The 113,996-nt window shown below is 73.7% G+C and carries 92 protein-coding genes, 1 tRNA gene and 2 riboswitches (1 of these 95 running past the window's edge); of the genes, 65 read left to right on the top strand and 28 right to left on the bottom strand.

All coding sequences use genetic code 11. The features are described 5' to 3' along the window. The 10 genes from tsaB to ACZ4VF_RS18530 form a co-directional block, all read left to right on the top strand. Window positions 1–490 carry the 3' portion of a tRNA (adenosine(37)-N6)-threonylcarbamoyltransferase complex dimerization subunit type 1 TsaB gene (gene tsaB / locus ACZ4VF_RS18575; RefSeq protein ID WP_467927083.1) on the top strand. 167 nt of this gene lie to the left of the window's left edge, so 490 of the gene's 657 nt are visible here — the last part of the coding sequence; its start codon lies off the left edge, out of view; its stop codon occupies window positions 488–490. A gap of 29 nt (window positions 491–519) precedes the next feature. After that, on the top strand, window positions 520–1,020 hold the full coding sequence (gene rimI, locus ACZ4VF_RS18570; RefSeq protein WP_467927376.1) for a ribosomal protein S18-alanine N-acetyltransferase: 501 nt from the start codon (window positions 520–522) through the stop codon (window positions 1,018–1,020). Then, window positions 1,013–2,107: a tRNA (adenosine(37)-N6)-threonylcarbamoyltransferase complex transferase subunit TsaD gene (tsaD, locus tag ACZ4VF_RS18565; protein WP_467927082.1), complete on the top strand. Its 1,095-nt coding sequence runs from the start codon at window positions 1,013–1,015 to the stop codon at window positions 2,105–2,107. Before rimI ends, tsaD begins: the two co-directional genes overlap by 8 nt. Next, complete coding sequence (locus tag ACZ4VF_RS18560; RefSeq protein WP_467927080.1) at window positions 2,104–2,361, top strand: hypothetical protein; 258 nt, start codon at window positions 2,104–2,106, stop codon at window positions 2,359–2,361. The genes tsaD and ACZ4VF_RS18560 overlap by 4 nt, the downstream gene beginning before the upstream one ends. A gap of 75 nt (window positions 2,362–2,436) precedes the next feature. Further along, window positions 2,437–2,509 (top strand) — tRNA-Gly (locus tag ACZ4VF_RS18555). Between the two features lie 595 nt (window positions 2,510–3,104). Further along, window positions 3,105–4,142 carry a LacI family DNA-binding transcriptional regulator gene (locus ACZ4VF_RS18550; RefSeq protein ID WP_467927079.1) on the top strand — a complete coding sequence of 346 codons (1,038 nt, stop codon included), beginning with the start codon at window positions 3,105–3,107 and terminating at the stop codon, window positions 4,140–4,142. 251 nt (window positions 4,143–4,393) lie between these two features. Beyond that, a complete protein-coding gene (locus ACZ4VF_RS18545; RefSeq protein WP_467927078.1) occupies window positions 4,394–5,437 on the top strand; it encodes an LCP family protein in 1,044 nt (347 codons plus the stop codon). 72 nt (window positions 5,438–5,509) lie between these two features. After that, window positions 5,510–6,862, top strand: a complete 1,353-nt coding sequence (locus ACZ4VF_RS18540) for an FG-GAP-like repeat-containing protein (RefSeq protein WP_467927076.1) — start codon at window positions 5,510–5,512, stop codon at window positions 6,860–6,862. A 131-nt stretch (window positions 6,863–6,993) separates the two neighbouring features. Beyond that, complete coding sequence (locus tag ACZ4VF_RS18535; RefSeq protein WP_467927075.1) at window positions 6,994–7,350, top strand: YciI family protein; 357 nt, start codon at window positions 6,994–6,996, stop codon at window positions 7,348–7,350. A 33-nt stretch (window positions 7,351–7,383) separates the two neighbouring features. After that, window positions 7,384–8,643 (top strand): RNA polymerase sigma factor, encoded by a 1,260-nt coding sequence (locus tag ACZ4VF_RS18530; RefSeq protein ID WP_467927074.1) that lies wholly within the window; start codon window positions 7,384–7,386, stop codon window positions 8,641–8,643. Between the two features lie 229 nt (window positions 8,644–8,872). Here the strand turns inward: ACZ4VF_RS18530 and ACZ4VF_RS18525 are convergent, their stop codons facing one another. Continuing rightward, the gene (locus tag ACZ4VF_RS18525; RefSeq protein ID WP_467927072.1) at window positions 8,873–10,039 is read right to left on the bottom strand and encodes a class I SAM-dependent methyltransferase; all 1,167 of its coding nucleotides are present in this window, start codon (window positions 10,037–10,039) and stop codon (window positions 8,873–8,875) included. 90 nt (window positions 10,040–10,129) lie between these two features. Here ACZ4VF_RS18525 and ACZ4VF_RS18520 point away from each other — a divergent pair, with 90 nt between their 5' ends. The 4 genes from ACZ4VF_RS18520 (at window position 10,130) to groL (ending at window position 14,179) form a co-directional block, all read left to right on the top strand. Continuing rightward, window positions 10,130–11,041, top strand: a complete 912-nt coding sequence (locus ACZ4VF_RS18520) for a polysaccharide deacetylase family protein (RefSeq protein ID WP_467927071.1) — start codon at window positions 10,130–10,132, stop codon at window positions 11,039–11,041. Then, on the top strand, window positions 11,038–11,853 hold the full coding sequence (locus tag ACZ4VF_RS18515; protein WP_467927070.1) for a polysaccharide deacetylase family protein: 816 nt from the start codon (window positions 11,038–11,040) through the stop codon (window positions 11,851–11,853). Before ACZ4VF_RS18520 ends, ACZ4VF_RS18515 begins: the two co-directional genes overlap by 4 nt. Before the next feature lie 272 nt (window positions 11,854–12,125). Next, entirely contained in the window at window positions 12,126–12,434 is a 309-nt protein-coding gene (gene groES, locus ACZ4VF_RS18510; protein WP_004955293.1) for a co-chaperone GroES, read from the top strand. 119 nt (window positions 12,435–12,553) lie between these two features. Then, window positions 12,554–14,179, top strand: a complete 1,626-nt coding sequence (gene groL / locus ACZ4VF_RS18505; protein ID WP_467927068.1) for a chaperonin GroEL — start codon at window positions 12,554–12,556, stop codon at window positions 14,177–14,179. Between the two features lie 127 nt (window positions 14,180–14,306). On the opposite strand, the gene ACZ4VF_RS18500 is transcribed toward groL, so the two are convergent. The 3 genes from ACZ4VF_RS18500 to ACZ4VF_RS18490 form a co-directional block, all read right to left on the bottom strand. After that, entirely contained in the window at window positions 14,307–15,014 is a 708-nt protein-coding gene (locus ACZ4VF_RS18500; protein WP_467927067.1) for an ester cyclase, read from the bottom strand. Window positions 15,015–15,089: 75 nt separating this feature from the next. Further along, complete coding sequence (locus ACZ4VF_RS18495) at window positions 15,090–15,863, bottom strand: SDR family NAD(P)-dependent oxidoreductase (RefSeq protein WP_467927066.1); 774 nt, start codon at window positions 15,861–15,863, stop codon at window positions 15,090–15,092. Between the two features lie 76 nt (window positions 15,864–15,939). Continuing rightward, entirely contained in the window at window positions 15,940–16,608 is a 669-nt protein-coding gene (locus ACZ4VF_RS18490) for an MOSC domain-containing protein (protein ID WP_467927064.1), read from the bottom strand. 80 nt (window positions 16,609–16,688) lie between these two features. Between ACZ4VF_RS18490 and ACZ4VF_RS18485 the strand changes: the two genes are divergently transcribed. Next, a complete protein-coding gene (locus ACZ4VF_RS18485; protein WP_467927063.1) occupies window positions 16,689–17,597 on the top strand; it encodes a LysR family transcriptional regulator in 909 nt (302 codons plus the stop codon). Between the two features lie 80 nt (window positions 17,598–17,677). On the opposite strand, the gene ACZ4VF_RS18480 is transcribed toward ACZ4VF_RS18485, so the two are convergent. Next, entirely contained in the window at window positions 17,678–18,007 is a 330-nt protein-coding gene (locus ACZ4VF_RS18480; RefSeq protein ID WP_189298255.1) for a WhiB family transcriptional regulator, read from the bottom strand. A gap of 381 nt (window positions 18,008–18,388) precedes the next feature. Here ACZ4VF_RS18480 and ACZ4VF_RS18475 point away from each other — a divergent pair, with 381 nt between their 5' ends. The 4 genes from ACZ4VF_RS18475 to ACZ4VF_RS18460 all read left to right on the top strand — a co-directional run bounded on the left by ACZ4VF_RS18475 (window position 18,389) and on the right by ACZ4VF_RS18460 (window position 24,017). Further along, window positions 18,389–19,000, top strand: coding sequence for a response regulator transcription factor (locus ACZ4VF_RS18475; protein ID WP_003948568.1), 612 nt, complete (start codon window positions 18,389–18,391; stop codon window positions 18,998–19,000). Between the two features lie 1,516 nt (window positions 19,001–20,516). Next, the gene (locus ACZ4VF_RS18470; RefSeq protein ID WP_030641278.1) at window positions 20,517–21,104 is read left to right on the top strand and encodes a sigma-70 family RNA polymerase sigma factor; all 588 of its coding nucleotides are present in this window, start codon (window positions 20,517–20,519) and stop codon (window positions 21,102–21,104) included. A 163-nt stretch (window positions 21,105–21,267) separates the two neighbouring features. Continuing rightward, window positions 21,268–22,776, top strand: coding sequence for an IMP dehydrogenase (gene guaB / locus ACZ4VF_RS18465; protein ID WP_189298259.1), 1,509 nt, complete (start codon window positions 21,268–21,270; stop codon window positions 22,774–22,776). A gap of 116 nt (window positions 22,777–22,892) precedes the next feature. Beyond that, window positions 22,893–24,017 carry a GuaB3 family IMP dehydrogenase-related protein gene (locus ACZ4VF_RS18460; RefSeq protein ID WP_467927061.1) on the top strand — a complete coding sequence of 375 codons (1,125 nt, stop codon included), beginning with the start codon at window positions 22,893–22,895 and terminating at the stop codon, window positions 24,015–24,017. A gap of 471 nt (window positions 24,018–24,488) precedes the next feature. Here ACZ4VF_RS18460 and ACZ4VF_RS18455 read toward each other — a convergent pair whose 3' ends face one another. Continuing rightward, the gene (locus ACZ4VF_RS18455; RefSeq protein ID WP_467927060.1) at window positions 24,489–25,697 is read right to left on the bottom strand and encodes a nucleotide sugar dehydrogenase; all 1,209 of its coding nucleotides are present in this window, start codon (window positions 25,695–25,697) and stop codon (window positions 24,489–24,491) included. 282 nt (window positions 25,698–25,979) lie between these two features. On the opposite strand from ACZ4VF_RS18455, the gene ACZ4VF_RS18450 reads away from it, so the two are divergent. Then, complete coding sequence (locus ACZ4VF_RS18450; protein ID WP_467927058.1) at window positions 25,980–27,686, top strand: glycerol-3-phosphate dehydrogenase/oxidase; 1,707 nt, start codon at window positions 25,980–25,982, stop codon at window positions 27,684–27,686. Window positions 27,687–27,752: 66 nt separating this feature from the next. Here the strand turns inward: ACZ4VF_RS18450 and ACZ4VF_RS18445 are convergent, their stop codons facing one another. Continuing rightward, on the bottom strand, window positions 27,753–28,070 hold the full coding sequence (locus ACZ4VF_RS18445; protein WP_467927057.1) for a hypothetical protein: 318 nt from the start codon (window positions 28,068–28,070) through the stop codon (window positions 27,753–27,755). A 1,154-nt stretch (window positions 28,071–29,224) separates the two neighbouring features. On the opposite strand from ACZ4VF_RS18445, the gene ACZ4VF_RS18440 reads away from it, so the two are divergent. From ACZ4VF_RS18440 to ACZ4VF_RS18420, 5 genes are all read left to right on the top strand, one after another. Further along, window positions 29,225–31,276, top strand: coding sequence for a serine/threonine-protein kinase (locus ACZ4VF_RS18440; protein ID WP_467927056.1), 2,052 nt, complete (start codon window positions 29,225–29,227; stop codon window positions 31,274–31,276). A gap of 133 nt (window positions 31,277–31,409) precedes the next feature. Next, window positions 31,410–34,139, top strand: coding sequence for a protein kinase (locus tag ACZ4VF_RS18435; protein ID WP_467927054.1), 2,730 nt, complete (start codon window positions 31,410–31,412; stop codon window positions 34,137–34,139). A gap of 161 nt (window positions 34,140–34,300) precedes the next feature. Beyond that, window positions 34,301–36,127, top strand: a complete 1,827-nt coding sequence (locus ACZ4VF_RS18430) for a serine/threonine-protein kinase (RefSeq protein WP_467927053.1) — start codon at window positions 34,301–34,303, stop codon at window positions 36,125–36,127. 116 nt (window positions 36,128–36,243) lie between these two features. Further along, complete coding sequence (locus tag ACZ4VF_RS18425) at window positions 36,244–37,977, top strand: serine/threonine-protein kinase (RefSeq protein ID WP_467927051.1); 1,734 nt, start codon at window positions 36,244–36,246, stop codon at window positions 37,975–37,977. Between the two features lie 53 nt (window positions 37,978–38,030). Continuing rightward, window positions 38,031–39,806, top strand: coding sequence for a serine/threonine-protein kinase (locus ACZ4VF_RS18420; RefSeq protein ID WP_467927050.1), 1,776 nt, complete (start codon window positions 38,031–38,033; stop codon window positions 39,804–39,806). On the opposite strand, the gene ACZ4VF_RS18415 is transcribed toward ACZ4VF_RS18420, so the two are convergent. Further along, on the bottom strand, window positions 39,793–40,704 hold the full coding sequence (locus tag ACZ4VF_RS18415; RefSeq protein ID WP_467927049.1) for an AraC family transcriptional regulator: 912 nt from the start codon (window positions 40,702–40,704) through the stop codon (window positions 39,793–39,795). The two genes, ACZ4VF_RS18420 and ACZ4VF_RS18415, sit on opposite strands and share 14 nt — an antisense overlap. A 71-nt stretch (window positions 40,705–40,775) precedes the next feature. Between ACZ4VF_RS18415 and ACZ4VF_RS18410 the strand changes: the two genes are divergently transcribed. The 4 genes from ACZ4VF_RS18410 to ACZ4VF_RS18395 all read left to right on the top strand — a co-directional run bounded on the left by ACZ4VF_RS18410 (window position 40,776) and on the right by ACZ4VF_RS18395 (window position 46,385). Continuing rightward, the gene (locus ACZ4VF_RS18410; RefSeq protein ID WP_467927047.1) at window positions 40,776–41,678 is read left to right on the top strand and encodes an MBL fold metallo-hydrolase; all 903 of its coding nucleotides are present in this window, start codon (window positions 40,776–40,778) and stop codon (window positions 41,676–41,678) included. A gap of 68 nt (window positions 41,679–41,746) precedes the next feature. Beyond that, window positions 41,747–42,748: a serine/threonine-protein kinase gene (locus tag ACZ4VF_RS18405; protein ID WP_467927046.1), complete on the top strand. Its 1,002-nt coding sequence runs from the start codon at window positions 41,747–41,749 to the stop codon at window positions 42,746–42,748. Window positions 42,749–42,895: 147 nt separating this feature from the next. Continuing rightward, the gene (locus ACZ4VF_RS18400; protein WP_467927045.1) at window positions 42,896–44,509 is read left to right on the top strand and encodes a succinic semialdehyde dehydrogenase; all 1,614 of its coding nucleotides are present in this window, start codon (window positions 42,896–42,898) and stop codon (window positions 44,507–44,509) included. 70 nt (window positions 44,510–44,579) lie between these two features. After that, window positions 44,580–46,385 (top strand): GMC oxidoreductase, encoded by a 1,806-nt coding sequence (locus ACZ4VF_RS18395; protein WP_467927043.1) that lies wholly within the window; start codon window positions 44,580–44,582, stop codon window positions 46,383–46,385. A 683-nt stretch (window positions 46,386–47,068) separates the two neighbouring features. Here the strand turns inward: ACZ4VF_RS18395 and ACZ4VF_RS18390 are convergent. Next, window positions 47,069–47,446 carry a chorismate mutase gene (locus ACZ4VF_RS18390; protein WP_467927042.1) on the bottom strand — a complete coding sequence of 126 codons (378 nt, stop codon included), beginning with the start codon at window positions 47,444–47,446 and terminating at the stop codon, window positions 47,069–47,071. A gap of 278 nt (window positions 47,447–47,724) precedes the next feature. Here ACZ4VF_RS18390 and guaA point away from each other — a divergent pair, with 278 nt between their 5' ends. Next, on the top strand, window positions 47,725–49,305 hold the full coding sequence (gene guaA, locus ACZ4VF_RS18385; RefSeq protein ID WP_467927040.1) for a glutamine-hydrolyzing GMP synthase: 1,581 nt from the start codon (window positions 47,725–47,727) through the stop codon (window positions 49,303–49,305). 19 nt (window positions 49,306–49,324) lie between these two features. Here the strand turns inward: guaA and ACZ4VF_RS18380 are convergent, their stop codons facing one another. Next, window positions 49,325–49,801 (bottom strand): pyridoxamine 5'-phosphate oxidase family protein, encoded by a 477-nt coding sequence (locus tag ACZ4VF_RS18380; protein ID WP_467927039.1) that lies wholly within the window; start codon window positions 49,799–49,801, stop codon window positions 49,325–49,327. Between the two features lie 139 nt (window positions 49,802–49,940). Here ACZ4VF_RS18380 and ACZ4VF_RS18375 point away from each other — a divergent pair, with 139 nt between their 5' ends. The 3 genes from ACZ4VF_RS18375 to ACZ4VF_RS18365 all read left to right on the top strand — a co-directional run bounded on the left by ACZ4VF_RS18375 (window position 49,941) and on the right by ACZ4VF_RS18365 (window position 53,320). Further along, a complete protein-coding gene (locus tag ACZ4VF_RS18375; RefSeq protein WP_467927038.1) occupies window positions 49,941–50,735 on the top strand; it encodes a class II aldolase/adducin family protein in 795 nt (264 codons plus the stop codon). Window positions 50,736–51,051: 316 nt separating this feature from the next. After that, window positions 51,052–52,332, top strand: a complete 1,281-nt coding sequence (locus ACZ4VF_RS18370; protein ID WP_467927036.1) for a hypothetical protein — start codon at window positions 51,052–51,054, stop codon at window positions 52,330–52,332. A 460-nt stretch (window positions 52,333–52,792) separates the two neighbouring features. Further along, window positions 52,793–53,320, top strand: a complete 528-nt coding sequence (locus tag ACZ4VF_RS18365) for a DoxX family membrane protein (RefSeq protein ID WP_467927035.1) — start codon at window positions 52,793–52,795, stop codon at window positions 53,318–53,320. Here the strand turns inward: ACZ4VF_RS18365 and ACZ4VF_RS18360 are convergent. Then, complete coding sequence (locus tag ACZ4VF_RS18360; protein ID WP_467927034.1) at window positions 53,311–53,526, bottom strand: hypothetical protein; 216 nt, start codon at window positions 53,524–53,526, stop codon at window positions 53,311–53,313. The genes ACZ4VF_RS18365 and ACZ4VF_RS18360 overlap by 10 nt on opposite strands. Then, the gene (locus ACZ4VF_RS18355) at window positions 53,513–54,949 is read right to left on the bottom strand and encodes a PspC domain-containing protein (RefSeq protein ID WP_467927032.1); all 1,437 of its coding nucleotides are present in this window, start codon (window positions 54,947–54,949) and stop codon (window positions 53,513–53,515) included. The genes ACZ4VF_RS18360 and ACZ4VF_RS18355 overlap by 14 nt, the downstream gene beginning before the upstream one ends. A gap of 220 nt (window positions 54,950–55,169) precedes the next feature. Between ACZ4VF_RS18355 and ACZ4VF_RS18350 the strand changes: the two genes are divergently transcribed. After that, window positions 55,170–56,459, top strand: coding sequence for an ATP-binding protein (locus ACZ4VF_RS18350; RefSeq protein ID WP_467927031.1), 1,290 nt, complete (start codon window positions 55,170–55,172; stop codon window positions 56,457–56,459). Beyond that, entirely contained in the window at window positions 56,456–57,208 is a 753-nt protein-coding gene (locus ACZ4VF_RS18345; protein ID WP_467927030.1) for a LuxR C-terminal-related transcriptional regulator, read from the top strand. The genes ACZ4VF_RS18350 and ACZ4VF_RS18345 overlap by 4 nt, the downstream gene beginning before the upstream one ends. Before the next feature lie 39 nt (window positions 57,209–57,247). On the opposite strand, the gene ACZ4VF_RS18340 is transcribed toward ACZ4VF_RS18345, so the two are convergent. Then, window positions 57,248–58,315, bottom strand: a complete 1,068-nt coding sequence (locus ACZ4VF_RS18340; RefSeq protein ID WP_467927375.1) for a C40 family peptidase — start codon at window positions 58,313–58,315, stop codon at window positions 57,248–57,250. Between the two features lie 402 nt (window positions 58,316–58,717). Between ACZ4VF_RS18340 and ACZ4VF_RS18335 the strand changes: the two genes are divergently transcribed. Beyond that, on the top strand, window positions 58,718–59,071 hold the full coding sequence (locus tag ACZ4VF_RS18335; protein ID WP_467927029.1) for a hypothetical protein: 354 nt from the start codon (window positions 58,718–58,720) through the stop codon (window positions 59,069–59,071). Window positions 59,072–59,090: 19 nt separating this feature from the next. Here ACZ4VF_RS18335 and ACZ4VF_RS18330 read toward each other — a convergent pair whose 3' ends face one another. Continuing rightward, window positions 59,091–60,446 (bottom strand): C40 family peptidase, encoded by a 1,356-nt coding sequence (locus ACZ4VF_RS18330; protein WP_467927027.1) that lies wholly within the window; start codon window positions 60,444–60,446, stop codon window positions 59,091–59,093. Between the two features lie 10 nt (window positions 60,447–60,456). Beyond that, a riboswitch (cyclic di-AMP (ydaO/yuaA leader) is annotated at window positions 60,457–60,625 on the bottom strand. A gap of 262 nt (window positions 60,626–60,887) precedes the next feature. Between ACZ4VF_RS18330 and pcrA the strand changes: the two genes are divergently transcribed. Then, window positions 60,888–63,377 carry a DNA helicase PcrA gene (gene pcrA, locus ACZ4VF_RS18325; RefSeq protein ID WP_467927026.1) on the top strand — a complete coding sequence of 830 codons (2,490 nt, stop codon included), beginning with the start codon at window positions 60,888–60,890 and terminating at the stop codon, window positions 63,375–63,377. Window positions 63,378–63,417: 40 nt separating this feature from the next. On the opposite strand, the gene ACZ4VF_RS18320 is transcribed toward pcrA, so the two are convergent. After that, window positions 63,418–64,914: a M23 family metallopeptidase gene (locus tag ACZ4VF_RS18320; protein ID WP_467927025.1), complete on the bottom strand. Its 1,497-nt coding sequence runs from the start codon at window positions 64,912–64,914 to the stop codon at window positions 63,418–63,420. A gap of 355 nt (window positions 64,915–65,269) precedes the next feature. After that, window positions 65,270–66,121, bottom strand: a complete 852-nt coding sequence (locus tag ACZ4VF_RS18315) for an esterase/lipase family protein (RefSeq protein WP_467927024.1) — start codon at window positions 66,119–66,121, stop codon at window positions 65,270–65,272. A gap of 223 nt (window positions 66,122–66,344) precedes the next feature. On the opposite strand from ACZ4VF_RS18315, the gene ACZ4VF_RS18310 reads away from it, so the two are divergent. Further along, the gene (locus ACZ4VF_RS18310; protein ID WP_467927022.1) at window positions 66,345–66,767 is read left to right on the top strand and encodes a cobalamin B12-binding domain-containing protein; all 423 of its coding nucleotides are present in this window, start codon (window positions 66,345–66,347) and stop codon (window positions 66,765–66,767) included. On the opposite strand, the gene ACZ4VF_RS18305 is transcribed toward ACZ4VF_RS18310, so the two are convergent. Both ACZ4VF_RS18305 and ACZ4VF_RS18300 read right to left on the bottom strand, forming a co-directional pair. Beyond that, complete coding sequence (locus tag ACZ4VF_RS18305; RefSeq protein WP_467927021.1) at window positions 66,743–68,422, bottom strand: DUF5691 domain-containing protein; 1,680 nt, start codon at window positions 68,420–68,422, stop codon at window positions 66,743–66,745. The two genes, ACZ4VF_RS18310 and ACZ4VF_RS18305, sit on opposite strands and share 25 nt — an antisense overlap. Window positions 68,423–68,466: 44 nt before the next feature. After that, entirely contained in the window at window positions 68,467–69,822 is a 1,356-nt protein-coding gene (locus ACZ4VF_RS18300; RefSeq protein WP_467927020.1) for an SWIM zinc finger family protein, read from the bottom strand. A 132-nt stretch (window positions 69,823–69,954) separates the two neighbouring features. Here ACZ4VF_RS18300 and ACZ4VF_RS18295 point away from each other — a divergent pair, with 132 nt between their 5' ends. The 5 genes from ACZ4VF_RS18295 to sucD all read left to right on the top strand — a co-directional run bounded on the left by ACZ4VF_RS18295 (window position 69,955) and on the right by sucD (window position 77,682). Next, window positions 69,955–71,085: an ATP-binding protein gene (locus ACZ4VF_RS18295; RefSeq protein ID WP_467927018.1), complete on the top strand. Its 1,131-nt coding sequence runs from the start codon at window positions 69,955–69,957 to the stop codon at window positions 71,083–71,085. Then, a complete protein-coding gene (locus tag ACZ4VF_RS18290) occupies window positions 71,082–73,904 on the top strand; it encodes a DUF5682 family protein (RefSeq protein WP_467927017.1) in 2,823 nt (940 codons plus the stop codon). Before ACZ4VF_RS18295 ends, ACZ4VF_RS18290 begins: the two co-directional genes overlap by 4 nt. After that, window positions 73,901–75,106 (top strand): VWA domain-containing protein, encoded by a 1,206-nt coding sequence (locus tag ACZ4VF_RS18285; RefSeq protein WP_467927016.1) that lies wholly within the window; start codon window positions 73,901–73,903, stop codon window positions 75,104–75,106. The genes ACZ4VF_RS18290 and ACZ4VF_RS18285 overlap by 4 nt, the downstream gene beginning before the upstream one ends. A gap of 482 nt (window positions 75,107–75,588) precedes the next feature. Further along, entirely contained in the window at window positions 75,589–76,770 is a 1,182-nt protein-coding gene (gene sucC / locus ACZ4VF_RS18280; RefSeq protein ID WP_467927015.1) for an ADP-forming succinate--CoA ligase subunit beta, read from the top strand. A gap of 27 nt (window positions 76,771–76,797) precedes the next feature. Then, window positions 76,798–77,682, top strand: a complete 885-nt coding sequence (gene sucD / locus ACZ4VF_RS18275; RefSeq protein WP_201832127.1) for a succinate--CoA ligase subunit alpha — start codon at window positions 76,798–76,800, stop codon at window positions 77,680–77,682. A gap of 212 nt (window positions 77,683–77,894) precedes the next feature. Here sucD and ACZ4VF_RS18270 read toward each other — a convergent pair whose 3' ends face one another. Beyond that, window positions 77,895–78,752 (bottom strand): SigE family RNA polymerase sigma factor, encoded by an 858-nt coding sequence (locus tag ACZ4VF_RS18270; RefSeq protein WP_467927013.1) that lies wholly within the window; start codon window positions 78,750–78,752, stop codon window positions 77,895–77,897. A gap of 111 nt (window positions 78,753–78,863) precedes the next feature. On the opposite strand from ACZ4VF_RS18270, the gene ACZ4VF_RS18265 reads away from it, so the two are divergent. Beyond that, window positions 78,864–80,903 carry a cell division protein PerM gene (locus tag ACZ4VF_RS18265; RefSeq protein WP_467927374.1) on the top strand — a complete coding sequence of 680 codons (2,040 nt, stop codon included), beginning with the start codon at window positions 78,864–78,866 and terminating at the stop codon, window positions 80,901–80,903. A 6-nt stretch (window positions 80,904–80,909) separates the two neighbouring features. On the opposite strand, the gene ACZ4VF_RS18260 is transcribed toward ACZ4VF_RS18265, so the two are convergent. Beyond that, window positions 80,910–81,950, bottom strand: a complete 1,041-nt coding sequence (locus ACZ4VF_RS18260) for a hypothetical protein (RefSeq protein ID WP_467927012.1) — start codon at window positions 81,948–81,950, stop codon at window positions 80,910–80,912. A gap of 295 nt (window positions 81,951–82,245) precedes the next feature. Here ACZ4VF_RS18260 and purN point away from each other — a divergent pair, with 295 nt between their 5' ends. The 4 genes from purN to ACZ4VF_RS18240 all read left to right on the top strand — a co-directional run bounded on the left by purN (window position 82,246) and on the right by ACZ4VF_RS18240 (window position 86,575). Beyond that, window positions 82,246–82,884 carry a phosphoribosylglycinamide formyltransferase gene (gene purN, locus ACZ4VF_RS18255; protein ID WP_467927011.1) on the top strand — a complete coding sequence of 213 codons (639 nt, stop codon included), beginning with the start codon at window positions 82,246–82,248 and terminating at the stop codon, window positions 82,882–82,884. Beyond that, window positions 82,881–84,443: a bifunctional phosphoribosylaminoimidazolecarboxamide formyltransferase/IMP cyclohydrolase gene (purH, locus tag ACZ4VF_RS18250; RefSeq protein WP_467927009.1), complete on the top strand. Its 1,563-nt coding sequence runs from the start codon at window positions 82,881–82,883 to the stop codon at window positions 84,441–84,443. The genes purN and purH overlap by 4 nt, the downstream gene beginning before the upstream one ends. A 201-nt stretch (window positions 84,444–84,644) precedes the next feature. Beyond that, on the top strand, window positions 84,645–85,967 hold the full coding sequence (locus ACZ4VF_RS18245; RefSeq protein WP_467927008.1) for a sensor histidine kinase: 1,323 nt from the start codon (window positions 84,645–84,647) through the stop codon (window positions 85,965–85,967). After that, entirely contained in the window at window positions 85,931–86,575 is a 645-nt protein-coding gene (locus ACZ4VF_RS18240) for a LuxR C-terminal-related transcriptional regulator (protein WP_467927006.1), read from the top strand. The genes ACZ4VF_RS18245 and ACZ4VF_RS18240 overlap by 37 nt, the downstream gene beginning before the upstream one ends. 90 nt (window positions 86,576–86,665) lie before the next feature. Here the strand turns inward: ACZ4VF_RS18240 and ACZ4VF_RS18235 are convergent, their stop codons facing one another. Then, entirely contained in the window at window positions 86,666–87,271 is a 606-nt protein-coding gene (locus ACZ4VF_RS18235) for a hypothetical protein (protein WP_467927005.1), read from the bottom strand. Window positions 87,272–87,542: 271 nt separating this feature from the next. Between ACZ4VF_RS18235 and ACZ4VF_RS18230 the strand changes: the two genes are divergently transcribed. The 6 genes from ACZ4VF_RS18230 (at window position 87,543) to ACZ4VF_RS18205 (ending at window position 93,922) form a co-directional block, all read left to right on the top strand. Continuing rightward, window positions 87,543–88,397, top strand: a complete 855-nt coding sequence (locus ACZ4VF_RS18230) for a bifunctional methylenetetrahydrofolate dehydrogenase/methenyltetrahydrofolate cyclohydrolase (RefSeq protein ID WP_189298337.1) — start codon at window positions 87,543–87,545, stop codon at window positions 88,395–88,397. Continuing rightward, complete coding sequence (locus ACZ4VF_RS18225; protein ID WP_467927004.1) at window positions 88,387–88,890, top strand: DUF3017 domain-containing protein; 504 nt, start codon at window positions 88,387–88,389, stop codon at window positions 88,888–88,890. Before ACZ4VF_RS18230 ends, ACZ4VF_RS18225 begins: the two co-directional genes overlap by 11 nt. Before the next feature lie 215 nt (window positions 88,891–89,105). After that, on the top strand, window positions 89,106–90,275 hold the full coding sequence (locus tag ACZ4VF_RS18220) for a sensor histidine kinase (protein WP_467927002.1): 1,170 nt from the start codon (window positions 89,106–89,108) through the stop codon (window positions 90,273–90,275). Between the two features lie 36 nt (window positions 90,276–90,311). Then, entirely contained in the window at window positions 90,312–90,977 is a 666-nt protein-coding gene (locus tag ACZ4VF_RS18215) for a response regulator (protein WP_467927001.1), read from the top strand. A 104-nt stretch (window positions 90,978–91,081) separates the two neighbouring features. Next, window positions 91,082–92,542 carry a helix-turn-helix domain-containing protein gene (locus ACZ4VF_RS18210; RefSeq protein ID WP_467927000.1) on the top strand — a complete coding sequence of 487 codons (1,461 nt, stop codon included), beginning with the start codon at window positions 91,082–91,084 and terminating at the stop codon, window positions 92,540–92,542. Window positions 92,543–92,932: 390 nt separating this feature from the next. After that, entirely contained in the window at window positions 92,933–93,922 is a 990-nt protein-coding gene (locus ACZ4VF_RS18205) for a malate dehydrogenase (protein ID WP_467926998.1), read from the top strand. 238 nt (window positions 93,923–94,160) lie between these two features. On the opposite strand, the gene ACZ4VF_RS18200 is transcribed toward ACZ4VF_RS18205, so the two are convergent. Further along, window positions 94,161–94,979: a serine hydrolase domain-containing protein gene (locus ACZ4VF_RS18200; protein WP_467926997.1), complete on the bottom strand. Its 819-nt coding sequence runs from the start codon at window positions 94,977–94,979 to the stop codon at window positions 94,161–94,163. A gap of 62 nt (window positions 94,980–95,041) precedes the next feature. Beyond that, a complete protein-coding gene (locus ACZ4VF_RS18195; RefSeq protein WP_467926996.1) occupies window positions 95,042–96,442 on the bottom strand; it encodes an MFS transporter in 1,401 nt (466 codons plus the stop codon). A 100-nt stretch (window positions 96,443–96,542) separates the two neighbouring features. On the opposite strand from ACZ4VF_RS18195, the gene ACZ4VF_RS18190 reads away from it, so the two are divergent. Further along, complete coding sequence (locus ACZ4VF_RS18190; RefSeq protein ID WP_467926994.1) at window positions 96,543–97,463, top strand: LysR family transcriptional regulator; 921 nt, start codon at window positions 96,543–96,545, stop codon at window positions 97,461–97,463. On the opposite strand, the gene ACZ4VF_RS18185 is transcribed toward ACZ4VF_RS18190, so the two are convergent. Then, complete coding sequence (locus tag ACZ4VF_RS18185) at window positions 97,446–98,186, bottom strand: LolA-like protein (protein WP_467926992.1); 741 nt, start codon at window positions 98,184–98,186, stop codon at window positions 97,446–97,448. The two genes, ACZ4VF_RS18190 and ACZ4VF_RS18185, sit on opposite strands and share 18 nt — an antisense overlap. 200 nt (window positions 98,187–98,386) lie before the next feature. Here ACZ4VF_RS18185 and ACZ4VF_RS18180 point away from each other — a divergent pair, with 200 nt between their 5' ends. The 5 genes from ACZ4VF_RS18180 to ACZ4VF_RS18160 all read left to right on the top strand — a co-directional run bounded on the left by ACZ4VF_RS18180 (window position 98,387) and on the right by ACZ4VF_RS18160 (window position 105,831). Further along, a complete protein-coding gene (locus ACZ4VF_RS18180) occupies window positions 98,387–99,907 on the top strand; it encodes an aldehyde dehydrogenase family protein (protein WP_467926991.1) in 1,521 nt (506 codons plus the stop codon). 111 nt (window positions 99,908–100,018) lie between these two features. Continuing rightward, window positions 100,019–101,557: a GMC family oxidoreductase gene (locus ACZ4VF_RS18175; RefSeq protein WP_467926989.1), complete on the top strand. Its 1,539-nt coding sequence runs from the start codon at window positions 100,019–100,021 to the stop codon at window positions 101,555–101,557. Continuing rightward, complete coding sequence (locus ACZ4VF_RS18170; protein ID WP_467926988.1) at window positions 101,554–102,939, top strand: quaternary amine ABC transporter ATP-binding protein; 1,386 nt, start codon at window positions 101,554–101,556, stop codon at window positions 102,937–102,939. The genes ACZ4VF_RS18175 and ACZ4VF_RS18170 overlap by 4 nt, the downstream gene beginning before the upstream one ends. Continuing rightward, entirely contained in the window at window positions 102,939–104,876 is a 1,938-nt protein-coding gene (locus tag ACZ4VF_RS18165) for an ABC transporter permease (protein ID WP_467926986.1), read from the top strand. Before ACZ4VF_RS18170 ends, ACZ4VF_RS18165 begins: the two co-directional genes overlap by 1 nt. Before the next feature lies 1 nt (window position 104,877). Further along, a complete protein-coding gene (locus ACZ4VF_RS18160; RefSeq protein WP_467926984.1) occupies window positions 104,878–105,831 on the top strand; it encodes an ABC transporter substrate-binding protein in 954 nt (317 codons plus the stop codon). 6 nt (window positions 105,832–105,837) lie between these two features. Here ACZ4VF_RS18160 and ACZ4VF_RS18155 read toward each other — a convergent pair whose 3' ends face one another. Both ACZ4VF_RS18155 and ACZ4VF_RS18150 read right to left on the bottom strand, forming a co-directional pair. Then, entirely contained in the window at window positions 105,838–106,563 is a 726-nt protein-coding gene (locus ACZ4VF_RS18155) for an isocitrate lyase/PEP mutase family protein (RefSeq protein ID WP_467926983.1), read from the bottom strand. Continuing rightward, window positions 106,560–107,060, bottom strand: coding sequence for a carboxymuconolactone decarboxylase family protein (locus ACZ4VF_RS18150; protein WP_467926981.1), 501 nt, complete (start codon window positions 107,058–107,060; stop codon window positions 106,560–106,562). Before ACZ4VF_RS18150 ends, ACZ4VF_RS18155 begins: the two co-directional genes overlap by 4 nt. Before the next feature lie 46 nt (window positions 107,061–107,106). Here ACZ4VF_RS18150 and pdxR point away from each other — a divergent pair, with 46 nt between their 5' ends. Then, window positions 107,107–108,498, top strand: a complete 1,392-nt coding sequence (gene pdxR, locus ACZ4VF_RS18145; protein ID WP_467926979.1) for a MocR-like pyridoxine biosynthesis transcription factor PdxR — start codon at window positions 107,107–107,109, stop codon at window positions 108,496–108,498. A 6-nt stretch (window positions 108,499–108,504) separates the two neighbouring features. Here pdxR and ACZ4VF_RS18140 read toward each other — a convergent pair whose 3' ends face one another. Beyond that, window positions 108,505–109,323 carry a hypothetical protein gene (locus ACZ4VF_RS18140; protein WP_467927372.1) on the bottom strand — a complete coding sequence of 273 codons (819 nt, stop codon included), beginning with the start codon at window positions 109,321–109,323 and terminating at the stop codon, window positions 108,505–108,507. 118 nt (window positions 109,324–109,441) lie between these two features. Between ACZ4VF_RS18140 and ACZ4VF_RS18135 the strand changes: the two genes are divergently transcribed. Further along, window positions 109,442–109,873, top strand: a complete 432-nt coding sequence (locus ACZ4VF_RS18135; protein ID WP_467926978.1) for a hypothetical protein — start codon at window positions 109,442–109,444, stop codon at window positions 109,871–109,873. A 13-nt stretch (window positions 109,874–109,886) separates the two neighbouring features. Continuing rightward, window positions 109,887–111,071 (top strand): glutathionylspermidine synthase family protein, encoded by a 1,185-nt coding sequence (locus ACZ4VF_RS18130; protein WP_467926976.1) that lies wholly within the window; start codon window positions 109,887–109,889, stop codon window positions 111,069–111,071. Here ACZ4VF_RS18130 and ACZ4VF_RS18125 read toward each other — a convergent pair. After that, window positions 111,068–111,631: a TetR/AcrR family transcriptional regulator gene (locus ACZ4VF_RS18125; protein WP_467926975.1), complete on the bottom strand. Its 564-nt coding sequence runs from the start codon at window positions 111,629–111,631 to the stop codon at window positions 111,068–111,070. The genes ACZ4VF_RS18130 and ACZ4VF_RS18125 overlap by 4 nt on opposite strands. Before the next feature lie 86 nt (window positions 111,632–111,717). On the opposite strand from ACZ4VF_RS18125, the gene ACZ4VF_RS18120 reads away from it, so the two are divergent. Both ACZ4VF_RS18120 and ACZ4VF_RS18115 read left to right on the top strand, forming a co-directional pair. Next, complete coding sequence (locus ACZ4VF_RS18120) at window positions 111,718–112,179, top strand: nuclear transport factor 2 family protein (RefSeq protein WP_467926974.1); 462 nt, start codon at window positions 111,718–111,720, stop codon at window positions 112,177–112,179. Window positions 112,180–112,303: 124 nt separating this feature from the next. Beyond that, a riboswitch (ZMP/ZTP riboswitch) is annotated at window positions 112,304–112,392 on the top strand. Between the two features lie 33 nt (window positions 112,393–112,425). Continuing rightward, entirely contained in the window at window positions 112,426–113,880 is a 1,455-nt protein-coding gene (locus tag ACZ4VF_RS18115; protein ID WP_467926972.1) for a glycine hydroxymethyltransferase, read from the top strand. Window positions 113,881–113,996 lie beyond the last annotated feature (116 nt).

The following is a 113,996-nucleotide window of genomic DNA, read 5'->3' as shown; positions in this document are numbered from 1 at the left end:
CGTCACGGGAATCGTCGTCGGCACCGGCCCCGGCCCCTACACCGGCCTGCGCGTCGGCCTGATGACCGCCGACACCTTCGGCCTCGCCCTCGGCGTCCCGGTCCACGGCCTGTGCACGCTGGACGGCCTCGCCTACGCCGCCGACATCGAGAGCGGCCCCTTCGTCGTGGCGACCGACGCCCGCCGCAAGGAGGTCTACTGGGCGACGTACGCCGATTCCCGGACCCGGCTGACCGGCCCGGCCGTCGACCGCCCGGCCGACATCGCCGAGCAGGTCGCGGGCCTCCCGGCGGTCGGCGCCGGCGCGCTGCTCTACCCGGACGCGTTCCCGAGCGCCCACGAGCCCGAGCACGTGTCCGCCGCCGCCCTCGCCTCGCTCGCCGCGGAGAAGCTCGCCGCCGGCGAGGAACTTCCCGTGCCCCGGCCGCAGTACCTGCGCCGGCCGGACGCCCAGGTCCCCAAGAACTACAAGGTGGTCACCCCCAAGTGACACAGCCGGAACCTCCCCGACTGCGCGAGATGCGCTGGTGGGACATCGACCCGGTCCTGGAGCTGGAGCGGGACCTGTTCCCCGAGGACGCCTGGTCCCGGGGCATGTTCTGGTCCGAGCTGGCCCACTCCCGGGGTACCGGGGCCAGCCGGTGCTACCTCGTCGCCGAGGCCGCCGACGGCCGGATCGTCGGGTACGCGGGCCTGGCCGCCGCCGGCGAGCTGGCGGACGTCCAGACCATCGCGGTGGCCCGCGACCACCAGGGCACCGGCCTCGGCGCCCGCATGCTGACCGAGCTGCTGCGCGCGGCGACCGCGTTCGAGTGCCACGAGGTGATGCTCGAATGCCGGGTCGACAACCTGCCCGCCCAGAAGCTCTACGAGCGCTTCGGCTTCGTCCCCATCGGCTTCCGGCGCGGCTACTACCAGCCGGGCAACGTGGACGCCCTGGTGATGCGCCTGACCACGGAACCCGGCAGCGGCACCGCCGCGGGTTCCGCTTCAGTACAAGGAACCGATATCAATGACTGACTCACGCGACGAGCCCCTCGTACTCGGCATCGAGACCTCCTGCGACGAGACCGGCGTCGGCATCGTCCGCGGCACCACCCTGCTGGCGGACGCCGTCGCCTCCAGCGTGGACGAGCACGCCCGCTTCGGCGGTGTCGTACCGGAGGTGGCCTCCCGGGCGCACCTGGAGGCGATGGTCCCGACCATCGACCGCGCGCTGAAGGAGGCGGGGGTCAGCGCCAAGGACCTGGACGGCATCGCGGTCACCGCCGGTCCCGGCCTCGCCGGCGCCCTCCTCGTCGGTGTCTCCGCGGCCAAGGCGTACGCCTACGCCCTCGGCAAGCCCCTCTACGGCGTCAACCACCTCGCCTCCCACATCTGCGTGGACCAGCTGGAGCACGGCCCGCTGCCCGAGCCGACGATGGCCCTGCTGGTCTCCGGCGGCCACTCCTCGCTGCTGCTGTCGTCGGACATCACCTCCGACGTCCGCCCGATGGGCTCGACCATCGACGACGCGGCCGGCGAGGCCTTCGACAAGATCGCCCGCGTGCTGAACCTGGGCTTCCCCGGCGGCCCGGTCATCGACCGGTACGCGCGCGAGGGCGACCCGCAGGCCATCGCCTTCCCGCGCGGCCTGACCGGCCCGCGCGACCCGGCGTACGACTTCTCCTTCTCCGGCCTGAAGACCGCCGTGGCCCGCTGGATCGAGGCCAGGCGGGCGGCCGGCGAGGAGGTCCCGGTGCGCGACGTGGCCGCCTCCTTCCAGGAGGCCGTGGTCGACGTGCTGACCCGCAAGGCCGTGCGCGCCTGCAAGGACGAGGGCGTGGACCACCTGATGATCGGCGGCGGTGTCGCGGCCAACTCCCGGCTGCGCGCCCTGGCCCAGGAGCGCTGCGAGGCCGCCGGGATCCGGCTGCGCGTGCCGCGCCCCAAACTGTGCACGGACAACGGCGCGATGGTGGCCGCGCTCGGCGCCGAGATGGTCGCCCGGAACCGGGCCGCCTCCGGCTGGGACCTGTCGGCCGACTCCTCCCTGCCCGTCACCGACCCGCACGTCCCGGGCCACGACCACGTGCACGAGGTCAGCAAGGAGAACCTGTACTCGTGACGGTCGCGCTGATGTGGGAGGCCCGGGCCGCCGAGGGACGGGGGGCGGACCTGCTGGCCTGGGTGCGCGAACAGCCCCTGTCCGGCGAGCCGTTGCGCCGGGAGACCTTCCGTGCGCCGCAGGACCGGGTGCTGGTCATCACGTGGTGGGACGCGCCGTACGACGCCTCGCTTCCCGAACTCCCCGAGCCGGACGCCGGGTTGGTGACCCGGGCCGTGCACCGGTGGCGGTTCGAGGTGGTGGCGGACCACTGAGGTTGCGCGAACCCCCCTCACCTGGGCTATGATCATCACACAGCGAACGGCCGGGAAACCGGCCCGGACGCAAGTGCGTTGGTGGTCCAAGGAAAGACGCCCCGCTTCCTGCGGGGAGATGCAGGTGCAAGGCCTGCCCGGCGCTCCACTCGACACCCCGCCCCCGGGATCCCCGGGGGCGGGGTGTTTTCATGTCTCCCACACCTTCGGCGTTCTGACGCTGCTTCCGCGGGGAGGACCGCGGGGCGGCCGGCCCCGAGGCGCCGGGCCCCGAGGCGCCGGGCCCCGAGGTGCGGCGCCGCCGTACCCGACGGCAGCTGCGCCGCGCCGTTCCGCTCCGTACCCCGGCCGCCCGGCTCGCCGCCCGGACCGTTCCGGCGGGGCTCGCCGTCCCGGCGGGGTTCGCCCTCATCGGCGCCGTCTCCTCGTTCGTGGCCGTCGGGCTGACGGTCGCGAAGACCCCGGAGCGGCCGAGGGGGCGCTCGCGCTCGCGGCCGCCGCCTGGGGAGCCGCCGCACGGCGGGACGGCGCGAAGGCCGCCCCCGGCCCGGCGACCGTCCCCGGCCCCCGCGACCGCCCCCGACAACCGTGACCGCCGCGTGACCGCCGCTGACCCGGAGCCGGGGGTCCGCCACCTCTGTGACGAGGGTCACGAAACTTTCGCTCCGTATGTCGAATGTTCCGGGAGCGTCAGGCGCGCGCAGGACTTCGTCACGAAACGCCGCGGGGATACGATCGCCGGCATGAAGCCTTCGAAGCCCACAGCTCCGCAGACGGCGACCCTCGCCGAGATCGCCCGCGAGGCCGGGGTCTCCGCTCCGACTGTTTCGAAGGTCCTCAACGGCCGTGCCGACGTCGCCCCCGCGACCCGCACCCGCGTCGAGGAACTGCTGCGCGCCCATGGCTACCGGCGCCGCCGCGCCGAGGCCTCCCGCTCGCCCCTGATCGACCTGGTCTTCCACGAGCTGGAGAGCGCCTGGGCGCTGGAGGTCATCCGGGGCGTGGAGAACGTCGCCCGGGACGCCGGCCTGAGCGTGGTCCTGTCCGAGTCGGCCGGCCGGCTCACCCCCGGCCGGACCTGGGCCGACCAGGTCGCCGCCCGCCGCCCGCACGGCGTGGTGCTGGTGCTGTCCGGTCTCGACGAGTCCCAGCGGGCGCTGCTGACCAGCCGTTCCATCCCGTTCGTGGTGATGGACCCGGCCGGCGATCCGGGCCCGGACGTGCCGTCCATCGGCGCCACCAACTGGCAGGGCGGCCTCGCCGCCACCCGCCACCTGGTGGAGCTGGGGCACACCCGGATCGGTGCGATCAGCGGCCCGTCCCGGATGATGTGCAGCCGGGCCCGGGTCGACGGCTACCGGGCGGCCCTGGAGACGGCCGGGCTGCCCGCCGACCCCTCGCTCGTCGTGGCCGGCGACTTCCATCACGAGGCCGGCTATCGCCTGGCCCTTCAGCTGCTGCGCCGCCCGGACCGGCCCACCGCCGTCTTCGCGGGCAACGACCTGCAGGCCCTCGGGCTGTACGAGGCCGCCCGCGAACTGGGCCTGCGCATCCCGGAGGACCTCAGCGTGGTCGGCTTCGACGACCTGCCGGTGGCCCGCTGGGTGGGCCCGCCGCTGACGACCGTACGGCAGCCGCTCACCGAGATGGCCGAGGCCGCGACCCGGCTCGTGCTGGAGCTGGGGCGCGCGCAGGAGGAGCGGGCGGCGACGCGGGTGGAGCTGGCGACGAGCCTGGTGGTGCGGTCGAGCACGGCGGCACCCGCCGTGGCCGGAAGTTGACGTAGTGACCAGTGGGGAGTGCACCCCCGCACTCCTCCGAAGTCGATCGGTTGTCAGGCCGAAACGTTCGGGGCTGCCCGCAGGAGATTCTTGAGGGCCGGGGTGGCCCCGCTCGTCGCCGCGTCGGCCTGTCCACCGGGTACGCCCACGCCGCCGACATCCCCCGGCGCGAAGATGAGAATTCCCCGAGAAAGCCGGCTCGGACCGCTTCCGCTAACAGTCCCCTAATAATTCGGACGTACGTTCCTGCCGTGACGCGACACGAGGAGCAAGGCGACGCGGGCAGACGGGCGGGCCGGCGGCCCGGAGCGCTGAAGGCCGCGGGTCTCCTCGTGGCGTGTGCCCTGGCGCTGGGCGTGGCGGCGGCGGGCTGGACGTACTGGCACCTCAACCACAACATCACCGGCGTCGACATCGACGGCGCGCTCGGCGACGACCGTCCGGCCAGGGCCGTCGCCACCCCCTCCGCCGGCACCTCCCCGCCGCCCACCGGCTCCCTGAACCTCCTGGTCCTCGGCTCGGACTCGCGCAGCGGCAAGGCCAACCGGGAGCTCGGCGGCGGTGACAGCGAAGGGGCCCGGTCCGACACCGCGATGGTCGTGCACATCGACGCGGGCCGCACCAGGGCCACCGTCGTCAGCATCCCCCGCGACACCCTCGTCACCCGCCCCTCCTGCCCGCTGCCCTCCGGCGGCAGCACGGCACCGGCGTACGGCGCCATGTTCAACAGCGCCTACGCGGTGGGCGGACCGGCGTGCGCCGTGAAGACCGTCGAGTCGCTCACCGGCGTCCGCATGGACCACTACCTCGAAATCGACTTCTCCGGCTTCGCCAGGCTGGTCGACGCGCTCGGCGGGGTCGACGTCACCACCGGCCGGGACATCGACGACGACAAGAGCCATCTGCACCTTCAGGCCGGTACCCACCACCTCGACGGCACGCAGGCCCTGGCCCTCGCCCGCACCCGGCACGGCATAGGCGACGGCAGCGACCTGGGCCGCATAGGGCTCCAGCAGACACTGGTCAAGGCCCTGCTGGGGCGGCTCTCCGACGCCGGCCTGCTCACCGACCCGGCCCAGCTCTACGAGGTCGCCGACGCCGCCACCGCCGGCCTCACCACCGACACCGGACTGGACTCCCTGAACGAGCTGGTGAGCCTCGGCCGCAGTCTGAAGGACCTCGGCCCCGACCGGGTGCGGACGGTGACGATGCCGGTCGTCACCGCGCCCTCCGACCCCAACCGGGTCGTCGCCGACCAGCCGGCGGCGGGCCGACTCTGGTCCTCTCTCCGCTGATGCGTACAACCTTCCGGGTGGCCCGGGGGTCTGCTGCGATGACCGAACAGCTGTACACCAGGGGGTTTTCCGTTGTTCCGCTCGCGTTCGCATGCCCGTTGGGCCCTTCCGCTGACCCTGGGCCTGACCACCCTCGGCCTCGCCGCCCCGGCCGTGTCCGCCGCCCCGCCGAAGAACACGGCAGTCCACGACGACTTCAACGGCGACGGCTACGCCGACCTCGCGATCGGCGCCCCGAACGCCACGGTCGGCGGCCAGGCCAGGGCCGGCTACGTCACCGTCCTCTACGGCGGCCCGCACGGCCTGTCCGCCGGGCACCGCGCGATCATCAGCCGGGCCACTGCCGGTGTCCCCGGCAACCCCCGCAGGGGGGAGGGCTTCGGCCTGCAGATCGCCAAGGGCGACCTGGACGGCGACGGCTACGCGGACCTCGTCACCCGCGGGGTCGTCGTCTGGGGCGGGCCGCGCGGCCTGTCCGGGGGCACGGCGATCCCGGGCAACAACCACCAGACCGGGGACTTCGACGGCGACGGACGCCTCGACCTCGCCGTGGTCCAGGGCGGCTACGGCCCGGGCGACGACCCGGCCGGCAGCACCGCCGAGATCTGGAAGGGCCCGGTCAAGCGCACCGGCACCCCGGCCGCGCGCACCCCGCTCGACCCCGAGCACCTCCAGTACGTCGACATCCACGACGGCGACACCGGCGACATCAACGGCGACGGCCGCAGCGACCTGGTGCTCACCGGCTACTGCGGCGACGGCAACAACTGCAGCAGGCTGTACCTGAGCGGCCCCGCCGGCCTTTCCCCCGTCACCGAGCCCTACCGCAGCGGTGACGGCGCGGCGGCCATCGGCGACCTCAACGGTGACGGCTACGGCGACCTCGTCACCGGGTTCCAGGACGACGACGCGATCTGGGTGATGTACGGAAGCGCGGCCGGGCTGCGCGGCGAGGCCACCTGGAAGCGGTTCACGCAGGACACGCCCGGGGTCCCCGGCAGCCGGGAGCCGGGCGACAAGTTCGGGCAGTCGGTCGCCGTCGGGGACGTCACCGGTGACGGCATCGACGACCTCGCGGTCGGCGCGCCCGACGAGAACGGCGAGGGCGTGGTCGACGTGCTGCGCGGCAGCCGCTCCGGGCTGACCGGCGCCGGCGCCCAGGCCTTCGGGCAGGACACCAAGGGGGTCCCCGGCACCGCCGAGCCGTACGACTCCTTCGGCTACGTCCTCCGGCTGCTCGACGTCAACGGCAACGGCCACGCCGACCTGGCCGCCTCCGCCCCGGGCGAGGACGGCGGCGACGGCGCGGTCTGGGTGCTGCGCGGACGCCCCTCCGGCCTGGTCACGGACGCGGCCGCGGTCTTCGGCGGGAAGACGGTCGGCGCGCCGTACAAGAAGGCGTCGTTCGGTTTCGGACTGAGGTAGGAAGTCCCCGAACGCCCCCCCGGAAAATCTCCGGAAGAAAATCCGGCGAGCGTGTCGATGTGCGTCGCCGCCGTTCGACACAAGGGGTGAGCGGCGGGGACAGGCCCCGCCGCCCGGCCGAAGGAGTCACCATGCCCCGCTACCTGTCGATCATCCACATCGACGAGTCCTCCGCCCCCGCCGGCGGCCCCAGCAAGGAACTGATGGACCGGATGGGCGAGCTGATCGAGGAGATCACCAAGGCCGGCGTCATGCTCGACACCGCCGGGCTGACGCCGTCCGCCCAGGGCACCACCGTGCGCTGGGAGGGCGGCAGGCTCTCCGTCACCGACGGCCCCTTCACCGAGGCCAAGGAGGTCATCGGCGGCTACGCGCTCATGCAGTGCAAGGACAAGGCCGAGGCGCTGGAGTGGACCAAGCGGTTCCTCCAGGTCCACGAGCCGTACTGGACCGTCTCCTGCGAGGTGCGGGAGATCGCCGAGGGCTGATCCCGTTTGGCCTTCCCGCGCCCCGGGTGTTGCATGTGGGCTGTGGAAGCACAGCCCACTGCGGCACACGCCATCGAGACCGTCTTCCGTCTGGAGTCGCCCCGCGTGATCGCCGGCGTCGCCCGGATCGTCCGGGACGTCGGCATCGCCGAGGAACTGGCGCAGGACGCCCTCGTGGCCGCCCTGGAGCGGTGGCCGCGGGAGGGGGTGCCGGACAATCCCGGCGCCTGGCTCATGGCCACCGCCCGGCACCGGGCCGTCGACCTGATCCGGCGCCGCGAGACCTACCACCGCAAACTCGCCGAGATCGGCCGGGACCTCCGGGCGGCCCCGCCGTCGTACGACGAACCGGCCGACCCGGACGACATCGACGACGACCTGCTCCGGCTGGTCTTCACCACCTGTCACCCGGTGCTGTCCCCCCAGGCCCGCACCGCGCTCACGCTGCGCCTGCTCGGCGGCCTGACCACCGCCGAGATCGCCCGCGCCTACCTGGTGCCGGAGCCGACCGTCGCCCAGCGCATCGTCCGCGCGAAGCGCACCCTGGCCGCCCGGAACGTCGCCTTCGAGGTGCCGTACGGACCGGACCGCGAGGCCCGTCTCGGCTCCGTCCTCGACGTCATCTACCTGATCTTCAACGAGGGGTACGCGGCCACCGCCGGCGACGACTGGCTGCGCCCCGGGCTGTGCGAGGACGCGCTGCGGCTGGCCCGGGTGCTGTCCGCGCTGATGCCCAAGGAGCCGGAGGTGCACGGCCTGACCGCGCTGCTGGAGTTCCAGGCGTCCCGCGCCGCCGCCCGCACCGGCTCCGACGGCGCACCGGTGCTGCTGAGGGACCAGGACCGGCGCCGCTGGAACCGCATGCTCATCGCGCGCGGGGTCGGCGCTCTCGACCGCGCCGGCGCCACCGCGAGCGGCCCTCCGGGCCCGTACGCCCTCCAGGCGGCCATCGCCGCCTGCCACGCGCGCGCGTACCGCTACGAGGACACCGACTGGCACGCCATCGCCACCCTGTACGGCCTGCTGGCCGTCCGCGCGCCCTCCCCGGTGGTCGAGCTGAACCGCGCGGTCGCCGTGTCGATGGCCGACGGCCCGGCGGAGGGCCTGAAGCTGGTGGACGCCCTGGCCGCCGCGCCCGCCCTGCGCGGCTACCACCTGCTGCCCAGCGTCCGCGGCGACCTCCTGTCCCGCCTCGGCCGCACCGCCGAGGCCCGCGAGGAGTTCCTCCGGGCGGCCGCCCTGACCCACAACGAGAAGGAGCGCCACCTGCTGTTGCGCCGGGCGGGGGAGTGAGCCCCGGCGGCGTCCGACCGGCCGGGAGAACGGCCGTGTCCCGCCCGGCGCGCGGCGGATGGAGTCGGCCGGGGCAGGCCACGGGCGGCGCGGCCGGCCGGCCGGTGGCTCGGCAGGAGGCCGACGAGCCCGGCGAACGCCCCCCTGCCGCGGCGATCCGGTGCGCGGTGACCTCGCCGCCGGCGGCCGGCGTCCACCCGGTGAGCTCCGCACCGCGAAGGTGCCGACGTCACACCGACGGACGGCCGATCAGCATCGCCGGTGCCCCGGCCACCCGGGTCAGGAACACGGTGGCCGCGTTCGGGCCCTGCGGCCGTACCTTCCGGCGCAGTTCCTCCGGTTCGACCGCCGAGCCGCGCTTCTTCACGGTCAGTGTGCCGACCTCGCGCTCGCGCAGCAGGGCCTTCAGCTTCTTGACGTTGAAGGGGAGGTGGTCGGTGATCTCGTAGGCGGTGGCGTACGGCGTGGGCCGCGGCGCGTCGGCGGTGATGTAGGCGATGGTCGGGTCCAGCAGTCCGCCGTCGACCTCCTCGGCGACCTCGGCGACCAGGTGCGCGCGGATCACGGCACCGTCCGGCTCGTACAGGTAGCGCCCCACCGGCCGTACCCCGGGGTCGGGCAGCCCGCGGCCGACGAGGGTGCGCGGGCCGGGCAGCAGGGTGGCCCGTACGGTGCCCGGCGCTCCCGTCCCGAACCACAGCACCGCCTCCTTCACGTCCCCGCCGTCGGAGATCCACTCGGCCTCGGCCCGGTCGGGGACCACCTCGTGCGGGATCCCCGGGGCGATCTTCAGCGCGGCCCGGGGTGCCTTCAGGGCCGTCTCGACCGCCCAGGACAGCGGCGGCGAGTACGCCTCCGGATCGAACACGCGGCCCCGCCCGCCCCGGCGCGCCGGGTCCACGAACACCGCGTCGTACCCGGCGGTGTCCACCTCGGTGACGTCGGCCTCGCGCACCTCGATCAGGGCGGCCAGCCCCAGCGCCTCGGCGTTGGCCCGGGCCGCCGCCGCCGTCAGCGGGTCCCGGTCCACGGCCAGCACCCGGATCCCGGCCCGGGCCATCGCGACCGCGTCCCCGCCGATCCCGCAGCACAGGTCGGCGACGGAGGCCACGCCCAGCTCCCGCAGCCGCCGTGCCCGGTACGCCGCCACGCTCGCCCGCGTCGACTGCTCGACCCCGTTCGGCGTGAAGAACATCCGCCCGGCGTCCTCGGCACCGAACTTCGCCACCGCCCGCTGCCGCAGCCGGGCCTGGCCGAGCGCGGCCGAGACCAGCTCGGCCGGGTGCTCGCGGCGCAGCCGGGTGGCCACGGCCAGCTCCTGGGCGGGCTCGGTGTCGCGCACCTCGTCGAGGAGGGCGCGGCCTTCGGGGGTGAGGAGCAGTGCGAGGTCGTTCACCGGGTCATTGTGGGCCAGTCGGTGGATGGTGCGCCTCCGGCGGCGGTGTCGGCCGGGGTCGGGGGCCGGGGCCTGGAAGGATCCGGCACCATGCGAGCAGTAGTACAAAATGACAAAAGTCGGGCGCGGTTGCGGCGTCTGGCCCTCGGCGGAGGAGCCGCCGCATGCGCCACCGCCGCCCTGCTCTCCGGCTGCGCCGGCCCCGACGCCGTACGCCCCGCACCCGGCCGGGGCGGCCCCGCCCAGCCCCAGGACCCGGCGGCGCGCCGGGCCGCCGAACACGCCCGGCTGGCCGCCGCGGCCCGGCGCTGGGGACTGGACCAGGTCCCGCTGGCCCCTCCGCCGCCGCCCGCGGTCAAGCCGCGGATCGGCGCCCGCGACGGATTCGAGGTGGACCACCAGGAGGACTGGGACCTGCCGCCCGTCTTCACCACGGTCCCCACCCGGCACAAGGTCGTCTTCCTGACGATCGACGACGGAGCCGAGAAGGACCCCCGCTTCCTCGCCATGATGCGGGAGCTGAAGATCCCGTACACCGCCTTCCTCAGCGACTACCTGGTGAAGGACGACTACGGCTACTTCCGCAGAATGCGCTCCTACGGCAACACCCTCAACAACCACACCCTGCACCACCCCTACCTGCCGGGCCTGACCTACGAGGAGCAGAAGGACGAGATCTGCGGCATGCAGGCCGTCATGAAGAAGGAGTTCGGCAAGGCGCCCACCGTCTTCCGGCCGCCGTACGGCAACTACAACCAGGACACCCTGGTCGCCGCGAAGGAGTGCGGCATCCGGTACGCGCCCATCTGGAACGAGGAGGTCTTCGTCGACCACTGGGAGTACCGCGAGGACGACCGGCGGCTGCGCCCCGGCGACATCGTCCTCACCCACTTCCGCGGCCGGGACGACTGGGACGGCACGATGGTGGACGACATGCGCCGCTTCCTGAACAAGGTCACGCGCGAGGGCTACGCCGTGGCCCGCCTGGAGGACTACCTGTGAGGCGCCTGCGGGGCCCTGCGGCGGTCATCGCCACGGCCCTGCTCCTCACGGGCTGCGCCCAGTCCGTCGACCCCATCGAGCGCCTCGGCAAGAAGGCCGCCGAAGGGGTACGCCCGCACACCACCGGCCCCGGCCGCGCCTACCGCGCCTGGGGCCTGACCCGCCCGCTCGCCCGCTCCCCGGTGCCCCCGGCCCGCCCGCTCGCCGGGCGCGCCACGGCCCACGGCCTGCCCCCGGTCCTCGACCACGTCCCCACCCGCGACCCGGTCGTCTTCCTCACCTACGACGACGGCTCCGACCGCGACCCCCGCTTCACCGACATGGTCCGCGACCTCCGCCTCCCGGTCACCCTGTTCCTCACCGACAGCGTCGCCGCCCCCGGCTACGGCCACTTCGCCCGGCTGCACGCGCTCGGCGCCGGCATCGAGAACCACACCGTCGACCACCGCGCGCCGGCCGGACTGCCGTACGCCGGCCAGCGCGCCGGGATCTGCGGCCAGCAGGACCGCCTCCGCGCCCGCCTCGGCGTCCGCCCCCGCCTCTTCCGCCCGCCCTACGGCTCCTACGACCGCACCACCCTGCGCGCGGCGGCCGGCTGCGGCATCTCCGCACTCGTCCTGTGGCGCGCCGCCCTCACCCCGGCGGGCCTCGCCTACACCCACGGCCCCCACCGCCTGCGCCCCGGCGACATCGTCCTGGTGGGCCCCGACGAGACCCCGGGCCCACCGCTGCGGGACCGCACGGTACGGGTGCTGAGGGAGGTGCAGGGGGAGGGGATGACGGTGGGCCGGCTGGAGGACTACGTGGGCTGACCGGCGCAGCCGGGCGGAGACCGGCGGGGACAGCGGGGCGGCACCGGGCCGCCGGGGCACCCGCGCGCGCCGTTCCCGGCCGACGCGACGCACGGCAATTGGCACTCCGCTTGACCGAGTGCTAATCGCGGTCATAGTCTCGGCTCTGGCACTCCCCCCTGGAGAGTGCCAACAAACGCGACGGGCAGGTCCGGCACCCGCGACGACGGATCCACCTGGTCGCCACCTCAGACAGTTAACCCCGTGAGATCTCCGAAGGGGGAGGTCGGATCGTGACGACCGCCAGCTCCAAGGTTGCCATCAAGCCGCTCGAGGACCGCATCGTGGTCCAGCCGCTGGACGCCGAGCAGACCACGGCCTCTGGCCTGGTCATCCCGGACACCGCGAAGGAGAAGCCCCAGGAGGGCGCCGTCCTCGCCGTGGGCCCGGGCCGGTTCGAGAACGGCGAGCGTCTGCCGCTCGACGTCAAGGTCGGCGACGTCGTCCTCTACAGCAAGTACGGCGGCACCGAGGTGAAGTACAACGGCGACGAGTACCTCGTCCTCTCGGCTCGCGACGTGCTCGCGATCATCGAGAAGTAATCACCTCAAGCGACTCTCTGCTTGAAGCTGCGCCCCTGGCCCCCGCGAATCGATAAGAAGCCGGGCGCCCGGGGCGCGGCGTTTTTCACCCACAGATTTCCGAGAGGGCTCCCGCTGCCATGGCGAAGATCCTGAAGTTCGACGAGGACGCCCGTCGCGCCCTTGAGCGCGGCGTCAACAAGCTTGCCGACACCGTCAAGGTGACGATCGGCCCCCGCGGCCGCAACGTCGTCATCGACAAGAAGTTCGGCGCCCCGACCATCACCAACGACGGTGTCACGATCGCCCGCGAGGTCGAGATCGAGGACCCGTACGAGAACCTGGGCGCCCAGCTGGTGAAGGAGGTGGCGACCAAGACCAACGACATCGCCGGCGACGGCACCACCACCGCCACGGTCCTCGCCCAGGCGCTGGTCCGCGAGGGTCTGAAGAACGTCGCCGCGGGTGCCTCCCCGGCCGCCCTGAAGAAGGGCATCGACGCCGCGGTCAAGGCCGTCTCCGAGGATCTGCTGGCCTCCGCCCGCCCGATCGACGAGAAGTCCGACATCGCCGCCGTCGCCGCGCTGTCCGCCCAGGACCAGCAGGTCGGCGAGCTGATCGCCGAGGCGATGGACAAGGTCGGCAAGGACGGTGTCATCACCGTCGAGGAGTCCAACACCTTCGGTCTGGAGCTGGACTTCACCGAGGGCATGGCCTTCGACAAGGGCTACCTGTCGCCGTACTTCGTGACGGACCAGGAGCGCATGGAGGCCGTCCTCGACGAGCCGTACATCCTCATCACGCAGGGCAAGATCGCCGCCATCGCGGACCTGCTGCCGCTGCTGGAGAAGGTCATCCAGGCCGGCTCCTCCAAGCCGCTGCTGATCATCGCCGAGGACGTCGAGGGCGAGGCCCTGTCGACCCTGGTCGTCAACAAGATCCGCGGCACCTTCAACGCCGTCGCGGTGAAGGCCCCCGGCTTCGGCGACCGCCGCAAGGCGATGCTGCAGGACATGGCCGTCCTCACCGGCGCCACCGTCATCTCCGAGGAGGTCGGCCTCAAGCTCGACCAGGTCGGCCTCGACGTGCTCGGCTCCGCCCGCCGCGTCACCGTCACCAAGGACGACACCACGATCGTCGACGGCGCCGGCAAGTCCGAGGACGTGCACGGCCGCGTCGCGCAGATCAAGGCCGAGATCGAGAACACGGACTCCGACTGGGACCGCGAGAAGCTCCAGGAGCGCCTCGCGAAGCTGGCCGGCGGCGTGTGCGTGATCAAGGTCGGCGCCGCCACCGAGGTGGAGCTGAAGGAGAAGAAGCACCGTCTGGAGGACGCCATCTCCGCGACCCGCGCCGCGGTCGAGGAGGGCATCGTCTCCGGTGGTGGCTCCGCCCTGGTCCACGCCTCCAAGGTCCTGGACGGCAACCTGGACAAGGCCGGCGACGAGGCCACCGGTGTCGCGGTCGTCCGCAATGCCGTGGTCGAGCCGCTGCGCTGGATCGGCGAGAACGCCGGCCAGGAGGGCTACGTCATCGTCTCCAAGGTCAAGGACCTGGAGAAGGGGCAGGGCTACAACGCCGCCACCGGCGAGTACGGCGACCTGATCAAGGCCGGCGTCATCGACCCGGTCAAGGTCACCCGCTCCGCCCTGGAGAACGCCGCCTCCATCGCCTCCCTGCTGCTCACGACCGAGACCCTGGTCGTCGAGAAGAAGGAAGAGGAAGAGCCGGCCGCCGCGGGCCACGGCCACGGCCACGCGCACTGAGCGAACAGCTCCCGAGTGAAGGCCCGGTACCCCGGAGAGGGGGCCGGGCCTTCGCCCTGCCCGCCGACGTTGCGTACCGCTACCGCTACCGCTACCGCTACCGCTACCGCTACCGCTACCGCTACCGCTACCGCTCCAGCTCGTCCAGCGCCCCCAGCTGCTGCATCAGCCCCAGCTGGTCGTGCTGCCACCACAGCTCGGCGATCTTGCCGCCGGCGGCGAAGCGGAACAGCGTCATCCCGGTCATGGCCACCCGCCGGCCCGTGGGTGCGATCCCCAGGAAGTCGCCCCGGTGCGTGGCGTTCCAGGTCCACCGCGCGCACGCCCGGTCGCCCTGGGCGAGCACGTCCTCGACCGTGAACGCGAAATCGAAGGCGCCGCGCCACATCCGGAACTCGGCGCGGACGTTGTCCAGCCCGATGGTGTCCTGCGGGTTCATCGGGTCGTGACCGTGGACGTCCTCGTCCAGCAGGTCGTTGAGCGGCGGCAGCTCGCCCGCCGTGCACAGCGCGTCGAAGAACCCGCGCACGACCCCCTCGGCCAGGCGCTCGTCCCGTACGACGTCCAGGTCGGTGAACGTCGGCTCCTCGTCGCACAGCGCGAGCATCTCCCGGAAGGTCCGGTCGGTCTCTGGGAGGTTCGCGTTCCGCACCGCCTCCTCGTACGACGGGAACTCCACGACCTCCACCACGTGCGACGTGTCCGAGCGGTCCGTGCCGACCAGTGCGTGCGTCGCCGTCCGCTTCCCCTTGGTCCGCCGGACCCAGTCGTCCATGAGCCGGTTCATCTCGTCCACCCGGCTCGTCCTGCACTCGATGAGCTGTACGAAGGTCATGACGCCGCCTCCGACCCCCCTGGGTCCGGTACCGTCCCGCCCATTTTCCCACCGGGACGGCGGCGTCACCCGTCGCTACTGCGGCCCGTACCTGCGCCCCGTCCGGGAGCTGATCCCGCCCAGCAGCCCGCGGGGCGTCACCTTCACCAGCCCCATCAGCGCCTTGTACCGGGGGTCGGGGATGGACAGCGTCCTGCCGCGTGCAAGGTCGGCCAGGGCCGCCGCGACCAGCTTGTCCGCGTCCAGCCACATCCAGCCCGGGATGTTGTCCGTGCCCATCCCGGCCCGCTGGTGGAACTCCGTCCGCACGAAGCCCGGGCACAGCGCCATCAGCCGCACCCCGCTGCCCGCCAGGTCCTTCGCCGCGCCCTGGGTGAACTGCACGACCCATGCCTTGGACGCGCCGTACGTGCCGCGCGGGACGAAGGCGGCGACCGAGGCGACGTTCACCACCCCGCCCCGGCCGCGCTCGCGCATCGCCGCGGCCGCCGCCGACGTCAGCCGGAGCACCGCCTCGCAGTGCACCTTGAGCATCCGCAGCTCGTCCGCCATCGGCACGTCCAGATAGCGGCCCTTGTTGCCGAAGCCGGCGTTGTTGACCAGCAGGTCGACCGGGTTCCTCCGGTCGCCCAGTCGCTCGGCGACCGCCTCGATGCCCTTGTCCTCGGCCAGGTCGGCGGTCAGCACCTCCACCTCGATGCCGTGCCGGTCGTGCAGTTCCGTCGCCTGCTCGCGCAGCCGCCCGGTGTCCCGCGCCACCAGCACGAGGTCGTGCCCGTCAGCCGCCAGGCGGCGCGCGAACGCGGCACCGATCCCCGCGGTCGATCCCGTAATCAGAGACGTTGTCATGGCCCAAGGGTAGTGACCCGGACCGACGGCCTCCGCTGCCCGCGCGCCCTGTCCCCGGCGGCGTCCTGACGAGATGTCAGACCTCGTGCCGGGTCACGTACTCCCGGGCCTTCGCCAGCGACTCCGAGTGCAGCGCCTCGCCCGCCGCGAGCAGCCGCGGCAGCAGCTCCCGCTCGGTGGTGACCGCGCGGAACTCCAGCGCCGCCGTCACCCCGTGGTCCGGACGGTGCACGATCTCCACCGGGTCGCCCGTCCGGATCTCACCCGGCTCGATCACCCGGAGGTAGGCACCCGTTGCGCCCTTCCGCGTGAACCTCCTGACCCAGCCGCGCTCGCCCAGATGGCCCTGGAACGTGTTGCACGGGATCCGGCCCGAGGTCACCTCCAGCACCACCTCGGAACCGATCCGCCAGCGCTCGCCGATCAGCGCCCCCGAGACGTCCAGGCCGTCCGTCGTCAGGTTCTCCCCGAAGCAACCGTTCGCCAGCGACCTGCCGAGTTCGCGCTCCCACGCGTCGAGGTCCTCGCGGGCGTACGCGTACACCGCCTGCTCGTCCCCGCCGTGGTGGCGCAGGTGGCACACCGCGTCCCCGGCGAGCCCGCTCCCGCCGGTCCCCTTGGGCCCCGGCGCCGCGACCCGCACCGGCCCGTCCGTCGGGCGCTTGTCGATACCGGTCAGACCCTCCGGCTGGCTGGTGTAGGGAACCTGCCGCGGCGTGCCGACATTGACGGAAAGAAGCTTCATCCCCGCACGGTAAGCGATCCGGACCCAAAGCGTCGACGCATTATCCGGCGTCCGGTCCAAGGCTGCCTTATGCTCGACAGGTGATCGAGGCCCGTCATCTCCGCGTCCTGCGCGCCGTCGCCACCACCGGATCCTTCTCGGCGGCGGGGCGCGTGCTGGGCTGCACCCAGCCCGCCGTCAGTCAGCAGATGAAGGCCCTGGAGACCTCCGTCGGCACCCCGCTGCTGGTCCGCACGGGCCGGGAGATGCGCCTCACCCAGGCCGGCGAGGCGCTGGTCCGGCACGCCTCCGGCATCCTCGCCGGACTCACCGCCGCCGAGGAGGAGGTCGCCGCCATCGCCGGCCTGCGCGCGGGCCGGGTCCGGCTCGTCTCCTTTCCCAGCGGCAGCTCCACCCTGGTCCCCACCGCCCTGGCCGCCCTGCGCGCCGCCCACCCCGGCACCCGGGTCTCCCTGGAGGAGGCCGAGCCCCCGCGCTCCGTCGAACTGCTCCGCGAGGGCGACTGCGACCTGGCCCTGGCCTTTCGCTACGAGGGCGCGGCGGTCGCGGAGGAGTGGGACGACCTCGTCGTACGCCCCCTGCTCACCGACCGCCTGGTCGCCCTGGTGCCCGAACGGCACCGGCTCGCGCGCGCGGAGGCCGTCGCCATCGGCGAGCTGGCCGAGGAACCCTGGATCGCGGGCTGCCCGCGCTGCCGCGGCCAGCTGATCGAGGTGTGCGAGGGGGCCGGCTTCACCCCGCGCATCGACTTCGCCACCGACGACTACCCGGCCGTGGTCGGTCTGGTCGGCGCGGGCCTCGGAGTGGCGGTACTGCCCCAGCTGGCCGTGGAGTCGGTACGGCCGCGCGGTGTGCGCACGGTCCGCCTGGAACCGGCGGTCCGGCGGGAGATCGTCGCCCTCACCCTGCCCGACCTGGCACAGGTGCCGGCCGTGGCGGCGACGCTGGAACAGCTGGCCCGGGCGGTACGGGCGGCCGGACGCGCGTAGGGCGCGCGGCAAAGTCACGGGCACGCGCGTGCGTGCCCGGTGGGGAAGGAATGGTCGCCCATGGATGCAGAAACGTTCCTTCAGTGATCTGACGCGGTGTCTCCGCTGGTGCTCGACGCCGCCACGAGGCGGTTGCGCGCCCGCCCCATCAACTCCTCACGCTCGTCCTCGGTCAGTCCGCCCCAGACCCCGTACGGCTCGCGCACCGCCAGCGCGTGCGCCGCGCACTCCGCACGGACCGGGCACCTCATGCAGACCTCCTTGGCCGAGTTCTCGCGAGCGCTCCGAGCCGCCCCGCGCTCGCCCTCCGGGTGGAAGAAGAGCGAGCTGTCCACGCCGCGGCAGGCAGCCAGCAGCTGCCAGTCCCACAGGTCCGCGTTCGGTCCGGGAAGGCGGGAGAAATCTGCCATTACGTGACCCCTTGTCGCCGTTCTGGGCGGATACGGTGCCAACGACCGTACATCTCCGGTCTAAGGAGATGAAAATATGACTCATTGCGAATCTAGCCCCGGACACTGCGAAACGGGAAGAAAAGGGGCCGAATGGGGCATAGGTTGTGATGAAAAGTTGAGAGTCCGTTGAGCATGTCTGCACCGTGTCGGTGCCCTCACGTAGAGTGCCGAAGACGGCACGCGGAGCCGTAACTCTTTCGAGTGACCGTCGTTGAGAGTGCGGAGGCGGTTGAAGCCACAAGCGCTCGGGCAGGCGTCCGAGACGGTCGACCGCACAGGTGACGAATCCGTACCAGCCTGGAGGCTCAAGGTGACGCGCATCAGCTGCGGAGGGCGGTCATGACATCCGTCCTCGTCTGCGACGACTCCCCGCTTGCCCGAGAAGCGCTGCGCCGCGCGGTCGCGACCGTGCCCGGTGTCGAGCGCGTGACGACGGCGGCCAACGGCGAGGAAGTCCTCCGCCGCTGGGGCGCCGACCGTTCCGACCTCATTCTGATGGACGTGCGCATGCCCGGTCTGGGCGGCGTCGAGACCGTGCGCCGGCTGCTGTCGGCCGACCCGGGCGCACGGATCATCATGCTCACGGTTGCCGAGGACCTCGACGGGGTGGCCCTCGCGGTCGCCGCCGGAGCCCGTGGCTACCTGCACAAGGACGCCTCGCGTGCCGAACTGCGGGCCACGGTGACACAGGCGCTCGCCGACCCGACCTGGCGGCTCGCCCCGCGCCGTCTGCGCTCGGCCGAGATGGGCGCGGCGCCCACGCTCACCGCGCGTGAGATCCAGGTCCTGGAGGGCATGAGCCACGGCCGCTCGAACGCCGAGATCGGTCGTGAGCTGTTCCTCTCCGAGGACACCGTCAAGACGCACGCGCGGCGCCTGTTCAAGAAGCTCGGCGCCTCCGACCGGGCCCACGCGGTGGCCCTCGGCTTCCGCTGGGGACTGGTCCGGTAACCGGTGCGAGGCCCTGCGGGCCGCCCGACACCGACGCCCGCCGTCCGGCGGCCGGGACGCGCACCGCGGCCCGCCACCGTCGCCACCCGGCGGGTGCGGTGGGCAGTGCGGCCCGGTGCCGTCAGAACCTGGCGGACGCGGTGTGGACTGTGGACCGGCGTCGTCGCTGCCTGGTGGATGCGGCTCGGACTGTCGAGCGGTGCCGTCGCTGTCTGGCGGACGCGGCTCGGACTGTCGAGCGGTGCCGTCGCTGTCTGGCGGATGCGGTGTCGGCTGCGGGCGGGTGTCGTCGGCACCTGGTGGGTGCGGTGTCGGCTGCGTGCCGGTGCCGTCGCTGCCTGGCGGACGCGGCTCGGACTGTCGAGCGGTGCCGTGGCTGCCTGGCGGACGCGGTGTCGGCTGCGGGCCGGCGTCGTCGCTGCCTGGCGGATGCGGCTCGGACTGTCGAGCGGTGCCGTGGCTGCCTGGCGGACGCGGTGCGGGCCGCCGGCCGGTGCCGTCAGCGGCCGGTGGATGTGGTGCGCACCGCGGACCGATGCCGTCCTCGCCCTGCCCCGCTCACGCCCGGTGCTCCCGTCCGGGCGGCCGGTCGGTACGGCGGGGCCCGGGGCCGGCGGCGGCCCGGCGCTCCGGTACGGCGCCGCTTTCCCGGGGGCCCGGCGCGCCCCGGGCGGTCACGGAACGCGGCGCGGACTCCGGTCCGACGTGGTCCTTCCGTGCCCGAGTGCACCCCGGCTCGCTGCCCTCATGCCCTGCGGCAGCGCCCGTGCGCGCTCCTCGCGGGCCACGCAAGACGGAGTCGGCGGTAGGCCGGCGTGCCCTACGCGCGTGCCCCGGGCGCGCTCTGACCGGGCCCTGCCTTGATAGGGGCCCGGCAGGCCGTGCCGATGACGCTACGGCGCGTCCCCCGAAGCACCGGGGGGACCGCGCCGGGCGAGCGGACCACCTGGCGCACGTCATCGCCGTGCGCACGGACAAGCGTGCCCCGGTCCCGGCCGTGCGCGCGGGCAGACGCGCCCGGATCCTGGCCGTACGCGGGTGCAGGCGGCCGCGGGGTCGGGCCGTGCGCGGGTGCAGGCGGCCGCGGGGTCGGGCCGTACGCGCGCGCAGGCGGCCCCGGGGTCCGGCCGTACGCGCGCGCAGGCGGCCCTGGGGTCCGGTCGTGCGCGTGGGCGGGTGGTCCCGAGTCATCGCCCCGCGTGCCGCACGGCCGCGGCTCCGGCGGGCGGCGGTGTTCACCGGCGCACGCGCACGCCTCACACAGCGTGCTGGTGCGCCGGCGCGCGACTCCCGGGAACACCCTGGCGGGACGGGCGCAAGGCGGCCCGCCGGACGCGCGCTGCTCGTTTCGGCGCGGATGCCGCATCCTTGAGATGTGGAGTCTCTCGGGGACGAGTCGGTCGAGCGGAAGGGGAGGGCGCAGGGGATGAGTGCCGGCGCACCTGCTCATAACGCTTCGGTGCACAACCACGAACACGATGCGACGGACCGGACGGCCGCAGGGCACCATGGACCGATGCGCGACGACGAGGCGGGCACGGCCCACGGGGCGATCGGTGCGCTCGTGCATCGTGCCGTCGACGGGGACGAGCAGGCCACGCACGATCTGCTCGCGCACGTCCACCCACTGGCGCTGCGTTACTGCCGCACCCGGCTGTCCCGGCTCCCCGGCGACGCCCGGCACTTCGTGGAGGACCTCGCCCAGGAGGTCTGCGTGGCGGTTCTGCTGGCCCTGCCGCGCTACCGCGACACCGGCCGCCCCTTCGAGGCGTTCGTCTTCGCCATCGCCTCGCACAAGGTCGCCGACCTCCAGCGGGCGGCGATGCGCCACCCCGGATCGACCGCGGTGCCGTCCGACGAGATGCCCGAGCGGCCCGACGACTCCCTCGGCCCCGAGGAGCGCGCCCTGCTCAGCAGCGACGCCGAGTGGGCCAAGAAACTGCTGGCCAACCTGCCCGAGAACCAGCGCGAACTGCTCCTGCTGCGCATCGCGGTGGGCTTGACCGCGGAGGAGACCGGGCAGATGTTGGGAATGTCACCCGGCGCGGTCCGCGTGGCCCAGCACCGGGCGCTGAGCCGCCTCAGGGCGCTCGCCGAACAGTAATCCCCGTCCGCGGAGCCGCCGTAGCTCCTTCGCTGAACAGGTGCACCGTCGTTTCCGTACGAACATACGAAGCCGGAAGCGACCCCGTACCGTGGAATTTGCTAGCGACGCTTCCCGTTAGCATGGACATCCGCACCGATCAAGGCCATTTGGGGAAGGTGTCATGACTGCCAACGTCGACGGAGTGCCCGGTAAATTCGCGACACTCGGGCTGACCTACGACGACGTGCTGCTGCTGCCGGGCCCGTCGGACATGGCACCCGACGAGATCGACACCGCCTCGTACGTCTCCAAGAATGTGCGGGTCAACATCCCGCTGCTGTCCGCCGCCATGGACAAGGTGACCGAGTCCCGCATGGCGATCGCGATGGCCCGCCAGGGCGGCGTCGGCGTCCTGCACCGCAACCTCTCCATCGAGGACCAGGCCAACCAGGTCGACCTGGTGAAGCGCTCCGAGTCGGGCATGGTCACCGACCCGATCACCATCCACCCGGAGGCCACGCTCGCCGAGGCCGACGCGCTGTGCGGCAAGTTCCGCATCAGCGGCGTCCCGGTGACCGACGGCGACAAGAAGCTGCTCGGCATCGTCACCAACCGGGACATGGCCTTCGAGAGCGACCGCAGCCGCCGCGTGCACGAGGTCATGACCCCGATGCCGCTGGTCACCGGCAAGGTCGGCATCTCCGGCCCGGAGGCCATGGAGCTGCTGCGCAAGCACAAGATCGAGAAGCTGCCGCTGGTCGACGACGAGGGCGTCCTCAAGGGCCTGATCACGGTCAAGGACTTCGTCAAGGCGGAGAAGTACCCGAACGCCGCCAAGGACGCCGAGGGCCGCCTGCTGGTCGGCGCCGCGGTCGGTGTCGCCGGTGACGCCTTCGAGCGCGCCCAGGCCCTGATCGAGGCGGGCGTCGACTTCATCGTCGTGGACACCGCGCACGGCCACTCCCGCCTGGTCGGCGACATGATCGCCAAGATCAAGTCGAACTCCTCCGGCGTCGACGTCATCGGCGGCAACATCGCCACCCGCGACGGCGCGCAGGCACTGGTCGACGCCGGCGCCGACGGCATCAAGGTCGGTGTCGGACCGGGCTCCATCTGTACGACCCGCGTGGTCGCCGGCGTCGGCGTCCCCCAGGTCACCGCGATCTACGAGGCCGCGCTCGCCGCCAAGGAGGCCGGTGTCCCGGTGATCGGCGACGGCGGCCTGCAGTACTCCGGTGACATCGCCAAGGCGCTGGTCGCGGGCGCGGACACGGTGATGCTCGGCTCGCTGCTGGCGGGCTGCGAGGAGTCCCCGGGCGAGCTGCTGTTCATCAACGGCAAGCAGTTCAAGTCGTACCGTGGCATGGGCTCGCTCGGCGCCATGCAGTCCCGCGGCGACCGCAGGTCGTTCTCCAAGGACCGCTACTTCCAGGAGGGCGTCGCCTCCGACGAGCAGCTGATCCCCGAGGGCATCGAGGGCCAGGTGCCCTACCGCGGCCCGCTGTCCTCCGTCGTCCACCAGCTGGTCGGCGGCCTGCGCCAGTCGATGTTCTACGTCGGCGGCCGGACCGTCCCCGAGCTCCAGGCGAACGGCCGGTTCGTGCGGATCACCTCGGCGGGCCTGAAGGAGAGCCACCCGCACGACATCCAGATGACGGTCGAGGCGCCGAACTACAGCAGCAAGCGGTGACGCCCACGCGCGCGTGACGCTCGTACCGCGGCGGTCCCGGAGCATCCGGGGCCGCCGTTGCCGTACCCGTCGGCGATACTGGAAGGCGCTGCAACGCATAGGGAAAGGCCACCAACGTGACTGAGATCGAGATCGGGCGCGGCAAGCGCGGCCGCCGGGCGTACGCCTTCGACGACATCGCCGTCGTCCCCAGCCGCCGTACGCGGGACCCGAAGGAGGTCTCGATCGCCTGGCAGATCGACGCCTACCGCTTCGAGCTGCCGTTCCTGGCCGCTCCCATGGACTCGGTGGTCTCCCCGGCCACCGCGATCCGCATCGGCGAGCTGGGCGGGCTCGGCGTGCTGAACCTCGAGGGCCTGTGGACGCGGTACGAGGACCCGCAGCCGCTGCTGGACGAGATCGCCGAGCTCCCCGCCGAGCAGGCGACCCGCCGCCTCCAGGAGGTCTACGCGGCACCGATCAAGGAGGAGCTGATCGGCGCCCGCATCAAGGAGGTCCGCGACTCCGGCGTGGTCACCGCCGCCGCGCTCTCCCCGCAGCGCACCGCCCAGTTCTCCAAGGCGGTCGTGGACGCGGGCGTGGACATCTTCGTCATCCGGGGCACGACGGTCTCGGCGGAGCACGTGTCCTCCTCGCACGAACCGCTGAACCTGAAGCAGTTCATCTACGAGCTGGACGTCCCGGTGATCGTCGGCGGCTGCGCCACCTACACGGCTGCCCTGCACCTGATGCGCACGGGCGCCGCGGGCGTGCTCGTGGGCTTCGGCGGCGGCGCCGCGCACACCACGCGCAACGTGCTCGGCATCCAGGTACCGATGGCCACGGCCGTCGCCGACGTGGCCGCGGCCCGCCGGGACTACATGGACGAGTCCGGCGGCCGGTACGTGCACGTGATCGCGGACGGCGGCGTCGGCTGGTCCGGCGACCTGCCCAAGGCCATCGCCTGCGGTGCCGACGCGGTCATGATGGGCTCCCCGCTGGCCCGCGGCACGGACGCGCCCGGCAAGGGCCACCACTGGGGCATGGAGGCGGTCAACGAGGAGCTGCCCCGCGGCCAGAAGGTCGACCTGGGCACGGTCGGCACGATCGAGGAGATCCTCACCGGCCCGTCGCACACCCCGGACGGCTCGATGAACTTCTTCGGTGCCCTGCGCCGCGCCATGGCCACCACCGGCTACAGCGAGCTGAAGGAGTTCCAGCGGGTCGAGGTGACCGTGGCGGACAGCCAGCACCGGCGGTAGTCGGCGAGGCGGTCGCCACGACGCCTGGAGGGCCGGTCGTCCGAGCGGACGACCGGCCCTTTCGCATGCCCGGGTGCGGCCGAGTGGGCCGTGCTGGGGGCGCGATGCGCGGAGGGGGCGCGTGGTTGCGTTCGGGGCGAATGGGGGCTGAACGGGCGTAGTGGGGCGGTAGTGTCCGTGATCGGCGACCCAGTTCCGCTGGGTGCCCCCTTCCAAGGACATGGACCGGACCCCGCCCTCGGGGCCCGGCCCGAATCCGACGGACCGTCCACCGGGCCACTGGGCGGCTGCGTCTTGTGGATCTACGGGAAGTGAGCGGCCACCCCCACGCGAACTAGGGGTGGACACTCCAATCACTTATCCGGAGCCTGCCGCAGTGCCTGCTGCGGTGGGCTCCACCTGCCCCAAGGTACCGGCGTCCATTCCCCCAGGCCACCAACCCCCGGCTCCCACACCACCGCGCGCCCCCCTTCACAACCGATGCGCCGCCCCCGTGGGCGTGGCCCCCCGGGTGTCCAGCAGCAGCTGGGCCTTCACCGAGAGTCCCTGCAGGTCGTACGTCCGGTGTTGCTGGAGCAGGATCGTGAGGTCGGCGTCGGCCGCCGCCTCGTAGAAGGAGTCCGCGCGCGGCACGGGCCGGTCCAGGACGCTCCACGCGGGGACGTAGGGGTCGTGGTAGCTGACGGCCGCGCCGAGGCCCATCAGCCGTGTGGCGATCTCCTGGGCCGGGGTGCCCTGGAGGTCGGCGAGGTCGGGCTTGTAGGTGACGCCCAGGAGCAGGACGCGGGCCCCGCGCGCGGACTTGCCGTGTTCGTTGAGGAGCGTGGCCGCGCGCTGGACGACGTACCGGGGCATCCGGCTGTTGACCTGCTGGGCCAGTTCGACCATGCGCAGGGTGCGGGTGGCGTGCCCGGTCAGGTCCTGCGGGACCCCGTGCCCGCCGACGCCCGGGCCCGGACGGAACGCCTGGAAGCCGAAGGGCTTGGTCTCCGCGCAGCGGATGACGTCCCACAGGTCGACGCCCAGCTCGTGGCAGAGGACGGCCATCTCGTTGACGAGCGCGATGTTGACGTGCCGGAAGTTGGTCTCCAGCAGTTGCACGGCCTCCGCCTCGCGCAGGCCACGCGCGCGTACCACCTTGTCGGTGAGCCGGCCGTAGAACGCGGCGGCCGACTCGGTGCAGGCGGGGGTGAGACCGCCGATGACCTTCGGAGTGCCGGCCGGGGTGCGGTCGCGGCTGCCGGGGTCGACCCGGCTGGGGGCGTAGGCGAGGTGGAAGTCGCGGCCGGCGCGCAGCCCCGAGCCCTCCTCCAGCAGCGGCCGCAGGAACTCCTCCGTCGTCCCGGGGAGCACGGGCGACTCCAGGATGACCGTGGTGTGCGGACGCAGGCGCGCGGCCAGGGTGCGGGCGGCCGACTCGACCTGGGTGAGGTCGAGGGCGCCGTCGGCACCGCGCGGGGTGGGCGCGCAGATCACCGCGGTGCGCACCCGGCCGAGCTGGGCCGCGTCGGTGACGGGGCGGAATCCGGCGGAGTGCATCCGGCGCAGCTCCGCCGGGCTGAGCGAGCCGGCCTCGGGGCCGGTGGCATAGCCGACCGTGGCGATGCCGGCGGCGACGGCGGCCTGGGCGAGCGGCAAGCCGTAGGGACCGAGTCCGATGACGGCGAGGTCTGCGGGCATGGCGTGAGCCGTCCTTCCCAGTAGCCGAAGCGGGACAGGTGCGCAAGCGCTGTGGACAAGCAGAGCGAGCGCACTGTCAGACTAGGTACACATATGACCGCTATGTGTGATTGTGTTCGTGTGTCTTGCCTGGGGTTGTGCGCGAGTTGTCCACAGGTTCGGGGCCCGTGGTGGCTGAAGCCGGGCAACACGGTCAGAATTTGGGCATGAGGAGGGGATGAACCGGGCTTCGCCCGCCGGGTGCGGCCGACGCGAGCGAGTGTGCGACACCGGGAGGCAGCGGTGAGGACAGCGACTCTGGGGCCGGCGCAGCGCGCCGAGGCACTGGCGGCGATGGCGGAGCGCGAGCTGGACGTGCTGGTGGTCGGCGGCGGAGTGGTGGGTGCCGGCACCGCGCTGGACGCCGTCACCCGCGGTCTGTCCACCGGCCTGGTCGAGGCCCGCGACTGGGCGTCCGGCACCTCCAGCCGGTCCAGCAAGCTGATCCACGGCGGTCTGCGGTATCTGGAGATGCTCGACTTCGCCCTGGTCCGCGAGGCCCTCAAGGAGCGCGGCCTGCTCCTGGAACGCCTCGCCCCGCACCTGGTCAAACCGGTGCCGTTCCTCTACCCGCTCCAGCACAAGGGCTGGGAGCGGCTGTACGCGGGCTCGGGCGTCGCGCTGTACGACGCGATGTCGATGGCCCGCGGTCACGGCCGGGGCCTGCCGATACACCGGCACCTGAGCCGTCGTCACGCCCTGCGCGTCGCCCCCTGCCTGCGCAAGGACGCCCTGGTCGGCGCCCTGCAGTACTACGACGCCCAGATGGACGACGCCCGCTTCGTGGCCACCCTGGTGCGCACGGCGGCGTCCTACGGCGCGAAGGTGGCCAACCGTGCGCGCGTGACCGGGTTCCTGCGCGAGGGCGAGCGGGTCGTCGGTGCCCGGGTGCAGGACGTGGAGGCCGGCGGCGAGTACGAGATCCGCGCCCAGCAGATCGTCAACGCCACCGGCGTGTGGACCGACGACACCCAGGCCATGGTCGGTGAACGCGGGCAGTTCCACGTCCGCGCCTCCAAGGGCATCCACCTGGTCGTGCCCAAGGACCGCATCCACTCCACCACCGGCCTGATCCTGCGCACGGAGAAGTCCGTGCTGTTCGTCATCCCCTGGGGCCGGCACTGGATCGTCGGCACCACCGACACGGAGTGGGACCTGGACAAGGCCCACCCGGCGGCGTCCAGCGCCGACATCGACTATCTGCTGGAACACGTCAACTCGGTGCTCGCCGTGCCCCTCGCCCGCGACGACGTGCAGGGGGTGTACGCCGGGCTGCGCCCGCTGCTGGCCGGCGAGTCCGACGCCACCAGCAAGCTGTCCCGCGAGCACACGGTCGCCCATCCCGCGCCGGGTCTGGTGGTCGTGGCGGGCGGCAAGTACACGACCTACCGGGTGATGGCCAAGGACGCCGTCGACGAGGCGGTGCACGGCCTGGACATGCGCGTCGCCGACTGCGTGACCGAGGAGACCCCGCTGCTCGGCGCGGAGGGCTACCAGGCGCTGTGGAACGCGCGAGCGCGCATCGCCGCCCGTACCGGGCTGCACGTGGTCCGCGTGGAACACCTGCTGAACCGGTACGGCTCCATGGCCGAGGAGGTCCTGGACCTCATCGCCGCCGACCCCTCGCTCGGCGAGCCGCTGCACGCCGCCGACGACTATCTGCGCGCCGAGGTGGTGTACGCCGCCTCGCACGAGGGCGCCCGGCACCTGGACGACGTCCTCACCCGTCGTACCCGCATCTCCATCGAGACCTTCGACCGGGGCACCCGCAGCGCGCGTGAGGCGGCCGAGCTGATGGCACCCGTCCTCGGTTGGGGCAAGGACCAGATCGAGCGCGAGGTCGAGCACTACGAGAAGCGGGTGGAGGCCGAGCGGGAGTCCCAGCTCCAGCCGGACGACCAGACGGCGGACGCGGCCAGGCTGGGCGCGCCGGACATCGTGCCGCTGTAGGCACCGGGCCGACGTTCACTCGAACGAGTGGACGGTTCCGGGATCTCCGCTCGGACGCCGGTCGTTCTACCAGGTGCGGGCGCAGAACTCGGCGGCGAGCAGGGCCGGTTCGAAGCGGGGGACTGCGATCGCGTCCGTGTTCGCCCGGAAGGTGAGGACACGGCGGCCGTCGGCGGTGGCCGCGCTGCGCACGTAGCCGCCGGATATCCGGTCGTTGTGCCCCCACACGGTGGTGCCGCACGGCAGCTTCACCGGAAACAGCCCCATGCCGTACGAGCCGTGTGCGGCACGGGTGCCGAGCCTCTCGCGCAGCCGGCGCGGGAGCAGCGGCCGGCCGCCTGGCAGGGCCGCGTGGAAGCGGTCGAGGCCGGCCGGCGTGGTCACCAGCTCACTCGCCGCGCCGGCCACGTGCGGGCCGAGCCGGGTGACGTCGGATCCGTCGGCCGCGTAGGCCCGGCCGTGCGGGGAGGGCAGGGAACTACGGGCCCCGGGAAAGGAGGTACCCGTCAGACCCGGCGGAGCGATGAGACGGCGCTCGGCCTCGGTGGCGCCGGAGTGACGGTCACCTGGCGGACGACCAGGCCGAGCACGACGTAGTGGGTGCGGGAGCGCAAGGCGCGGCCCGGGCGGGCCGGAGGGAGGGGAAGAGCATGCGCAGGACCTGAAGCGCAGTCACGGGCGCCGTGGCGTGGGTGGTTTCGGTGAAGTCGGCCAGTCCGCCGGTGCGGGTGAGCGGGGCCCGCAGGGTGGTGCGCCGGCCGCCGGTGCCACGCCCGTGCGGCAGTCCCGGCAGGCGCTGCTCCACGGTGCGGGGCAGGGACAGCCGGTGTTCCGCGGTCGGCCGGAGCACGGCCGTCGCGAGGAAGGTCTTGGTGATGCTGTCGGCCCGGAGGCGGCCGGCGCGGGTGATGCCCCCGTCGTGCGGCCTGGTGGCGGAAGCGGACGCCGTCCACGCCGTCGCGCCGGGCCGGCAGGGCCGCGGCCGGTGCTCCGCCGCCGCTGCCCAGCAGCGGCAGGAACGAGTTCGTGGCGGCGACCTGGGAGGCGGCCGGGGCCGGCAGAGGGACAGCCGGTCTTCCGCGGTCGGCCGGAGCACGGCCGTCGCGAGGAAGGTCTTGGTGATGCTGTCGGCCCGGAGGCGGCCGGCGCGGGTGTTGCCCCCGTCGTGCGGCCTGGTGGCGGAAGCGGACGCCGTCCACGCCGTCGCGCCGGGCCGGCGGGGCCGCGGGCCGGTGCTCCGCCGTCGCTGACCAGCAGCGGCAGGAACGAGTTCCTGGCGGCGGCCGGGGAGGCGTCCCGGGAGGCGGTCGGGGCCGGCAGCGGGGCCGGAGACACCGGTATGGACAGGAGTGTCCGAAGCGTCGGCATCCCGGTTCCTCCCTTCTTGCGACCCATCATCCCGGTAAGCGGAACGCTCGCTTCAGAGTGGTTTCGCGGGCGCCGGGGCCGGGCTCCGGCCAGGGGCACCCTGGGCGCCGGGCACTTGTCGGGTGAGAGACAATGGAGGCTCTGTCAGGGCGGGTTGTATGAGGGGACGCATGTCGGAGGCGGAGCGGGCGGGTACATCTCGTCAGGAGACTCGTCAGGACAAGAGCGAGCGGCGTCTCCTCGCCGGGCGGTACCGGCTGGGAGACGTGCTGGGCCGAGGCGGCATGGGCACGGTCTGGCGGGCCGAGGACGAGACCCTGGGCCGGACGGTCGCCGTCAAGGAGCTGCGGTTCCCGTCGAACATCGACGAGGAGGAGAAGCGGCGCCTGATCACGCGCACCCTGCGCGAGGCCAAGGCGATCGCCCGGATCCGCAACAACAGCGCGGTGACGGTCTTCGACGTCGTCGACGAGGACGACCGGCCCTGGATCGTCATGGAGTTGGTCGAGGGCAAGTCCCTGGCCGAGGTCATCCGCGAGGACGGCCTGCTGGAGCCGAAGCGCGCCGCCGAGGTGGGGCTCGCCATCCTCGACGTGCTGCGCTCCGCACACCGGCAGGGCATCCTGCACCGGGACGTGAAGCCGTCCAACGTCCTCATCGCCGAGGACGGCCGGGTCGTGCTCACCGACTTCGGTATCGCGCAGGTCGAGGGCGACCCGTCCATCACCTCCACCGGCATGCTCGTCGGCGCCCCCTCCTACATCTCCCCGGAGCGCGCCCGCGGCCACAAGCCGGGCCCGGCGGCCGACCTCTGGTCGCTCGGCGGCCTGCTGTACGCGGCGGTCGAGGGCTCGCCGCCCTACGACAAGGGTTCGGCGATCGCCACGCTCACCGCGGTGATGACCGAGCAGTTGGAGGAGCCGAAGAACGCGGGACCGCTGCGGGACGTCATCTACGGCCTGCTGACGAAGGACCCGGCCCAGCGGCTCGACGACGCCGGGGCCCGGGCGATGCTCAACGCGGTCATCCACGCGCCGGAGCCGAAGCCGCTGGACGCCACGCAGGTGGTTCCGCTGCCGACGCAGTCCGGTGGACCAGAGGGCAGGCGGGGCGAGGAGGCCGGGGAGAAGCTGCGCGGGGCGCTGCGGTCGGTCCGCAAGGCGGCCGGGGCGGCCACCGGCGGGGCGACGGCCCGGGCGAAGAGCGGAAGCGGACCGGCCGCGCCGGGCGCGCCGGCCGCCGGGGGCGCGGCCTCCGGTGGGGCGCGGTCCGGTGCTCCCGGTGTCCCCGCCGGGCCTGCTGCCGGGGGTGGCGTGCGGTCGGAGGGCCCTGGCGCGGGCGCCGCCGGCGCGCCGAACTCCAGCGCGAACAAGGCCGCTTCCGGCTGGCCCGTGGTGCCGCCGCCGGACCTGGGCCTGCCGCCGCGGCCGGTGCCGAGGGCCCCGCTGACCGATGTGGTGCCCAAGCGCACGCTGGTGGTCATCGCCGTGCTCGTGGCGCTCGCGGTGCTCGGGACCGTGCTGGCCATCGCCCTGAACGGCGACGACAAGGGCGGTACGAGCGGGGACAAGGCCGTGAGCAGCGCCGGAGCGTCCACCAAGGAGGACAAGAAGGACACGGCGGGCGGCACGGACACCGGGAAGCGGACGGACGGCGCGACCTCGGCGTCCGTCGGCTCCGGTTCGGGCCCGGACGGCACGGCGAGCGCCGAGGCGAGCGGGTCCGGTGACGACTCCGACGCCGACTCCGAGTCGTCCGGCTCCTCCGGTTCGAAGGACGGCGGGAGCGCTCCGGCGGTCTCGACCCGCAAGGGTGCCCAGGGCTATTCGATCGGGCTGCCCAAGGGGTGGAAGTACCGCTCCGCCGGGGCCGCCGGCGACCGCTACACCGGGCCCGACGGACAGAAGCTGCTCGTCGCCTGGACCGGCACCCCCAAGGACGACCCGGTGGCGGACTGGAGGAGCCAGGAGCGCTACATGGTGCGCTCCCAGTACCACAGGATTCGTATCGAGAAGGTGGGCTACCGCGGCTGGAACACCGCCGACTGGGAGTTCACCTACACCGAGAGCGGCACCGGGTACCGCACGATCGACCGGGGCTTCGTGGTGAACGACCACCTCGGTTACGCGCTGATGTACACCGCGCGGAGCGCCGACTGGCACGACGATCTGCGCAAGGACACCTGGAAGACGCTGACGAAGTCCTTCCGGCCCAAGTCGTAGGCGCCGTGCGCCGGTTTGGTACGTGAGAATCCGTCATCCTCTCAATGCGGGTTGCCTCCGGCACGTATCGTGAAGGGTCGCGGACCGTACGCAGCGGCATGCGTGTGCGAAACGGACCGTGAGGCGATCGGGTATGACCAACCGGGCGGCCGGGGGAGGCACAGTGGACGACTACGCGGGTCGGGTGCTCGCCGACCGCTACCGCCTGCCGCTGCCGCCGTCCGACGAGTACGAACTCACCGAGACCCGAGCCTTCGACACCTACAGCGGCCAGGAGGTCCTCGTCCGGCAGGTGCCGTTGCCGGAGGTCGTCGAGGCCGAGGTGCTCGACGCGGACGGGCTCCCCGAAGGGTTCACCGCACGACAGCGCGGGTCCCGGCGCGCGCCGGAGAGCAGGGCCGCGACCCGGCAGCCCGCCGACCCGGCGGTGCGGCGTGCCGTGGAGGCCGCGCAGGCCGCCGCCCGCATTCCCGACCATCCCCGGCTGGACCAGGTCTTCGACGTGTTCGCCGAGGGCGGTTCGCTGTGGATCGTCAGCGAGCTGGTCGCCGCGCGCCCGCTGGCCGCCCTGCTCACCGAGGAGCCGCTGACGCCGTACCGGGCGGCCGAGGTCGCCTCCGACGTGCTCATGGCGCTCCGGGTGCTCCATGCCCACGGCTGGGTGCACCGCAACATCACCGTCCGCACCGTCCTGGTCTGCGACGACGGCCGCGTGATGCTGACCGGCCTGGCGGCCGGCGCGGCGGAGGAGGCGCTGAGCGGGTACGACCCGGTACCGGCGCCCGAAGACACGGTAGCGCCGGCGGGCCTGGACGGGCCGGGAGGGCCGGGGCCGGAAGCACCGGCCGGTGCGCGGGGACGGCCGGTGTCCGGTGGGCCGGGCGGGGGCGACGACCGCGACACGGACGCCGATCCCGAGGCCGCGCGTCGGGCCGCGATCCAGGCGCGGGCGGCCGGAGGGCTTCCGGCACCGGAGGCGCACGGCGCGTCCGGGGCGTCCGGCGCGGTAGGTGGAGCCGGTCCGGCGGGGCAGCCGGCCCTGGACAGCGATGCCGACGTCCGGGCCGCGCGCGCCGGGGCCATCGCCGCGTACCGGGCGGGCGCCCGCGCCGCCGCCCGGGTCCAGGAGGCCCGGCAGAGCGGGCGCCCCGCCCTGCCCGGCGCCCGTCCGCCCGCCCACGACGACACCGGCGACGACCGGCCCGAGGACACGGCACCGTCGTCGTATCCGCCGTACGGCGCGGAGGCCGGTGGCGCGCCGCCGCCCGGCCGGATAGCCGACCCCTACGGAGTGCGGGGCGCCCCGTGGCACGGCGCCGAGCGGCGCGGCGCCTCCGTCCCGCCCCCGGGCGGCGGTGCCCGGCGACCCGGTCTGCCCGCGGCCGGTCCCGGTGCCGGGCACGCGTCCGTGCCGGGGCAGGGATACGGCCCGGGGCGGACGCCGGAGGACGAGCCGGGCCGGTCCGGCCGGCAGCTGTCTCCCGGGACCGGACGCCAGGCCGCCGGACCGGCGCACCCCGAACTCGCTCCCGCACCCGTCCCGCCGGCCACCCCCGCGTCCGTCGTTCCGGCGCAGGCGGGCGGCCGGTGGGACGAGCCCGGTGCCGTGCGCCGCGGGCCCGGGACCGCGCTCGCCGCCGAGCGGGCGCGGCAGGTCCGGATGACCGTGGTGGGACCGGTGACCGAGCGCTGGGCGCCGGAGCAGGCCGGCCCCGTGCACGAGAACTGGCAGCTTGCGGCGCCCATCGGCCCGGCCACCGACCTGTGGGCGCTCGGCGCGCTGCTGTTCCGGGCCGTGCAGGGGCACGCCCCGTACCCGGAGGAGTCGACGGCCGAGCTGGTGCAGCTGGTGTGCGCCGAGCCGCCCGCCTTCGCCGAGGAGTGCGGGCCGCTGCGCCCGGTCGTGGAGTCGCTGCTGCGTCAGGACCCCACCGAGCGGCCGGACGTGGAGGAACTCAGCGGCTGGCTCCGGTCGCTGGTACGGTCCGCGCCCGAACCGGACGCCGGCACCCGTGTCGTCCCCGTCCCGCCCGCCGACCCGAGCCGGCTGCCGATCGTCCGGCGGCGCGGCGAGCTCGTGCGCCGGCGGCGCGCCGGGCTGCCCGCGGCCCATCCGCACGGCCGGCACAAGCGGGGCCGGGAGGGCTCCCGTTCGCCGCGCAGCCTCGGCCGGACCCTGCTCCTGCTGGTGCTGCTCCTGCTGGCCGGCGCGGTCGCGTACGCGATGCTCTTCATGCCCAAGCAGGGCGAGAACGGCGCAGCGAAAGGGGAACGCACGGGCAGTGCCGGGCAGGTGGACCCCGCGCCCTCGCACACCCGGCCGCCCTCCGGCGGGCCGAGCGCACCCGAGGGCGGTGCCACCGCCTCCGCGCCCGCCACCGAGACGCAGACCGGCGGGGACCCCGCCGTCCCCGACGGGTTCACGCTGCGCAAGGACCCGGACGGCTTCCGGGTCGCCGTCGCCGAGGGCTGGGACCGCACCCCGAAGAACGGCGACGGCCAGGTGGTCTACGGGCACGGGAACTTCGAGCTGATCGTCGTACCGGGCCGGGACGGCACGTCCGCCTACGGCAGCGACCCGATGGTCTACCAGCGGGACAAGGAGCGCGAACTCCAGCCGTACCGCGACTCCAGCTGGGCCACGGCCACCGGTCTGCGGACCATCGAGGTGGGCGGACGGACCATGGCCGAGGGGCAGTTCACCTGGACCGACGGACAGGGGCGGGACCTGTTCGTGCGCAACATGGCGCTCTTGCTGGACGGCCGTTACCACCTCCTCCAGGTGCGCGGTCCGGAGGCCGAGCGGGACGAGGTCACCCGGCTGTACGAGCAGGCGGTCGCGACGTATCGCTACACCGGTTGAGCAGCGCGTACAGGGGCGGGAGATGACCGGTCCGGTTCCCTTTCTCGCGTGGAAATGACCATCGTCACAGTGCGGTTTCCTTGGGACCCCGCTGGTTCCCAGCGAGCAGGGTGGTCCTTAGTCTGACCCTGTCAAGAGCATTGCGGGGCAACGTGAATCAGATGCAGGGCCTGCTCATAGCGGGCCGCTACCGGCTCGCCGACTCCATCGGCAGCGGCGGCATGGGCCGGGTGTGGCGCGCCCACGACGAGGTGCTGCACCGGAAGGTCGCCATCAAGGAGTTGACCGCCGCGCTCTACGTCAACGACAGCGACCGGGCCGTCCTGCTCGCCCGTACCCGGGCCGAGGCGCGGGCGGCCGCGCGCATCAACCACTCCGCCGTCGTCACCGTGCACGACGTGCTGGACCACGACGGCCGCCCGTGGATCGTGATGGAGCTGGTCGAGGGCGCCTCGCTGGCCGACACGGTGAAGCAGCGGGGCCGCGTCGAGCCACGGGAGGCCGCGCGCATCGGACTGTGGGTGCTGCGGGCGCTGCGCGCCGCGCACTCCGCCGGGGTGCTGCACCGGGACGTCAAGCCCGGCAACGTCCTGCTCGCCGACGACGGCCGGGTCCTGCTCACCGACTTCGGCATCGCCCAGATCGAGGGCGACACCACCATCACCCGCACCGGTGAGGTCGTCGGCTCGGTCGACTACCTCGCTCCCGAGCGGGTGCGCGGCCACGACCCCGGGCCGGCCTCCGACCTGTGGGCGCTGGGCGCCACGCTGTACACGGCGGTCGAAGGGCGCTCCCCGTTCCGGCGCACCTCACCGCTGAGCACCATGCAGGCGGTCGTCGAGGAGGAGGTGGACGAGCCGCGCCACGCCGGTCCGCTCACCCCGGTCATCGCCGCGCTGCTGCGCAAGGAACCGGCCCTGCGGCCGGGCGCGGAGGAGGCGGAGCAGATGCTCGCCGAGGCGGCGGAGGGCCGCCGGCCGCGCGCGGCACAGGCGTTCGTCCCCACCCAGGGCTCGGGCGTCCCCACCGGCCCGGGCGGGGGAACCGTCCCGGGCGCGCCCGGCCACGGCGGGTGGACTCCGGGCACCGGGTACGGTTCCGGTTCCGGTTCCGCGGCGCCGGTCGCCGGTTACGGCTCGGGCACACCGGGCGGTGGCCATGGCTCCGGCTCCGGTACGACGGGTGGAGGGTACGGCGCCTCCGCCTCCTACGGCTCCGGCCACGGTCCCGCCCCCGCCCCCTACGGCTCCCCGGCCGGTGCCGGTGCCGGCCATCCCGCGACCGGCCCCACCGCGGTGGCCCCGGCTGCCGGTGGGCCGGCGCCCGCCCGCCCCCGGCGCCGGCTGCGCACCCTCGTGCTCGTCGTCGCCGTGGCGGCCGTGCTCGGCGGAGCCGGAGCGGTGGCGATCCGGCAGTGGGGCGGACAGGACACCGGCTCGGGAAGCGGTACGAGTCCGGCTCCGGCGCCCGCCGACACCGAAGCGGCGGGAACGCAGGACGTGATCCCGGCGGGCTGGAGGACGTACAAGGACCCGCTCGGCTTCAGCCTCTCCCTGCCCCGGGGTTGGAAGCGCACGGTCTTCAGCGACAAGGACGCCCTCAAGCAGATCGACTACTCGCCCGACAACGGCAAGCATTTCGTCCGCATCGCCATCGACCGCTCGTCGGACTTCGTCGAGGCCCTCCCCCACCAGGAGGACCTGGAGCAGCAGCTCCGGACCCACGGGCTGGTCGACTACCGGCGCGTCACGATGAAGGAGAACCTCTACCGCGACCGCAAGGGCTCGCGGTGGGAGTACACCTGGACGGCGCTGAAGAAGGATCCGCCCTACGTGCCCGGGCCCCGCCACGCGGCCGAGGAGACGTACTTCTCGCGCCAGGGCACCGAGTACGCCCTGTACATCTCCTCGCCGGCCGAGGACTGGGCGACGACCAGCAAGCAGTTCACCTGGGTGCTGCGCAGCTGGAAGCAGCCGGACGAGGGCTGAACCGGCGCGGACGCCCGGCGAGTCGGCCGAGTCGGCCGAAAATGGCTGGCTGCGCGGGGTGTCTTGGCCGAGCGGTGCCCCGGAGGGCGGGCACGCGGTGCGGCATGATGGGGCGCATGGGGACCGAGGGAGCCGGCTTCCGGCTGATCGCGGGCCGTTACCGCCTGGAGGAACGCATCGGGCGCGGCGGCATGGGCGTCGTGTGGCGCGCGAGCGACCAGGTGCTGGGCCGTCAGGTGGCGGTCAAGGAACTCCTGTCGGACGACGCGCTCCCGGACGACGACGCGCGCCGCCGACGCGACCGTACGTTCCGCGAGGCCCGCGCGGTCTGCCAGTTGCGGCATCCGCACATCATCGTCGTGCACGACGTGGTGGAGCAGGACGAACGGCCGTACCTCGTCATGGAGTTGATCGACGGCTGCTCGCTCGCCGAACGCATCGACCGGCAGGGTCCCGCCGACGCCGTCGAGGCCGCGCGGATCGGTGTCGCCCTGCTCAGCGCGGTGCGCACCGCGCACGAGGCGGGCGTGCTGCACCGGGACATCAAGCCCGCGAACGTGCTGATCGAGTCCGGTACCGACCGGGTCGTGCTCACCGACTTCGGCATCGCGCAGGTCGAGGGCGCCACCACGCTCACCGAGACCGGTTCCTTCGTCGGCTCGCCCGAGTACACCGCGCCGGAGCGGATGTCCGGACTGCGCACCGGGCCGGAGTCCGACCTGTGGTCGCTGGGCGCGCTGCTGTGCACGGTGCTCAGCGGCGAGTCGCCGTTCCGGCGCGACTCGCTCGGCGGCATCCTGCACGCCGTCGTCGCCGACGACATCCGCCCGCCGTCCGAGGCCGAGCCGCTGCTGCCCGTCGTACGGGGCCTGCTGGAGCGCGACCCGGACCGGCGGCTGGACGCGGCGGACGCCGAGCGGATGCTGCGGACGTACCTGGAGACGGGCCGGACGCCGGACGCGCCGGGCGGTGACGGCCCGGCCGGAGCACACGGCGGCGGGCTCATCCACCGCATCGGCGCCGTCCGCGCCCCCAAGGCCCCGGCGCCGTACTCGCCGACCCAGCTGGACCTGCCGTACGGCGGACCCCCGCCGCCCGCCCCGGTCCGGACGCCGGCGGGCCCGGCCCCGGCGCGGTCGTCGCCGCGCGGGCTGCTCGTGGCGGCCCTGCTGGTCGCCGCGCTGGCCGGAGCCGGCGTCTCGGCCGCGGCGCTGCTGCTGCACCGGAACGGGGACGGGGGCGGCGGAACCCCGGGCGGCACGGCGACGGCCCCGGCCACCCGGACCGGCACCGGAGGGACGGCGCTGTCGCCCACCCCGACCGGCACCGGAGGGACGGCCCTGTCGCCCAGCCCGACCGGCACCCGGCCGTCGCCCACCTCCGGTACGGCCGGCTCGCACACCGCGCCCTCCGGTTACCGCACCGCCCGGGACCCGGCCGGCTTCTCCCTCGCCGTACCGGAGGGCTTCACCCGCAGCCCGCAGGGGCAGCGCGTCTTCTACCTCTCGCCGGGCGAGACCTTCCGCCTGGGCGTCCGGATCGGCGCGCCCCAGCCGGGCGGCCCCGAGGGAGCGATGAGCCGCTCGGCCGCCAGCGGGCCCTCCACCAACCCCGGTTACCACGACGGCCGGGTCATGCGGACCGCGCACGGCGGACACCCGGCCGCCCTGTGGGAGTTCAGCTGGGACGGCTTCAGCGCGGCGGAGGGCCCCCGGCACACCTTCGACCTGTGCTGGGAGGAGAACGGGCTGCTGTACGACGTGTGGGTGTCGGCGCCGGTCGGGCAGGTGCGGGAGGCGCGGGAGTACTTCGACGTGGCCGTCGACACGTTCTCCGTCACGGGTGTGTGACCGGTTCGCCCACCCGGTGGCTGCGGGCGCCGGGGGCGCGGTAGAGATGACGTATGAGCAGTGACGGGGGAGCCGGCCGCATGGCCGACGACACGACGAGTTTTGTTCTGCAACCACCGAGACCGCGCACGGATCCGCAGTCGAGCACGGATCCGCAGCCGCAGCCGCAGCCGCAGCCGCAGTGGCAGCCGCAGTGGCAGTCGCAGTCTGGGTCGCAGTCGCACCCGCCGTCTGAGTCGCAGTCGCAGTCGCAGTCGCAGTCGCACAGACACCCGTACCCGCAGTCAGGGCCGCACCCCCAGTCGGAGCCGGGGCCACAGCAGACGCCCGCCGCCGGGAACCCCGCCGACCCGGGCGCCGGCCGGCTCGTCGCGGGCCGCTACCGGCTGCTCGGCAAGCTGGGCCACGGCGGCATGGGCACGGTGTGGCGCGCCAAGGACGAGGTGGTGGACCGCGAGGTCGCCGTCAAGGAACCCCGCGTACCGGACCACCTTCCCGAACGGGAACGGGCCAACGCCTTCGAGCGGATGCGTCGCGAGGCCCGGGCGGCGGCCCGGCTCGACCATCCCGCCGTGGTGAACGTGCACGATGTCGCGGTCGTCGACGGCCGGCCCTGGATCGTGATGGAGCTGGTGCACGGCCGCACCCTCGGCAGCGTGCTGCGCGACGGCACGCTGGGCGCCCGGGAGGCCGCCCGGATCGGCCTGGAGGTGCTCGGCGCGCTGGAGGCGGCGCACGCGGCGGGCGTCCTGCACCGGGACGTCAAGCCGGAGAACATCCTGCTGGGCCGGCACGAGCGGGTGGTCCTCACCGACTTCGGCATCGCGCGGATCGAGGGTGACACGCGGCTGACGGACACCGGCGGCTTCGTGGGCTCACCGGAGTTCATCGCGCCGGAACGGGTTCTCGGGCAGCGGCCCGGCCCGGCGAGCGACCTGTGGTCCCTGGGCGTGGTGCTGTACACGGCCACGGAGGGCGTGTCGCCGTTCCGCCGCAGCAACACGCCGGCCACCCTCCAGTCCGTCCTCAACGCCGTCCCGGCCCCGCCCGCGTCCGCCTCCGGCCCGCTGGCCGAGGTCATCAACGGGCTGCTCCACAAGGATCCCGCGCACCGCCCGACGGCGGACCGGGTCCGCGCCCTGCTGACGCAGGCCGCCAACCCCCCGGCGCCCACCGCCCCCGCGGCGCCCCCGGCGCCCGCCCCCCGCTCCCGCCGTCGGCGCCGTGCGGCCTGGCTCGCGGCCGGTGCGGTCGTGGTCGCGGCGGCCGTCACCGCCTGCCTCCTCCTCGCCGACCCCTTCGCGGGTCCGTTGCCCGACGGCTGGCGGAAGCGGTCCGAGGCCAAGCTCGGCGCCACCCTCGCCGTCCCGGAGGGCTACCAGACCGGCCGGCCGGACAAGGACGACAGCGACCAGGACTGGGTGGTGTACTACGACTGGAGCGAGAGCGTCTGGATCCGGCTGCACCTGGACCGGAAGTCCGAGGACTCCTCGGACCGGATCAAGTCCAGCGCCCGGGCCCAGATGTACGACGACAACGAGAAGTTCAAGAGCCAGGGCGATTACACCCTCCACATGGGGAAGGCCACCAAGACGGTCCCGGACGCGAACGCCACCTACGACGGCCGCCAGGCCGCGGGGAACACCGTCACCTACCGGTCCGACACCACGCATGCCATCCCGTGCGAAATGCGCATCTTCTACTACCGCACCCGGTCCGGCGACATGTACGAACTGGCCGTCGGCTACCCGGGCAAGGGGGACTTCACCGCCCACGGCCGTGAGGTGGCCAAGGCGGCCATCGCCCACCTGGAGATCACGAAGCCCTGAGCGCCCGGTAACGGCCCGGGGTGATCCCGAACTCCCGGCTGAACGCGTGCGACAGGGCGTACGGGCTGCCGTACCCCGCCTCGCGGGCCACCGCCGCGAGCGGCGCGTCCGTCTCGCGCAGCCGGGTCGCCGCGAGCGTCAGCCGCCACCAGGTCAGGTACGCCATCGGGGGCCGGCCGACCAGGGCGGTGAAGCGCCGGGCCAGGGTGGCCCGGGAGACGCCCGCCTCGGCGGCCAGGCGGCCGGCCGTCCAGGGGGCCGCCGGATCGGAGTGCAGGGCGCGCAGTGCGGCCGTGGTCACCGGGTCGTTCAGCACCGCCGGCCAGGCGCCCGTCCCGCCCTCGGCCATCCACGCCCGGACCAGGTAGACCAGCAGCAGGTCCAGCAGGCTCGGCAGGGCGAGGCAGCCGCCCGGGCGACGTTCCGCCAGCTCCCGCGCCAGCAGGTCGACGGCCGCGCGCAGTTCCGGGTGGCCGCCGACCCGGTGCGGGAGGTGCACCACCTGCGGAAGTTCCGCCATCAGCGGGTGCGTACGGCTGCGGTCGAGCCGGTACTTGCCGCAGAGCAACTCCACCCCGGGGCCGGACCCCGCGCCTGGTACGCCCGTCACCCGTACCTCCTCGAAGGGCACCGCCCGCCGCACCTCGGCCGGTTCCGCCGCCGCGTGCGCCAGCACGTGCCCCGCGCCGTGCGGAAGCAGCACCACGTCCCCCGGGCCGAGCGCCACCGGCGCGCCGTCCCCGTCCGGCACGAGCAGACAGGAGCCGCTCAGCACGACGTGGAAGCCCGCCCCCTCGTACGGAGCGAGCCGGACGCACCACGTGCCGGCCACCCGCAGCCGGTCCGAGGAGGGGCTGCCCACGCGGACCGCGGCGATCGCGTCACTGACCACATCCATGAGACGACAGCGTATCGGAATGCGCCGATCGAGCATTGGAACGCTCGCCGCCGGCTCCTAGGGTCCTGGACATGACTGATGACCGTGTACAGCGTTTCCTGGTCGGTGACGTCGAGGTGCTCCGCATCGTCGAGTGGCAGGGGCCCTACGTGCCCGCCGCCGACCTGGTGCCGGAGTGCGGGCCGGAGGTGTGGGACGCCCACGCGGCCCAGCTCGTCCCCGAGCACCGGGAGGCGGACGGGGACCGGGCCGTGGTGGCGCTCCAGACCTGGGTGCTGCGGACCGGCGGACGGACCGTGCTGGTCGACACCGGCGTCGGCGACGGCCGCGAACGCCCCGGGAATCCGCTCTTCCACCGGCGGCAGGGCGACTTCCTGGGCCGGCTGGAGCGGGCGGGCGTCCGGCCGGAGGACGTCGACATCGTGGTCAACACCCATCTGCACGCCGACCACGTCGGCTGGAACACCGTGGACGCCGGCGGCGAGTGGGTGCCCGCCTTCCCGCACGCCCGCTATCTCCTCCCGGCCGCCGACGACCACCACTTCGGCCCGGCGGGCGGCTACGCGGGCGGCGCCCGTCCCGTGGACCGGCTGGTCTACGAGGACAGCGTCGCGCCCGTGCACCGGGCCGGGCAGGCGGTGCTGTGGGAGGACACCCACCGGATCGACGGCCACCTCGTGCTGGAGGCGGCCCCCGGACACACCCCGGGCTCCGCCGTGCTGCGCGTGGAGTCCGGCGGGGAACGGGCCGTGTTCGTCGGCGACCTGCTGCACAGCCCGGTGCAGGTCCTGCGGCCCGAGTGCAGCAGCTGCTTCTGCCTCGACCCGGCGCAGGCCGCCCGGACCCGGCGCCGGGTGCTGGAACAGGCGGCCGACGAGCGGGCGTTGGTCGTGCCGGCCCACTTCGGCGGGGCCGGTGCCGTGGAGGTGCGCCGGGCGTCGCACGGTTTCGGCCTGCACCGCTGGGCCGCCTGACGCCCCGTCGCCGCCCCGCCCCTGCGCCCGCTTCGACAAGGAAGCGGTGCGCACGGTACTCATGGGACATGACCGAAGACGGCGAACACCCGCCCGACGCACGTCTGATCGGCGGCCGTTACCGGCTGACCGGGCGTCTGGGGTCCGGGCCGGCCGGGACCGTGTGGCGTGCCCGGGACGAGCAGGAGGAGGCGCTGGTCGCCGTCAAGGAGCCGCTGCTGCCCGGCGACCCGGCCGACGACGAGGAGAGCCGGCGTATCGCGCACCGGCTGCACCACGAGGCCCGGGCCGCCACCCGGGTGCGGCACCCCTCGGCCGTGACCGTGTACGACGTCGTCACCGAGGGCGGCCTCCCCTGGATCGTCATGGAGCTGGTGTCCGGCGAGTCCCTGCGCGAGGTGCTGGAACGCGGGCCGGTGCCGGCCGCCGAGGCCGCGCGCATCGGGCTCGCGGTGCTGGGCGCGCTGCGCGCCGCGCACGCCGTCGGGATCGTGCACCGGGACGTCAAGCCGGCCAACGTCCTGCTGGAGTCCGGCACCGGGCGGGTCGTCCTCACCGACTTCGGGATCGGCGACGGACACGCGCAGGACGCGCCCCCCGGCTTCGTCGCGCCGGAGGTGGCGGCGGGGCCCGGCGCCGGCCCGGCCTGCGACCTGTGGTCCCTGGGCGCGTTGCTGCGTGCCGCCGTGGGGGACGCCGACCCCGGCGCACCGGGGTCGCTGGGTCCGCTGCTGGACCGGCTCCAGGCCGACGATCCGGCGGCGCGGCCGGACGCGGCGGAGGTGGAGGCCGTACTCCGCGCCCACCCGGGGCTCACCGACGTACCGGAACCGGCGCACGGCCCGGCCGCCGACCCGCTCCCCGAGCCCCCGCGCGACCCCGGGTCCCCGGCCGCCGACCCGCTCCCCGTGACCGAGCGGGATCCCGGGTCCCCGGCCGCCGATCCGCTCCCCGAGCCCGGCCCGCCGGCCGCCGGCGCGCTCCCCGCGTCGCCGCCCCCGCCGGCACCCCGCCGCACCCCTCTCACCGCCCTCGGTCTCCTCCTCGCCAGGAAATCCGAGGCCGACTGATCGCCCGGCCATGCCGACCTCCCCGCTCTTCTCAACACGCTGATCAGCGCATTTGCTGCCAGTGATCGCTGGCAGTGTGTGAGCGGTCCGTGAATCCCCGTTACCGACGGGTACACAAAGGCTCCGCCGCGGCATACCCTGCGCGTCATGACGGACACGCAGGCCCCGGACATCGCCGGTACCAACCCGCTCGCGCCCGCCCCCGAAGGCGTCCGCACCGCCGCCGACGTGGTGACCCCGGAGCTGGTGGCCCAGCTCACCAAGGGCATCGCCGGCTCCGGCCGCACCGCCAACCACACCCCGTTCACCGGCGAGAAGCTGGCCGACCTGCCCGAGTCCACCCCGGAGGACGTCGGCAAGGCCTTCGAGGCGGCCCGCGCCGCCCAGGCCGTGTGGGAGAAGACCCCGGTCCGGCAGCGGGCCGCCGTCCTGCTCCGCTTCCACGACCTGGTGCTCCAGCGGCAGGCCGAGGTCCTCGACCTGATCCAGCTGGAGACCGGCAAGGCCCGCCTGCACGCGCACGAGGAGGTGCAGGCCGTCGCCGTCGCGGCCCGCCACTACGGTCGCCGGGCCGCCGTCTACCTGAAGCCCAAGCGGCACACGGGCGCCATACCCGCCCTGACGAAGGTCACCGAACTCCGCCACCCCCGCGGGGTCGTGGGTCAGATCGCCCCCTGGAACTACCCGCTGGAGCTGTCCGTCGGCGACGCCCTGCCCGCCTTCGCCGCCGGCAACGCCGTCGTGATGAAGCCGGACACGGAGACCTGCCTCACCGCCCTGTGGGCCCGCGACCTGCTCGTCGAGGCCGGACTGCCCGAGGACGTCTTCCAGGTCGTGCTCGGCGACGGCCCGGTCGTCGGCCCCGAGCTCGTCAGGCACGCCGACTACGTCTCCTTCACCGGCTCCACCCGCACCGGCCGCGAGGTCGCCGTCGGCGCCGCCTCCCGTCTGGTCGGCGTGTCCCTCGAACTCGGCGGCAAGAACGCCATGCTGGTCCTGGACGACGCCGACATCGAGAAGGCCGCCGCCGGCGCCGTCCGCGCCTGCTTCTCCTCCGCCGGCCAGCTCTGCATCTCCATCGAGCGGCTCTACGTCCACGAGTCCGTCGCCGACGCCTTCCTGGAGCGCTTCGCCGCCCGCACCCGGGCCATGCGCCTCGGCAACTCCCTCGCCTACGGCGCCGACATGGGCTCGCTGGTCGGCGAACGCCAGCTGACGACCGTGCGGCGGCACGTCGAGGAGGCCGTGGCCAAGGGCGCGAAGGTGATCGCGGGCGGTGTCGCCCGGTCGGACATCGGCCCCTACTTCTTCGAGCCGACCATCCTGGACGGCGTCGAGTCCTCCATGTCCGTGTGCGAGGAGGAGACCTTCGGCCCCGTCGTCTCCGTCTACCGCTTCCGCAGCGACGACGAGGCGGTCGAGCGCGCCAACGGCACGCCGTACGGCCTGAACTCCTCCGTCTGGACCACGAACGCCCGCCGCGGCCGGGACGTCGCCGCCCGCCTGCGCACCGGCACCGTCAACGTCAACGAGGGCTACGCGCCCGCCTACGGCAGCGTCCAGTCCCCGATGGGCGGCATGAAGGACTCCGGCCTCGGCCGCCGGCACGGCGCCGAGGGCATCCTCAAGTACACCGAGGCCCAGACGGTGGCCCAGCAGCGGCTGCTGCCGATGGCGCCCTCGCTGGGCATGACGGACGAGAAGTACGCCCAGTTCATGAGCACGAGTCTGCGGCTCATGAAGGCCTTCCGGTTCCGCTAGGCATCCCGGTTCCGCCGGGCATGGCGCCGGAACCCTGTTCGCAAACACCCGTTCTCGACGAGGAGAGCACGTGTCGCAGGAGAAGTCTGTCCAGACCCGGGACGAGGACGGGTACGACTACGACGTCATCGTCGTCGGATCGGGGTTCGGCGGTTCGGTGTCCGCCCTGCGCCTGACCGAGAAGGGGTACCGGGTCGGGGTGCTCGAAGCAGGCCGCCGCTTCACCCGCTCGTCGCTGCCCAGGAACTCCTGGGACCTGAGGAACTACCTCTGGGCCCCGAAGCTGGGCATGTTCGGCCTCCAGCGCATCCACCTGCTGGGCAACGTCATGGTGCTGGCCGGCGCGGGTGTCGGCGGCGGCTCGCTCAACTACGCCAACACCCTCTACGTGCCGCCGAAACCCTTCTTCGAGGACCCCCAGTGGCGGCACATCACCGACTGGCAGGAGGAGTTGAAGCCGTACTACGACCAGGCCCGGCGCATGCTCGGCGTCCGGCTCAACCCCACCATGACCCCCTCCGACGTCCACCTGAAGGCGGCGGCCCAGCGGATGGGCGTCGGCGACACCTTCCACCTCGCACCGGTGGGCGTCTTCTTCGGCGACGGCAAGGACGCCGACGGGAAGACGAAGGCACGGCCCGGCGAGCAGGTGAACGACCCGTACTTCGGCGGGGCCGGCCCCGACCGCAGGGCCTGCACCGAGTGCGGCGAGTGCATGACCGGCTGCCGGCACGGCGCGAAGAACACCCTCAACGAGAACTACCTGTACCTCGCCGAGAAGGCGGGTGCGGTCGTCCACCCGATGACGACCGTCGTGTCCGTCACCGACGACTCGCGGGGCGGCTACGCGGTGGCGACCCTGCCGACGGACCGGAGGAAGAAGGGCGAGGGCCGGCTCTTCACCGCCCGCCGGGTGGTCCTGGCCGCCGGCACCTACGGCACCCAGACCCTGCTGCACCGGATGAAGGCCGGCGGCCAGCTGCCGTACCTGTCCGCCCGGCTCGGCGACCTGACCCGTACCAACTCCGAGGCGCTGGTCGGTGCGCAGACCGACGACCGCCGCTACCGCAGGGCGACCGGCGCGCCGCGCGCCGACTTCACGCGCGGCGTCGCCATCACGTCCTCGATCCACCCGGACGAGAACACCCACATCGAGCCGGTCCGCTACGGCAAGGGCTCCAACTCGATGGGCGGCCTGTCCATCCTCCAGGTGCCCTACGCCGAGGGCTCCTCCCGCGTCCTCGCCTGGCTGGCGAACGCGGCCCGGCACCCGATGCTGGTCGCCCGCTCGCTGTCCAACCGGCGCTGGTCGGAGCGGACCATCATCGGCCTGGTCATGCAGTCCCTGGACAACTCGCTGACCACCTATCTGAAGCCCGGCGGCGTCGGCAAGGGCCTGCTGACCGCGCGGCAGGGGCACGGCGCCCCCAATCCCAAGCAGATCAAGGCCGCCACCGAGGCCGCGTCCGCGCTCGCCGCCGAGATCAACGGCTTCGCGGGCAGCAACGTCGGCGAGCTGATGGGCACCCCGCTCACCGCGCACTTCCTCGGCGGCTGCCCCATCGGCGACTCCCCGGAGACGGGCGTGATCGACCCGTACCACCGGCTCCACGGCCACCCCGGCATCTCGGTCGTGGACGGCGCCGCGGTCTCGGCGAACCTGGGGGTGAACCCGTCGCTGACGATCACCGCGCAGGCCGAGCGGGCGATGTCGTTCTGGCCGAACAAGGGCGAGGAGGACCCGCGGCCGGCGCCGGGAGCGGCGTACGAGCGGCTGAAGCCGGTGGAGCCCCGGACCCCGGCGGTCCCGGCGGACGCGTTCGGCGCGCTGCGGCTGCCGTTCCTGGGGATGCCGGCGATACCGCCGAAGAAGTGACCGTCGAAGAAGTGACCACGAAGAAGTGACCGCCGGATCGGACGATGCCGAGGGACCTGCATCCCCCTCCGAAGGCAGGTCCCTCACACCGTTTACCGATCCGGCAGGTTTGATCAGCGAAAAGCGTGAAGGGTTGCTTCGGACGCCCCGGAATCTCATGTGAGGCGAGTCACATCGACGGGGGAGTGCGGGTCCCGGGCCTGACCGGGGCCGCGGGCAGGACGACGGATGACGCGGCACGGCGGGGCATGACGGGGCATGACGGGGGCATGACGCGGCACGGCGGGGACGCGGGAATGACGAAGGGCCCCGCGGGGCGGAGAGGCCGCAGGGCCCTTCTCTCGGTCAGCACCGGCGTCAGGGCAGCGCCGGTGCCCGGGAGCGGCGCCGGGGGTTGCGCCGCTTGTTCGTGTGCCCTGTGGCCTGTCTGCAGTTTTCCGCCGGCCGGCCCCGGGCGTCCCCGGAGCCGGCCGTTCTCTTGGGTGACCGGGCTGCTGTCCCCTGCCGTCCGGTCACTTCCTGGAGCGAGGTCCCACGGCGTGCGGCACGACCCGTACGCCTCATCGCTCCAGCGAGCCACGCGTGGTTCTCTCGGGCCCGCCCCTGGCTGGCACGGACACCCCCCTCAACGAAGCGACGCGCGGGCCGGTCACGGCGCCGTACGGGTGAGAACGGGGTCGAACTCAGATCCGGCCCCGGCTCAGCTCCAGCAGGGTCATGGCGAGGGCGGTGCCGGGCTTGCCGAGGGCGTCCCGGTAGCGGGCGAGGATCTCCATCTCGCGGGAGAGGTGCACCCGGCGGCCGCCGGAGGCGATCCGGGCCTGCTGGACGACGGCGGAGACGGCCATCCGCTCCTGGACGAGGCCGATGATCCGGTCGTCGAGCGCGTCGATGCGCTCACGGGCACCGGCGATGACCGCTTCCGGGGCGATGGCCGTCTCCGGGGCGGTGACCGTTTCCGGGCCGGTGCCGGGTGCGGTCTCCCGTGCGGTCCGTGAGGCGGTCCGCGGTGCGGTCCGGTGCGCGCTGTGCGGTGCGGTCTCCGGCACGGTGGTGCTCATGTGGGGCTCCTCGGTGTGGTGGGTGCCCCGGAACGGCACGGCCCGGAAAACGACAGGCGCCCCGGGCCTTGTCGGCCCGGGGCGCCTGGGAAGTCGCTTGGCGGTTCGCTCAAGCAGCACGACCATGGCAGCCGGCGGGCCGGATGCCATAGGTAAAGACGAAGGTCGAGTGCTTGCGCATGCGGTCAGTATGCCACGGCGGCTTCCCTCGGAGGTGCCGCGTCCACCCCGTTAGAATCGGAAGTACAGGCCCCCGCCCGACCACCAGAAGGCACCCCGTGTCATCAGCGACCCAGCCTGCCGCCAACTCCGACACCGTCCTGGTCGTCGACTTCGGCGCGCAGTACGCCCAGCTCATCGCCCGACGCGTCCGCGAGGCGCGGGTCTACAGCGAGATCGTGCCCAGCACCATGCCGGTCGCCGAGATGCTCGCCAAGAACCCCGCGGCGATCATCCTCTCCGGCGGCCCCTCGTCCGTGTACGAGGAGGGCGCCCCCACCCTCGACCGTCAGCTCTTCGAGGCCGGCGTCCCCGTCTTCGGCATGTGCTACGGCTTCCAGCTGATGGCGCAGGCCCTCGGCGGCACCGTCGACAACACCGGCGCCCGGGAGTACGGCCGCACGGATCTGCACGTCTCCAGGAACTCCTCCACCCTCTTCGAGGGCACCCCGGACGAGCAGCACGTGTGGATGTCGCACGGCGACGCCTGCTCCGCCGCCCCCGAGGGCTTCACGGTGACCGCGTCCACGGACGTCGTCCCGGTCGCCGCGTTCGAGAACGACGACAAGAAGCTGTACGGCGTCCAGTACCACCCCGAGGTCATGCACTCCACGCACGGCCAGCAGGTGCTGGAGCACTTCCTCTACCGCGGTGCCGGTCTGAAGCCCGACTGGACCACCGGCAACGTGATCGAGGAGCAGGTCGAGGCCATCCGCGAGCTGGTCGGCGACAAGCGCGCGATCTGCGGTCTCTCCGGCGGCGTGGACTCCGCCGTCGCCGCCGCGCTCGTCCAGAAGGCCATCGGCTCGCAGCTGACCTGCGTCTACGTCGACCACGGCCTGATGCGCAAGGGCGAGACCGAGCAGGTCGAGAAGGACTTCGTCGCGGCCACCGGCGTCCAGCTGAAGGTCGTCGACGCCGAGGAGCGCTTCCTCAAGGCGCTGGCCGGGGTCTCCGACCCCGAGGAGAAGCGCAAGATCATCGGCCGGGAGTTCATCCGCGTCTTCGAGCAGGCGCAGGCCGAGATCATCGCCGACGAGGGCCCGGCCGTGGAGTTCCTGGTCCAGGGCACCCTGTACCCCGACGTGGTCGAGTCCGGCGGCGGCACCGGCACCGCCAACATCAAGTCGCACCACAATGTCGGCGGCCTGCCCGAGGACCTCGAGTTCAAGCTGATCGAGCCGCTGCGCAAGCTGTTCAAGGACGAGGTCCGGATGGTCGGCCGGGAGCTAGGCCTGCCGGAGGAGATCGTCCAGCGTCAGCCCTTCCCCGGCCCCGGCCTGGGCATCCGCATCGTCGGCGAGGTCACCAAGGAGCGGCTGGACCTGCTCCGCGAGGCCGACGCCATCGCCCGCGAGGAGCTGAGCGCGGCCGGCCTGGACCGCGACATCTGGCAGTGCCCGGTGGTCCTGCTCGCCGACGTCCGCAGCGTGGGCGTCCAGGGCGACGGCCGCACCTACGGCCACCCGATCGTCCTGCGCCCGGTCTCCTCCGAGGACGCGATGACGGCCGACTGGTCGCGTCTGCCGTACGACGTCCTCGCCCGCATCTCCACGCGGATCACCAACGAGGTCCGCGACGTCAACCGGGTCGTGCTCGACGTGACGAGCAAGCCGCCGGGGACGATCGAGTGGGAGTAGTCCTCCCCGGGACCGCCGCTCAGGTCCGCCGGAGAGCGCGCACCGGCTCTCCGGGCCTCCAGACCTGGGTGACCAGATACGTCTCGTCCTCGACGTAGGTCCGTACGACCTCCGTCAACTCGGTGCGGAAGAGGTGGAACGGCTGCGGCGGTTCCACCTCTTTCACGTACGCGGCCTTGGCCGTGCCGTCCTCGACCTCGTACGCCCGCCCGCCGATCCGGACGTCGCCGCCGCCCATGTCCGTCCCCGCGCCCGGGTTGGCCTGGAGGGTGAATCGCGGGTCGCGGTGCAGGTCGAGGGCCTTCAGGGAGCCCGGCATCATGCCGAGCCACAGCTCCCCGCCCAGGAAGCGGACCTCGATCCCGCTGGTGCGGGGCGAGCCGTCCTTGCGGAGGGTCGCGAGGACGTGGTGCCGGTAGGCGCCGAACCGCTCTTCCACGGTCTTCGCCGGCCCGGGTGCGGCGCTCGTGAAGGCCGCCCAGTTCACAGGGGTCATGCGGAGCACTCTGCCCCCGAATCCCGACATCTTCTGTCGGGTATGCGCAGCGCACGGCATCTTCACGGCACAGCCCTGCCCTTTTGCGTCTCCCGACGGTACCTTCCGGCCGTACCGCAATCCCCGTACGGGAGGATCTATGCACGGGCCCACGCCGCCCCTGCCGCTGCCCACCGACCGGCTGCAGTTCTCCATGCCGCCGATGCACGAGTCGGTGGAGGACGAACGCCGGCACCGCAAGGAGCGGCTCGCGGGCGCCCTGCGGATCTTCGGGCGGGCGGGCTTCGAAGACGGGGTGTCGGGGCACATCACGGCCCGGGACCCCGAGTTCACCGACTGCTTCTGGGTCAACCCGTTCGGCATGCCGTTCAAGCACGTCACCGTCGGCGACCTCGTCCTCGCCAACCAGGACGGGCAGGTCGTCGAGGGCCGCTACCACGTCAACCAGGCCGCGTTCACCGTCCACGCCCAGGTGCACGCCGCCCGGCCCGACGTCGTCGCCGTCGCCCACTGCCACTCCGTGCACGGCCGTGCCCTCGCCGCCCTCGGCGACCTCATCGACCCGCTCACCCAGGAGAGCTGCGCCTTCTACGAGGACCTCGCCCTCTACGACGCCTACACCGGCGTGACCGTGGACGCCGAGGAGGGCCGCCGGATCGCCGCCGCGCTGGGCTCCCGCAAGGCGCTCGTGCTGCGCAACCACGGACTGCTCACCGTCGGCGACTCGGTGGACGCGGCGGCCTGGTGGTTCCTCTCCCTGGACCGGTCCTGCCAGGTGCAGCTGCTGGCGAAGGCCGCGGGCCGCCCGGTGCTCATCGACCACAAGCTCGCCGTCGCCACCCGCGAACAGCTCGGCGGCGACCTGGTCGCCTGGATCAACTACCAGCCCCTGTGGCAGGACATCAGCCGGAGCGAACCGGACCTGCTCAGCTGACGGAGCGGAGCGGAGCCGTGCGGTCGGTCCGGCGTGGTGCGGGGCGGTGCGGTGCGGTGTGGTGTGGGGGCAGCGCGGTGCGGCGGGGCGTGGTGCGGGGCGGTGCAGTGCGGGGCGGCGCGTTGTGGTGCGGGGCGGTCCGGCGCCGGGTCAACACGGTGGTCCCCGCTTCACCCCCGGTGACCCCGTCCGGCCACCCCAAGGGGCCCGGCGTAGGGCACAATTCGCTCGCAGTACAGGGGAGTTGCCCGGCCGTCCCGCGCCCCGCGGTGCCGGCGGCCGGATCGGCAGGTCGTGGGGAAGGCGGGCGTCGGGCGTGGCGGTGCAGGAGGCGAGAGGGGACACGGGCGCCGAGGGCGTCCACGAGGGCGGCTGTACCTGCGGGGACTGCCCGCACGGCGCCCGGGAGGGACACCGGCGGGCCGTCGCCGCGTTCCTGCGCCGGCGTGACGAGTTCGCCGCCGGGCGGGGACTGCCGACGGCCGTGGCGCACTCCGCGTCGGCGTCCCGCCAGTGGGTCTCCGAGGAACTGACCCAGCGGGCCGAGGCCGTCGCCGAACAGGGCCGGGCCGAGGGCGCGGCCCGGCTCGCCCGGCTCTGGCTGCGGACGGTGTGGGCCGTGTGGGGCGCGGTCATCGCGCTGCTGCTCGCCGAGGCCCTCACCGCGATCGGCGCGGGCTGGACCGGCGCCCGCACCGCGGCCCTGCTCGCCGCGGTCATCGTCGCCGGTGCCCTCACCGCCGCCTGCTTCTTCCACCGGGCGCGCGGCGGAGCGCTCGCACCGGTCATCGGCGAGGACGACCGCATGTCCACCTCCCGTACCGTCGCCGCCTGCTGGGTGCTGTTCGTCGGTTACGCCGTCCTGCTGCTGGCCGCCCGCCTCGCCGCCGCCTCCGGGCACGCCGAGCGCGACGCGCTGATCTCCGGTCTCGATCTCGCACGCGGCGCCGGCGTGGTCACCGTGCTCGCCGTGGTCTGCGGCATCGCCGTCCTGGTCCGCCGGGTGGTGGGCCTGCGCGTCATCGCCCAGCGGCTGCAGAAGGTCCCGGCCCACCGCCCGCGCGCCGCCGACCTGCTCACCGACGACTCCGGCCGGGGTGCCTTCGCCGACATCCAGTACGTCGCCATCAGCGCCGTCGCCCTGCTGTTCGCCGCCGTACGGCTGGCCCGCCGCCCCGACCAACTGCCCGACCTGCCCTGGGGCCTGGCCGTCGTCGTGCTGATCTCGGCCGCGACCTACCTGGCCGGCAAGTACGCCGAGGGCGGGAGGCCGGTGATCCTGTCGGTGGTGCGCGCCCGTGAGCCCGGTGACCTCGACGGCCCGATCCGCACCGGCGACGACATCGAGATCCGCGGCAGCGGCTTCGTCCCGCCCGGCGCCCAGACCGCCGACCGGCTCTCCCGCACGGTCGTCCGCATCGGCGCGGTCGACGTCCACGTCCCCCTGGTCCCCGTCACCGGTGGGTTCCGTAACCCCACGGACACCGCCCTCACCGTCCCCGTGCCGGCCGAGGTCGAACCGGGCGCGGTGGAGGTCCAGGTGGTGACCGCGGCCGGTGTGGCGACCAACCGGTACACCGTCCAGGTGACCGAGTGAGAGGCCCACGAGGCCGGAAGGCCGGGAAGCCGGAAGGCCGGGGCTCCGGGGCGGGGGCCGGGTGAGGCGACCTTCGGCCGGGTGAGGCGGCCTTGGGCCGGGTCACGCGACCCTCGACCGGGTGAGGCGACCAGGAGACGGAGAGCGGCCGGGAGACGGGGGAGCGGCCGGGGAGAGGGCGGAACGACTGGGGAGACAGCGGAACGACCAGGAAGGGGGCCCTTTCTGCACCGCCGCCGAACCGGCCCCTGGGGTGGGGTCCTCGGGGACCCCCTGGGCCCGTCCTCTCCCGTAGAGCCGATCCGCGCGTAGGCCGGTCCCACCGTCCCACCCCCATCTGCACGGCCGCCGCTCGCGCAGGGCGCCGGAATCCGGAAAATCATCCGGAGAGGATTGAACCTGTCCCCTTCGTCATACGTATGGTCAATGGGGGGACGGCGGGCGAGAGGCGGCTGCGGCGATGACGTACGGCATGCGGACGGAGACACACACCACCGGGCTGGGCAGCCCCCGCACCTGGCGGGACACCGCCGCCCACCACGCCCTGCTGCCGCTGCGCCTCTTCCTGGGCATCACCTTCGCCTACGCCGGCCTGAACAAGCTCACCGACAGCGCGTTCATGCAGTCCGGCGGCGTCGGCTCGATCGGCGAGACCATGCGGGCGGCCCGTGATTCGGCGGCCATCCCGGCCCTGGTCGACCTGGCCCTGAAGAGCCCGGTCGGCTTCGGCTACGGCATCGCCCTCGGTGAAGTGGCCGTCGGCCTCGGCACCCTGCTCGGACTGTTCGGCCGGCTGGCCGCCCTCGGCGGCGCGTTGATCTCGCTCAGCCTCTGGCTGACGGTGAGCTGGGCGACGACCCCCTACTACTACGGCAACGACCTCGCCTACCTGATGGCCTGGCTCCCCCTGGTCCTCGCCGGCGCCCCCTACCTCTCCCTGGACGCGGCCTGGCGGACTCGGCGTCGACGGGCCGGCGGCTACCGCTGACCCTCCTCCGCACCGCCCCGTCCGCGCATCCCACGGGCCAGCACGGCCGTCGCCCCGGCCAGACAGAGCCCCCCCACGACCAGCGGAACCGCGACGAACCACGGGGTGTCCCACAGACCGCCCGCGTCCCCCGCGTAGACCGTGCCGGTGGCGGTGAGGAAGAGTCCGGCGACCAGCTTCCCCGGCTGGAACTCATGACGCAGCACGGCTGACCTCCACCTGTCCCACTCCGACGCCGAGCGTGAGATCGAACGTGCCGGCCTTCGCGGCGCCCTCGGCCGGCGCCAGCATCACCTCCCGGTGCCTGCGCGGCTGCACATCCACGTCCTTTCCGCTGTCCCCGGGCAACCGGATGTCGCCCACCCCCACATCGATGCTCATCCGCACCCGCGCGTCCGCCGGCACGACCACCTTCAGCTGTCCCGCACCCACCCGGGCGTCCGTCGAGACCGTCTCCCCCCTCGCCGGGTGCACCCGGGTCAGATCGAGGGTGCCCCGCCCGGTGCCGAGGTCGTACGCGGACCGCACCCCGGCCGCCGCGCCCGGCCTCCAGGACGTCTCCCGCCAGTCGGTGGTGATGTCCCGGGGCAGGGCCGCCGCCCCGGCCAGCAGCGCCGCCGTGAGCAGCGCCAGGAACACCGTCCCGGCCCCCGTCCGGCCCAGGACCGCGCTGAGCGTGATGCCCAGACCGAACACGGCCAGCGCGCACGCCAGACCGGTCTGCAGGCTGGTGCCCAGCGGCTGTGTGTGCCAGCCGATCCCGGCGCCCAGGCCGCCCGCCAGCAGGGCTATGAGGAACACCCAGCCGCCGATCCAGCGCGGGCCGCGCGGTCCCGGGGGCGCGGAGCGCGGCGGCTGTGCCGTCCCGTGGGGCGCCCACGGACCGGCGATGCCGACGTCCAGGACCGAGGTGAGGTCCCGGTCGCGGGCGTCGCCCGGCCCCCACAGATAGCCGGTGCCGCCGACATGGGTGCCGTCCTTGACGATCGGGTCCCGCCACCACGAGGGATAGGTGACCACCGGCGGCGCCTGGGCCTCCGGCGGGGCGTCGGCGGCGGCCTGCGCGGCCAGCGGGTCCGGGTCGGGGGCGCCACGGCGCCGCGACCAGTACCCCGCGCCCGCGAGCAGCAGCGAGACCACCGTGGCGAACGCCAGCACCCCGCCGTTCTTCAGCATCGTCAGGAAGATCCCGCAGCCGACCAGCGCGAACAGCACGGCGGCCAGGGCCTGGCCGTCGACCCGGCCGGTGAAGAGCTTGCGCAGCTCGTTCTCCTCCTCGTCCTCGTACGGCACCAGGAGCCAGGCGAAGCCGTAGAAGATGAGGCCCAGACCGCCGGTCGCGGACAGCACGGCCAGCGTGACCCGGAAGATCACCGGGTCCATGTCGGTCTGCCGGCCCAGTCCCGCGCACACGCCCGCGATCATCTTGTGCCCGCGGTCGCGCCGGAACCGGTCGGAAACGGCGCCGTCCGGCTGTCCGGGCTCGTCGGTGGGAGAGTGCGTGCCGCTGCCCGCCGCTCCCGTCTCCTCCGTCGCGGCGGGCCCGGCATCCGTCGGCCCGGTGCCCGGGGCCGGGCGCGGGCCGGGGCCGGGTCCCGGACCCGTCGCGGCGTGCTCGTGATCCGTCATGCGTCCATGGTGACGGCCCGGCCGCCGCCGCGGCAGTCGGGACGACCCTGGGCCAACCCTGAATTCGGCCCTGAGACGGGGCGGGGAAGCGTTCGACCGGCGCGAACCGCCGCGGAACACCGGCCGGCCCGCCCCTCCGGAGAGGCCCCAGGGAAGATCAGGGGCGTCTCGGGGACCGACCCTGATGCTCCGTCCGCCCGGCCGTGTGACCATCGTTGGCATGCCGGAAGCCGCAAGCCTGCCACTCGACGACCCGCGGCCGCCGCGCAAGCTCTACCGCAGCAGCGACGGACGCTGGCTCGGCGGAGTGGCGCGGGGCCTCGCCGGGCACCTCGGGCTGCCCGTCGTCTGGGTGCGGCTCGTCTTCGCCGGCCTGTTCCTGGCCGACGGACTCGGAGCGCTGCTGTACGCCGCGTTCTGGTTCTTCGTCCCGCTCGGCGTCGGCGGCGTCGGCGACCAGAAACCCTCGCTGGTGGGCACGGAGACCTCGCCGGACGGCCGCCGCAGACTGGTGGCCCGCAAGCCGGACCTCGGCCAGATCGTCGCCCTGGTCCTCATGGTCATCGTGTCCATGGTCTTCGTGGGCAGTGTCAACCTGGGCAGCGCCGCCAAGGCGTATCTCGTGCCCGCCGTGCTCGTCGCGGCCGGCGTCGCCCTCGTCTGGCGGCAGGCGGACAACGCCCGCCGGGCCCGCTGGGTCGAGGCCGGCCGGCGGCGCCGCACGCTCACCCTGCTCCGGGCGGCCGGCGGCGTCCTGCTCGTCACGGCCGGCGTCACCGCCATCTTCGTCCTGCAGGGCTCGGCCGCCCACCTGGGCGCGGTCCTGCAGGCCGCGCTCGCCGTCCTCGTCGGCATCACCCTGCTCGCCGGCCCCTACCTGGTCCGCATGACCCAGGACCTGTCCGAGGAGCGGCTGATGCGCATCCGCGCCCAGGAACGCGCCGAGGTCGCCGCCCATGTCCACGACTCCGTGCTGCACACCCTCACCCTGATCCAGCGCAACGCCGACAACGCAGGAGAGGTGCGCCGCCTCGCCCGCGCCCAGGAACGCGACCTGCGCACCTGGCTCTACAAGCCGGAGGGCACCGGCAAGGACGAGGCCGACGAGCCGGACACGGTCGCCGAGGCGGTCCGGCGCAACGCCGCCGAGGTGGAGGACAAGCACGGCGTCCCCATCGAGGTCGTGATCGTCGGTGATTGCCCGCTCGACGAGAAGACCACCGCGCAGATGCAGGCCGCGCGCGAGGCGATGGTGAACGCCGCCAAGTACGGTGGCGAGGGCGGTGCCGTACAGGTCTACGCCGAGGTCGAGGGGAGGACGGTCTTCGTGTCCGTGCGGGACCGCGGTCCCGGCTTCGACCTCGACGCGATACCCGCCGACCGCATGGGTGTCAGAGAATCGATCATCGGCCGCATGGAGCGCAACGGCGGTACGGCCCGGCTGCGGGCGGTGCCGGGCGGCGGCACCGAGGTCGAGCTGGAGACGGAGAGGGCGGAGAAGACGTCATGAGTGACGCGACCGAGGCGAACGGCACGACGGCAGCGGGGGGAGCGGCGGAGGCGGCCGGGTCCGGCCGGCGTGACGCCGGCGCGGGCGGGCGGCACGTACGCGTGGTCCTCGTGGACGACCACCGGATGTTCCGCACCGGCGTGCAGGCCGAGATCGGCCAGACCGCCGAGACCGGGGTCGAGGTGGTCGGCGAGGCCGCGGACGTCGACCAGGCGGTCACCGTCATCACCGCCACCCGGCCCGAGGTGGTCCTGCTCGACGTCCACCTGCCGGGCGGTGGCGGAGTCGAAGTGCTGCGCCGGTGCGCCGCGTTGATGACGGACGCCGAGCAGCCGGTCCGTTTCCTCGCGCTGTCCGTGTCGGACGCGGCGGAGGACGTGATCGGGGTGATCCGCGGCGGCGCACGGGGCTACGTCACCAAGACCATCACCGGCACCGACCTGATCGACTCCATCTTCCGCGTCCAGGAAGGCGACGCCGTCTTCTCGCCGCGGCTGGCCGGGTTCGTCCTGGACGCCTTCGCCTCCACCGACGCCCCGCCGGTGGACGAGGACCTGGACCGCCTCACCCAGCGGGAACGCGAGGTGCTGCGGCTGATCGCCCGTGGCTACGCCTACAAGGAGATCGCCAAGCAGCTGTACATCTCGGTGAAGACGGTCGAGTCCCATGTCTCGGCGGTCCTGCGCAAACTCCAGCTGTCCAACCGGCACGAGCTGACCCGCTGGGCGACCGCGCGCCGGCTGGTCTGACCCCTACGGCCCCGCCACCGCCCCGCCCTCACCGGACCCTCACGCCACCCTGGTCGCCCCCGCGAACGGCATCTGGTCGATCGGGGCCAGGCGCACCGGTGCCGAGGGATTCGGGGCGTGGATCATCTGCCCGTTGCCCACGTAGATGCCGACGTGGCTGATCCCGGAGTAGAAGAACACCAGGTCCCCGGGCTGGAGTTCCGAGCGGGAGACCCGCCGGCCGGCGTTGATCTGGGCGTAGCTGGTGCGGGGCAGGGAGATGCCGGCGGAGCGGTAGGCGGCCTGGACCAGGCCGGAGCAGTCGAAGGCGTTCGGGCCGGTCGCGCCCCATACGTAGGGGCTGCCGAGCTTGCCGTAGGCGTAGGCGACGGCCGCCGCAGCGCGTGCCGTGGGGGCCGGTGCGGACCCGGCCCGCTCCAGCGGCTCCCTGGGGTCCGTGGCCGACCGGGAGGCGTGCGCCCCGCCCGTGCCGCCGGCACCGGTGACCTCCGTCCGCTGCCGCGGAGTCAGCCGCGCCAGCAGCCGCCGGGCCTCGTCCAGTTTGCCGGTGACGGTCTTCTTCTGCCGGTTCAGCTCCGCCTGCCGGGACCGCAGCGACCTCAGTTCGATGCGCGCGGCACCGCGCAACCGCTCGATCTCCCGCAGCTGCCGGCGCACCCGTGAGACCGCGGCGGCCTGCCGGTCACCGGCCCGCTCGGCGAACGCGGCGCCGTCCAGGTACCGGTCCGGGTCACTGGAGAGGGCGAGTTGCCAGGCCGGGTCGATGCCGCCGTCCCGGTACTGCGCCGCCGCGAACGAACCCAGCACCTCCCTGGCCGAGTCGAGCTTCGTCCGCTCGCGGGCCGTCTCGTCCTGGAGCGTGGTCAGCCGCCGCTGGGCCGCGTCCGCCTTCTCCTTCGTCCCGTTGTACTTCTCCGTGGCGGCCTCGGCCTCCCGGTACAGCGTGTCCACCTTGGCCTTCACCTGCGCCGGCGTCGGCTGCGGCTCGGCGTGCCCCGTCCCGTCGAAGGCCGTCGCGGCGGCCGCGCCCGCCAGGGCGAGCGTGGCGGCCGTCCGGGCCGTATGACCGCTGAGCGGGCGCTGCGGGGGCTTGCGGTGGGATGCCACCTGGACCGTCACGTCCTTCCGTACGTCTCCTGCGACCGAGCGGTCGGTACGCTCCGCGGCGGCCCGCACAGGGGGAGCGGGCCGCCGCGGGGCCTTTCTCGGCGGTGGTGGCCGACTGCCGCCGCCGGTCCGGCGGCGGTGGGGAGAGCCGGTCACCTGGGGGAGGACGGTAGGCCGGAGAGTGACGGCTTGGTAACGGACTGTACGGAACTGGTGCGGACGGACCGTGAAGTGACCGGATGTGTCCGCGTCCGCGGGCGGCAGTCGTCGCCTTTACAGAGCGTGGTGACCGAAGGGCGGAAAGTGGGACTGCCGTGGGTCGTGGGGTGCTATGGGGCGGATATATGCAATATTCCGGCCCGATGGAGGAGGGCCGGTGGCTCACGGTTAGGCTCCGGCCCCATGGACGCACTCATCCATCTCTTCGTCGGCCTGCACATCATCGGTATCGCCGCGCTGCTCGGCGGTTTCCTCACCCAGGTGAAGGCGATGGGCCAGGGCGCGGCCCGGTTCGTGCCCGGGATGCTGCACGGCGCACTGACCATGCTGGTCACCGGCGTGGCCCTCGTCGGACTCGACCAGGCCGACGACCACCACGTCAACAACATCAAGATCGGCGTGAAGCTGGCGCTGCTGATCGTGATCCTCGGCCTGGTCTACGTGAAGCGCGACGAGGAACGGATCGACAAGGGCCTCTTCGGGCTGGTCGGCCTGCTCACCACGGCCAACGTCTTCATCGCCGTCCTCTGGGCCTGATCCCCGGCGCGCCCCCGTCTCAGCCCGGCCGCACCACGCTGTGGACGGCCGGCTCGCCGGTGCCCGACACCGGCTCCTCGCGGACGTACGCGCCCGGCCTGGGTGCGTGGATCATCATGCCGTCGCCCGTGCAGAGCCCGACATGGCGGGCGTCGTCGTGGAAGAAGACGAGGTCACCGGGGCGGGCGTCGGCCGGCGCGACCGGTGTCCCGGCGCCGGCCTGCTCGCGGACGGTGCGCGGCAGCGTGACGCCGGCCGACTTCCAGGCGGCCTGGGTGAGGCCCGAGCAGTCGTAGGAGTCCGGACCCGCCGCACCCCACACGCACGGCTTGCCGAGCTGGGCGCGGGCGAACGCGATGGCCTTCCTGGCCTTGGTCGCGTACGTCCCCGAGGGCGCGGCGGTGGCCTGGACGATGCGCTCGGACAGCAGCACGCGCGCGTGAGCGAGTTTCCTCTGCACGGCGGCCTTGGCCGCCTTGGGGCCGGAGTCGGTGTCCTGCGCGGTGGCGGGAGCGGAGGCCGCCGTCGCGGTGTGGGGGACGTGAGCGGCTTCGGCGGCCCGGGCGACGGTCCGGGCGGGCCGAGTGGGCGGGGCGGCCGGTACGGCGTCGGGGGAGGCGGTGAGGGCGCCGGCTCCCACGGGCGCGAGGGGGGCCGTGTCCGGCACGGGCGGGGCGGCGGGCGTGGCGCGGACGGGCGGCGTGAGAGCCGTACCCCCGGTGCGCGTGGTTCCGCCGGCGAGCGCGGTCCCCGCGGGCGTGGCCCCTCCCGCCGTGGCGCGGCCGTCCTCGTCCCGGCCCGTGCCCCGCTGGGCCGGGATCATGCCGCGCAGGCTGGGAATGGCGCGGTGCTGGGCGCGCCGGGCTACCTCGTCCCGGAGCCGCTGAAGACTGTCAGCGCCCCCAGGGCGGGGAACATCGGCCCCGGCCGCCCCGACGCCCTCCGCGGTCCGGTCGCCCCGCGCACCCCGCCCGGCCCGGCGCTCGGCCCGCTCGGTCCCGCGCCCTGCCGACTCGGCCTGCTCGGTCCACCCGGTCCCGCGCTCGGTCCGTTCGGCACGTCCCTTCCCCCGCTCACCCGGTCCGGTCCCGCGCTCCGCGCGTGCGGCCCCCCGGTCCGACCGTCCGCCCCACTCCCGGCCCGCGGCGGACGCCTCGGCCGCCGACTCCGCTCTGCGGTAGAGGTCCTCGATCTTGCGCTCGACCTCCTCCGGGCTCGGCCTGCCGTCACCGGCCGCCGGCGCGGCTTCGGCGGTCTGGGGCAGGACGGCCACGGAGGCGAGGGCGGCGGTGGCGAGGGCGGGGCCCGCGAGGGCGGGGGTGCGGATGCCCGCTCCCGGGGTTCCGCCGGGGCGCGGCTTGCGGTGCGACGCCAAGGGAGGCGACTCCTTCCCGTGCTGCCGCCTACCGGGTTAGCTGTCGGGTTCGGGCGGGATGCTCGGAAGGGTTGCCCTACGGCGTCGTCCCGGTGGGAGTCGGCCGATTCACCCCAGGATCGGTGGGTCCCCGGCTCCGGGCACCGTGCGGGGCGCGCCGGACTCGGCGGAGGCCGCGCGGCCCGGCGAGGTTCGCCGGAGAGGGGTCGTGCGGCCTGACGGCAACCTAGCCAACTCGTGTGTCTTCTGTGAAGGTTGGTGCGAGGTATGTCCGATACATTTCCGTGACCTTGGGGCGGTTTCATGTGTCCGTGACCGGGCGCTTCCCGTGCGTGAGCAGGGGAAAGGCGTCGCAGGGGCGAAGACGGACGCTTCGGCGAAGGCGGCGGGTTCCGGGGACGGCGACCGGTTGTCGGTGGGGCGCCCTAGACTCGGAGAGCGATGAGCAGCCTCTTTGACGACAGCTTCCTGGCGGACCTCCAGGCCCCTCGCGGGCGCGAGGAGGAGCCCCCGCCGCCGCCCGAGGACGATCACACTCCGGAGCAGGTTCCGGACGATCTGTTCGGTGGGAAGTTCGACGTGCCACCGGACCGGGACGCGTACTACCGCGACGGAGCCCCCCGCCCCGTGCTCGACCCGGCGGCACTCCTGGAGGGGCTCAACGAGAACCAGCGCGCCGCGGTCGTGCACGCCGGCTCCCCGCTGCTCATCGTCGCCGGCGCCGGCTCCGGCAAGACCCGGGTGCTGACCCACCGCATCGCGTACCTGCTCGCGGAGCGGAACGCCCATCCGGGCCAGATCCTCGCGATCACCTTCACCAACAAGGCCGCGGGCGAGATGAAGGAGCGTGTCGAGCAGCTCGTCGGCCCGCGCGCGAACGCGATGTGGGTGATGACCTTCCACAGCGCGTGCGTGCGCATCCTGCGCCGGGAGAGCAAGAAGCTCGGCTTCACCTCGTCCTTCTCGATCTACGACGCCGCCGACAGCAAGCGCCTGATGGCCCTGGTCTGCCGCGACCTGGACCTCGACCCCAAGCGCTTCCCGCCCAAGTCGTTCAGCGCCAAGATCAGCAACCTGAAGAACGAGCTGATCGACGAGGAGGACTTCGCCGCCCAGGCCACGGACGGCTTCGAGAAGACCCTCGCCCAGGCCTACGCCATGTACCAGTCGCGGCTGCGCGAGGCGAACGCGCTGGACTTCGACGACCTGATCATGACGACGGTCAACCTGCTGCGCGCCTTCCCGGACGTCGCCGAGCACTACCGCCGCCGCTTCCGGCACGTCCTGGTGGACGAGTACCAGGACACCAACCACGCCCAGTACGCGCTCGTGCGTGAGCTCGTCGGCACCGGCGAGCGCGCCGCGGAGGACGCCGACACCCCGCCCGGCGAGTACGACGTTCTGCCCGCCGAACTCTGCGTCGTGGGTGACGCGGACCAGTCGATCTACGCCTTCCGGGGCGCGACGATCCGCAACATCCTCCAGTTCGAGGAGGACTACCCGGACGCGACGACGATCCTGCTGGAGCAGAACTACCGCTCCACGCAGACCATCCTGTCCGCCGCCAACGCGGTCATCGAGCGCAACGAGTCCCGCCGCCCGAAGAACCTGTGGACCAACGCCGGCCAGGGCGCCCGGATCACCGGGTACGTCGCCGACACCGAGCACGACGAGGCCCAGTTCGTCGCCGAGGAGATAGACCGGCTGGTCGACGCGGGCGACGCGCGCGCGGGAGACGTCGCCGTCTTCTACCGCACCAACGCCCAGTCCCGTGTCTTCGAAGAGGTCTTCATCCGCGTCGGCCTGCCCTACAAGGTCGTCGGCGGGGTCCGCTTCTACGAGCGCAAGGAGGTCCGGGACGTCCTGGCCTACCTGCGCGTCCTCGCCAACCCGGAGGACTCGGTGCCGCTGCGCCGCATCCTCAACGTGCCCAAGCGGGGCATCGGCGAGCGCGCGGAGGCGATGATCGACGCCCTCTCCCAGCGCGAGAAGATCAGCTTCCCGCAGGCCCTGAAGCGGGTGGACGAGGCGTACGGCATGGCCGCGCGCTCCACCAACGCGGTGAAGCGGTTCAACACCCTGATGGAGGACCTGCGCACCATCGTGGAGTCCGGCGCGGGTCCGGCGACCGTCCTGGAGGCGGTCCTCGAACGCACCGGCTACCTGGCCGAGCTGCAGGCCTCCACCGACCCGCAGGACGAGACCCGCATCGAGAACCTCCAGGAACTCGCCGCCGTGGCCCTGGAGTTCGAGCAGGAGCGCGGTGAGGACGAGCAGAGCACGCTCGCCGACTTCCTGGAGCAGGTCGCGCTGGTCGCCGACTCCGACCAGATCCCCGACGAGGAGGACGGCGACGGCGTCATCACCCTGATGACCCTGCACACCGCGAAGGGCCTGGAGTTCCCGGTCGTGTTCCTGACCGGCATGGAGGACGGCGTCTTCCCGCACATGCGCGCCCTCGGCCAGACCAAGGAGCTGGAGGAGGAGCGGCGCCTGGCGTACGTCGGCATCACGCGTGCGCGGGAGCGGCTGTACCTCACGCGGTCGGCGATGCGCAGCGCCTGGGGCCAGCCGTCGTACAACCCGCCCTCCCGTTTCCTGGAGGAGATCCCGCCCACCCATGTGGAGTGGAAGCGGACGGGGGCGGCGGCGCCGGTGTCGTCCGGGCCGGCGTCCGGGATCGCGGCCTCGCTGTCCTCGACGCGGTCGCGTTCCTCGGCGTCCGGCGCGTCCGGGTTCGCCACGCGGCGCACGGCGGAGAAGCCGGTGGTCGGGCTGGCCGTCGGCGACCGGGTCACCCACGACCAGTTCGGGCTCGGCACGGTCGTCGCGGTGAAGGGCACGGGCGCCAACGCGGAGGCGACGATCGACTTCGGCGACGCCAAGCCGAAGCGGCTGCTGCTGCGGTACGCGCCGGTGGAGAAGCTGTAGCAGACCGGAAGGGCCCCGCTGGAGAGCGGGGCCCGGCGGCTCAGGTGGGGTCCAGCCCGTGGCTCCGCAGCCACGGCAGCGGGTCTATGGCCGCCCCGCCCGCGGGCCGTACCTCGAAGTGCAGGTGCGGGCCGGTGGAGTTGCCGGAGTTGCCGGAGTAGGCGATCGGCTCGCCCGCCTTGACGGTCGAACCGGAGGCGACGCGGTAGCTGGACAGGTGGCAGTACCAGGTCTCCGTGCCGTCCTTCGCCGTGAGGATCAGCATGTTGCCGTAGGCGCTGTTCCACTTCGTGGTGACCGTGCCGTCGGTGGCGGCCATCACCGTGGTGCCGTAGGAGACGGGGAAGTCGATGCCGGTGTGCACCGACATCCAGTTGATGCCCGCCTGGCCGAAGTAGGCGCTCAGTCCGTGCTGCGCGACCGGCAGCGCGAACTTGGGGCGCAGCCGCTCCTTGAGCGCGGCTTCCGCGGCCGCCTTCTTCTTCTCCAGCTCCTGCTGTGCCTTGAGGTCGATCCGCTCCTGGGTGCGGCTCGCCCGGTCGGCGAAGTCGGTGGCGCCGGCGGAGAGCGTCTTGAGCTGGCTGTCCAGCTTGCTGTTGGCGACCGACGGCTTGACCGGCTGTGCGTCCGCCGCGCTGGTGGAGGTGTCCTTGGAGTCGTCGGCGAGCGCGCCGACCGAGGCGGCGGCGATCCCGGCGACCCCCATGACACAGGCCGACGGTACGGCGACGGTCAGCAGCGCGGAGCGTTTGGCGGGCGTACGGCGCCGGGAGCGCGCCCCGCTGCGCGAGCCCGCGCGGGTCGCGGGCGCCGGGCTGATCTCCTCCTGGCCGTCCAGCAGGCCGGTCACGGGCAGTTCGCCGGTGGAGTCCGGTTCGCCCTCGTCGGCGGGGTGGTGGTCGCCGAAGTCGGCGTCCTCGTACGGCATCTGCTCGAACGGGGCCGGCGCGTCACCGACCGCCTCGAACGTCGCGGTGGGCAACTGGTCGAACGGTTCACCGGTCCGCTCCGGCTGCGCCGGCACGGTGTGCCCGGCGGAGTTCCACTGCGTGGCGTCGTACGCGCCCGTGTCGAAGGACTGGGTGCCCCACTCCCACTGCTGGGTGGCGTCGGCGCCGCCGGACCCGTCGGACTGGAGCCAGGAGTTGGCGTCCCACTGGCCGCTGACGTCGTTCCCGGCGGACTGCGCGGGGAGGGACCAGGCGGTGCTGTCGTAGACGCCGGAGTCGTAGGCGGCGTGGTGCTGGGCCGCGTACGCGTCGTAGGCCGGGGTCTGGACGGTTCCGGTGTGCCACTGCGTGGTGTCGTAGGCGCCGGTGGGCTGTTCGTCGCCCGGGAGGCTGCCGAAGAGCGGGTCGGTGTGGAAGGCCGTGGTCCCCGTGGAACCGTCGGCAAAACCAGTGGCGTCGTAACCGCCGTACGTGGTGAGGTCGTCGTAAGGGACTTCCTGTGCCCCGTACGCCGCGTAGTGCGGGGTGGAGGCGTCGGAAGCCGGGGCCGGGGTGGTCGTGCTCCCCGACGGGTGACGGTCGTTCACCAACTTCTCTTTCGCCTCGACAACAGGGGCTGCCAGAGCAGTGCGGCGACTGTACCCGGCGGTACCTGGGCGCGACAATCTTCGGCCGGTTTCGTGTGGGCCGGAAACGGGCATTCGGCTGTGTTTCGGCGGGTCCCGGACCGGACCTTGGCCTTGCGTTCGAAAAATGTTCGACGTTTGGCGGCAATATGGCCGCTGTGTGACGACTGTGCCGAGTCTGTGCCCTCCCACGGGGGCGACCCCGCTGTCGTTACCCGCGGATCCCCGCCGGAGTGCCGCCCGTACCCGCTGCGAGCCCCGCCCAGGGCCCCTGCCGCGGGTGGGGCCCGTCCGGCCCCGCCCGGACCGGCCGGCCTCAGGCCACCGTCAGGCCGTCGGCGGCCCGGTCCCCGGGGTGCGGGACGTCGAGTGCCTCGCGTATCCCGGCCGCCACGGCGGGGTGCACGGGAAGGGCGAGATGGCCGATGCCGGTCACCCGGACGTTGCAGGCGTCCAGGTCGGGGTGGTCCAGGCAGGCCGTCTCCAGCGGGTCCATCAGGGAGTCCAGGTCGCTCCAGAAGCTCACGAAACGCGTCCGGCAGCCCGGCGCGGGCCGGGACAGCTCCTCGATCACCGCCGATCCCGGCCGCATCTGCCGCACGATGGGATGCGCGTCCGCCAGCGGCGCCACCCGCGTCCCGGCGTGCGGGGTGCCGAGGGTGACCAGCGTGCGTACCCGCAGGTCACCACCCAGGCACTGGGCGTAGTAGCGCGCTATCAGGCCGCCGAGGCTGTGCCCGACGATGTCGACCCGGGCACAGCCGGTGCGCTCGCAGATCTCCTCGATGTGCCGTCCGAGCAGCTCGGCCGCGGTGCGTATGTCGCAGGTCAGCGGGGAGTAGTTCAGCGACTCCACGCGGTGCCTGCCGTGCTGGGCCAGGGCACGGCGGAGCAGGACGAACACCGAACGGTTGTCGATGAAACCGTGCAGCAGGACGACGGGCGGCGCCGGGCGGACCGGCAGCCGGACGGCGCCGTCCCCGTCGGATCCGCCGCCGCAGCGGCGTTCCTGGATCAGGCCCGTCGGATACAGCAGGAGGTGACCGGCCAGGATCGCGGCGTCCAGGGCCGTCGCCCTGAGCAGCGTCATCGACAGTCCGGCAAGCCTGCCGGGCCACAGACGGCGGCAGAGCGGGAGAAAGAGCGGCAATACTCCGGTGACCTTCATGGCCGACCTCCCGTCGGCACCCGGAGGGCGGCTCGGTCCCCCGTGTGCCTTCATGTCCCACCATGTGATTTCCCCCTCGCGGGGTCCCGTAAAACTGCCGCGTGCGCGATGCTGGGGATAACGTTCGTTCACTTTCCGACGGTGGCGGAACGCGCCAAAAGTGCGGTACTTGTCGGTACGGACGGAAGCCGATCGCTTCCGGGGTCGCTTGATGGAGGCAGTGATGGGTGTGGCAGCCGGTCCGATCCGCGTGGTAGTCGCCAAGCCGGGGCTCGACGGCCACGATCGTGGGGCCAAGGTGATCGCGCGTGCCCTGCGCGACGCCGGCATGGAGGTCATCTACACCGGGCTCCACCAGACCCCGGAGCAGATCGTCGACACCGCCATCCAGGAGGACGCCGACGCGATCGGCCTGTCCATCCTCTCCGGCGCCCACAACACGCTGTTCGCCGCGGTCATCGACCTCCTCAAGGAGCGCGAGGCCGAGGACATCCTCGTCTTCGGCGGCGGCATCATCCCGGAGGAGGACATCCCGCCGCTGAAGGAGAAGGGCGTCGCGGAGCTGTTCACCCCGGGGGCGACGACCACGTCGATCGTGGACTGGGTCCGGGAGAACGTCCGTCAGCCGGCCGCGTCCGGCGGCTGAGCGGTCCCTTCCGCCTGTTCGGTGGGCGGTGCGGACGGGGCGAGTTCCCGGGTCATCGCCGCCCGCAGCCGCAGCGTCGTCACCAGCCGCTGGAACGCCTCCGCCCAGTAACCGCCGGCCCCCGGAGCGGCGTCCTCCGGCTCGTCGGGCAGCGCCAGCAGCGCCTCCAGCCGGACCGCGTCCGCCGGGTCCAGGCAGCGCTCGGCCAGCCCCATCACCCCGCTGAAGCTCCACGGGTAACTGCCCGCGTCACGCGCGATGTTCAGGGCGTCCACGACCGCCTGTCCCAACTGCGGAGCCCAGGGGACCGCGCACACCCCGAGCAGTTGGAACGCCTCCGACAGGCCGTGCCGCGCGATGAATCCGGCGACCCAGGAGGCCCGTTCGGCCGGATCGAGCGCGGCCAGCAGCTTCGCCCGGTCCGCGAGGGACACCGCGCCCGGGCCGCCGGCCTCCGGCGCCGACGGCGAGCCGAGCAGTGCCCGCGACCACGCGGCGTCCCGCTGCCGTACCGCCGCCCGGCACCAGGCGGCGTGCAGTTCAGCCTGCCAGCCGTCCGCCACCGGCAGCGCCACGATCTCCTCGGCCGTCCGCCCGCCCAGCCGTCCCGGCCAGGTGCCGAGCGGAGCGGCCTCCACCAACTGCCCCAGCCACCACGACCGTTCCCCGCGGCCCGCGGGCGGGGCGGCCACCACACCGTCCCGCTCCATGCCGGGGTCGCATTCGAGCGGCGCCTCCACCGCGATCGCCGGCGTGTCCCCGGTGCGGTCCAGGGCCACGCACGCGGTGGCCCGTACGGCCATCCGTGCGGCGAGCGCGGAGTCCGGCAGCGCCGACAGCAGTTCCGCGGCCGTCGCCCGGACGTTGCGGCTGCGGTCGCCCAAGGCCTGTTCCAGGAAGGGCTCGTCCGCCCGCGACAGACCCGCGCGCAGCGAGTCGAGGAACATCAGCCGGTCCTCCGCCCGCTCCGTCGCCCAGGTCGACGCCAGCAGTTCGCGGCCCAGCGCGGGCGTACGGGCGCGCAGCGCGCCCAGCAGTGCCGCCCGCTCGGCGAACAGCCCCTCCTGCCACAGCCGGCGCACCGCCCCGGCGTCCTCCGGATCGGGCAGCGCGGCACCGCCGCCGGGAGCCGCGCGCAGGGCGAACCGCCAGTCCGGGTTCAGCCGGGCCAGCCACAGCGCGCGCGGGCCCCCGAACGCCAGTGCCGCGGGGCGCAGGTCCGTACGGCCCCGGGCCGCGTCCAGCAGCGCGGGCAGCACCTGCGGGGGTGCCGCGTACCCGTGCGCGTTGGCCGCCGCGAGCCACTGCGGGAGCAGCTCCATCAGGTCGGGTGAGCCGCCCCGCCGGCCGCCGGACCCGGCCCCGGAGCGGTCGGTCAGCAGGGTGGCGAGCCGCCGTGCCGCCCGCGCGGGCAGAGGCGGGCGGGGGTCGGCGGGCGCCCGCTCGGGCCGCCGTGCCGCCCGTGCGGGCCGCAGTCCGGCCCGCCGTCGCACGGTCGCCACGGCAGCCGCGTCGAGCAGCGCCACCGGGGCCGGGCGGCCGGGCGCGGCCCCGGCGGGGGGACGCCGGTCGGTGCCGAGGAGCGCGGTGGTGACCAACTCCTCCCAGGAGCCTTCCGGCGCTGTGGTGTCGCCGTCGGTCGGTGCCCCGTTCATCCCTTCGCCTTTCCCCGGGTACGCGTGACTGTCCGTTCGGCCGGTCAGCACAGCGGCACCGCCTCGCCCGCCCCCTCCGGCCAGGCAGTGAGCGGGGTGAAGCCGCGGTGGCCGCACTCGCCGAAGACCGTGACGGGGGCGCCGCCGGACAGGGCGACCAGCCGCCACAGGCCGGGCCGGGTCCGGGCGGTCCGGCTCAGCGGCAGGGCCGTGTCCGTGTCCGCGTCGGCCAGCTGCCACCGGTCGCCGTCGGGGACCGGTATCACCCGGCCCAGGGTGACCGGGACCGCGTCCAGCCACGGGTCCTCCCGAAGGGCTTCGCCGTACCGCGCCACCGCCTGGGCGGAGTTCACGCCCGGCGGGCGGAACGCGGCCGGGGCCGGCGGGGCGAACCGCTCGCCCAGGGCCGCACGGGACCGGCCGGAACCCGGATACGCCGTCAGTTCCGCGTCGAGGGCGAGGCCGACCGGCAGGGACAGCTCGGGCGCCCGGCCCGCCGCTCCGTACGACAGCAGCAGCCGGGTCCCGCCGGACGCGGCGCCGTGCAGCCATATCCGGCGCGTCGTCAGTTTCGTGTCCGCCGTGTCGTACTGGGCGAGGACCAGCCAGCGGTCTCGCACCGGCGGACCGTCCGGGGCGGCGGGCAGACCGAGCCGGGAGCGGACCGTGGCCGCGAGGGCCTCGGGCAGCCGGTCCCGGCGCAGCCAGCCCTGGTCGAGCAGGTGCAGCAGCGCGCACTCCTCCAGCAGCCGGGCCGGCCAGCCGGGGCCGGACGCCGGGACCGCCCCCAGTTCCCGCACCCGCGCGGCCAGCCCCGGCGCCTGGGCGTCGACCATGCGGGCCGCCGTCTCCTCCCACAGGCCGTACCCCGCCTGTTCGGCCGCGGCCAGGCCGCCGCGCAGCAGGTCCGACAGGCGCTGCTCCAGCTCGCTCGCGCCCGCCGTGACCCGCTCGGCCCGGCGCTCGGCCCGGCGCCGGGCCGCCTCCGGATCGGCGGGCGCGGCGGCCGGACCCCCCTCGGCCCGCGCCTTCCTCGCCTCGACGCGTCCGCGCCGGTCCGCGAGCCACTGCCCGGCCCAGTCCGGTGGTTGCGCGCCGGCCGGCACCACGCCCTCGTCCCCCGCCCACAGCAGGAGCAGCCCGAGCGCGTGCTTGCACGGGAACTTACGGCTCGGGCAACCGCACCGGTACGCCGGCCCGGCCGCGTCGGACAGGTCCACCACCGTCCGGTACGGCCTGCTGCCACTGCCCTTGCACAGCCCCCACACCGCCCCCTGTCCGCACCCGGTCCCGGACCACGGTCCGGCCGCGCCGAGTCTGCTCCCCGCCTTGCGTGACGCGGCGTCAGGCGCCAGTGCCAGCACCTGGTCCGCGCTCCAGCGCACCCCCTGCTCAGTCATGCCACCGACGGTAGGTCCCGGCACTGACAATCGGCCCGGCGAGCGCGTTCGTGCAGGTCAGAGCGATTGTCAGTGGCGTGGTGCACGGTGGGTGACAGATCCGAACCGGCCGAGCTGGAGGGGGCCTCAGCCATGTCTGTGTCCGTGGAACCGACGACCGCCGCACCCGACCGCGACGAGACCGCGCAGGCGCTGCGACCGCACGCCGAGGACGCCTTCGCGGCCGAACTCGCCGCGCTCGCCGCGCAGGACGACCGCCCGCGCCCCGCCCGCTGGAAACTGTCGCCGTGGGCGGTGGCGACGTACCTGCTCGGCGGCACCCTGCCGGACGGCACGGTGATCACACCCAAGTACGTCGGCCCGCGCCGCATCGTGGAGGTCGCCGTCACCACGCTCGCCACCGACCGCGCCCTGCTCCTGCTCGGCGTGCCCGGCACCGCCAAGACGTGGGTGTCCGAACACCTGGCCGCCGCCGTCAGCGGCGACTCGACCCTGCTGGTGCAGGGCACGGCCGGCACCCCGGAGGAGGCGATCCGGTACGGCTGGAACTACGCGCAGCTGCTCGCCCACGGCCCGAGCCGCGACGCCCTGGTGCCCAGCCCCGTCATGCGGGCCATGGCCGAGGGCATGACGGCCCGGGTGGAGGAGCTGACCCGCATCCCGGCCGATGTGCAGGACACGCTGATCACCATCCTGTCCGAGAAGACCCTGCCCGTCCCCGAACTGGGCGAGGAGGTCCAGGCGGTCCGCGGCTTCAACCTCATCGCCACCGCCAACGACCGCGACCGCGGGGTCAACGACCTCTCCAGCGCACTGCGCCGCCGCTTCAACACCGTGGTGCTGCCCCTGCCGGAGAGCGCCGACGCCGAGGTCGACATCGTCACCCGCCGGGTCGAGCAGCTCGGCCGCTCCCTCGACCTGCCGGCCGCGCCCGACGGCATCGAGGAGATCCGACGGGTCGTCACCGTCTTCCGCGAGCTGCGCGACGGCGTCACCGCCGACGGCCGTACGAAGGTGAAGTCCCCCAGCGGCACCCTGTCCACGGCGGAGGCGATCTCCGTCGTCACGGGCGGCCTCGCGCTCGCCGCGCACTTCGGCGACGGCGTGCTGCGGCCGGGAGACGTCGCCGCCGGCATCCTCGGCGCCGTCGTCCGGGACCCCGCGGCCGACCGGGTCGTCTGGCAGGAGTACCTGGAGACCGTCGTCCGCGAGCGCGAGGGCTGGACCGACTTCTACCGCGCCTGCCGCGAGGTGAGCGCATGACCGGCACCGACGGGAGCACGGCGTACGCCTCCGGGCCGCTGCTGCTCGGCGTACGGCACCACGGGCCCGGCTCCGCACGCGCGGTGCGGGCCGCGCTGGAGGCCGCCCGTCCGGCCGCCGTGCTGATCGAGGGCCCGCCGGAGGCCGACCCGCTGATCCCGCTGGCCGCCGACCCGGGCCTCAGGCCCCCTGTCGCCCTGCTCGCCCACGCCGTGGACGAGCCCGGCCGCTCGGCCTTCTGGCCGTTCGCCGAGTTCAGCCCCGAGTGGGTCGCCGTCCGCTGGGCCGTGGAGCGGGGTGTCCCGGCCCGCTTCATCGACCTGCCGGCCGCGCACACGCTCGCGTGGGAGGGGGACACGCCGGCGTCGGCCGACGGGGACGGCGAGAGCGGAAGCAGCGAGGGCGGCGGGAACCACGGGGCCGAGGAGAGGGGCGACGGGGAGGAGGCGGTCCGTGTCGACCCGCTCGCCGTGCTCGCCGAGACCGCCGGGTACGACGACCCCGAGCGCTGGTGGGAGGACGTCGTCGAGCACCGGGGGCCGGGCGCCGGCGGCACCTTCGATCCCTTCGCGCCGTTCGCCGCGGTGGCGGACGCGATGGCCGCGCTGCGCGAGCGTCACGGCGCCGGCGGACGCGACCGGGACCTCGTCCGCGAGGCGTACATGCGGCTCCGGCTGCGCGAGGCGCGCAAGGAGTTCGGGGACACCGTGGCCGTGGTGTGCGGCGCCTGGCACGTGCCCGCGCTGCGCGAGAGGACCAAGGTCACCGCCGACCGGGCGCTGCTGCGGGGCCTGCCCAAGGTCAGGACCGATCTGACCTGGGTGCCGTGGACGCACCGCAGGCTGGCCCGGGCCGGCGGATACGGCGCGGGCATCGACTCGCCGGGCTGGTACGGGCACCTGTTCCGGGCCCCGGACCGGCCGGTCGAGCGCTGGCTGACCAAGGTGGCCGGGCTGCTGCGCGAGGAGGACCGGATCGTGTCCTCGGCGCACGTCATCGAGGCCGTCCGGCTCGCGGAGACCCTGGCGGTGCTGCGGGGGCGCCCGCTGCCCGGCCTCGGCGAGACCATGGACGCGGTGCGCGCGGTGCTGTGCGAGGGCTCGGACGTGCCCCTGGCGCTGGTGCACGACCGGCTGGTGGTCGGTGATGTCCTCGGCGAGGTCCCGGAGTCCGCGCCCGCGGTGCCGTTGCAGCGCGACCTGGCCCGGCAGCAGCGCTCGCTCCGGCTCAAGCCCGAGGCACCGGAGCGCGAGCTGGAGCTGGACCTGCGCGGGGACACCGACGCCGGCCGCAGCAGGCTGCTGCACCGGCTCAGGCTGCTCGGCGTCGGCTGGGGGGAGCCGGCCCGGTCCCGGGGGAGCACGGGCACCTTCCGGGAGACCTGGCGGCTGCGCTGGGAGCCGGAGCTGTCCGTGCGGGTCGCCGAGGCGGGCGTGTGGGGGACGACCGTACAGGCGGCGGCACAGGCCAAGGCGGAGGCCGACGCGGCGGCGGCACGCGCCCTGGCCGACGTGACCGCGCTCGCCGAGCAGTGCCTGCTGGCCGGTCTGACGGACGCGCTGCCCGTGGTCATGCGGGTGCTCGCCGACCGGGCGGCCCTGGACACCGACGTCGGCCACCTCGCCCAGGCGCTGCCCGCCCTGGTCCGCTCCCTGCGCTACGGCGACGTGCGCGGAACCGACACCCGCGCGCTGGCCGGGGTCGCGGCGGGCCTCGCCGAACGCGTCTTCGTCGGCCTGCCTCCCGCCTGCGTCGCTCTGGACGCGGACGCGGCGGAGGAGATGCGCGGTCATGTGGACGCCGTCCACACGGCGGTGGGGCTGCTGGCGGAGAGCTTGGCGGGGGCGTCGGCGGGCGGCGGGCGGGCGGCCGCCGGTGCGTCGACGCGGGGCGACGCGGGTGCTGCCGGTGCGTCCGCGAGCGACGGAGGCGAGGGCGCGGAGGTGCCGGCGGAAGGGGGACCGGCCGGTGCCGACGGGGTGGGGGGAGACACCGGGAGCGGCGCCGGTGCCTCCACGGAGGGGGCCGGGACGGGCGAGGGCGAGGCCCGGCTCTCCGCGGAAGACGGTGGCGGCGGCCCGGCACCGGGGATCGGAGCCGGGAGAGGTCCGGCGGCGGACGGGAAGGCCCGCCAGGGGCACGGTCCCTGCACCGCGCGAGGAGGACTGCGGGAGCGTTGGCGGGGTGTGCTGCGGGCGCTGGCGGTGCGGGAGAACGCACCGGGGGTGATCCGGGGAAGAGCCGTGCGGTTGCTGCTGGACGAGGGGGCGCTGCCGCCCGAGGAGGCGGCCCGGCTGATGGGACTGGCGCTGTCGCCGGGCACGCCGCCCGCCGCTGCCGCCGCCTGGGTCGAGGGGTTCGCCGGCGGCGGGGGCGGACTGCTGCTGGTGCACGACGAACGGCTGCTCGGTCTGCTCGACGGCTGGCTGACCGGGGTGCCGGCCGAGGCCTTCACGGACGTACTGCCCCTGCTGCGGCGCACCTTCGCGGCGTACGAGCCGGGGGTGCGCAGAACCCTCGGCGAGCTGATCCGGCGCGGACCGGGGGAGCGGCCCGGCGGGGCCGCCGCCCCCGCGGCCACCGTCCCCGGCTTCGCCGCCGAACCGGACACCGGGCGCGCCGACGCCGTCCTGCCGGTGCTGCGGCTGCTGCTCGGCCTGGACGCGGGCCACGGGACGGCACAGGAAGCGGCGTACGAGGTACGGGAAGCGGCGTACGCGACACCACACGACACGACACACGAGGCGGCACACGCAGCGGCGCGCGAGGCGACGCACAGGACGGCACACGGCGACTGCCTCGCGGGGGTGGGCACATGACACACGGACCGGAGACCACCGGCACCAGGGACTCCGCCGGCACGACCGGCGCCACCGACCCCGCGCGGGAGCGTCTCCGGCGGTGGCGGCTGGTGCTCGGCGGGGACCAGGCCGACGGCACCGGGTGCGCGCTGTCCGGCCGGGACGCGGCGATGGACGGCACACTGGCCGCGCTCTACGGCAGGAGCGACAGACCGCAGGCGGGCCGGGACCGGTCCGCGGGGCTCGGTGCCTCGGCGCCGTCCGTGGCGCGCTGGCTCGGCGACATCCGCACCTACTTCCCCTCCTCGGTCGTCCAGGTCATGCAGCGCGACGCCATCGACCGCCTCGGCCTCGCCTCCCTGCTGCTGGAGCCGGAGATGCTGGAGGCGGTGGAGGCCGACGTGCACCTGGTCGGCACGCTCCTCTCGCTGCACAAGGCGATGCCGGAGACGACGAAGGAGACGGCCCGCGCGGTCGTGCGCAAGGTGGTCGAGGACCTGGAGAAGCGGCTCGCCACCCGCACCCGGGCCACGCTCACCGGCGCCCTGGACCGCAGTGCCCGCGTCACCCGCCCGCGCCACCACGACATCGACTGGAACCGCACCATCGCGGCCAACCTCAAGCACTACCTCCCCGAGCACCGCACGGTCGTACCGGAACGGCTCATCGGCTACGGGCGGGCCGCGCGGTCGGTGAAGAAGGAGGTCGTGCTCTGCGTCGACCAGTCCGGGTCGATGGCGGCGTCCGTGGTGTACGCGTCCGTGTTCGGCGCGGTCCTCGCCTCGATGCGGTCGATCAGCACCCGGCTGGTCGTCTTCGACACGGCGGTCGTCGACCTCACCGACCAGCTGGACGACCCCGTCGACGTGCTCTTCGGGACCCAGCTCGGCGGCGGTACGGACATCAACCGGGCGCTCGCCTACTGCCAGGCGCAGATCACCCGGCCGGCCGAGACCGTCGTCGTGCTGATCAGCGACCTCTACGAGGGCGGCATCCGCCACGAGATGCTCAAGCGGGTCACGGCGATGAAGGCGTCCGGGGTGCAGTTCGTGGCGCTGCTGGCGCTGTCGGACGAGGGGGCGCCCGCCTACGACCGCGAGCACGCGGCCGCGCTGGCCGCGCTCGGCGCACCGGCCTTCGCCTGCACACCCGACCTGTTCCCGGAGGTGATGGCCGCCGCGCTGGAGAAACGGCCGCTGCCCGTGCCCGACACGGCGTGAGTGGAACCGGCGCCGCGCGGGCACCCGGTGGGCAGCCGGGCCGAGCGCCCGGAACAGCTCCGCGGGGCGCCCGGCCCCGGGCGGCCGGAAGCCGTCGGCCCGTCCGGGCGGAGCCGCGCGGACGGGGCGCGTGGTCCCCATTGGGGTGGGGATCAAACGCCCCCGGGCCCCGGCCGACCGGGGCCGCCAGGGGGGTCTCACCGGGTCGACCCCAGCCCGGTGAGGCCTCGCACACCGCCCGTACCGGACCCATAGGACGGCACTCTGTGCCAGGGAACCCGGCATCATGTGACAGGTATCACCGCTCACGTGTGACCCTCGATTTAGGGAGCCCCCGCAAGCGGCGATAACCTGCGAGACGGACATGCCGCGCGCTCGGACACCGTGTGCGCCTCCCTTGTGACAAGCGGACGTCACGTTGCCCTTCGCGGCACGCCCACGCATCCAACGAACCGCGAGATCACTGATAGGGACGGAAGCGCGTGGACCTGTTCGAGTACCAGGCGAGGGACCTCTTCGCCAAGCACGATGTACCGGTGCTGGCCGGTGAAGTCATCGACACGCCTGAGGCGGCGCGCGAGATCACCGAGCGTCTGGGCGGCAAGTCCGTCGTCAAGGCGCAGGTGAAGGTCGGTGGTCGCGGCAAGGCCGGTGGCGTCAAGCTGGCCGCCTCCGCGGACGAGGCCGTCGCCCGCGCGACGGACATCCTCGGCATGGACATCAAGGGCCACACGGTCCACAAGGTCATGATCGCCGAGACCGCTCCGGAGATCCTCGAGGAGTACTACGTCTCCTTCCTCCTCGACCGGGCGAACCGCACCTTCCTCTCCATCGCCTCCGTCGAGGGCGGCATGGAGATCGAGGAGGTGGCGGCCACCCGTCCGGAGGCCGTCGCCAAGACCGCGATCGACCCGATCGACGGTGTGGACGAGGCCAAGGCCCGCGAGATCGTCGAGGCCGCCAAGTTCCCGGCCGAGGTCGCGGACAAGGTCGTCAACGTCCTGGTCAAGCTGTGGGACACCTTCATCAAGTCGGACGCCCTCCTGGTCGAGGTCAACCCGCTCGCGAAGGTCGCCTCCGGCGAGGTCATCGCCCTCGACGGCAAGGTGTCGCTGGACGACAACGCCGAGTTCCGCCACCCCGAGTACGAGGAGCTCCACGACAAGGCCGCCGCCAACCCGCTCGAGGCGGCCGCCAAGGAGAAGGGCCTCAACTACGTCAAGCTCGACGGCGAGGTCGGCATCATCGGCAACGGCGCCGGTCTCGTCATGAGCACCCTGGACGTCGTCGCCTACGCCGGTGAGAACCACGGCGGCGTGAAGCCCGCCAACTTCCTGGACATCGGCGGCGGTGCCTCCGCCCAGGTGATGGCGAACGGCCTGGAGATCATCCTGGGCGACCCGGACGTCAAGTCCGTCTTCGTCAACGTCTTCGGCGGCATCACCGCCTGCGACGAGGTCGCCAACGGCATCGTCCAGGCCCTGAAGCTCCTGGAGGACCGCGGCGAGAAGGTCGAGAAGCCGCTCGTCGTCCGCCTCGACGGCAACAACGCCGAGCTGGGCCGCAAGATCCTCACCGACGCCAACCACCCGCTGGTGCAGCGCGTCGACACCATGGACGGCGCGGCCGACAAGGCCGCCGAGCTGGCCCACGCCGCCAAGTAAGCACTCAGGACGAGGACACAACACACCATGGCTATCTGGCTCAACAAGGACAGCAAGGTCATCGTCCAGGGCATGACCGGTGCCACCGGCATGAAGCACACCAAGCTCATGCTCGGTGACGGCACGAACGTCGTGGGCGGCGTGAACCCGCGCAAGGCGGGTCAGACCGTGGACTTCGACGGCACCGAGGTACCCGTCTTCGGGACCGTCAAGGAGGCCATCGAGGCCACCGGCGCCAACGTCTCCGTCATCTTCGTACCGGAGAAGTTCACCAAGGACGCGGTCGTCGAGGCCATCGACGCCGAGATCCCGCTGGCCGTCGTGATCACCGAGGGCATCGCCGTGCACGACACGGCCGCCTTCTGGTCGTACGCCGGCAAGAAGGGCAACAAGACCCGGATCATCGGCCCGAACTGCCCCGGCATCATCACCCCGGGCCAGTCGAACGTCGGCATCATCCCGGGCGACATCACCAAGCCGGGCCGCATCGGCCTGGTGTCGAAGTCCGGCACGCTGACGTACCAGATGATGTACGAGCTGCGCGACATCGGCTTCTCCACCGCCGTCGGCATCGGTGGCGACCCGATCATCGGCACCACGCACATCGACGCCCTGGCCGCGTTCCAGGACGACCCCGACACCGACCTGATCGTCATGATCGGTGAGATCGGCGGCGACGCCGAGGAGCGCGCGGCCGCGTTCATCAAGGAGAACGTGACCAAGCCGGTCGTCGGCTACGTCGCGGGCTTCACCGCGCCCGAGGGCAAGACCATGGGCCACGCCGGCGCCATCGTCTCCGGCTCCTCCGGCACCGCCCAGGCCAAGAAGGAGGCCCTGGAGGCCGCCGGCGTCAAGGTCGGCAAGACGCCGACCGAGACGGCCAAGCTCGCCCGCGAGATCCTGAGCGCCTGAGGACCGACGCCTGAGCGTCCGCGCGCCCGAGCGTCCGAGGCGCGGCGCCTGACGCCGGAACGCCGGGGCCCTGCCGGCTGAGCGTCGCGGCTCGCCGTCGGCAGACCGGTCCTGTTGTCACGGGTAGGCCCGTCCCCTTCGCCGGGGCGGGCCTACCGGCGTTCCGGGACCCCGTGCTCACCACGCCCGCACCCGCACCGCGCCCGCCCCCCTCACCGCCCCTCTGGAAACACCCGCTCCGGGCCGCTCGACTCCGAGCGGTGCAGCTTGGCGCGCAGGGCCAGCTCCGCCTGGGACAGCGGTCCCAGGCCGGCCGGTGGCGGGACCCCCTGCACCGCCTGGGCCGGGGCCACCGGGGCCTCGTAGCGGGTCGGCGCCGTGCGCAGCGTGAGGGCCGTCGCGCCGATGATCGTGACGGTGAAGGCGATGGCGGCCCGGGTCCAGAAGACGTTCCGGCGTTCGGACCCGGTGCGCACCAGCGTCGGCCCGGCCGCGCGCAGGTGCTCCGCCGAGGCCAGTTCGCGCAGCCGGCGGTGCAGCTCGGCGGGGTCGGCCAGTTCCGGCAGCCGCGCGGCCACCGCCTCGCGGGCGTGGGTCAGCCGGTTCGCGGCGGCCGGGGTGCTCGCCTCCGTCTCCGCCGCCGTCTCCGGCAGGTCGAGCCCCACCCCGTCGTACAGGACGAGCGTGCGCCGGTACGGGGCCGGCAGCCCGAGCAGGGTGTGCAGCAGTTCCCGGTGGGCCGGGTCGGCGGGCGGGGGCTCCGGGGACCGGTAGCGGGGGCGGAAGCGGTGCCAGGGGGAGAGGGCGCAGTCGTACGCCACCGCCCGTACCCAGCCGGCCGGGTCCCGGTCCCGGGCCACCTCCGGCCAGCGCTGCCAGGCCAGCTGGAAGGCCTGCTCCACGGACTCGCGGGCCAGTTCCCGGCGCCCGGTGAGCAGATAGGTCTGCCGTACGAGGGCGGGGGCGCAGAACGCGTACAGCGCGTCGAAGGCCTGAGCGGGCGTCAGGCTCACCAGTTCCGAGCATTGCTGAGGGGCCGTCGGCTCGGGGCTCTGTGTCGTCGTCACCATGCACCCTTCCGTACGAAAAAGAACATAAACGTATATTGAGCGACACAGCGGGGGTTCGCCTGTTACGACGGGAAAGCGCGTGTCGTTGGGAGCATGGCGTGCGTGATCCAGATGACCGCTCGCCGCTCGTCGCCCCCGCCCCTGCTCTCCCGGATGCGCGACCGTTCGCCCGGCCTCGGCGCGAGCCTGCTGGGCGGCGCCGTCGCGGCCGGACTGGGCCTCGGCTCCTTCGCGGTGCTCGTGATGATGCTGTGGGTCAGCTCGCCGTACCCGGACAGCGGACCGGACGGGGCGCTGCACATCGCCGCCGCCCTGTGGCTGCTGGCGCACGGCGTGGAACTGGTCCGCACCGACACGCTCTCCGGCGTGCCGATGCCCGTCGGCGTCACCCCGCTGCTGCTGCTCACCCTGCCGTTGTGGCTGGTGTACCGGGCGGCGCGGGACGCCACCGAGCCGTCGGCCGAACCGGACGGCCCCCCGCCGGTACGGGCGCGCACCGCGTGGACGGGCGTGGTCCTCGGCTATCTGGGTGTGGGTGCCGCCGCGACGCTGTACTGCTCCGGCGGCGAACTGCGCCCGCAGTGGGCCGGGGTGACGGTGTGTCTTCCCCTCCTCGCGGCGAGCGCGGCCGGCGCCGGGACCTGGTCGGCGCACGGCCGTCCGCACCAGCCCCTGCGCCGCGTGCTGGGGACGCTGCCGGGTCCGGTGCGGCGGCTGCTGTTCGGCACGGACGCGCGGGCCCGGCTGGGTGCGGCCGTACGTGCCGCCGGTGCCGCGACGACGGTGCTGTTCGGGGGCGGCGCGCTGCTGGTCGGGGTGTCCCTGGTGTGGCACGGCGAGCCGGCGCGGGCGTCCTTCCTGCAACTGACCGAGGGCTGGACGGGACGGTTCGCGGTGCTGCTGCTCGGCATCGCCCTGGTCCCCAACGCCGCGGTCTGGGCCGCGTCCTACGCGCTGGGCCCCGGTTTCCTCCTCGGCGCCGGGCACCTGGTCGACCCGCTCGCCTCCGACCCCGCGCCGCTGCTGCCGCCGTTCCCGCTGCTGGCCGCGGTACCGGATCCGGGTGCCGGGACGCCCCAGAACTGGGCGGCGGGCGTGATCCCGGCGGTGGCCGGGACGACGGCGGGGTGGTTCGTGGCGCGGGCGGCCGTACGGCGGGAGTCCGGCGCGCCGGCGCGGGCCCGCTGGTCGGCCGGCCGGACCGCCGGGGTGGTGCTGCTGACGGCACTGTTCAGCGCGGCGGCCCTCGCCCTGCTCGCCGAGCTGGCGGGGGGCCCGCTGGGCGTGGCCGCGCTGGCCCGCCTCGGCCCGCTGTGGTGGCGGACCGGGGGCGCGGCCGGGGCCTGGACGCTGGTCTTCGCGCTGCCGGCGGCACTGGGGGCACGGGCCTGGCGGCTGCGCGGCCGGCGCCGGCACCCCGACGGCATCCCGGCGCAGGGCACCGAGACGGCGGGTGGGGCGGCGGCCCCGAAGGGGACCCGGGGCGGAAAGGCGGCGGCACGGCCGACGGCGGCGGCAGCGGTCAAGGCACCTTCGGCACCGTCGGCGGCTACGGAAGCGGCTAAAACCGCGGAGGAGACGCCGTCGTCCGCGGAGCCGTCGCCCGCCAAGTCGCCGCCCGCGAAGTCGCCGGCTGCGGAGGCTCCGTCTGCTGAGGGGGCGTCTGCCGAGGCGCCGGCAGGAGAGTCGGCGGCCGGGACGCCGGCAGCCGGGGAGCCGGCCCGGGCGGGAGAGCGGGAAGGCACCGGAGCGGGGGCGGCCACGGCGCCGGACGCGGAGCCGGCCGACGGCGGGAACGCGTCCAGGGTCTCGCTGTGGGGGAGGAGCAGGAGCGCCGACAAGGGGGGTACGCCCGCCCGGGCGGGGGCCGCGGGCGGTGCGGCGGAGGCGGCCGAGGAGGAGCCGTACGAGGCACTCCCCGCCGAGGACGCGTTCCCGTCCTCGTTCCCGGCGCCCTTCCCGGCCTCGTCCACCGAGCCGTTCCCCGTCGGCTGGCACGACGACGTCGCCCGGGCCTCCCGCTGGGCGGCCCTGAAGGAGGCGGCGGCCACCGAGCCTCGGCCCGGCGCGGGAGCGAACGCGACCCCGGGCCCGGACACGGATCCGGGCCCGCACCCCGGCCCGGATCCGCGCCCGGACTCCGGTGAGTGAGAGACCTCAGCCGTTCTCGACGCCCAGCACGCCGCGCAGCTGCCGCGGCAGCAGGGTCTCGCAGGACTGCTTGGCCTCGTGGGTGAGGGCGTCGTCCACACAGGTGTAGTAGTCGCGGTAGACGAGCTGGACGGTGAACGTCGACGCCACCAGGACCAGGGCCAGGGACGCCGTGACCAGGCCGCTGACAGCCGCCGTCGTCTGGGGCCTGCCGGGCGGGGCCGCCGGGGCGTCCGGGGCCGTCCGGCGCGGCTTGGCACGCAGTGCGCTGCTGCCCCAGTACAGGGCGAGCGCGCCCAGGAGCAGCGCTACGTAGGGCCAGCTGAACAGGGCGAAGAAGACCGCCCACATGCCGGAGAGCAGGGCGTACCGCGCGCGGCGCTGGGCCGGGTCCGTCGGGTCCCAGCGCATGCCGGGGCCGGCCGGTCCGCCGGGCCCCTGCGGGCCACCGCCCGGCCGCTCACCGAAGCCGCCGGGGGAGCGCCCGGGCTGCTGGTCACTCCACTGACCGCCCCAGGGAGAGCCGCCACCCGGTCCCTGGCCGTCACCGGCCCCCTGCCCGTTGCCGGGCCACGGACCGCCGTCGTGCCCCTGCCCGTCGCCCGGCCACTGTGGGCCACCGTGCCCCGGCCCGTGTCCCTGGCCCTGCCCCTGACCGGGTCCCTGCCCCTGGCCGTGTCCCTGTCCCTGGCCGTGCCACTGCCCGGGCCCAGCGCCGTACCCCGGACCCGGCCCGTACCCAGGACCCCGGCCCTGCCCCTGCCCCGCACCCCCGGGACGGCGCGGCTGCCACGGACGGTCCGGGGCACCCTCCGGCGGCGGTGCGAACGGATTGTCGCGGTGGTCGTCCTGCCGCTGACCACCGCTCCCGGAGCCGTCCCGCCCGGCACCACCCGAACCGCCCGTCCCGGAACCCCCGCCGGAGCCGCCCCGGGAGGAGTCCGTCGGCGGTGAGGCCGGGCGCTCCCGCAGCAGGGGTGCGCCACCCTCGCCCCCCTGGGCCGGGCGCGGCGGGAACGTGAGGAGTCGCAGGCTGCGATCGGGCATCAAAAGAGCGTCTTCCCCTAGGTGACTACGGCGGTCCGTCATGAGCTTCCACCCCGTGAACGCACCGCACGACCACCGCGTTCCCGAGGCTGCTCCTTCGTGACTCCGTGCGAACGGTACCGTCCGGCCGGACACCCGTCCCGAGGGCCCCTTCCCGAGTGCCGGTATCGTTGCTGGCGGTCGGCCGCTTCGTAGACTTCCCCGTATACCGGGACGCGAAGCATTCGTACGACCGTACAAACCGCCCGGTCGGCGACGGCCGTGCACGGATCGCAACCCGAGAAAGGGCCCCATCGTGGCCGCCACCACCCCTGGCCCAGCGGTCAAGCGCCTCGTCGTGCTGGTCTCCGGATCCGGTACCAATCTGCAGGCGCTCCTGGACGAGATCGCCGCCGTCGGCGCCGAGGCGTACGGCGCCCAGGTCGTGGCCGTCGGCGCGGACCGCGACGGCATCGAGGGGCTGGCCCGCGCCGAGCGCGCCGGGATCACCACCTTCGTGTGCAAGGTGAAGGACCACGGCTCCCGCGAGGAGTGGGACGCCGCGCTCGCCGGGGCCGTGGCCGCCCACCAGCCCGACCTCGTCGTCTCCGCCGGCTTCATGAAGATCGTGGGCAGGGAGTTCCTGGCCCGCTTCGGCGGACGCTTCGTCAACACCCACCCCGCCCTGCTCCCCAGCTTTCCCGGCGCCCACGGCGTCCGCGACGCGCTCGCGTACGGCGCCAGGGTCACCGGCTGCACCGTCCACTTCGTTGACGACGGCGTCGACACCGGCCCGATCATCGCGCAGGGCGTGGTCGAGGTCCGGGACGAGGACGACGAGAGCGCGCTGCACGAGCGCATCAAGGAAGTCGAGCGAAGGCTGCTCGTAGAGGTCGTGGGGCGGCTCGCCCGCAACGGCTATCGCATCGAGGGACGAAAGGTAGTTATCCAGTGACCGCCGAGAGCAACAAGCGGGCCATCCGTCGCGCGCTCGTCAGCGTCTACGACAAGACCGGGCTGGAGGAGCTGGCCCGCGGGCTGCACGAGGCCGGTGTGGAGCTGGTCTCCACCGGGTCCACGGCCGGCCGGATCGCCGCCGCCGGCGTCCCCGTCACCAAGGTCGAGGAGCTGACCGGCTTCCCCGAGTGCCTGGACGGCCGGGTGAAGACCCTGCACCCGAAGGTGCACGCGGGCATCCTCGCCGACCTGCGCCTGGACAGCCACCGCGAGCAGCTCGCGGAGCTGGGCGTGGAGCCGTTCGACCTGGTCGTCGTCAACCTCTACCCGTTCCGGGAGACGGTCGCCTCCGGTGCCTCGCCCGACGAGTGCGTCGAGCAGATCGACATCGGCGGCCCCTCGATGGTCCGCGCCGCCGCCAAGAACCACCCGTCCGTCGCCGTGGTCACCAGCCCGCAGCGCTACGCCGACGTCCTCACCGCGGTGAAGGACGGCGGCTTCGACCTCGCCGCCCGCAAGCGCCTGGCCGCCGAGGCCTTCCGGCACACCGCCGAGTACGACATCGCCGTCGCCTCCTGGTTCGCCTCCGCGTACGCCCCCGCCGACGACTCCGCGTTCCCCGAGTTCATCGGCACCACCCTGGAGCGGGCGCACACCCTGCGCTACGGCGAGAACCCGCACCAGCCCGCCGCCCTCTACACCTCCGGCGAGGGCGGACTCGCGGCCGCCGAGCAGCTGCACGGCAAGGAGATGTCGTACAACAACTACACGGACACGGACGCCGCCCGCCGTGCCGCGTACGACCACGACGAGCCCTGTGTCGCGATCATCAAACACGCCAACCCCTGCGGCATCGCCGTCGGCGCGGACGTCGCCGAGGCGCACCGCAAGGCGCACGCCTGCGACCCGGTCTCCGCGTACGGCGGTGTGATCGCCGTCAACCGGCCGGTCAGCAAGGAGATGGCCGAGCAGGTCGCCGAGATCTTCACCGAGGTCATCGTGGCCCCGGACTACGAGGACGGCGCGCTGGAGGCCCTCACCAAGAAGAAGAACATCCGGGTGCTGCGCTGCCCCGACGCCCCGGCCCACCCGGTCGAGGTCAAGCCGATCGACGGCGGCGCGCTGCTCCAGGCCGCCGACCGGCTCCAGGCCGACGGCGACGACCCGGCCAACTGGACGCTGGCGAGCGGTGAGGCGCTGAGCGCGGACGAGCTCCGGCAGCTCGCCTTCGCCTGGAAGGCCTGCCGCGCGGTGAAGTCCAACGCGATCCTGCTCGCCAAGGACGGCGCCTCGGTCGGTGTCGGCATGGGCCAGGTCAACCGCGTCGACTCCTGCAAGCTGGCCGTCGAGCGGGCCGGCGAGGAGCGGGCCCGGGGCGCCTACGCGGCCTCCGACGCCTTCTTCCCCTTCCCCGACGGCCCGGAGATCCTCATCGGCGCCGGTGTCCGGGCGATCGTCCAGCCGGGCGGCTCGATCCGGGACGAGCAGGTCGTGGAGGCCGCCAAGAAGGCGGGCGTGACCATGTACTTCACGGGCACGCGCCACTTCTTCCACTGATCCCGCCGAGCGGCCCCGCCGCCTCCGCACGGTCCCGCCCGTCCTCCGACGGGCGGGACCACGCCTTTGCGTACGGCGGTCCGCCCCGGCCCCGCCCCAAGAGGGGAGTTTTTCCCACCGACTTCCGGGCTCCCGCCCCGCCACAATGAGGGACCGGAACGAGGGGCCGGGCAGGAGTACGGACAGGGGGGAGCGAGTCGTATGGACGACCGCGTGACACAGCTCGGCGGGTTCAGGGCGCCGGACGCGATCAGGGGATTCTCGGTGGCCGCCGGACTGACCGGTCTGCGCCGGGCGTCGGCGCTGCACGGGATGTCGATCGCCGCCTTAGGCCGGTCGCTCGCCGTGTGCGGCGCGATCGGCCTGATGGGCCCGGGCCTCGGCCTGGTGCCGCGGGCCGTGGAAGGGGTGCGCGGGCTCGCCGCGCGGCAGCGCGAACTCGTCCGGCGCTGGACGGGCGTGGAGATCCCGGGGCCGCCCGGGCCGCTGCCGCCCGCGCCCCAGGGCGCCTCCGGGGCCGTGGCCCGCTACCGCTGGATCATGAGCGATCCGCAGACCCGGCGGGAGTACGTCTGGGTGCTCACGGACCCGGTCGCGGGCGGACTGCTGGCCTTCCTCCCGCTCGCGCTGGTCCTCAGCGGCCTGTGGGGTGTCTTCCTCGCCTTCTTCGGGGTGCGGCTGTCCGCCGAGTGGGACGGCCTGTGGTACGGGTTCGTCCCGGTCGAGGGGCAGGCCACGGCGGTGCTCGCCGGCGTCCTGGGCCTGCTCCAGCTGCCGCTCGCCCTGTGGGCGGCCCCGCGGGTCGTCCGCCGGCACGCCCTGTACACCAGGGCGATGCTCGCGCCGGACGAGAGCGAGCTGATGGCCGGGCGGATCCGGCATCTGGCCGCCACCCGTTCCGCCGCCGTGGACACGCAGATGGCGGAGATCCGCCGGATCGAACGCGACCTGCACGACGGCGCCCAGGCCCGGCTCGTGGCCATGGGCATGACCCTGGACGCGGCCGAGCGGCTGCTGGAGACCGACCCCGAGGCCGTACGCGGCCTGCTCGCCGAGGCCCGGCAGTCCTCCTCGGCGGCCCTGGAGGAACTGCGCGACCTGGTCCGCGGCATCCACCCGCCGGTGCTCGCCGACCGCGGGCTGACCGACGCCGTACGGGCGTTGGCCATGGTCTGCCCGGTCCGCACCGAGGTCCGGGCCGACCTGCCGGGTCGGCCCGAGATGCCCGTGGAGTCCGCCGCCTACTTCGCCGTGTCGGAGATCCTCGCCAACGTCGGCAAGCACGCGGGGGCCGGGCGGGCCTGGATCGAGCTGCGGCACGAGGGCGGGGCGCTCCGCGTGACCGTGACCGACGACGGCCACGGCGGCGCCGACGCCGCCCGCGGCACCGGCCTGCGGGGCGTCGAACGGCGGCTCGCCACCTTCGACGGCGTGCTGGCCGTGAGCAGCCCGGCGGGCGGACCGACGATCGTGACGATGGAGATTCCGTGCGTATTGTCCTCGCCGAAGACCACTTCCTGCTGAGGGACGGGCTGATCCGGCTGCTCGGTGCCTACGGCCACGAGGTGGTGGCGGCCGTGGAGGACGGCACCGGGCTGCTGGACGCGCTGGGCCGGGAACAGCCGGACGTCGCGGTCGTCGACGTCCGGCTCCCGCCCGACTTCACCGACGAGGGGCTGCGCGCCGTCCTCGCCGCCCGCGCGCGGAACCCGGAGCTGCCGGTCCTGCTGCTCTCCCAGTACGTCGAACCGCTCTACGCCCGTGAGCTGCTCGCCACCGGCGGCCGTGGCGTCGGCTACCTGCTCAAGGACCGGGTCACCCACGGCGCCCAGTTCCTGGACGCCATCGAGCGGGTGGCCGCGGGCGGCACCGCCCTGGACCCGGAGGTGGTGTCCCGGCTGCTGGCCCGCAAGGAGCGGGACGCGTCCGTCGGCAGCCTCTCGCCCCGCGAACGCGAGGTCCTGGAACTCGTCGCCCAGGGCCGCTCCAACGCGGGTATCGCACAGGCCCTGCACGTCACCGAGAAGGCCGTCGCCAAGCACATCGGCAACATCTTCACCAAGCTCGGTCTGCTCCCCGCCGACACCGACAACCGCCGGGTCCTGGCCGTCCTCGCCCACCTCGACCAGTGAGCGCCGCCGTCCGGCCCGGAGAACACACCGGGCCGCACCCCGTCCGGACGGACGGAACGCGGCCCTGGAGTGTGCGTGCGCCCCGGCGGCTCAGTACCGCGGGCGGTTGAACCAGGCGGAGGCCGAGCCGGTGACCATCGACGCGAGGATGATGCCGGCGATCGCCAGCGAGATCAGGCCGCCGAAGGTGGCGGAACCGTTGCCGCCGCTCACCATGTTGCTGATGCCGCCGAGGATCATCAGCGCCGCGTAGACGATCGTGGTGACACGGATGCCGTTGCCGCCGTTCTTGAACTTCACGCCCAGGAAGATCGACAGCGCGCCCAGCGCCAGCAGCAGACCCACGACCAGGAACCCGAGACCGGCCAGGCCGTCCGTGCTGTCGCCGGAGCCGACCCCGTTGGACACGTCCTGGGCAGCGCCGATCAGGGCGCCCGCGAGCAGGCCGAACAGGAGCTGGAAACCGGCCAGGACGAACAGCAGCACCCGCGCCGTCTTCATCAGGCCGGGCATCTCCATCGGGACGCCGTAGCCGGGCTGCCCGAGCGGCGGGGCGGCCGGGTAGCCGTAACCGGGCTGGCCCTGCGGGGCGGCGGGGTAGCCGTAGCCGGGCTGTCCCTGCGGCTGCTGCGGCGGGTAACCGGGCTGCTGGCCCTGCGGCGCACCGTAGGGGTTGTTGGGGTCGCCAAAGCTCATGGCGGTCTTCCTCCGTTTACTCACGTGCGGGGACGACGCGCAGCACGGTTCGGAGGAAAGTTCTACAGATGCGGTCCGTCCCCCCGGCACTGCCCGCGGCACTGTGTGCTCATCGTTCTTTAACAGGCTCTTACTTGTCCAGCCGGAGGGGTCAGGTGTTGTGCAAGTGCAACATCGCTGATCAAGCTGTGACATCGGCTGTGACGCCCCCCGTGGGATCGGGGGGCACCCGGATTGGAACCGGGGCCGGGTCATCCGCGAGGATGGGACCATGACCGCCCAGATTCTCGATGGCAAGGCCACCGCAGCCGAGATCAAGTCCGATCTGACCGCCCGCGTGGCGGCGCTGAAGGAGAAGGGCGTCACGCCCGGCCTCGGCACGATCCTGGTCGGGGACGACCCCGGCAGCCAGAAGTACGTCGCCGGCAAGCACCGCGACTGCGCCCAGGTGGGCATCGCCTCCATCCAGCGCGAGCTGCCGGCCACCGCGACCCAGGAGGAGATCGAGGCGGTCGTCCGCGAGCTGAACGAGGACCCGGCCTGCACCGGTTACATCGTCCAGCTGCCGCTGCCCAAGGGCATCGACGAGAACCGCGTCCTGGAACTGATGGACCCGGCCAAGGACGCCGACGGCCTGCACCCGATGAACCTCGGCCGCCTGGTCCTGAACGAGCCGGCCCCGCTGCCCTGCACCCCCAACGGCATCCTCACCCTGCTCCGCCGCCACGGCGTGGAGATCAAGGGCGCCGAGGTCGTGGTCGTCGGCCGCGGTGTCACCATCGGCCGCCCGATGCCGCTGCTGCTCACCCGGCGCAGCGAGAACGCCACCGTCACCCAGTGCCACACCGGCACCCGTGACCTCTCGGCACACCTGAAGCGGGCCGACATCGTCATCGCGGCGGCCGGCTCCCCGCACCTGATCCGCGCCGAGGACGTCAAGCCGGGCGCGGCCGTCCTGGACGTCGGCGTCTCCCGCAACGCCGAGGGCAAGATCGTCGGCGACGTCCACCCGGACGTGACCGAGGTGGCCGGCTGGATCTCCCCGAACCCCGGCGGTGTCGGCCCGATGACCCGGGCGCAGCTGCTGGTCAACGTGGTCGAGGCGGCGGAGCGCAGTGCCGGCTGAGGACACGCGCGGGCAGGACACGCGCGGGCAGGACACCCGCGGGCGGGCGGAACCGACCGTGCGCGACGCCGTGAGCGCCCCGGACGCGCAGGGGCGCCCGCGCCGCGTCACCCGCCGCTTCCCGCTGTTCACGAGGGACACCGCACGGCCGGAGGGCGGCGGCCGGGCCGCGGCCGGCGACGCCCCGGCGCCCGCCCGTCAGTGGCCCATGCTGGTGGTGCTGTCGGCGGTCGCCCTCGGCCTGCTGCTGACCGCGCTCGACGTGCTCCGCATCGGCACCCTCCTCATAGGCGCCGCCCTGCTGGCCGGCGCGGTGCTGCGCTGGATGCTGCCGAGCGTCGGCATGCTCGCCGTCCGCTCCCGCTTCACGGACATCGCCACCTACGGCGTCCTGGGCCTGGTGATCTCGCTGCTCGCGCTGATGATCCAGCCCGACCCGCTGCTGAAGATGCCCTTCCTGAAGGACATCCTGCACTTCACACTCGCCAAGTAGCGTGCCGCGTACGGCCGGTGGCCCGCGCCTCCCCCGGGGGCGCGGGCCACCGCCGTGTCCCCCTCTCCGACGCTACGGCCGCCCCCCGCGCGCCGCCTCCGCCCCCGGGTTGAACCGCCGTACCACCGCACGCGGTAGCCGGCCGGGCGCTGCAACTTCCGCGGTACCCCGCCGGGTTGACTCCGGGGCACGGTCATGGGGGCTACCCTGCGGCGATGCGACTGAGGACCCCCCGCCCGCTGGTCGTGGACACGCTGATCGCGGTGGCGATGACCGTGGTGGCCGCCCTGCTCGGACAGGAGTCCCGGTCACAGGGATGGCCGGAACTCGACACCCGGGCCTACGCCCTCGTCGCGCTCGCCCACCTCCCGGTCGCCCTGCGCGGCCGCGGCCCCCTGATCGTCTTCGCCGTCGTCGAGGCCGCCGCGGCCGCCTTCGTCACCCTCGGCTACTGGCCGGTGGTGTGCACCTTCGGCGCCATGCTCGCCCTGTACACGGTGGCCTCGGTCCGTCCGGTACGCACCGCCCTGGCCTGCGCCGGCTGCATGGCCGCGGTCTGGGTCTACGCCGGCGTGGTCAGCCACAGCCCGTCCATGGCCTCCGTGGTCGGGCAGGCCGTGCTGTACTGCTCGGTGCTGGTCTGGTTCGGGCACCTGGCCCGCCGTACCGCCGAACTCACCCGGCGACTGCGCGCCGAACAGGCCGAGCGGGCCCGGCGCGCGGTCGCCGAGGAACGCGGCCGGATCGCCCGCGAACTGCACGACGTCGTCGCCCACCACATGTCCGTCATCTCCGTGCAGGCCGGCCTCGCCCGGTTCGTCTTCGACTCCGACCCGGGCACGGCGCGCGGTGCGCTCGGCACCATAGCGGACACCAGCGGCGAGGCCCTGGAGGAGCTGCGCCGCATGCTCCAGGTGCTGCGCGAGGAGGACCCGGAGGCCCCCCAGCGCGCCCCGATGCCCACCCTGGCCCGGCTCGGCGAGCTCGTGGACCGGGTGCGGGCCGGCGGCCTGCCCGTGGACCTCGCCGTCGAGGGCACCGCCCGCCCGCTGCCGCCCGGCGTCGAACTGTGCGCCTACCGCGTCGTCCAGGAGGCCCTCACCAACGCCCTCAAACACGCCGGCCCCGCACACGCGCGCGTCGAACTCCGGTACGCGCCCCACGAGCTGACGGTCCGGGTCACCGACGACGGCGAGGGCGCGGATCCGGCCAGAGTGCCGACAGGCAGTGGCCACGGCTTGATTGGCATGCGCGAGCGGGCCAAGCTCTACGGCGGGACGATCAGCGTCGGCCCACGTTCCGAGGGCGGCTACCAGGTCCGGCTGACCCTGCCGACCACGGCCGCCGAACGCGGCCGCGGAGGTGCGCCGGACGCGGAGCGGTGACGGCCGACGCACGGCCGAGGGGGACGACCGTACGGAATGATCAGAGTGCTCGTCGTGGACGACCAGTTCCTCATCCGCGCCGGACTCGTCGGCCTGCTGGACGCCGCGCCGGGCTTCGAGGTGGTGGGCGAGGCGGGGGACGGCGAGGAGGCGGTACGGCTCGCCGCCGAGACCCGCCCCGACGTCATCCTCATGGACATCCGGATGCCCGGCGTGAACGGCATCGAGGCCACCGAGCGGATCCTCGCCCAGGCCGCCGACCGCCCGCCCCGGGTCCTCGTGCTGACCACCTTCGACCTGGACGAGTACGTGTACGGGGCGCTGCGCGCCGGCGCCTCCGGGTTCCTGCTGAAGGACTCCGGCCCCGAGCGGCTGCTGGCGGCGGTCACGGCGGTCGACGGCGGTGACGCGCTCTTCGCGCCCAGTGTCACCCGGCGCCTGGTGGAGGCCTTCGCCCGTCAGCAGGAGCCCGCCGACACCGCGCCCCCGCCCGATCTGGACGTGCTCACCTCCCGCGAGGTGGAGGTCCTCAAGCTTACCGCCCGCGGCCTGTCCAACCTGGAGATCGCCGACCGCCTCTACATCAGCGAGGCCACCGTCAAGACCCACCTCAACCGCACCATGACCAAGCTCGACCTGGGCAGCCGGGCACAGGCGGTGGTGCTGGCGTACGAGACGGGACTGGTCACCCCGGGCGGCTGACCACCCGCTCCGGTGCGCCGCCCCCTTCCGGGAACTGGGATCCTTGGTCAGCGCGGAACGCGTGGCAAGGAACACGGGGGAAGAAGGGGAAGAGGGGGTAGGCGATGCCTCGCTGGAAGGCCCTGCCGGAGGATCTGGAACCGCAGATCAAGGAATTCACCGGCCAGTTGCGGGAGTTGGTGGACCGCAGCGGCCTGGGTGTCGCGGCTCTGGCCGACCGCACGGGCTACGGCAGGACGTCCTGGGAGCGGTACCTGGACGGCCGGCTGCTCGCGCCCAAGGGCGCGGTCATCGCACTCGCCGAGGTCACCGGTGGTCACACCGGCCACCTGACCACCCTGTGGGAGCTGGCCGAACGCGCCTGGAACCGGGCGGAGGGGCGCCACGACCACACGATGGACGCCCTCCGTGTGGCGCAGGCCCGGGCGGCCCTGGGCGACCTGGCGGCAGCGGCGGGGGAGGACGCGAGGGCGGCCGGTCGTGCCGGCGCGGAGGCGGGGACCGCCCGTCCCGCCGGTGTCCCGCCGACGACCCCGGCGCAGCCGACGATCCCCGCCCAGCCGACGGGCTCGGACGCCGACGCCCGGGACGGCGTGCCGCGCGGCAAGGGCAGCGGGGACGGCGGCGACTCCGGCACCGGCTCCGCTCCTGCCGACGCTCCCCCCAGGAACTCCTGGGGCGTGGCCGGCTACCGGGGCCCGTCCCGGTCGAGCGCCCACCCCGGGCCGGGCCGGGCGGGCATCTCCTGGGGCCGCGCCGACACGCCGCCGGGCCGCGCCGACACGCCGCCGGGCCGCGCCGACGCCCTTCCGGGACGTGCCGGTACGACGTCGGGACGTGCCGGTACTCCGACGGGACGTGCCGGTACTCCGTCGGGTGGTGCCGACACCCCCGTGAGCCCTGCCCACACCCCGCCCGTCGGCACCGCGACCCCGTCGGGCCCCGCCGACGCCCCCTCCGGGCCCACCGGCACCCAGGGCACGCCCGCCCGCCTCCCGGGCGCCCCCGCCCGCACCTCCGACGCCGGGCCCCCCGCCCAGCCGCCGGCCCCGTCGGGCCGGTGGCACGTGGAGCGGCAGCAGGTGGTGATGTTCCTGGCGGGGCTGGTCGGCGCCGGCGCGCTCATCGCCGGTGTCTTCCTCTTCACCCACCGGGACGGCGACGGCCACAGGAGCGCGGACGCCGGAAAGCCGGCCGCACCGCCGGCGTCGGCCCGGACCAGCCCGCCTCCCGGCGTGAAGTGCACCGGCGCCGCCTGCACCGGCAAGGACGCGGAGGCCATGGGGTGCAGCGGCGAGCTGGTGACCACCGCCAAGACCGCCGCCGTCGGCACCACCACCCTGGAGGTCCGCTACAGCAAGGCGTGCGGCACGGCCTGGGGGCGGATCACCGGCGGCTCACCGGGCGACACCGTGCGGGTGACGGTGGGCAAGGTCCGGCAGACGGGTGACATCACGGCCGCCGGGGACACCATCGGCTACACCCCGATGATCGCCGTGGGGGACCCCGCGCGGGCCCGGGCGTGCGCCACGCTCGCCACGGGCCGGACGGGCTGCACGGAGTGAGGAACGGAACCGGCGGCGCGGGATGAAGGGCGGAACGAGAAGAGGTGGGGGAAATTCCGCTCGCCGCGCATAGCCGGCCGGAATCCTGGGCACGCGACACGTACCCCCACGGGAGTCCGGCCAGCCGGTACCCCCCATCGGCGGCCGCCTCCGTCCCACCTCTCCCGGACGGGCGGCCGCCTTTTCCGTGCCCTTCCCCCATGCCCTTCGCGCCGCGCCCCGGCGGCGAAACGTCCCCGCTGATCCCCTTGTGGGGTGAGCCACAGGGCCCCGCACGTCTCACCTGCCGGATGCGCGATAGCCTGACCGCTGATCTCTCTTGACGCCAAGAGATCGATCATCCGCCCGGGGCAGGGACGCCCCACCGCCAGCTGTCATACGGAGAACGCCATGACCCGCACTCCCGTGAACGTCACCGTCACCGGCGCGGCCGGCCAGATCGGTTACGCCCTGCTCTTCCGCATCGCCTCCGGCCAGCTGCTCGGCGCGGACGTGCCGGTCAAGCTGCGCCTGCTGGAGATCACCCCGGCGCTGAAGGCCGCCGAGGGCACGGCCATGGAGCTGGACGACTGCGCGTTCCCGCTGCTCCAGGGCATCGAGATCACCGACGACCCGAACGTCGCCTTCGACGGCGCGAACGTGGCCCTGCTGGTGGGGGCCCGCCCGCGCACCAAGGGCATGGAGCGCGGTGACCTGCTGGAGGCCAACGGCGGCATCTTCAAGCCGCAGGGCAAGGCCATCAACGACCACGCCGCGGACGACATCAAGGTCCTCGTCGTCGGCAACCCGGCCAACACCAACGCCCTCATCGCCCAGGCCGCCGCGCCGGACGTCCCGGCCGAGCGCTTCACCGCGATGACCCGCCTGGACCACAACCGCGCGCTGACCCAGCTGGCGAAGAAGACGGGCTCGACGGTCGCCGACATCAAGCGGCTCACCATCTGGGGCAACCACTCCGCCACCCAGTACCCGGACATCTTCCACGCCACGGTCGCCGGCAAGAACGCCGCCGAGGTCGTCAACGACGAGAAGTGGCTGGCCGAGGACTTCATCCCGACCGTCGCCAAGCGCGGTGCCGCGATCATCGAGGCCCGTGGCGCGTCCTCCGCCGCCTCCGCCGCCAACGCCGCCATCGACCACGTGTACACGTGGGTCAACGGCACCGCCGAGGGCGACTGGACCTCCATGGGCATCCCGTCGGACGGCTCCTACGGCGTCCCGGAGGGTCTGATCTCCTCCTTCCCCGTCACCTGCAAGGACGGCAAGTACGAGATCGTCCAGGGCCTGGACGTCAACGAGTTCTCCCGCGCCCGCATCGACGCCTCCGTCCAGGAGCTGGCGGAGGAGCGCGAGGCGGTCCGCGGTCTCGGCCTCATCTGATCCGACGTCCCGTCCGGTCCGACGTGGTGTCACCCGGCGCCGGTGCGCTATAGTTGATCACGCACCGGCCGCCGGGAAACCGGCACCAGGTGATGCGTTGGTGGTCCAAGGAAAGACGCCCCGCTTCCTGCGGGGAGATGCAGGTGCAAGGCCTGCCCGGCGCTCCACACACGAGGTCCCCTCCCGCGACTGCGGGAGGGGACCTCGTCGTATCAAGGCTCCGAGCCCCGAGGGGCCGTCAGGGGGCCATCACCCGTACGGCGGTGCGGTCCGTGTCGTCCGGCCGTCCGCCCAGCCGGTGGACCACCACCCAGCGCCCGTCCGCCGTCGCCCCGGCGAACACCGACGCGTCACCGGTGGCGCCGTTGTGCCAGCGCAGCGCACCCGCCGTCTGCCAGCTGACGGCCGGCTCGCCCAGCCGCCGCTCCACCAGCAGCCGTACCACGAGGTCGGCGACGGCGCGGGGCGTGGCCCACAGCCCGCCCGCCGGGAGGATCGCCCCGTCCATCGTCCAGGGCCTGCGGCGGGTGCCGGGCAGCAGCCCCGGCGCCGTCAGCCGCCGCGAGGCCGGCGGACGGGCCGTCACCTCGCCGACGCCCAGCGGGCGCAGGACGTAGGTCTCCAGCAGTTCCTCGTAACCGGCCCCGCCCGCCTCGGCCAGGGCCGCGCCGAGGACGGAGTACCCCAGGTTGGAGTACTCCTCGTCCCCCGGCGGGCGTACGGCGAGGCTGTCCAGGCCGTGCACCAGCCGCAGCAACTCCGCCCGGTCGAAGGCCGCGTACGGGTCCCGGCGCCCGACGCGGGGCGGCAGCCGGGGGAGTCCGGAGGTGTGCCGCGCGAGGTCGAGCAGCGTGATGCCCGTGCCGGGCGGCGCCGGGAGCCACCGCTCGACGGGGTCGTCGGGACGGACCGTGCCCGCCTCCGCGAGCCGGGCCAGCAGCGTGCCGGTGAGCGCCTTCGTCAGGGACCCGATCTCGACGTAGCGGTCCACCGCGTGCCCGCCGCTGATCCGGGGCGGGCTCGCGTCGCTCAGTACACAGGTCGGGATACGGCTCACGGTGGGTCCTTTCTCGGTCGTCGTCCGCATTCTGCGGTGCCGTCCGGGACCCGCCGACGCATTCAGGCCGCCGGCTCCTCGACCACCGGCGCCCCCGAGGCCGTGGGGGCCGGGCGGCGGGCGGCGGGGCGGAAACCGGCCACCACCAGGGCCGTCGCCAGCAGGACCACCACGCCGACCGCCCGCAGCGCGGGCCCCATCCCGCTCGCGAAATCGGTGTGACCCGCCAGCGCCGTACCGGCGACGGCGACACCGAGTGCGGCACCGATCTCCCGCGCCGAGGTGCCGAGCCCGGAGCCGAGGCCCGCCTGGTGCGGCGGGAGCGAGACCACCACGCCCAGGGTGAGGGCGGGCATGGCCAGGCCGGTCCCGGCGGAGATGACCAGCAGCCAGCAGGCGTACAGCGGATAGGGCGTGCCCGCGTCCGCCGTGGACGCGGCGAGCAGGCCCAGGCCGATCAGCGCCAGCCCGGTGCCGACGACCGGACGCGGACGCGCCGACCAGCGGGCCGCGAACCTCGGCACCAGGGCCATGCCGACGATCAGCGGCACGATCGCCACCCCGGTGAGCGCGGGTCCAAAACCCTTGACCTGCTGGAGGTACTGCGAGTTGACGAAGAACAGCGCGAACAGGCCGAAGAAGCCGGTCGCCAGGCCCAGCGTGCTCGCGCGCAGCCCGGCGGCACGGAAGACGCGCGGGTCGAACAGCGGGGCGCGGGAGCGCAGGGCGTGGACGGTGAACGCCGTCACCAGCAGCGCGCCGGCCACGAACGCGGTGAGGATGCGCGCCGAGGTCCAGCCCTGGCCGGGCCCCTCGATGATGCCGAACAGCACGGCGACCAGGCCCGCGGTGAGCAGCAGGGTGCCGACCGGGTCCGGGCTGCCCTGCGCGGAGCGGTCGGTGCGCGGGGTGGTCACCGCGACCGCGGCGGCGAGCACGGCCGCCAGCGGCACCATCGCGGCGAACAGCGCCCGCCAGGACAGGTACTGGCCGACCAGACCGCCGCCCAGGTTGCCGGCCATGCCGCCCAGTCCGATGGCCAGCGTCCAGGACGCCATCGCCTGGGCCCGCCGCTCGGGCCCGGCCAGCCGCACCAGGATCGACATCGTGGCCGGGGTGATCAGTGCGGCCCCGGCCCCGGACACGCCCCGGCCGGCGATCAGCAGCGCGGGGCCGGTCGCGAGCGCGCTGGTCGTGGCGCCCGCGGCGAACAGGGCCAGACCGCACAGCAGGGCGCCCTTGCGGCCGTACCGGTCGCCGAGCGCGCCGGCCGGGATCAGCAGGCCCGCGAAGACGATGACGTAGGCGTCGACCGTCCACAGGATCTGGGTGTGCGAGGGGTGCAGGCCGGACGAGGCCAGTTGCGGGATCAGCAGGTTGATGGCGGCGACCATGCTCTGCGCGACCAGCACACAGGCGCACAGGGTCAGCAGGGTCGAGCGTTTCAGGGCGTGCGCGGGCACGGCTCCTCCCCCGGAGCTTGGAGTGGTGTGGGATGCGTCCTCACCGTAGGCTCGCCCCTGACCTGCTTTCCAGTGCAACCTTCGCAAGGAACACCTGCACATGACGCAATCCAGGGACCTGGACCTGAACCTGCTGGTCGCGCTGGACGTGCTGCTGGAGGAGGAGAGCGTGCAGGGTGCCGCCCGCCGGCTGCACCTGTCCGAGCCGGCGATGAGCCGCACCCTCGGCCGGATCCGCAAGGCGCTCGGCGATCCGGTGCTGGTCCGCGCCGGACGCCGGATGGTGCCGACGCCGCGCGCGCTCGCCGTACGCGCCGAGGTCGGCGCGGTCGTGGAGCGGGCCCGCGCCCTGTTCGCACCGGGCCGCGACACCGACCTGCGCGAGGTGACCCGCACCTTCACGATCATGGGCCACGACGCCATCGCCGCCACCCACGGCGCCGCCCTCTTCGCCCGCGCCGCCCGCGAGGCCCCCGGCATCCGCCTGCGCTTCCTGAGCGAGAGCCACGTGGACGCGCCGTTCCTGCGCCAGGGCACCGCCGACCTGGAGGTCGGAGTGATCGACACGGCCGCGCCCGAGGTGCGGGTGGAGACGGTGTACGAGGACCGCATGCTCGGCGTCGTCCGTGCCGGACACCCGCTGCTGGAGGGTGAGGTGACGCCCGAGCGGTTCGCCGGGGCGGCCGGGCACCTCGTGGTGTCCCGGCGTGGCAGGCAGCACGGACCGGTCGACGAAGCCCTCGCCGAACTCGGCCTGGAGCGACGGGTGGTGGGCAGCGTCGGCACCTACCCGGCCTCGCTGTTCGTGCTGCGCGAGACCGATCTGATCGGGCTGGTCGGCCGGTCGGGCCGCCCGCTGGCCGAGACCCTCGGCCTGGTCGCGTTCGACGTCCCGCTCCGCCTGCCGTCGGTCCGGCTCGGCTTCGCCTGGCATCCGCGCCACGACGCCGACCCGGCCCACGCCTGGCTGCGCGCGTGCGTACGGGAGTTGATGCGGGACGAGTCAGCCCGACTGTCCTGACTCCTTCTCCAGGTCCGAGAGGTCCACCGACTCACGCGGACCGGGGGTGCCGGACGGCACCGGCTTGCCGTAGTCCGAGACGCCCGCCGTCCTGTCGGTGCCGTCGCCCTTCTGGTCGGACCTGATCAGCCGGTGCGGGCGGTCCACCGTGATGTACACCGTGGCCGGGAGGCCCTCCTCCTCGCCGCGCAGCCGGTACACGTCGACGCCGTCGACCGTGGTCCGCCCGTCGTTCGAGGTGACGTCCACGGTGACGTCCTTCTGGAAGGCCTTCAGGTCGCAGGCGTCGGTGAATCCCTTGAAGGCGCTCTCGTTCGTGGTGCCGTGCACGTAGCGGTCGTGGACCAGGTCGGCCGTCTCGTTCCCGTCGCCCGGCAGCTGGGACTTCCAGTAGTCCCAGTCGGCCTTCATCCACACCTCGTCGCCGCGCTTGACGATGTCGAAGGTGCCGCCGTCCGCGCCCATCCGGAAGGAGGCGACGCAGTTGCCCCGGCGGTCCAGGGTCATGTCCATCCACGCGAGCTTGTCGCGGCTGCCGGACGCGGTCCGGTCCGTCAGTGTCAGGCGGAGCGAGTCGGCGTCCCGCAGATTGCGCTCCGCCTCCCGGCCGAGTGCACGGGCCTGGGGATCACCGCTGTCATCCGCCGAGGCCGCCGTGACCAGGGCCGGCGAGAGGGCCAGAAGCACGCTCACCCCCGCGCAGATCAGGGATCTTCGGGCCATCCCGCACCTCCGTGATCGCCTCAAGCACCCCTCTACAGCGTAGTTTCGTCCGATTTCGCCCGCATTTTCAGTGACGCGGCGCACTTTCGGCCGCCGATTGCGCATGCAACGCGAAAGGCGGGGGCAGGCGGCGACGGTCCCCACGCGAGGCACCCCTGTCACGTAAGGGCACGGAACAGGAACGGAAGGCAACACCGATCATGGCGGACAGAACGGAACGACAGGTCCAGGCGACCATCCACGCGGGCGGCGAGTGGCTGACGGCGGTCTCCGGCGCGACCCGGGAGATCCTCGACCCCGCGGACGCCCGGCCCTTCGCCGTGGTCGCCGAGGGCGACGAGAAGGACGCCGAGCGCGCGGTGGCCGCCGCCCGGCAGGCCTTCGACCACGGCCCCTGGCCGGGCACCCCGGTCGCCGAACGCGCCGCGCTGCTGCGCCGCGTCGCCGACCTCCTGGTGCGCGACCGCGAGGAACTCGGCCTGCTGGAGAGCCGGGACGCGGGCAAGACGGTCGAGGAGGGCCGCGTCGACATCGACTGCGTCGCCGACGCCTTCCGCTACTTCGCCGACCTGGTCGCCGCCGAGGCCCCCGGCCGGGTCGTCGACGCCGGCTCGCCGGACATCCACAGCGTGGTCGTCCACGAACCGGTCGGCGTCTGTGCGCTGATCACGCCCTGGAACTACCCCCTGCTCCAGGCCAGCTGGAAGATCGCCCCGGCGCTCGCCGCCGGCAACACCTTCGTGATCAAGCCCAGCGAGATCACGCCGATGACGACGATCGCCCTGATCGAACTGCTCGCCGAGGCCGGCCTGCCCGCGGGCGTGGCCAACCTCGTCACCGGCCCCGGCCACACCGTCGGCGCCCGCCTCGCCGAGCACCCCGGCGTCGACCTAATCTCCTTCACCGGCGGCCTGGCCAGCGGCACCAAGGTGGCCCAGGCCGCCGCGCCCACCGTCAAGAAGGTCGCCCTCGAACTCGGCGGCAAGAACCCCAACGTCGTCTTCGCCGACGCCTGCGCCACCGACGAGGGCTTCGACACCGCCGTCGACCAGGCTCTCAACGCCGCCTTCATCCACAGCGGCCAGGTCTGCTCGGCCGGCGCCCGCCTCATCGTCGAGGAGTCCGTCAGGGAGCGCTTCGTCACCGAACTCGCCCGCCGCGCCCAGCGGATCAGGCTCGGCCGCGGCACCGAGGACGGCGTCGAGTGCGGCCCCCTCGTCTCCGAACAGCAGCGCGCCAAGGTCGAGGCGTACGTCGCCTCCGCCCTCGCGGAAGGCGCCGTGCTCCGCTGCGGCGGCAAGCGGCCCGAACCCTCCGACGTGCGCCCGGAGTCCGGCTGGTTCTACGAGCCGACCGTCCTCGACGCCTGCCACCGCGAGATGCGGGTGGTCCGCGAGGAGGTCTTCGGCCCGGTCCTCACCGTCGAGACCTTCCGTACCGAGGAGGAGGCGGTCGCGCTGGCCAACGACACCGAGTACGGCCTCGCGGGCGCCGTGTGGAGCGCCGACGCCTCCAGGGCCCGCAGGGTCGCCGCCCGGCTGCGGCACGGCACCGTCTGGATCAACGACTTCCACCCCTACCTGCCGCAGGCGGAGTGGGGCGGCTTCGGCAGGAGCGGCACCGGACGCGAACTGGGCCCCGCCGGACTCGCCGAGTACCGCGAGACCAAGCACGTCTACCAGAACCTCGCCCCGAAGCCCGTCCGCTGGTTCGCCGGCTGACTCCCGGGCCCCCGCGGCCACCGGCCGGCCCCACGGCTCCCGCGACCGGAAGAACCCCTGCCCCCAGAAGAGCCCACCGCCCCCAGAAGAGCCTCCTGGAGTAGTACCCCCATGTCCCACACCCCCCGCGAGCACGTCTACGACTACGTCGTCGTCGGCGGCGGAACCGCCGGCTCCGTCATCGCCTCCCGCCTCACCGAGAACCCGGACGTCACCGTCGCCGTCATCGAGGGCGGCCCGAGCGACGTCGGCCGCGACGACGTCCTGACCCTGCGCCGCTGGATGGGCCTGCTCGGCGGCGAACTCGACTACGACTACCCCACGGTCGAGCAGCCCCGGGGCAACTCCCACATCCGGCACAGCCGCGCCCGCGTCCTCGGCGGCTGCTCCTCGCACAACACCCTCATCTCCTTCAAGCCCCTGCCCTCGGACTGGGACGAGTGGGAGGCCGCCGGCGCCAAGGGGTGGGGCGCCGTCCCCATGGAGGCCTACTTCGCCCGTCTGAAGAACAACATCGTCTCCGTCGACGAGAAGGACCGGAACGCCATCGCCCGCGACTTCGTCGACGCCGCCCGGTCGGCACTCGGGGTACCCCGGGTCGAGGGCTTCAACCGCGAGCCGTTCACCGAGGGCGCCGGCTTCTTCGACCTCGCCTACCACCCCGAGAACAACAAGCGGTCCTCCGCCTCCGTGGCCTACCTGCACCCGGTGATGGACGAGCGCCCCAACCTGACGATCCTGCTGGAGACGTGGGCGTACCGGCTGGAGCTGGACGGCACCCGCGCCGAGGGCGTCCACGTGCGCACCAAGGACGGCGAGGAACTGCTGGTCCGCGCCCGCAGCGAGGTCGTGCTGTGCGCCGGCGCCGTCGACTCCCCGCGGCTGCTGCTCCACTCGGGCATCGGCCCGCGCCAGGACCTCGAAGCGCTCGGCATCCCCGTCGTCCACGACCTGCCCGGCGTCGGCGAGAACCTGCTCGACCACCCCGAGTCGGTCATCGTCTGGGAGACCCACGGCCCGATCCCGGAGAACTCCGCGATGGACTCCGACGCGGGCCTGTTCGTCCAGCGGGACCCCGAACACCCGGGCCCCGACCTGATGTTCCACTTCTACCAGATCCCGTTCACCGACAACCCGGAGCGGCTGGGCTACCAGCGGCCGGAGTTCGGTGTCTCCATGACCCCCAACATCCCCAAGCCCAAGAGCCGCGGCCGCCTGTACCTCACCAGTGCGGACCCCTCCGTCAAGCCGGCCCTGGACTTCCGCTACTTCACCGACGAGGACGACTACGACGCCCGGACCCTGGTCGACGGCATCCGCATCGCCCGTGAGATAGCGAAGACCGAGCCGCTGGCCGGCTGGCTCAAGCGCGAGGTGTGCCCCGGCCCGGAGGTCGTCGGCGACGCCGAGCTGAGCGAGTACGCCCGCAAGGTCGCGCACACCGTCTACCACCCGGCCGGCACCTGCAGGATGGGCGCCGCCGACGACGAACACGCCGTGGTCGACCCGGAGCTGAGGATCCGCGGCCTCGACGGCATTCGCATCGCCGACGCGTCCGTCTTCCCCACCATGACCGCCGTGAACCCGATGATCGGGGTGCTCATGGTCGGGGAGAAGGCCGTCGACCTGATCGGAGGTGACCCCCGATGACCCTCACCGTCCCCACGCGCAAGCCCCCCACCACCGCCGCCGACCCCGTCTTCTCGGTGTCCGGGCTGTGGAAGGTCTTCGGCCCGAAGCCGGAGCGCGTTCCCGCCGACCCGGAGCTGGCCACGCTCTCCGCCGCCGACCTGCGTTCCCGCACCGGCTGCACGGCCGCCGTCCGGGACGTCTCCTTCGACGTCCGCAAGGGCGAGGTCTTCGTCGTCATGGGCCTGTCCGGCTCCGGCAAGTCCACCCTCGTCCGCTGCCTGACCCGGCTGATCGAGCCGACCGCGGGCACCATCTCCATCGACGGCGAGGACGTCCGCGCGATGGACCGGGGCCGGCTGCGCGAGCTGCGCCGGCACCGGGCCGCGATGGTCTTCCAGCACTTCGGCCTGCTCCCGCACCGCACGGTCCTGGACAACGTCGCCTACGGCCTGGAGATCCAGGGTGTCGGCAGGGCGGAACGCCGTGAGCGGGCCGCCGAGTTCGTCGCCAAGGTCGGTCTCGAAGGCATGGAGAAGCGCCGCCCCGGCCAGCTCTCCGGCGGCCAGCGCCAGCGGGTGGGCCTCGCCCGCGCCCTCGCCGTGGACCCGGAGGTCCTCCTCTTCGACGAGCCGTTCAGCGCCCTCGACCCCCTCATCCGGCGCGACATGCAGGACGAGGTGACCCGCCTGCACCGGGAAGAGGGCCGCACGATGGTCTTCATCACCCACGACCTCACCGAGGCCCTCAAACTCGGCGACCGCATCGCCCTCATGCGCGACGGCCGGGTGGTCCAGCTGGGCACCCCCGAGGAGATCGTCGGAAACCCGGCCGACGACTACGTCCGCGAGTTCGTCCGGGACGTGCCGCGCGAGCAGGTGATGACGGTCGGTACGGCCATGCGCCCGGCGTCGGCCGGCGAGATGGGCAACGGCCCCGCGGTCCGCCCCGAGGCCACGGTCGCCGAGGCCATCGAGGCCGTGGCCCGCTCCGGCGCCCCCGCCCGCGTCATGAACGAGGGCCGCTGCCTCGGAGTGGTGGACCACGAGCAGCTGCTGGGCGTGGTGGCAGGCGTGGACGCCGCGGCCACGGGCCGGAACGATGCCGGGACGACGGACGCCGGCCCCCTGACCACGGGCGACGCCGACGCCGCGGCGACGGACGCCGGCGCTCCCGCGGCCCAGGACGACGCGGGAGCCGCATCCGGCGTGTCCGGTGGATCCGGCGTGGCCGGTGCGGCCGCCGCAGCCGCCGCGGCCGGCGCGGCCGCGGGCCGCCGTGCCGCCGCCGCGGCACGGGCGGGCGCTGGGGACACCCCCCGCCCGAAGAGCTCGGGAGAGGCACCCTGCCGGCGCGGGCAAGCGCCCCAGGCCCCGGCGGACACCACCGCGGAGGCCGTCTGATGGCAACGCTCACCGTCCCGACCGCGAAGACCGGCACCCCCCGCGTCCTGAGGAGCCGCGCCGCGGGCAAGCTCCTCCTGCTCGCCCTCCTCGCCGCGGTGCTGGCCCCCTGGGCGTCCGGCCACTGGCCCGGCGCCGGCTGGCCCCACGCCCTCACCGTCCATCTCGACAAGCCCCTCTCCACGGCCAGCGACTGGGTCATCGACAACCGGGACAGCCACCCGCTGTTCCTGTACTTCTTCGGTTACGTCAGCAACGCCGTCATCTGGGCCGTCCGCGGGGTCTACCTCACCCTCCTCGCCGCGGGCTGGGCCGGCGTGACCACGTTCGCCGCCCTGCTCGCCTGGCGTGTGGCCGGAGCCCGCCTGGCCGCCGGGACGGCCGTCGCCTTCCTGGCCTGCGGAGCCCTGGGCATGTGGGTGCCGACGATGCAGACCCTCGCGCTGATGGTCGTGGCGGTCCTCGCCTCCGTCGCCGTGGGCGCCCTCCTCGGCCTCGGCGCCGGCCTCTCCGACCGCCTCGACCGCGCCCTGCGCCCGGTGCTGGACACCATGCAGGTGCTCCCGGCCTTCGCCTACCTCCTCCCCGTCGTCCTGGTCTTCGGCATCGGCGTCCCCGCGGCCGTCCTCGCCACCGTCGTCTACGCCGCCCCGCCGATGGCCCGCCTCACCGCGCTCGGCCTGCGCTGCGCCGACCCCGAAGTCCTGGAGGCCGTGGAGTCGCTCGGCGCCACCCGCCGCCAGCGGCTGCTGACCGCCCGTATCCCGCTGGCCCGCAAGGAACTCCTCCTCGGCCTCAACCAGACGATCATGATGGCGCTGTCCATGGCCGTGATCGCCGCCGTCATCGGCGCCGGCGGCCTCGGCGACCGCGTCTACCAGGCCCTCGCCTCGGTCGACGTCGGCGCGGCCCTCGCGGCCGGCATCCCCATCGTGCTGCTCGCGGTGGTCCTGGACCGCGTGACCGCGGCGGCCGGGGACGGCGGGACCCGCCCCCGCACCATCGGCCGGCTCCACGCCCTCGCCGCCACCGTGGCCGTCGCCCTCGCCACCCGCCTCCTCGGCGCCCTCGACTGGCCCGCCGGCGGCACCCTGGACATCGCCGGACCGGTCAACCGGGCCGTCGACTGGATGACCGCCCACCTGTACTCCGGTGTCCCCGTGATCGGCGGCACCGCGGACTGGGCGGGCCACTTCACCACCTGGGTCCTGGATCCCGTCCGCGACGGCCTGCAGTGGCTGCCCTGGTGGTCGGTGCTGCTGATCGTCGCCGCCCTGGCCTGGCTGATCGGTACCTGGCGCACCGCGCTGACCGCCGTCCTCGCCATGGCCGCGATCGGCGTGCTCGGCGTGTGGGAGCCGTCGCTCGACACCCTCTCCCAGGTGCTGGCCGCCGTCGCCGTCACCCTCGTGCTCGGCTTCGCCACCGGCATCGCCGCCGCCCGCAGCGACCGCGTCGAACGCGCCCTGCGCCCGGTTCTGGACGTCTTCCAGACCATGCCGCAGTTCGTGTACCTGATCCCGGTCGTCGCGCTGTTCGGCGTCGGCCGCGCCCCGGCCGTCGCCGCGGCCGTCGTCTACGCCCTCCCGGCCGTCGTCCGGATCACCGCGCAGGGCCTGCGCCAGGTCGACGAGGCCGCGCTGGAGTCCGCCCGCTCGCTCGGCGCGACCGGCCGCCAGCAGCTGTGGCAGGTCCAGCTCCCGCTGGCCAGGCGGTCGCTGCTGCTCGCCGTCAACCAGGGCGTGGTCCTGGTGCTGGCCGTGGTCATCATCGGCGGTCTGGTCGGCGGCGGCGCCCTCGGCTACGACGTCGCCTTCGGCCTCGCCCAGGGCGACCTCGCGACCGGCCTGGTCGCCGGTGCCGCCATCGTCTGCCTGGGCCTGATGCTGGACCGGGTGACCCAGCCGACCGAGCGCCGTCCGGAGAAGGGAGCCTGACATGCGTCTTCGTACGACCGTCCCGGCCGCCGTCACCGTCCTGGCCCTGGCCACCGGCTGCGGCGCCGCCGACATGACCAAGCAGGCCAGCCCGTTCGCGAACGCGCACGGCTCGAAGACCGTCACCCTGTCCGTGCAGTCCTGGGTGGGCGCGCAGTCCGACGCGGCCGTCGCCCGGTACATCCTGGAGCACAAGCTCGGCTACCGCGTCGACACCGTCCAGGTCGACGAGGTGCCCGCCTGGGACGCGCTCAGCCAGGGCCGCGTCGACGCCCTCCTGGAGGACTGGGGCCACCCGGACCAGGAGAAGCGGTACGTCACCGACAAGAAGACGATCACGCGCGGCGGCGACCTCGGGGTGACCGGACACATCGGCTGGTTCGTGCCGACGTACCTCGCCAAGCAGCACCCGGACATCACGGACTGGCGGAACCTGAACAAGTACGCCTCGCTCTTCCGCACCGCGGAGAGCGGCGGCAAGGGCCAGCTGATGGACGGCTCCCCGTCCTACGTCACCAACGACAAGGCGCTGGTGAAGAACCTGAAGCTGGACTACCAGGTCGTCTTCGCCGGTTCCGAGGCGGCCCAGATCACGCAGATGAAGCAGTTCGCGAAGGAGAAGAAGCCCTTCCTGACCTACTGGTACTCGCCCCAGTGGCTGTTCGAGAAGGTGCCGATGACCGAGGTGAAACTGCCGCCGTACAAGAAGGGCTGCGACGCGGACGCGGCGAAGGTCGCCTGTTCCTACCCGCACACCCCGCTGCAGAAGTACCTCAACGCCGACTTCGCGAAGTCCGGCGGGAAGGCCGCGGCGTTCCTGAAGAGGTTCCGGTGGACGACGGAGGACCAGAACGAGGTCTCCCTGATGATCGCCGAGCAGAAGCTGGACCCGCAGGAGGCGGCGAAGAAGTGGGTGGACAGCCACCCCGACGTGTGGAGGAAGTGGCTGTCCTGAGCCCGCTCAGGGCCTGAGCCCGTCGGCGGTCTCCCGCAGCGCGGCCGCGGCCCGCCGCTGGAGGCCCGGCCCGAAGGTGATCCGGGTGGCCCCGAGCCCGCCGAGCGCGGCGGGCCCGGGGCCGTCCCCGTCCAGGACGGCCAGCGCGTTCAGCGGCCCCTGGATCCCGGCCCGCAGCAGGGGCAGTACGGCGGGCGGGGCGAGGATCGGATAGACGCAGTCCGCGCCCGCCGCGACGTACGACGCGGCGCGTTCGAGGGCCCGTTCGGGATCGCCGTCGCCGTGCACGAAGGTGTCCACGCGGGCGTTGACGAACAGCCGGTCGCCGGCGGCCGCCCGTACCTCGGCGAGGAACTCGGCGTGTGCGTGCGGGTCCTTGAGGACACCCCCGTTCTCCGAGTCCTCGAGGTTGCACCCCACGGCGCCCGCCTCCAGCAGCCGCTCGACCAGCTCCTTCGGCGCGAGCCCGTAGCCGCCCTCGACGTCCGCCGACACCGGCACGTCCACGGCCCGCGTGATCCGGGCGACCGCCGCGAACATCTCGTCGGCCGGGGTCGCCCCGTCCTCGTACCCGAGCGAGGCGGCCACCCCCGCGCTCGGCGTGGCCAGCGCCGGGAACCCGGCGGCGGCGAACACCCGCGCGGAGGCCGCGTCCCAGGGCCCCGGCAGGACCAGGGGGTCGTCGGGCGTCCGCCCCTGGTGCAGCGCGCGGAACGCCTCGGCCTTGCTCACGTGTGCTGCCCGGGCCGGTAGTGCCCCGGCGTCATCCGGAAGGTCACGCCGAACCGGTTCCAGGCGTTGATCACGGTGATCGCGGCGACCAGCCGGGCCAGTTCCTCCTCCTCGAAGTGCTCGGCGGCCCTGTCGTACACCTCGTCCGGCACGAACCCGTCGGTCAGGACGGTGACCGCCTCGGTCAGCTCGATCGCCGCCAGCTCCTTCTCCGTGTAGAAGTGCCGCGACTCCCGCCACGCGCTGAGCTGCACGATCCGCTCGACGCTCTCCCCGGCCGCGAGGGCGTCCTTGGTGTGCATGTCGAGGCAGAACGCGCAGTGGTTGAGCTGCGAGGCACGGATCTTCACCAGCTCGTACAGCGTGGGGTCCAGTCCCTGCCGGGCCGCGCCGTCCAGGCGGATCATCGCCTTGTAGACCTCGGGGGTGTGCTCGGCCCAGCGCAGTCGCGGGGCTTCTTCGGTGGCGTACTCGACGGTTTCCTGTGCAGTGCTCATGCCTCGACCCTAGGCACCGGGCAGCCCAGGAGTATGGTCCATTTCCATGGCGAGTTCCTGGGCCACTTTGGGCGTCGACCTGCACCTCGAACCGAGCGGCTCGGGCGGCCTGCGCCGCGGTCTGACCGATGCCCTGCGCGACGCCGTCCGCACCGGGCGCCTGGCCCCCGGCACCCGGCTGCCCTCCTCCCGCTCCCTCGCCGCCGACCTCGGCATCGCCCGCAACACCGTCGCCGAGGCCTACGCCGACCTGGTCGCCGAGGGCTGGCTCACCGCCCGCCAGGGCTCCGGCACCCGGGTGGCCGCCGGCGTGCCCACGCCCCCGGGCGCCGCCCCCGCGGCCCACCACCGCACCCCGGCCCGCCCCCGTCACGACCTGGTCCCCGGCACCCCCGACCTCGCCGCCTTCCCCCGCACCGAGTGGCTCAAGGCCGCCCGCCGCGCCCTGGCCACGGCCCCCTTCCACGCCCTCGGCTACGGCGACCCGCGCGGCCGCCCCGAACTGCGCGCCGCCCTCGCCGGCTACCTCGCCCGCGCCCGCGGCGTCCGCGCCGACCCCGACACGATCGTGATCACCGCCGGCTTCTCGCACGCCCTGACCGTCCTCGGCAAGGTGCTGCGGGCCCGCGGGGTGCGGACGGTGGCGGTGGAGTCGTACGGCCTCGACGTCCACCGGGCCCTGCTGCGCGACGCGGGCCTCGCCACGCCCGCGCTGCCGTACGACGACCTCGGCACGGACCCCCGCGAACCGGGCGGGGCGGGCGCGGTCCTGCTGACCCCCGCCCACCAGTTCCCCATGGGCACGCCCCTGCATCCCGACCGCCGGGCCGCCGTCGTGGCCTGGGCCCGCCGCACCGGCGGGCTGGTCCTGGAGGACGACTACGACGGCGAGTTCCGCTACGACCGCCAGCCCGTCGGCGCGCTCCAGGGCCTCGCCCCCGACCGGGTCGTCCACCTCGGCACGGCCAGCAAGTCGCTCGCGCCCGGACTGCGGCTGGGCTGGATGGTGCTGCCTCCGGACCTGGCCGCGGAGGCGGTCGCGGCCAAGGGGCAGGCCGACACCGTCGGCGCCCTCGAACAGCTCACCCTCGCGGAGTTCCTCACCTCCGGCGCGTACGACCGCCACGTCCGCTCCTCCCGCCTGCGCTACCGGCGCCGCCGCGACGCCCTCACCACCGCCGTCACCACGCGCGCACCGGAGGTACGGGTCACGGGCATCGCGGCCGGCCTGCACGCGGTCCTCCGCCTCCCGCCCGGCACGGAGGAGTCGGTGGTCCAGGCGGCGGCCTGGCAGGGCCTGGCCCTCCACGGCCTCTCCGTCCACCGCCACCCGCAGGCCGTCACGGAGCCGCTCGACGCCTTGGTCGTCGGCTACGGCACCCCGCCGGACAGCGCGTGGGCGGGGGCACTGGAGGCGTTGTGCCGGGTGCTGCCGTAGCGGCCGCTACTCCGCCGGCGCCTCCCCGAACCGCGCCAGCGCCAGCGCCCCGACCACCGCCACGGCGAACCCGAGCGCCGCGACCCACGCCAGCCCGTCCCTCGTGCGGTCCCCGAGCCAGACGATCCCCACCGCGGCCGGCCCGACCGTCTCGCCGAGGACCATCCCGGCCGTCGCGGTCGTCACCGAGCCCCGCTGAAGGGCCGAGGTGAGCAGCAGAAAGGCGGCGGCACCGCCGAGCAGCAGCGCGTACGTCGCCGGGTCGGCCAGCAGGTCGGCCGGCCGCAGCGAGCCGACCAGCCGTACCGTCACCTCCACCACCCCGAACCCGAACCCGGCGCCGAGCCCCAGCAGCAGCGCCCGCCCCCGCCCCGACAGGCGCCCGCCGACCCCGCCGAGCAGCAGCACGGCCACCGCGGCGGCCACCATCGCGTACCGCAGCCAGTCCGGCCCGCTCCGGTCGCCCTCGGCGCCCGAGGCCAGCCCCAGCAGGGCGAGCCCCGCGCACACCACCGCGACGGCGCCCCACTCCAGACCGCTCAGCCGGACCCGCAGCAGCCGCGCCGCCACCACCGCCGTCACCGCGAGGCTCGCCGCCAGCGCCGCGCCGACCGCGTAGATCGGCACCGACCGCAGGGCGGCGACCTGGAGCACGAACCCGAGCCCGTCCAGCCCGAGTCCGGCGAGGTACCGCCACTGTTGCAGCGCCCGCAGCAGCAGCGCCGCGTCCCCGCCACCGTTCCCGGCGCCCGCCGTCCGCGCCGCCACCGCCTGCAACACCGTCGCCGTACCGAAGCAGACCGCGGCACCGAGGGCACACACCATTCCAAAGAGCACGAAGCGACTCTAGGGGAGCGGCCGACGGCCGACCCCCTGCCGGGGGTACTCCCACCGATCTCTAGGCTGACGGCCGGCACACGACATCCGACGGGGGAGAGAAACCATGGAGCGCACACGTCGGCCCCTGAGGTCCGGCACGGTGGTCCTCGGCGGCATGGGCCTGCTGGCCGCCGCCCTCACCGCCTGCTCGTCCGACCCGGACAAGCGCTGCGTCGACCGCGACAGCCACCACCTCGCCAAGGGCTACAAGGTCGTCGCGGACAAGAACTGCAAGTCCACGACGAGCGGTCCGGTGAAGACGACCGGCAAGCCCGGCAGGACGACGGGCGGCAAGAAGACCGTGCGGAAGAAGGTCGACGCCGCCTGGTACTACGAGGGCGAGGAGGAGGACGGCTGGGTCGACGGCGGCTCCTTCACCAAGCCCGGCGGGGGTTCGGGCGGCGGCTCGTACGACGATGACGACGACCACCACAGCGGGAGCGGCGGAGTGCACCGCGGCGGCTTCGGCGGCGGCAAGGGCAGCTCCGGCGGCTGACCGGAACGCACCCATGGAACGCCGTACCCTCACCCCCCGCCCCGGCTGGCAGCAGACCGTCGAGGCCCAGGGCCTGGTCTACCCGCTCACCCGCCATCCCGACGGTTCCCTGCGCCCCTACTGGGACGAGAGCGCCTGCTACGTCTTCTCCCTGGAGGAGGTCGAGACACTGGAGGAGACCGTCGGGGAACTGCACCGCATGTGCCTCGCCGCGGCCGGGCACATCGTGGCCGAGAACCGGCTCGCCGACCTCGGCATCACCGATCCGCGGGTGGCCGCGGCGGTCACCGAGGCCTGGCACCGCCGCGCCGAACTCCCGTCCCTCTACGGCCGTTTCGACCTCCGCTACGACGGCACGGGCCCGGCGAAGATGCTGGAGTACAACGCCGACACCCCCACCTCGCTGGTCGAGGCCGCCTCCCCGCAGTGGTTCTGGATGGAGGATCGTTTCCCCGGCGCGGACCAGTGGAACTCCCTGCACGAACGCCTGGTGGAGGCCTGGCGCGCCCAGTCCGGGCTCCTCCCGCCGGGCAGCCCGCTGCACTTCGCGCACTCCGCCGCCGACGAACTCGGCGAGGACCTGATGACGGTGGCCTACCTCAAGGAGACCGCCGAGCAGGCCGGGCTGACCACCGACTGGCTGGCCATGGAGGAGATCGGCTGGGACAGTCTCTCCGGCCGCTTCGTGGACAACCAGCTGCGGTTCATCCGGGGCATCTTCAAGCTCTACCCCTGGGAGTGGCTCACCACCGACGCCTTCGGCGGGCACGTCCTGGACACCCTGGACAACGGCGGCGGCACCGGCAGCACCCTGTGGATCGAACCGGCCTGGAAGATGCTCCTGAGCAACAAGGCCCTGCTGCCGATCCTCTGGGAGCTGTACCCGGACCACCCCAACCTCCTCCCCGCCTACCTGGACGGCCCCCGCGACCTGCCCGGCACCACCGGCTACGTCGCCAAGCCCCTCCTCGGCCGGGAGGGCGAGGGCGTCACGATCCACCCCCCGGGCACCCCGGCCGTCCCGCGCGAGGAACCCTGCTGCTACCAGCAGCTGGCCCCCCTCCCCGCCTTCGACGGCAACCACGTGGTCCTCGGCGCCTGGGTCGTCCGGGACGAACCGGCGGGGCTCGGCATCCGCGAGTCGACGGGTCTGGTCACCGACGAGTACGCCCGCTTCCTGCCCCACGTGATCCTCTAGGGTCCGAGCAGCCTCTCCACCGCCGCCCGGGCGTGCCGTGCCGGGGCCGGGTCGCCGCTGATGCCGGCGGTGACGACGGCTCCCTCCGCGAGCAGGAAGACCGGCTCGGCCGCCGCCGTGCCCGTGGCGTGGACCCAGGTGGCGAGCTGGTCGCGGAAGGCCTGTTTGTGGGCGCGGACCTCGGCCAGCACCCGGTCGGACGCGGAGCCGAGTTCGCCGTGGGCGTTGATCCAGGCGCAGCCGCGGAAGCCGGGCTCGGCGAACCAGCGGGCCAGCCAGTCGAAGACCGCCAGTACCCGTCCGCGGGGGTCAGGGACGCCCTCCACGTGCGCGGCCAGGCTCGCGCGCCAGCGCCGGTCGCGTCGCCGGAGCACGGCGACCACGAGGTCCTCCTTGGTGGCGAAGAGCCGGTAGATGCGCTTCAGGGGCAGCCCGGAGGCCTCGCGGACCCGGTCCATCCCGACCGCCTGGATGCCGTGCGCGTAGAAGAGCGCCTCCGCCGCGTCCAGGAGCGCCTCTCGGTCCAGGCGGGTCTGTTCCTCGGTGATCGGGGCGGGCATCCGTGGCTCCTTGACGTCGAGAACGGCCGTTCTCTACTTTAGGCGCACCGACCGAGAACGCTCGTTCTCGACGTCAAGGAGGTCCCGTGCCCGAAGACCGCCCGCCCTGCCCGCCCTTCACCACGGAGACCGCCCGCCGGAAGGTGCAGGCCGCCGAGGACGCCTGGAACACCCGCGACCCCCACCGGGTGGCCCTCGCCTACACCCCGGACTCCGTCTGGCGGAACCGGGACCGGTTCCTCACCGGCCGGGACGAGATCATCGCCTTCCTCACCGAGAAGTGGCGGCGCGAACGGGACTACGCGCTGCGCAAGAGCCTGTGGAGCTTCCACGACGACCGCATCGCCGTCCGCTTCCAGTACGAGTGCCGTGACGCCGACGGCCAGTGGTGGCGCTCCTACGGCAACGAACTGTGGGAGTTCGACGAGCACGGCCTGATGCGCCGGCGGGAGGCGAGCATCGACGACGTCGCCATCGAGGAGAGCGAGCGGCGCATCTTCGGGCCCCGGCCCGCCGGCCGGCACGGGACCGACCTCCCGCTCCGCTGACCAGGCCCCGGACGGCACCTCCCGCAGTCCTCCTCCCCGCTCACCGGCGGCGCGACCCGGACGGCCGGCCTCGCTCGCATGGTGGACGCGGGACCTGCGCCGTCCGGCGCGCCCGGTAATCTGACGAGCGGGCCGTGACTGGCGCGCTGGGATGGGACGGACCATCAGGGAGCGGCCCGAGCGGGAAGAGTGCCGTGCGCCTGGGCCGAACGTGAACGCTGTACGCACACCGTCCGGAGGTCCCCGATGCCCGAGAATTCCGCCCCCCTCTCCACCGAGTCCACGGCCTTCCGGGCCGCCCTCGACGTCATCCGCGCCGTCGAACCCCGTGTCGCCGACGCCATCGGCCAGGAGGTCGCCGACCAGCGCGAGATGCTCAAGCTGATCGCGTCCGAGAACTACGCCTCCCCGGCCACGCTGCTCGCGATGGGCAACTGGTTCAGCGACAAGTACGCCGAGGGCACCATCGGCCGCCGCTTCTATGCCGGCTGCCGCAACGTCGACACCGTCGAGGCCCTCGCCGCCGAGCACGCCCGCGAACTCTTCGGCGCCCGCCACGCCTACGTCCAGCCGCACTCCGGCATCGACGCCAACCTCGTCGCCTTCTGGGCCGTCCTCGCCGACCGCGTCGAGGCCCCCTTCCTGGAGAAGACCGGCGTCCGCCAGATCAACGACCTGTCCGACGCCGACTGGGCCGAGCTGCGCCAGGCCTTCGGCAACCAGCGCATGCTGGGCATGTCCCTGGACGCCGGCGGCCACCTCACCCACGGCTTCCGCCCCAACATCTCCGGCAAGATGTTCGACCAGCGCTCCTACGGCACCGACCCCGCCACCGGCCTGGTCGACTACGAGGCCCTGCGCGCCCAGGCCCGCGAGTTCAAGCCGCTGATCATCGTCGCCGGCTACTCCGCGTACCCCCGTCTGGTGAACTTCCGGATCATGCGCGAGATCGCCGACGAGGTCGGCGCCACCCTCATGGTCGACATGGCGCACTTCGCCGGCCTGGTCGCGGGCAAGGTCCTCACCGGCGACTTCGACCCGGTCCCGCACGCCCAGATCGTCACCACGACCACCCACAAGTCCCTGCGCGGCCCGCGCGGCGGCATGGTCCTGTGCGACGACTCCCTGAAGGACCAGGTCGACCGCGGCTGCCCGATGGTCCTCGGCGGCCCCCTCCCGCACGTGATGGCCGCCAAGGCCGTCGCCCTCGCCGAGGCCCGCCGGCCCTCCTTCCGGGACTACGCCCAGCGGATCGTGGACAACTCCCGCGCCCTCGCCGAGGGCCTGATGCGCCGCGGCGCCACCCTCGTCACCGGCGGCACCGACAACCACCTCAACCTGATCGACGTCGCCACCTCCTACGGCCTCACCGGCCGCCAGGCCGAGTCCGCCCTGCTGGAGTCGGGCATCGTCACCAACCGCAACGCCATCCCGGCCGACCCGAACGGCGCCTGGTACACCTCCGGCATCCGCGTCGGCACCCCGGCCCTCACCACCCGCGGCCTCGGCACGGCCGAGATGGACGAGGTGGCGTCCCTGATCGACCGCGTCCTGACGACGACGGAAGCGGGCACCACCAAGTCCGGCGCCCCCTCCAAGGCGGCCCACGTCCTGGACGAGAAGGTCGCACAGGAGATCTCCCAGCGGGCCACGGACCTGGTCGCGGGCTTCCCCCTCTACCCGCAGGTCGACCTCGGCTGAAACGCCCCGGGCCCGGGGGGGGGGGGGGGGGGGGGGGGGGGGGGGGACGGGGGGGGGGGGGGGGGGGGAGGGGGGGGGAGGGGGGGGGGGGGGGGGGGGGGGGGGGGGGAGGGTCC

Source organism: Streptomyces sp. NPDC029151 (genome assembly GCF_055564315.1).
This window is presented reverse-complemented; position numbering and strand designations above follow the sequence as displayed.

What these genes read in the sequence shown, in the direction of transcription:
- rimI (WP_467927376.1), top strand. Translation starts at nt 520, where the DNA reads ATGCGCTGGTGGGACATCGACCCGGTCCTGGAGCTGGAGCGGGACCTG.
- tsaD (WP_467927082.1), top strand. Translation starts at nt 1,013, where the DNA reads ATGACTGACTCACGCGACGAGCCCCTCGTACTCGGCATCGAGACCTCC.
- ACZ4VF_RS18550 (WP_467927079.1), top strand. Translation starts at nt 3,105, where the DNA reads ATGAAGCCTTCGAAGCCCACAGCTCCGCAGACGGCGACCCTCGCCGAG.
- ACZ4VF_RS18535 (WP_467927075.1), top strand. Translation starts at nt 6,994, where the DNA reads ATGCCCCGCTACCTGTCGATCATCCACATCGACGAGTCCTCCGCCCCC.
- ACZ4VF_RS18530 (WP_467927074.1), top strand. Translation starts at nt 7,384, where the DNA reads ATGTGGGCTGTGGAAGCACAGCCCACTGCGGCACACGCCATCGAGACC.
- ACZ4VF_RS18520 (WP_467927071.1), top strand. Translation starts at nt 10,130, where the DNA reads ATGCGAGCAGTAGTACAAAATGACAAAAGTCGGGCGCGGTTGCGGCGT.
- groL (WP_467927068.1), top strand. Translation starts at nt 12,554, where the DNA reads ATGGCGAAGATCCTGAAGTTCGACGAGGACGCCCGTCGCGCCCTTGAG.
- ACZ4VF_RS18500 (WP_467927067.1), bottom strand. Translation starts at nt 15,014, where the DNA reads ATGACCTTCGTACAGCTCATCGAGTGCAGGACGAGCCGGGTGGACGAG.
- ACZ4VF_RS18495 (WP_467927066.1), bottom strand. Translation starts at nt 15,863, where the DNA reads ATGACAACGTCTCTGATTACGGGATCGACCGCGGGGATCGGTGCCGCG.
- ACZ4VF_RS18490 (WP_467927064.1), bottom strand. Translation starts at nt 16,608, where the DNA reads ATGAAGCTTCTTTCCGTCAATGTCGGCACGCCGCGGCAGGTTCCCTAC.
- ACZ4VF_RS18480 (WP_189298255.1), bottom strand. Translation starts at nt 18,007, where the DNA reads ATGGCAGATTTCTCCCGCCTTCCCGGACCGAACGCGGACCTGTGGGAC.
- ACZ4VF_RS18475 (WP_003948568.1), top strand. Translation starts at nt 18,389, where the DNA reads ATGACATCCGTCCTCGTCTGCGACGACTCCCCGCTTGCCCGAGAAGCG.
- ACZ4VF_RS18470 (WP_030641278.1), top strand. Translation starts at nt 20,517, where the DNA reads ATGCGCGACGACGAGGCGGGCACGGCCCACGGGGCGATCGGTGCGCTC.
- guaB (WP_189298259.1), top strand. Translation starts at nt 21,268, where the DNA reads ATGACTGCCAACGTCGACGGAGTGCCCGGTAAATTCGCGACACTCGGG.
- ACZ4VF_RS18455 (WP_467927060.1), bottom strand. Translation starts at nt 25,697, where the DNA reads ATGCCCGCAGACCTCGCCGTCATCGGACTCGGTCCCTACGGCTTGCCG.
- ACZ4VF_RS18440 (WP_467927056.1), top strand. Translation starts at nt 29,225, where the DNA reads ATGTCGGAGGCGGAGCGGGCGGGTACATCTCGTCAGGAGACTCGTCAG.
- ACZ4VF_RS18435 (WP_467927054.1), top strand. Translation starts at nt 31,410, where the DNA reads ATGACCAACCGGGCGGCCGGGGGAGGCACAGTGGACGACTACGCGGGT.
- ACZ4VF_RS18430 (WP_467927053.1), top strand. Translation starts at nt 34,301, where the DNA reads ATGCAGGGCCTGCTCATAGCGGGCCGCTACCGGCTCGCCGACTCCATC.
- ACZ4VF_RS18425 (WP_467927051.1), top strand. Translation starts at nt 36,244, where the DNA reads ATGGGGACCGAGGGAGCCGGCTTCCGGCTGATCGCGGGCCGTTACCGC.
- ACZ4VF_RS18420 (WP_467927050.1), top strand. Translation starts at nt 38,031, where the DNA reads ATGAGCAGTGACGGGGGAGCCGGCCGCATGGCCGACGACACGACGAGT.
- ACZ4VF_RS18415 (WP_467927049.1), bottom strand. Translation starts at nt 40,704, where the DNA reads ATGGATGTGGTCAGTGACGCGATCGCCGCGGTCCGCGTGGGCAGCCCC.
- ACZ4VF_RS18410 (WP_467927047.1), top strand. Translation starts at nt 40,776, where the DNA reads ATGACTGATGACCGTGTACAGCGTTTCCTGGTCGGTGACGTCGAGGTG.
- ACZ4VF_RS18405 (WP_467927046.1), top strand. Translation starts at nt 41,747, where the DNA reads ATGACCGAAGACGGCGAACACCCGCCCGACGCACGTCTGATCGGCGGC.
- ACZ4VF_RS18400 (WP_467927045.1), top strand. Translation starts at nt 42,896, where the DNA reads ATGACGGACACGCAGGCCCCGGACATCGCCGGTACCAACCCGCTCGCG.
- ACZ4VF_RS18390 (WP_467927042.1), bottom strand. Translation starts at nt 47,446, where the DNA reads ATGAGCACCACCGTGCCGGAGACCGCACCGCACAGCGCGCACCGGACC.
- ACZ4VF_RS18380 (WP_467927039.1), bottom strand. Translation starts at nt 49,801, where the DNA reads ATGACCCCTGTGAACTGGGCGGCCTTCACGAGCGCCGCACCCGGGCCG.
- ACZ4VF_RS18375 (WP_467927038.1), top strand. Translation starts at nt 49,941, where the DNA reads ATGCACGGGCCCACGCCGCCCCTGCCGCTGCCCACCGACCGGCTGCAG.
- ACZ4VF_RS18365 (WP_467927035.1), top strand. Translation starts at nt 52,793, where the DNA reads ATGACGTACGGCATGCGGACGGAGACACACACCACCGGGCTGGGCAGC.
- ACZ4VF_RS18355 (WP_467927032.1), bottom strand. Translation starts at nt 54,949, where the DNA reads ATGACGGATCACGAGCACGCCGCGACGGGTCCGGGACCCGGCCCCGGC.
- ACZ4VF_RS18350 (WP_467927031.1), top strand. Translation starts at nt 55,170, where the DNA reads ATGCCGGAAGCCGCAAGCCTGCCACTCGACGACCCGCGGCCGCCGCGC.
- ACZ4VF_RS18345 (WP_467927030.1), top strand. Translation starts at nt 56,456, where the DNA reads ATGAGTGACGCGACCGAGGCGAACGGCACGACGGCAGCGGGGGGAGCG.
- ACZ4VF_RS18335 (WP_467927029.1), top strand. Translation starts at nt 58,718, where the DNA reads ATGGACGCACTCATCCATCTCTTCGTCGGCCTGCACATCATCGGTATC.
- pcrA (WP_467927026.1), top strand. Translation starts at nt 60,888, where the DNA reads ATGAGCAGCCTCTTTGACGACAGCTTCCTGGCGGACCTCCAGGCCCCT.
- ACZ4VF_RS18315 (WP_467927024.1), bottom strand. Translation starts at nt 66,121, where the DNA reads ATGAAGGTCACCGGAGTATTGCCGCTCTTTCTCCCGCTCTGCCGCCGT.
- ACZ4VF_RS18310 (WP_467927022.1), top strand. Translation starts at nt 66,345, where the DNA reads ATGGGTGTGGCAGCCGGTCCGATCCGCGTGGTAGTCGCCAAGCCGGGG.
- ACZ4VF_RS18305 (WP_467927021.1), bottom strand. Translation starts at nt 68,422, where the DNA reads ATGAACGGGGCACCGACCGACGGCGACACCACAGCGCCGGAAGGCTCC.
- ACZ4VF_RS18300 (WP_467927020.1), bottom strand. Translation starts at nt 69,822, where the DNA reads ATGACTGAGCAGGGGGTGCGCTGGAGCGCGGACCAGGTGCTGGCACTG.
- ACZ4VF_RS18295 (WP_467927018.1), top strand. Translation starts at nt 69,955, where the DNA reads ATGTCTGTGTCCGTGGAACCGACGACCGCCGCACCCGACCGCGACGAG.
- ACZ4VF_RS18290 (WP_467927017.1), top strand. Translation starts at nt 71,082, where the DNA reads ATGACCGGCACCGACGGGAGCACGGCGTACGCCTCCGGGCCGCTGCTG.
- ACZ4VF_RS18285 (WP_467927016.1), top strand. Translation starts at nt 73,901, where the DNA reads ATGACACACGGACCGGAGACCACCGGCACCAGGGACTCCGCCGGCACG.
- sucD (WP_201832127.1), top strand. Translation starts at nt 76,798, where the DNA reads ATGGCTATCTGGCTCAACAAGGACAGCAAGGTCATCGTCCAGGGCATG.
- ACZ4VF_RS18270 (WP_467927013.1), bottom strand. Translation starts at nt 78,752, where the DNA reads ATGGTGACGACGACACAGAGCCCCGAGCCGACGGCCCCTCAGCAATGC.
- ACZ4VF_RS18265 (WP_467927374.1), top strand. Translation starts at nt 78,864, where the DNA reads ATGACCGCTCGCCGCTCGTCGCCCCCGCCCCTGCTCTCCCGGATGCGC.
- ACZ4VF_RS18260 (WP_467927012.1), bottom strand. Translation starts at nt 81,950, where the DNA reads ATGCCCGATCGCAGCCTGCGACTCCTCACGTTCCCGCCGCGCCCGGCC.
- ACZ4VF_RS18245 (WP_467927008.1), top strand. Translation starts at nt 84,645, where the DNA reads ATGGACGACCGCGTGACACAGCTCGGCGGGTTCAGGGCGCCGGACGCG.
- ACZ4VF_RS18235 (WP_467927005.1), bottom strand. Translation starts at nt 87,271, where the DNA reads ATGAGCTTTGGCGACCCCAACAACCCCTACGGTGCGCCGCAGGGCCAG.
- ACZ4VF_RS18230 (WP_189298337.1), top strand. Translation starts at nt 87,543, where the DNA reads ATGACCGCCCAGATTCTCGATGGCAAGGCCACCGCAGCCGAGATCAAG.
- ACZ4VF_RS18220 (WP_467927002.1), top strand. Translation starts at nt 89,106, where the DNA reads ATGCGACTGAGGACCCCCCGCCCGCTGGTCGTGGACACGCTGATCGCG.
- ACZ4VF_RS18215 (WP_467927001.1), top strand. Translation starts at nt 90,312, where the DNA reads ATGATCAGAGTGCTCGTCGTGGACGACCAGTTCCTCATCCGCGCCGGA.
- ACZ4VF_RS18210 (WP_467927000.1), top strand. Translation starts at nt 91,082, where the DNA reads ATGCCTCGCTGGAAGGCCCTGCCGGAGGATCTGGAACCGCAGATCAAG.
- ACZ4VF_RS18205 (WP_467926998.1), top strand. Translation starts at nt 92,933, where the DNA reads ATGACCCGCACTCCCGTGAACGTCACCGTCACCGGCGCGGCCGGCCAG.
- ACZ4VF_RS18190 (WP_467926994.1), top strand. Translation starts at nt 96,543, where the DNA reads ATGACGCAATCCAGGGACCTGGACCTGAACCTGCTGGTCGCGCTGGAC.
- ACZ4VF_RS18185 (WP_467926992.1), bottom strand. Translation starts at nt 98,186, where the DNA reads ATGGCCCGAAGATCCCTGATCTGCGCGGGGGTGAGCGTGCTTCTGGCC.
- ACZ4VF_RS18180 (WP_467926991.1), top strand. Translation starts at nt 98,387, where the DNA reads ATGGCGGACAGAACGGAACGACAGGTCCAGGCGACCATCCACGCGGGC.
- ACZ4VF_RS18175 (WP_467926989.1), top strand. Translation starts at nt 100,019, where the DNA reads ATGTCCCACACCCCCCGCGAGCACGTCTACGACTACGTCGTCGTCGGC.
- ACZ4VF_RS18170 (WP_467926988.1), top strand. Translation starts at nt 101,554, where the DNA reads ATGACCCTCACCGTCCCCACGCGCAAGCCCCCCACCACCGCCGCCGAC.
- ACZ4VF_RS18165 (WP_467926986.1), top strand. Translation starts at nt 102,939, where the DNA reads ATGGCAACGCTCACCGTCCCGACCGCGAAGACCGGCACCCCCCGCGTC.
- ACZ4VF_RS18160 (WP_467926984.1), top strand. Translation starts at nt 104,878, where the DNA reads ATGCGTCTTCGTACGACCGTCCCGGCCGCCGTCACCGTCCTGGCCCTG.
- ACZ4VF_RS18150 (WP_467926981.1), bottom strand. Translation starts at nt 107,060, where the DNA reads ATGAGCACTGCACAGGAAACCGTCGAGTACGCCACCGAAGAAGCCCCG.
- pdxR (WP_467926979.1), top strand. Translation starts at nt 107,107, where the DNA reads ATGGCGAGTTCCTGGGCCACTTTGGGCGTCGACCTGCACCTCGAACCG.
- ACZ4VF_RS18140 (WP_467927372.1), bottom strand. Translation starts at nt 109,323, where the DNA reads ATGGTGTGTGCCCTCGGTGCCGCGGTCTGCTTCGGTACGGCGACGGTG.
- ACZ4VF_RS18135 (WP_467926978.1), top strand. Translation starts at nt 109,442, where the DNA reads ATGGAGCGCACACGTCGGCCCCTGAGGTCCGGCACGGTGGTCCTCGGC.
- ACZ4VF_RS18130 (WP_467926976.1), top strand. Translation starts at nt 109,887, where the DNA reads ATGGAACGCCGTACCCTCACCCCCCGCCCCGGCTGGCAGCAGACCGTC.
- ACZ4VF_RS18125 (WP_467926975.1), bottom strand. Translation starts at nt 111,631, where the DNA reads ATGCCCGCCCCGATCACCGAGGAACAGACCCGCCTGGACCGAGAGGCG.
- ACZ4VF_RS18115 (WP_467926972.1), top strand. Translation starts at nt 112,426, where the DNA reads ATGCCCGAGAATTCCGCCCCCCTCTCCACCGAGTCCACGGCCTTCCGG.